This is a genomic window from Niallia sp. MER 6, from assembly GCF_023714395.1.
Lineage (GTDB): Bacteria > Bacillota > Bacilli > Bacillales > Cytobacillaceae > Niallia.
In genome coordinates, this window is sequence record NZ_JAMAUK010000019.1 from 1 (window position 1) to 88,841 (window position 88,841).

The 88,841-nt window shown below is 38.3% G+C and carries 87 protein-coding genes, 1 tRNA gene, 1 pseudogene, 1 riboswitch and 1 other annotated feature; of the genes and pseudogenes, 29 read left to right on the forward strand and 60 right to left on the reverse strand.

Annotated features, from left to right (window positions below):
* Positions 1-1,507 precede the first annotated feature (1,507 nt).
* A complete protein-coding gene (locus M3600_RS29030; RefSeq protein ID WP_282581428.1) occupies positions 1,508-1,633 on the forward strand; it encodes a hypothetical protein in 126 nt (41 codons plus the stop codon).
* A gap of 226 nt (positions 1,634-1,859) precedes the next feature.
* Here the strand turns inward: M3600_RS29030 and M3600_RS29395 are convergent, their stop codons facing one another.
* From M3600_RS29395 to M3600_RS19170, 3 genes are all read right to left on the reverse strand, one after another.
* Positions 1,860-1,997, reverse strand: a complete 138-nt coding sequence (locus tag M3600_RS29395; RefSeq protein WP_350494198.1) for an SOS response-associated peptidase family protein — start codon at positions 1,995-1,997, stop codon at positions 1,860-1,862.
* A 17-nt stretch (positions 1,998-2,014) separates the two neighbouring features.
* Positions 2,015-3,367 carry an SH3 domain-containing protein gene (locus tag M3600_RS19165; protein WP_237941281.1) on the reverse strand — a complete coding sequence of 451 codons (1,353 nt, stop codon included), beginning with the start codon at positions 3,365-3,367 and terminating at the stop codon, positions 2,015-2,017.
* A 91-nt stretch (positions 3,368-3,458) separates the two neighbouring features.
* Complete coding sequence (locus M3600_RS19170) at positions 3,459-4,634, reverse strand: SH3 domain-containing protein (protein ID WP_251647103.1); 1,176 nt, start codon at positions 4,632-4,634, stop codon at positions 3,459-3,461.
* 187 nt (positions 4,635-4,821) lie between these two features.
* Between M3600_RS19170 and M3600_RS19175 the strand changes: the two genes are divergently transcribed.
* The 3 genes from M3600_RS19175 (at position 4,822) to M3600_RS19185 (ending at position 7,596) form a co-directional block, all read left to right on the forward strand.
* Positions 4,822-5,214 (forward strand): site-specific integrase, encoded by a 393-nt coding sequence (locus M3600_RS19175; protein ID WP_237941279.1) that lies wholly within the window; start codon positions 4,822-4,824, stop codon positions 5,212-5,214.
* 861 nt (positions 5,215-6,075) lie between these two features.
* Positions 6,076-6,315: a hypothetical protein gene (locus tag M3600_RS19180; protein WP_251647105.1), complete on the forward strand. Its 240-nt coding sequence runs from the start codon at positions 6,076-6,078 to the stop codon at positions 6,313-6,315.
* Between the two features lie 210 nt (positions 6,316-6,525).
* The gene (locus tag M3600_RS19185; protein WP_251647107.1) at positions 6,526-7,596 is read left to right on the forward strand and encodes a hypothetical protein; all 1,071 of its coding nucleotides are present in this window, start codon (positions 6,526-6,528) and stop codon (positions 7,594-7,596) included.
* A 152-nt stretch (positions 7,597-7,748) separates the two neighbouring features.
* Here M3600_RS19185 and glnA read toward each other — a convergent pair whose 3' ends face one another.
* From glnA to nadB, 11 genes are all read right to left on the reverse strand, one after another.
* Entirely contained in the window at positions 7,749-9,086 is a 1,338-nt protein-coding gene (gene glnA / locus M3600_RS19190) for a type I glutamate--ammonia ligase (protein ID WP_233314163.1), read from the reverse strand.
* Positions 9,087-9,117: 31 nt separating this feature from the next.
* Positions 9,118-9,531: a MerR family transcriptional regulator gene (locus M3600_RS19195; protein ID WP_233314164.1), complete on the reverse strand. Its 414-nt coding sequence runs from the start codon at positions 9,529-9,531 to the stop codon at positions 9,118-9,120.
* A gap of 107 nt (positions 9,532-9,638) precedes the next feature.
* Positions 9,639-10,907, reverse strand: a complete 1,269-nt coding sequence (locus M3600_RS19200; RefSeq protein ID WP_233314165.1) for a methionine gamma-lyase family protein — start codon at positions 10,905-10,907, stop codon at positions 9,639-9,641.
* A gap of 10 nt (positions 10,908-10,917) precedes the next feature.
* A complete protein-coding gene (gene hflX / locus M3600_RS19205) occupies positions 10,918-12,183 on the reverse strand; it encodes a GTPase HflX (RefSeq protein WP_237941277.1) in 1,266 nt (421 codons plus the stop codon).
* A 262-nt stretch (positions 12,184-12,445) separates the two neighbouring features.
* The gene (spoVK, locus tag M3600_RS19210) at positions 12,446-13,435 is read right to left on the reverse strand and encodes a stage V sporulation protein K (RefSeq protein ID WP_233314167.1); all 990 of its coding nucleotides are present in this window, start codon (positions 13,433-13,435) and stop codon (positions 12,446-12,448) included.
* A gap of 255 nt (positions 13,436-13,690) precedes the next feature.
* Positions 13,691-13,927, reverse strand: a complete 237-nt coding sequence (gene hfq, locus M3600_RS19215) for an RNA chaperone Hfq (RefSeq protein WP_127742850.1) — start codon at positions 13,925-13,927, stop codon at positions 13,691-13,693.
* 39 nt (positions 13,928-13,966) lie between these two features.
* Positions 13,967-14,917 (reverse strand): tRNA (adenosine(37)-N6)-dimethylallyltransferase MiaA, encoded by a 951-nt coding sequence (gene miaA / locus M3600_RS19220; protein ID WP_251647109.1) that lies wholly within the window; start codon positions 14,915-14,917, stop codon positions 13,967-13,969.
* 134 nt (positions 14,918-15,051) lie between these two features.
* Positions 15,052-16,482 carry a hypothetical protein gene (locus tag M3600_RS19225; RefSeq protein ID WP_251647110.1) on the reverse strand — a complete coding sequence of 477 codons (1,431 nt, stop codon included), beginning with the start codon at positions 16,480-16,482 and terminating at the stop codon, positions 15,052-15,054.
* Positions 16,483-16,656: 174 nt separating this feature from the next.
* The gene (nadA, locus tag M3600_RS19230) at positions 16,657-17,760 is read right to left on the reverse strand and encodes a quinolinate synthase NadA (RefSeq protein ID WP_251647112.1); all 1,104 of its coding nucleotides are present in this window, start codon (positions 17,758-17,760) and stop codon (positions 16,657-16,659) included.
* 25 nt (positions 17,761-17,785) lie between these two features.
* Positions 17,786-18,622, reverse strand: a complete 837-nt coding sequence (gene nadC, locus M3600_RS19235) for a carboxylating nicotinate-nucleotide diphosphorylase (protein WP_251647114.1) — start codon at positions 18,620-18,622, stop codon at positions 17,786-17,788.
* Positions 18,591-20,159 (reverse strand): L-aspartate oxidase, encoded by a 1,569-nt coding sequence (gene nadB, locus M3600_RS19240; protein WP_251647116.1) that lies wholly within the window; start codon positions 20,157-20,159, stop codon positions 18,591-18,593. The genes nadC and nadB overlap by 32 nt, the downstream gene beginning before the upstream one ends.
* Before the next feature lie 101 nt (positions 20,160-20,260).
* Here nadB and M3600_RS19245 point away from each other — a divergent pair, with 101 nt between their 5' ends.
* Positions 20,261-21,379: an IscS subfamily cysteine desulfurase gene (locus M3600_RS19245; protein WP_237941274.1), complete on the forward strand. Its 1,119-nt coding sequence runs from the start codon at positions 20,261-20,263 to the stop codon at positions 21,377-21,379.
* A 19-nt stretch (positions 21,380-21,398) separates the two neighbouring features.
* Here M3600_RS19245 and M3600_RS19250 read toward each other — a convergent pair whose 3' ends face one another.
* The 4 genes from M3600_RS19250 to abnA form a co-directional block, all read right to left on the reverse strand.
* The gene (locus tag M3600_RS19250) at positions 21,399-21,992 is read right to left on the reverse strand and encodes a TetR/AcrR family transcriptional regulator (protein ID WP_251647117.1); all 594 of its coding nucleotides are present in this window, start codon (positions 21,990-21,992) and stop codon (positions 21,399-21,401) included.
* Between the two features lie 12 nt (positions 21,993-22,004).
* The gene (locus M3600_RS19255) at positions 22,005-22,316 is read right to left on the reverse strand and encodes a DMT family transporter (protein WP_245399861.1); all 312 of its coding nucleotides are present in this window, start codon (positions 22,314-22,316) and stop codon (positions 22,005-22,007) included.
* Positions 22,316-22,657: a DMT family transporter gene (locus tag M3600_RS19260; protein ID WP_233314175.1), complete on the reverse strand. Its 342-nt coding sequence runs from the start codon at positions 22,655-22,657 to the stop codon at positions 22,316-22,318. Before M3600_RS19260 ends, M3600_RS19255 begins: the two co-directional genes overlap by 1 nt.
* A 185-nt stretch (positions 22,658-22,842) precedes the next feature.
* Positions 22,843-23,805, reverse strand: coding sequence for an arabinan endo-1,5-alpha-L-arabinosidase AbnA (gene abnA / locus M3600_RS19265; protein ID WP_251647118.1), 963 nt, complete (start codon positions 23,803-23,805; stop codon positions 22,843-22,845).
* Between the two features lie 247 nt (positions 23,806-24,052).
* Between abnA and M3600_RS19270 the strand changes: the two genes are divergently transcribed.
* Positions 24,053-25,312 carry an erythromycin esterase family protein gene (locus M3600_RS19270; protein WP_251647165.1) on the forward strand — a complete coding sequence of 420 codons (1,260 nt, stop codon included), beginning with the start codon at positions 24,053-24,055 and terminating at the stop codon, positions 25,310-25,312.
* Positions 25,313-25,356: 44 nt separating this feature from the next.
* Here M3600_RS19270 and M3600_RS19275 read toward each other — a convergent pair whose 3' ends face one another.
* On the reverse strand, positions 25,357-26,004 hold the full coding sequence (locus tag M3600_RS19275) for a YcnI family copper-binding membrane protein (protein ID WP_251647119.1): 648 nt from the start codon (positions 26,002-26,004) through the stop codon (positions 25,357-25,359).
* Positions 26,005-26,550: 546 nt separating this feature from the next.
* On the opposite strand from M3600_RS19275, the gene M3600_RS19280 reads away from it, so the two are divergent.
* Complete coding sequence (locus M3600_RS19280) at positions 26,551-27,312, forward strand: SDR family oxidoreductase (RefSeq protein WP_251647120.1); 762 nt, start codon at positions 26,551-26,553, stop codon at positions 27,310-27,312.
* Positions 27,313-27,344: 32 nt separating this feature from the next.
* Here M3600_RS19280 and M3600_RS19285 read toward each other — a convergent pair whose 3' ends face one another.
* Positions 27,345-28,103: a class I SAM-dependent DNA methyltransferase gene (locus M3600_RS19285; RefSeq protein ID WP_237941270.1), complete on the reverse strand. Its 759-nt coding sequence runs from the start codon at positions 28,101-28,103 to the stop codon at positions 27,345-27,347.
* Between the two features lie 91 nt (positions 28,104-28,194).
* Here M3600_RS19285 and M3600_RS19290 point away from each other — a divergent pair, with 91 nt between their 5' ends.
* Positions 28,195-28,431 carry a hypothetical protein gene (locus M3600_RS19290; RefSeq protein ID WP_233314180.1) on the forward strand — a complete coding sequence of 79 codons (237 nt, stop codon included), beginning with the start codon at positions 28,195-28,197 and terminating at the stop codon, positions 28,429-28,431.
* 48 nt (positions 28,432-28,479) lie between these two features.
* Here the strand turns inward: M3600_RS19290 and M3600_RS19295 are convergent, their stop codons facing one another.
* From M3600_RS19295 to M3600_RS19315, 5 genes are all read right to left on the reverse strand, one after another.
* A complete protein-coding gene (locus M3600_RS19295; RefSeq protein ID WP_251647121.1) occupies positions 28,480-28,911 on the reverse strand; it encodes a hypothetical protein in 432 nt (143 codons plus the stop codon).
* A 73-nt stretch (positions 28,912-28,984) separates the two neighbouring features.
* Positions 28,985-29,446 carry a DinB family protein gene (locus tag M3600_RS19300; RefSeq protein ID WP_233314182.1) on the reverse strand — a complete coding sequence of 154 codons (462 nt, stop codon included), beginning with the start codon at positions 29,444-29,446 and terminating at the stop codon, positions 28,985-28,987.
* A gap of 27 nt (positions 29,447-29,473) precedes the next feature.
* The gene (locus tag M3600_RS19305; RefSeq protein WP_237941269.1) at positions 29,474-30,337 is read right to left on the reverse strand and encodes an AraC family transcriptional regulator; all 864 of its coding nucleotides are present in this window, start codon (positions 30,335-30,337) and stop codon (positions 29,474-29,476) included.
* 187 nt (positions 30,338-30,524) lie between these two features.
* Positions 30,525-30,749 carry a hypothetical protein gene (locus M3600_RS19310; RefSeq protein ID WP_251647122.1) on the reverse strand — a complete coding sequence of 75 codons (225 nt, stop codon included), beginning with the start codon at positions 30,747-30,749 and terminating at the stop codon, positions 30,525-30,527.
* A 106-nt stretch (positions 30,750-30,855) separates the two neighbouring features.
* The gene (locus M3600_RS19315; protein ID WP_233314185.1) at positions 30,856-31,479 is read right to left on the reverse strand and encodes a TVP38/TMEM64 family protein; all 624 of its coding nucleotides are present in this window, start codon (positions 31,477-31,479) and stop codon (positions 30,856-30,858) included.
* Between the two features lie 309 nt (positions 31,480-31,788).
* Here M3600_RS19315 and M3600_RS19320 point away from each other — a divergent pair, with 309 nt between their 5' ends.
* The 6 genes from M3600_RS19320 (at position 31,789) to M3600_RS19345 (ending at position 35,311) form a co-directional block, all read left to right on the forward strand.
* Positions 31,789-32,028, forward strand: coding sequence for a YueH family protein (locus M3600_RS19320; protein ID WP_251647123.1), 240 nt, complete (start codon positions 31,789-31,791; stop codon positions 32,026-32,028).
* A 126-nt stretch (positions 32,029-32,154) separates the two neighbouring features.
* Positions 32,155-32,658 carry a GNAT family N-acetyltransferase gene (locus M3600_RS19325; protein WP_233314187.1) on the forward strand — a complete coding sequence of 168 codons (504 nt, stop codon included), beginning with the start codon at positions 32,155-32,157 and terminating at the stop codon, positions 32,656-32,658.
* A gap of 166 nt (positions 32,659-32,824) precedes the next feature.
* Positions 32,825-33,241, forward strand: coding sequence for a BlaI/MecI/CopY family transcriptional regulator (locus tag M3600_RS19330; protein ID WP_233314188.1), 417 nt, complete (start codon positions 32,825-32,827; stop codon positions 33,239-33,241).
* Position 33,242: 1 nt separating this feature from the next.
* Complete coding sequence (locus M3600_RS19335) at positions 33,243-34,082, forward strand: M56 family metallopeptidase (protein WP_251647125.1); 840 nt, start codon at positions 33,243-33,245, stop codon at positions 34,080-34,082.
* A gap of 107 nt (positions 34,083-34,189) precedes the next feature.
* Positions 34,190-34,591, forward strand: coding sequence for a DoxX family protein (locus M3600_RS19340; protein WP_233314190.1), 402 nt, complete (start codon positions 34,190-34,192; stop codon positions 34,589-34,591).
* A gap of 30 nt (positions 34,592-34,621) precedes the next feature.
* Positions 34,622-35,311 (forward strand): DsbA family protein, encoded by a 690-nt coding sequence (locus tag M3600_RS19345; RefSeq protein WP_233314191.1) that lies wholly within the window; start codon positions 34,622-34,624, stop codon positions 35,309-35,311.
* Positions 35,312-35,347: 36 nt separating this feature from the next.
* Here the strand turns inward: M3600_RS19345 and M3600_RS19350 are convergent, their stop codons facing one another.
* The 5 genes and pseudogenes from M3600_RS19350 to M3600_RS29235 form a co-directional block, all read right to left on the reverse strand.
* Positions 35,348-36,004 carry a Type 1 glutamine amidotransferase-like domain-containing protein gene (locus M3600_RS19350; RefSeq protein WP_233314192.1) on the reverse strand — a complete coding sequence of 219 codons (657 nt, stop codon included), beginning with the start codon at positions 36,002-36,004 and terminating at the stop codon, positions 35,348-35,350.
* Positions 36,005-36,161: 157 nt separating this feature from the next.
* Positions 36,162-36,881 (reverse strand): YebC/PmpR family DNA-binding transcriptional regulator, encoded by a 720-nt coding sequence (locus tag M3600_RS19355; protein WP_251647127.1) that lies wholly within the window; start codon positions 36,879-36,881, stop codon positions 36,162-36,164.
* Between the two features lie 233 nt (positions 36,882-37,114).
* Positions 37,115-37,717, reverse strand: a pseudogene (locus M3600_RS19360) (site-specific integrase); the annotation flags it as partial.
* A gap of 39 nt (positions 37,718-37,756) precedes the next feature.
* Entirely contained in the window at positions 37,757-38,116 is a 360-nt protein-coding gene (locus M3600_RS29400; RefSeq protein WP_396953828.1) for a phage integrase SAM-like domain-containing protein, read from the reverse strand.
* Positions 38,059-38,787: a replication initiation factor domain-containing protein gene (locus tag M3600_RS29235; RefSeq protein ID WP_311315942.1), complete on the reverse strand. Its 729-nt coding sequence runs from the start codon at positions 38,785-38,787 to the stop codon at positions 38,059-38,061. Before M3600_RS29235 ends, M3600_RS29400 begins: the two co-directional genes overlap by 58 nt.
* 469 nt (positions 38,788-39,256) lie before the next feature.
* Here M3600_RS29235 and M3600_RS19370 point away from each other — a divergent pair, with 469 nt between their 5' ends.
* The 3 genes from M3600_RS19370 (at position 39,257) to M3600_RS19380 (ending at position 41,122) form a co-directional block, all read left to right on the forward strand.
* Positions 39,257-39,916: a hypothetical protein gene (locus M3600_RS19370; RefSeq protein ID WP_251647131.1), complete on the forward strand. Its 660-nt coding sequence runs from the start codon at positions 39,257-39,259 to the stop codon at positions 39,914-39,916.
* A 15-nt stretch (positions 39,917-39,931) separates the two neighbouring features.
* A complete protein-coding gene (locus tag M3600_RS19375) occupies positions 39,932-40,414 on the forward strand; it encodes a hypothetical protein (RefSeq protein WP_233314197.1) in 483 nt (160 codons plus the stop codon).
* A 333-nt stretch (positions 40,415-40,747) separates the two neighbouring features.
* Positions 40,748-41,122, forward strand: a complete 375-nt coding sequence (locus tag M3600_RS19380) for an SET domain-containing protein (protein ID WP_233314198.1) — start codon at positions 40,748-40,750, stop codon at positions 41,120-41,122.
* Positions 41,123-41,164: 42 nt separating this feature from the next.
* Here M3600_RS19380 and M3600_RS19385 read toward each other — a convergent pair whose 3' ends face one another.
* From M3600_RS19385 to M3600_RS19420, 8 genes are all read right to left on the reverse strand, one after another.
* The gene (locus M3600_RS19385) at positions 41,165-42,166 is read right to left on the reverse strand and encodes an LLM class flavin-dependent oxidoreductase (RefSeq protein ID WP_233314199.1); all 1,002 of its coding nucleotides are present in this window, start codon (positions 42,164-42,166) and stop codon (positions 41,165-41,167) included.
* A gap of 129 nt (positions 42,167-42,295) precedes the next feature.
* Positions 42,296-42,901, reverse strand: a complete 606-nt coding sequence (locus M3600_RS19390) for a YesL family protein (protein ID WP_233314200.1) — start codon at positions 42,899-42,901, stop codon at positions 42,296-42,298.
* A 30-nt stretch (positions 42,902-42,931) separates the two neighbouring features.
* On the reverse strand, positions 42,932-43,924 hold the full coding sequence (locus M3600_RS19395; protein WP_233314201.1) for a LacI family DNA-binding transcriptional regulator: 993 nt from the start codon (positions 43,922-43,924) through the stop codon (positions 42,932-42,934).
* A gap of 170 nt (positions 43,925-44,094) precedes the next feature.
* Entirely contained in the window at positions 44,095-44,997 is a 903-nt protein-coding gene (locus M3600_RS19400) for a carbohydrate ABC transporter permease (protein ID WP_233314202.1), read from the reverse strand.
* Positions 44,998-45,007: 10 nt separating this feature from the next.
* Complete coding sequence (locus tag M3600_RS19405) at positions 45,008-45,862, reverse strand: ABC transporter permease (protein WP_233314768.1); 855 nt, start codon at positions 45,860-45,862, stop codon at positions 45,008-45,010.
* A 168-nt stretch (positions 45,863-46,030) separates the two neighbouring features.
* Entirely contained in the window at positions 46,031-47,638 is a 1,608-nt protein-coding gene (locus tag M3600_RS19410; RefSeq protein WP_251647133.1) for an extracellular solute-binding protein, read from the reverse strand.
* Positions 47,639-48,191: 553 nt separating this feature from the next.
* A complete protein-coding gene (locus M3600_RS19415) occupies positions 48,192-49,127 on the reverse strand; it encodes an NAD(P)H-binding protein (RefSeq protein WP_233314204.1) in 936 nt (311 codons plus the stop codon).
* An 82-nt stretch (positions 49,128-49,209) separates the two neighbouring features.
* Entirely contained in the window at positions 49,210-49,788 is a 579-nt protein-coding gene (locus M3600_RS19420; RefSeq protein ID WP_251647135.1) for a TetR/AcrR family transcriptional regulator, read from the reverse strand.
* Positions 49,789-50,240: 452 nt separating this feature from the next.
* On the opposite strand from M3600_RS19420, the gene M3600_RS19425 reads away from it, so the two are divergent.
* From M3600_RS19425 to M3600_RS19440, 4 genes are all read left to right on the forward strand, one after another.
* Positions 50,241-50,570 (forward strand): YolD-like family protein, encoded by a 330-nt coding sequence (locus M3600_RS19425; protein WP_233314206.1) that lies wholly within the window; start codon positions 50,241-50,243, stop codon positions 50,568-50,570.
* Between the two features lie 66 nt (positions 50,571-50,636).
* Positions 50,637-51,854, forward strand: coding sequence for a Y-family DNA polymerase (locus M3600_RS19430; protein ID WP_285854821.1), 1,218 nt, complete (start codon positions 50,637-50,639; stop codon positions 51,852-51,854).
* A 67-nt stretch (positions 51,855-51,921) separates the two neighbouring features.
* Positions 51,922-52,659 carry an AAA family ATPase gene (locus tag M3600_RS19435; protein WP_233314208.1) on the forward strand — a complete coding sequence of 246 codons (738 nt, stop codon included), beginning with the start codon at positions 51,922-51,924 and terminating at the stop codon, positions 52,657-52,659.
* Between the two features lie 77 nt (positions 52,660-52,736).
* Entirely contained in the window at positions 52,737-53,216 is a 480-nt protein-coding gene (locus M3600_RS19440; RefSeq protein WP_233314209.1) for a hypothetical protein, read from the forward strand.
* Between the two features lie 126 nt (positions 53,217-53,342).
* Positions 53,343-53,425, forward strand: a riboswitch (cyclic di-GMP riboswitch).
* Between the two features lie 359 nt (positions 53,426-53,784).
* Here the strand turns inward: M3600_RS19440 and M3600_RS19445 are convergent.
* Positions 53,785-54,015: a hypothetical protein gene (locus tag M3600_RS19445; RefSeq protein WP_233314210.1), complete on the reverse strand. Its 231-nt coding sequence runs from the start codon at positions 54,013-54,015 to the stop codon at positions 53,785-53,787.
* Positions 54,016-54,443: 428 nt separating this feature from the next.
* Here M3600_RS19445 and sda point away from each other — a divergent pair, with 428 nt between their 5' ends.
* Positions 54,444-54,632, forward strand: coding sequence for a sporulation histidine kinase inhibitor Sda (gene sda / locus M3600_RS19450; protein ID WP_248574479.1), 189 nt, complete (start codon positions 54,444-54,446; stop codon positions 54,630-54,632).
* A 76-nt stretch (positions 54,633-54,708) separates the two neighbouring features.
* Positions 54,709-54,798: transfer RNA gene (locus M3600_RS19455), tRNA-OTHER, on the forward strand.
* A gap of 442 nt (positions 54,799-55,240) precedes the next feature.
* Here the strand turns inward: M3600_RS19455 and mngB are convergent.
* The 4 genes from mngB to M3600_RS19475 form a co-directional block, all read right to left on the reverse strand.
* Positions 55,241-57,847, reverse strand: coding sequence for a mannosylglycerate hydrolase (gene mngB / locus M3600_RS19460; protein ID WP_251647139.1), 2,607 nt, complete (start codon positions 57,845-57,847; stop codon positions 55,241-55,243).
* Complete coding sequence (gene mngA / locus M3600_RS19465) at positions 57,844-59,763, reverse strand: PTS 2-O-a-mannosyl-D-glycerate transporter subunit IIABC (protein ID WP_251647141.1); 1,920 nt, start codon at positions 59,761-59,763, stop codon at positions 57,844-57,846. Before mngA ends, mngB begins: the two co-directional genes overlap by 4 nt.
* Positions 59,764-59,896: 133 nt before the next feature.
* A complete protein-coding gene (locus M3600_RS19470) occupies positions 59,897-60,622 on the reverse strand; it encodes a MurR/RpiR family transcriptional regulator (protein WP_251647142.1) in 726 nt (241 codons plus the stop codon).
* Positions 60,623-60,671: 49 nt separating this feature from the next.
* The gene (locus M3600_RS19475; RefSeq protein WP_251647144.1) at positions 60,672-61,214 is read right to left on the reverse strand and encodes a GNAT family N-acetyltransferase; all 543 of its coding nucleotides are present in this window, start codon (positions 61,212-61,214) and stop codon (positions 60,672-60,674) included.
* A 206-nt stretch (positions 61,215-61,420) separates the two neighbouring features.
* Here M3600_RS19475 and M3600_RS19480 point away from each other — a divergent pair, with 206 nt between their 5' ends.
* Complete coding sequence (locus M3600_RS19480) at positions 61,421-61,711, forward strand: hypothetical protein (protein ID WP_248574478.1); 291 nt, start codon at positions 61,421-61,423, stop codon at positions 61,709-61,711.
* A 78-nt stretch (positions 61,712-61,789) separates the two neighbouring features.
* Here M3600_RS19480 and M3600_RS19485 read toward each other — a convergent pair whose 3' ends face one another.
* The 5 genes from M3600_RS19485 to vanR form a co-directional block, all read right to left on the reverse strand.
* Positions 61,790-62,722: a metallophosphoesterase gene (locus tag M3600_RS19485; protein ID WP_233314217.1), complete on the reverse strand. Its 933-nt coding sequence runs from the start codon at positions 62,720-62,722 to the stop codon at positions 61,790-61,792.
* Positions 62,723-62,734: 12 nt separating this feature from the next.
* Positions 62,735-64,654: an FtsX-like permease family protein gene (locus tag M3600_RS19490; RefSeq protein ID WP_251647146.1), complete on the reverse strand. Its 1,920-nt coding sequence runs from the start codon at positions 64,652-64,654 to the stop codon at positions 62,735-62,737.
* Positions 64,651-65,412: an ABC transporter ATP-binding protein gene (locus M3600_RS19495; protein WP_233314219.1), complete on the reverse strand. Its 762-nt coding sequence runs from the start codon at positions 65,410-65,412 to the stop codon at positions 64,651-64,653. The genes M3600_RS19490 and M3600_RS19495 overlap by 4 nt, the downstream gene beginning before the upstream one ends.
* Before the next feature lie 130 nt (positions 65,413-65,542).
* Positions 65,543-66,619, reverse strand: coding sequence for a sensor histidine kinase (locus tag M3600_RS19500; protein ID WP_251647149.1), 1,077 nt, complete (start codon positions 66,617-66,619; stop codon positions 65,543-65,545).
* Entirely contained in the window at positions 66,612-67,307 is a 696-nt protein-coding gene (gene vanR / locus M3600_RS19505) for a VanR-ABDEGLN family response regulator transcription factor (protein WP_251647151.1), read from the reverse strand. The genes M3600_RS19500 and vanR overlap by 8 nt, the downstream gene beginning before the upstream one ends.
* A 206-nt stretch (positions 67,308-67,513) precedes the next feature.
* On the opposite strand from vanR, the gene M3600_RS19510 reads away from it, so the two are divergent.
* Positions 67,514-68,212, forward strand: coding sequence for a DUF2711 family protein (locus M3600_RS19510; RefSeq protein WP_311315941.1), 699 nt, complete (start codon positions 67,514-67,516; stop codon positions 68,210-68,212).
* Positions 68,213-68,340: 128 nt separating this feature from the next.
* Here M3600_RS19510 and M3600_RS19515 read toward each other — a convergent pair whose 3' ends face one another.
* Both M3600_RS19515 and M3600_RS19520 read right to left on the reverse strand, forming a co-directional pair.
* Entirely contained in the window at positions 68,341-68,811 is a 471-nt protein-coding gene (locus M3600_RS19515; RefSeq protein ID WP_251647152.1) for a flavin reductase family protein, read from the reverse strand.
* A gap of 45 nt (positions 68,812-68,856) precedes the next feature.
* Positions 68,857-70,122, reverse strand: a complete 1,266-nt coding sequence (locus tag M3600_RS19520) for an acyl-CoA dehydrogenase family protein (protein WP_248574477.1) — start codon at positions 70,120-70,122, stop codon at positions 68,857-68,859.
* 132 nt (positions 70,123-70,254) lie between these two features.
* On the opposite strand from M3600_RS19520, the gene M3600_RS29045 reads away from it, so the two are divergent.
* Positions 70,255-70,809, forward strand: a complete 555-nt coding sequence (locus M3600_RS29045) for a TetR/AcrR family transcriptional regulator (RefSeq protein WP_285854819.1) — start codon at positions 70,255-70,257, stop codon at positions 70,807-70,809.
* A gap of 126 nt (positions 70,810-70,935) precedes the next feature.
* Here the strand turns inward: M3600_RS29045 and M3600_RS19535 are convergent, their stop codons facing one another.
* The 5 genes from M3600_RS19535 to M3600_RS19555 all read right to left on the reverse strand — a co-directional run bounded on the left by M3600_RS19535 (position 70,936) and on the right by M3600_RS19555 (position 77,407).
* Positions 70,936-72,366 carry a 6-phospho-beta-glucosidase gene (locus tag M3600_RS19535; protein ID WP_237941253.1) on the reverse strand — a complete coding sequence of 477 codons (1,431 nt, stop codon included), beginning with the start codon at positions 72,364-72,366 and terminating at the stop codon, positions 70,936-70,938.
* 11 nt (positions 72,367-72,377) lie between these two features.
* The gene (locus tag M3600_RS19540) at positions 72,378-74,258 is read right to left on the reverse strand and encodes a beta-glucoside-specific PTS transporter subunit IIABC (RefSeq protein WP_251647154.1); all 1,881 of its coding nucleotides are present in this window, start codon (positions 74,256-74,258) and stop codon (positions 72,378-72,380) included.
* A gap of 103 nt (positions 74,259-74,361) precedes the next feature.
* On the reverse strand, positions 74,362-75,198 hold the full coding sequence (licT, locus tag M3600_RS19545) for a BglG family transcription antiterminator LicT (protein ID WP_237941252.1): 837 nt from the start codon (positions 75,196-75,198) through the stop codon (positions 74,362-74,364).
* A 409-nt stretch (positions 75,199-75,607) separates the two neighbouring features.
* Entirely contained in the window at positions 75,608-76,423 is an 816-nt protein-coding gene (locus tag M3600_RS19550; RefSeq protein ID WP_251647156.1) for a Cof-type HAD-IIB family hydrolase, read from the reverse strand.
* A gap of 528 nt (positions 76,424-76,951) precedes the next feature.
* Positions 76,952-77,407, reverse strand: a complete 456-nt coding sequence (locus M3600_RS19555; RefSeq protein WP_233314229.1) for a VOC family protein — start codon at positions 77,405-77,407, stop codon at positions 76,952-76,954.
* A 328-nt stretch (positions 77,408-77,735) separates the two neighbouring features.
* Here M3600_RS19555 and M3600_RS19560 point away from each other — a divergent pair, with 328 nt between their 5' ends.
* Positions 77,736-77,930: a CsbD family protein gene (locus M3600_RS19560; protein ID WP_237941251.1), complete on the forward strand. Its 195-nt coding sequence runs from the start codon at positions 77,736-77,738 to the stop codon at positions 77,928-77,930.
* Positions 77,931-78,122: 192 nt separating this feature from the next.
* Positions 78,123-78,402 (forward strand) — a binding site (T-box leader).
* Between the two features lie 62 nt (positions 78,403-78,464).
* The gene (locus tag M3600_RS19565; RefSeq protein WP_251647158.1) at positions 78,465-79,676 is read left to right on the forward strand and encodes an MFS transporter; all 1,212 of its coding nucleotides are present in this window, start codon (positions 78,465-78,467) and stop codon (positions 79,674-79,676) included.
* Positions 79,677-79,806: 130 nt separating this feature from the next.
* On the opposite strand, the gene M3600_RS19570 is transcribed toward M3600_RS19565, so the two are convergent.
* Complete coding sequence (locus M3600_RS19570; RefSeq protein ID WP_251647169.1) at positions 79,807-80,487, reverse strand: TetR family transcriptional regulator; 681 nt, start codon at positions 80,485-80,487, stop codon at positions 79,807-79,809.
* Between the two features lie 203 nt (positions 80,488-80,690).
* On the opposite strand from M3600_RS19570, the gene M3600_RS19575 reads away from it, so the two are divergent.
* Positions 80,691-82,049: an MATE family efflux transporter gene (locus M3600_RS19575; protein ID WP_251647160.1), complete on the forward strand. Its 1,359-nt coding sequence runs from the start codon at positions 80,691-80,693 to the stop codon at positions 82,047-82,049.
* 671 nt (positions 82,050-82,720) lie between these two features.
* Here M3600_RS19575 and mutL read toward each other — a convergent pair.
* The 4 genes from mutL to M3600_RS19595 form a co-directional block, all read right to left on the reverse strand.
* Positions 82,721-84,622, reverse strand: coding sequence for a DNA mismatch repair endonuclease MutL (mutL, locus tag M3600_RS19580; protein WP_251647162.1), 1,902 nt, complete (start codon positions 84,620-84,622; stop codon positions 82,721-82,723).
* A gap of 27 nt (positions 84,623-84,649) precedes the next feature.
* A complete protein-coding gene (mutS, locus tag M3600_RS19585; RefSeq protein ID WP_251647164.1) occupies positions 84,650-87,265 on the reverse strand; it encodes a DNA mismatch repair protein MutS in 2,616 nt (871 codons plus the stop codon).
* 178 nt (positions 87,266-87,443) lie between these two features.
* Positions 87,444-87,992 carry an outer spore coat protein CotE gene (locus tag M3600_RS19590; protein ID WP_233314235.1) on the reverse strand — a complete coding sequence of 183 codons (549 nt, stop codon included), beginning with the start codon at positions 87,990-87,992 and terminating at the stop codon, positions 87,444-87,446.
* A 190-nt stretch (positions 87,993-88,182) separates the two neighbouring features.
* Complete coding sequence (locus M3600_RS19595) at positions 88,183-88,632, reverse strand: GNAT family N-acetyltransferase (RefSeq protein ID WP_233314236.1); 450 nt, start codon at positions 88,630-88,632, stop codon at positions 88,183-88,185.
* Positions 88,633-88,841 lie beyond the last annotated feature (209 nt).

Here is an 88,841-nt window from a genome sequence, read left to right on the forward strand (position 1 = left end):
CTAATTGAAGTTTAAATTCAGCTGTAAAAGTTCTACGTTGGCGCGGCATTGTACCAAGCTCCTTTGGGTTAGTATGTTTAGTGTACTAGCCCTTATAAATTCTGTCCAACTTAGTGTAGCCGATTCATGGGTAAAAGACTAGAGCAATAGGTGGTTTTTTATTTTTCATCCAGTATAAAAACCTTCCTAAATTACATATGAATTCATACCAGATTACTATAAAGAAATATGAGATCATTGTTACAACATATGTTACAATAATTGCTTTTAGAGTAATATTTTGAAAACCATCGTTGTATTGATATAAAAAGACAAGTGAGAAATAAACTAAATTTATATATAGGAAGATAATGAATCTCGAAATTTTGAACATTTTATCACTCCTACTTCAAATAATTTAAGTTTTAACATTCACTATAAATGAAAACAACCAAGTACTATAAGCTAGTTAATTTAATAGTAATTGGTTGTTAAACGAATGAGTGCCAATGTTAGACCTCCATGATCCAAAGCATTCGAACTACCTCTTTTAAGCAATACTTTTCATATTCTTACCAAATGACTACTTGACCATCCTCCTTCCAAATAGGTCATTTCGTCTTCTTGTATCCCACATAATTTTTGGGCATAAATAGCTCCATTCTCACTTCCTAAAAATCTTAATTTCCAAATACTTATTGTACGTAAGGTTGTTCTCAACCCTAATAATTATGACCTTTATTTCTATCACTCCATTACATTAATCACATTTTTTTAGCAACAATTCCACTATGTCAATTTGTTTCTTCTTTTAACTCTTTTTATCCTGTATGTTCACAAAAAATACATAAACATTTAAGTCAATTACATTACCTATACTCAATACTCTCTTTAATTTACGGGTAATATCTCACAGAAAATTAGAATTAAATGTAACCATTTCGATTATTGCTCCGATAGTATAATTGTAATAGAATATCCTATGTCTTGCTTCAGTTTACCGATGTATTCCTCGCTTTACAGTCTCTTGCTAAAAGAGAATTAATTTAGCACAAACAACGGAAGCTTTTATTAAAACTAATAATATTTTGAGTAGGTACCGCCCACTATCAGCTTTGGTTGCAGTAATCTTAATTTTCCGTAAAAGATCTCGCTGAGATGGTAATTAAGGAAAATTCTCTACTTAATAATAGATATAATTTCTTTACCAAATGAGTACAAAAAAACAGCTGCTTTGATTCTCACAGCTGTTTCCGCACATATTACATACCGGTTTTATATTTCTTTTCACTCGAAGAGGTGCTTTTACTATCAAGCTTCGCTTTTTTTTCGCGCCATTCCTCTTTTACATACTCCATTGGAATTGCATCAACGGTTTGTTCACTTTCAAATTTATCAAAAAGGCTTTCGTTTTCTGTCGGATACTAATCAGGCTTGTCTATGTTTATTTGTTAATCTTGAAGCTTCATATGAATCTTATGAGGTTTTAATTGATCATAATACAGAATTCACAGGTGATATAACTAGTATGGAAAAATTAAAAGAAAAATTTGATAAAGATGACAAGTTCGATGCTAGCCTATGGGTAAAAGATAAAGGCAAAAATAGCGACATCAACTATAAGGTAGTCACGAAGATAAATATATTAGTATAGAAGAATCTTAACTTCCACTAGCAACAATAATCAATTGATATTAAACTAAGAATTACAAAAAGCTAATCACTTTTATCTTTCGAAAACGCAACGTATTGTCTTATTTACTATTAAAAAGCGTATAATAAAACTTCCCCTTCATAAATCGGCGAATTAACTAATGCAGAAAGCTTATACCTCATTATTTCTGCTGCTTCCTAGGGTTTAAGTGAACCCTTCAGCTGTATCAACGTTTAGGCACTGGCATTCTATCGTGAACATCTAATGTAACATCGTTTAGTTTTGTCGTTATAATCGTGCAGGTTGCAGTGGATTCCCATCTTCCTTCCACACACCATAAAAAACTAGCAAAAGTAAAAGGTATTTTATCTTTTCTTTAAATTAATATAAAGAAGGACTTATCTCTAAAAGGCTAAAATTCTGCTTTGTATCTCGATATTCCCACCATTCTTTATCATAGCCAACAAAGCCCGCCTCTTTCATAGCCTTATCCATTATCTTATAATATTTTTCTTGCTCACTATTACGCTTATAATTTCTATAAGCTTTTGATGAAAATTCATCGAATTTACTTTGCATAGGTACTTCTTTTCCATTTTTCAAGAAACATATAGTCATATCAATTGTAGCACCCAGTTGATGCCCCCTAATATTTGTTGGATCAGGCTTTGCCACAAACTTAGAATTAGGATACGCTTTCCATAATGTTTCTTGTGCCGCATAAGGACGATATGCATCCCAAATCTTGATTGTATAACCTTTCTTTTTTAATATTGCATTAGCTTTAGCTAATTTTTCTGCCGAACTTTTTCTTAAAATTGCTTGATTGAAATTATATATTCTTTTACCAGTAAAGTTACTTTTCGTATTATATTTTAAATCTACTATAATACTCTTATCTAAATTTTTCACATTAGTAAATTCTGAACTTTTCTGATTTGATTTTTGCATAACATATTTATTACTTACATATCCTGTCTTCTTATTAAAATTAATCTTATACCATCCGCCGGATGTTTTACTTATGACTGTAATTTTTGTTCCCTTTTTTACAGTTCCAATAGATTTGTAATTAGTTCCCGCTCCATTTCTAACATTTAAGGAGCTTGCCATTACAATATAAGAAGTTTTACTTGATGTGGAACTTTTGCTTGATGTTGATCCAGAAGATTTATTTGATGTTGAATTGCTAGAAGGCTTGTTTACTTTTACATAGCTACCACTAACGTATCCGGTTTTACCCTTATAAGTGATTTTGTACCAACCATTTGATTCCTTTTTCTGTACAGTGAGTTTCGTATTTTTCTTAACGGAACCAATCACTTTATTTTTCGTACTTTTACCACTTCGGACATTTAGGGTGCTTGCTGTCACCGTATATGTAGTTTTGCTTGAGGTTGAGGCTTTTGAAGTAGAGCTACTTGATGAAGTGGTTTTTTTAACGTATGAGCCGCTGACATAACCTGTTTTATTTTTGTATTTAATTTTATACCAGCCATTAGACTCTTTCTTTTGGACACTTAATTTTGTTCCTTTTTTTACTGAACCAATTATTTTATTTTTCGTACTTTTTCCGCTACGGACATTTAACGTGCTTGCTGTTACAGTATAGGTTGTTATACTCGCTGCTTCAACTGTTAATGGTTTTGCAATGAATTCCTCTCCTGTAACAAACCCAGAACTTATTACCAAGACTGTTACTAGAATTACAATAGGTTTTTTCCATTTTTTCAATACATCTCACTTCCTTTCTCAATTTGTAATTTTTACAATTAAAAGGACATAATCTAATTCAAATTATTTTTCTCATTATTTATGTCCTCAATTAATATTTTCCTAATCCAGATTCAGGTGTTTGAATAATAACAGGGTTCTTATCAGGTTTTAGCCATTTTAATATATTTGATACATTTGTTTTGGATGTAGCAGTACATCCAAGCGTGTATCCAGACTTTCCTGCTACATGAAAGAATATAGCACTACCTTTGCCCGCAACTGGTTTATTTGTATTGTAATTAATAACAAAGCCCAGGTCATATTCTGCGATATTCATTTTCTCCGCACTCTTCCATCTTCCTTTGTTTTTTGAAGCTTTCTGCCAAGTGTTATAAAGAGAAGACTTCGGATCATCTACCCATACATCATCACTGGTTATTTTCCGATAAGGTAGTTTAGTACCGGGATTAGCTCCACGCCCAAATGCTGTTCCTATTGTGTACTTACCAGTTGGAGAAGCTTTCGAGCTTTCTGACATCTTATCTGTCATTCCATCCTTGCCAACCACTCCAGAAATAGAATGCACTTGTTTCCACTTTCCATTAGCTTTTTCAAATGTACGGATAGTTGCTGATTTCGTACTAGAATTTGCAGCTGTTACTAAAATTACTTGTTGGGATTTCCCAAGTGTCTTCATACTATTCACTTGATCTACTATAGACTTTTTTGCTTGAGTTTTTGTTGTTGATGAGGATACCTTTACGTAAGAACCACTGACATAACCTGTCTTACCTTTAAAGGTAATTTTGTACCAACCATTAGATTCTTTCTTTTGTACAGTTAGTTTTGTATTTTTCTTGATTGAACCAATTACCTTAAACTTTGTACTTTTACCACTTCGGACGTTAAGGGTACTTGCTGTCACTGTATAGGTTGTTTTACTTGAGGTTGAGGCTTTTGAAGTAGAGTTACTAGTTGAAGTGGTTTTTTTAACATACGTTCCGCTGACATAACCTGTTTTATTTTTAAACTTAATCTTATACCAGCCATTAGATTCTTTCTTTTGAACACTTAACTTCGTTCCTTTTTTCACTGTACCAATTACTTTGTTTTTTGTACTTTTACCGCTTCGGACATTTAACGTGCTTGCAGTTACAGTATAGGTTGTTGTACTCGTTGCTTCAACGGTTAATGGTTTTGTAAACAATCCCTCTCCTGTAATAAAGCCCGAACTTATTACTATGGATGTAACCAAAACCGCAATTGGCTTTTTCCATTTTTTCAATTAATTCACTTCCTTTCTATTTGTCTCTATCATTCTAACAACTTTTTCTCACTAAAAATGCATAATTCTACAATGTTCGCAAATTTGTAAGATTTACAGCACCATCTTTCACCATGTGTCACTTCCTTTCCTTGCAAGATATGGATATATATACTGGATTTTCTTTAAGGTACTTTTAGAAACTGGAATGAGAAAAGGCGAAGCAGCTGCTTTAACTTGGGATGATATCGACTTAGAAGAAGGAACGATAAGTATTACTAAAACTCTAGATTTCCAAGCTAAAAATAATGAAGTGCTGTTTGGAGATACTAAAACCTATCACTCTTTCCGTACAATATCAATTAGAAAAGGCTTAATAAAGGATTTAACATTCCATAGAGAATATCAAAATCAAAATAAATTAATATTAAAGGATAATTATATACATGAACTTGATTTAGTCTTATGCAGAAATAACGGAAACTTCATGCCAAAATCAAGCTTATTTAATGCGATGGAAAGGATTTTAAAAAAGGGAGACTTAGATCAAATACCGATACGTGCACTTCGCGTTTCTCATGCTTTATTACTACCTGATTAAGGCAAGCATTAACTATATAGAAAAAAGACTTGGTCATAAAAACTACCAAGTCACTGTTGATATATATACATATTTCTAAGAAAATCGAGAAAGACACCTTTGAAAAATATGAAAACCATATGGGTAATGTTTTAGGTCATTAGATATTTCGGGGGGCATTTTTGGGGCGTTTGTTCGTCTGCAAAAAGCAACTCTTAAAACCCCCTATTATTAGAACTCAAAACCCACTTATATGCAACGAATTCCAAACCCAGAAGTACTGCTAATACTCTACTATAATCCCTAGATCTCTTTCCCTTCGTCTTTCTAGCGGAGATAAAACTATTAAATTCACTAAATTGTAATAAAATTTTATGTAAATAGTATTATGAAACTATTTTCTAATACTTTATTACAGAATTCTAAAACTAAATAAATTGACTGAAAAATATGATAATATATCACGTACCGGTTCATTAATCTGTTTTAAAAGTCGGAGGGGAAATAATTTGTTTAAGAAAATATCTACTTTTGCCTGAGCTGTCTTTATAATTGGAGTCAGTTTTAACTCAATAAGCAGCTATTCTATAATCAAGTGATATTACAACTTAATTCAATTAAGGAGCAGATAAAGAACGATAAAAACATGACAGAGGACGAAAAACAGCACTTTAGTTTGCAAGGGACAGATATTGTCGAAGAATTTTTAGCAAATGATCCAGACTTGGTTGCTGACAAAACCTCTACTAAATTAATAGTTTAAATGAAATTGACAGTCTTTTATATGATGTTGCAAAACAAAAAGGAAATACTGCATTCGGTAAGGAATCTAAAGGAAGTGCGTCAAGAGCTAAAAGCAGTTGGAGTGGAAAAAGTGATATCTTGATAAGTTTTAAGGCTAAAACAGGTGGTTTTGCTCATGGTCATGCTGGTATCTTAAGTACAACTAAAGATAAAGTAATTGAAGCGCTCCCTAAATCAGGAGTTGTACCTCAATCTGCCACAAAGTATTGGTCAACCGTTTCTGATGAACAACAATATTATGTAAGAAATGCACCTGATAAATCATATATCAATGCTGTAAATTATGTAACGAATCACAATGGTATTGCTCAAAATTAGTTTATAAAGCTTGGAAGTCTGCTGGATACAGTATTGGAGGTGGTGAACCAATATTAATAACTGTTTTACCTTATGATATAGCTGCAGATTATGACACCGTTTCATATAAAAAAAATCCATACTAAGTAACCTTGATAATCGTGTGCAATAACTGTACACGATTATCTGTTTAAATGCTTTTCTATATTATCCTGACGGAAGGAGAATGATATGAAGTTTTTCCTAGTAATTTCACTTGTATTTACACTAAGTAGTTGTATCCAATTAGAAAAACCTGTAACTGATATAAGAAAGTTTGCTTTAGAAAAAAATAACGGTTATTTGCTATTTCATTTCCATACACCTTTTACCCAAGATGGATATATAAAACAGATTGACTTAAATGGAAATGAAATTCAAAAGTACAATATAGAAGATTCACTCTTCGCTCCTTCAGATGTATTTAAATTTGATAACAATTTTTATTTTGCCAGCGGTGCATATTCAAATGACAATAAAGTTATTAATTATAATCCCCAAACAAAGAAAATGAGTTTGATAGAAACAAAACAAAAAAAATATATAGAAAAGTATTTTAAAAAAAGTAATTCTGAATATATAATAACTATTCTTGATTCCAATAATCAGAATGAATATTGCGATATTACTTTAAAAAAATGCAATTACTTATCAGAAGCATTCAGAACACATGATATAACCGTACTAGAAAATTATGTAATTGCGGTAGGTATAAACAAATCTGCAATTAATGATCAAAAAGGTATCTTACAAATTAAAAAAATGGATAGTAACTTTAAACCTTTAGAAGAAATACACTTGGATAATATGCCTAATTATTTTACTTATACTAGTCCAGATGAAAAACTTTATTTATTTATGTTCAATGGAGATATAGTTAGTATAGACAGCGACTTAAATATCAAAAAATTTCCATTCTATTCTTTCGCTCCCTTTTCTGGTAACCCTAAGATTATAACTTATAATAAAAATGTTAGCATAGACAATAACACAATACTAATAAACTTTAAACTAAATGATGAAGATAAGTCCTATCTAGCTAAATTAAACTTTGATAAAGCTACACCTACGATGCAAATCATTTCTAGTAATACAGATGAACAAATATTAAATGTTGATGACTCAAAACCCGAAGTATATACACGTTCATACGTAAATGATAAAACAATAATTACAGTAAGAGATATTACTACTCTGAAAGTAATAAAAACTATCCTACTAGAAAGTGACGATCCAATTTATTTTGTAGATAATATTGAATAATAAAGTGATAAAATTCAACAGATTTGAAAATGTATTCATCTCATGACCACTAGTTTATTGGATATTCAGGGTTAGGATATTAGCAATTGCTCAAAAAACAACTTTATAAATAAGAAAAGCCCTGACACCAACAGTGTCAAGGCTTCTTCCTCTTAGTACATTTCCATGTACTGGTCACGTTCCCATGGATGCACTTGTGTGCGGAACATATCCCACTCAATCTCTTTAGCTTCTACAAAGTGTACGAAAATATGCTCTCCTAAAGCGTCAATCATTGTTGGATTTTGCTTTAGTTCTGTTAATGCGTCTGCAAGTGTTGATGGCAAATCAACGATGCCTTCTGCAAGGCGTTCTTCTTTGCTCATGATGTAAATGTTGCGGTCTACTGGTGCTGGCGGAGTCAATTCGTTTTTGATTCCGTCAAGGCCTGCTGTCAGCAATGCTGCCATAGCTAGGTATGGGTTTGCTGCTGGGTCTACGCTGCGAACTTCTACGCGTGTGCTTAGACCGCGTGATGCTGGAATACGCATTAATGGTGAACGGTTGCGTGCTGACCATGCAACATAGCATGGTGCTTCGTAGCCTGGCACCAAACGCTTGTAAGAGTTTACTGTTGGGTTGGTGATAGCTGTGAAGCTTGTTGCATGCTTATTGATTCCAGCGATGAATTGAAGAGCTGTTTCGCTCATTTCTAATTCTGTGTTTGGATCGTAGAATGCGTTTTGACCGTTCTTGAATAAGGAAAGGTTACAGTGCATTCCTGATCCGTTTACGCCGAACAATGGTTTTGGCATGAATGTTGCATGCAATCCGTGTTTGCGTGCGATTGTTTTTACAACCAATTTAAATGTTTGGATTTGGTCACATGCTGTGATGGCATCCGCGTATTTGAAATCGATTTCGTGTTGTCCTGGAGCTACTTCATGGTGAGATGCTTCAATTTCGAAGCCCATTTCTTCAAGCTCAAGCACGATATCGCGGCGGCAGTTTTCACCAAGGTCTGTTGGCGCAAGGTCGAAATAGCCTCCGTTATCGTTTAATTCAAGGGATGGTTGCCCTTTTTCATCCAATTTAAACAGGAAGAATTCTGGTTCAGGCCCTAAGTTGAAATCAGTAAAGCCGAGGTCTTCCATTTCTTTAAGTACGCGGCGCAAGTTGTTGCGCGGGTCCCCTTCGAATGGTGTACCGTCTGGATTGTAAATATCACAGATTAGTCGTGCAACTTTTCCTTTTTCTGCTGTCCATGGGAAAACTACCCATGTGTTCAAATCTGGATACAGATACATGTCTGATTCTTCGATTCTTACAAATCCTTCGATGGAAGAGCCATCAAACATCATTTTGTTATCAAGGGCTTTATCAAGCTGGCTGATTGGAATCTCAACATTCTTGATAGTTCCTAAAATATCCGTAAATTGAAGTCGAATGAATTTTACATTGCTTTCTTGTGCAAAACGTTTGATATCCTCTTTCGTATAGTTCTTTGCCACGGCTATTTCCTCCTCTTAGTCCCTTTAATATCTATCTCTGAAAAAATCGAGATCCTCCCTGTCCCATTGAATTGCCGCCATTATTAAAACGTCCAGCATTCAACAGCTCCTTGCGCAAAAGTTTACGCAAGTCTTCATCTGTAAGCTCTCTGCGAGCCTTTTCAGCTTCTTTCTTTACATCTTCTGTAAGTACTTGCTTTTCCTTCACTGAGAATATTTGTTTAATTCCAGCGAGGTTAACACCTTGATCGATTAGATCCTTAATTTCCAATAGTTTGTCAATATCCGTTAAGGAAAAAAGTCTTCTGTTGCCATCCGTTCTTGCTGGAGCAATTAATTCGTGTTCTTCGTAGTAGCGAATTTGTCGAGCGGACAGCTCCGTTAACTGCATGACAATACTAATTGGGAATAGAGGCATCGACCGACGAATTTGACTACCAGACATAGCGATTCGGCTCCTTTAGATTAAATTTACCCAATTTCATTATAGTTTTCGAGAGATTTATTGTCAACAAATGTTACAATTTCTAACCTCTGGATGCAGCTCTTTTTTTAAATTGTTATTAGCTTTTGTTCAAGCAGTCTGTTTACTGCCATACAAACAGCGATTTTCACATGCGAATATGTCAATCCACCCTGCACATAAGCAACATATGGTGGTCTGATTGGACCATCAGCAGTAAGCTCAATGCTCGCACCTTGAATGAATGTTCCTGCTGCCATGATTACATCGTCTTCATATCCTGGCATATAGTTAGGATATGGCGTTACATGGGAGTTTACAGGAGATGCGAACTGCACTGCCTGGCAGAATGCGACCATTTTATCCTTATCATCAAATTGCACAGCTTGAATTAAATCTGTGCGCGGTACATTCCATTTCGGCGATGAATTCATGCCGAGTTTTTCTAAGATTGCCGCTGTAAACACGGCACCCTTTAAGCTTTGGCCGACAACATGGGGCGCAAGGAAGAATCCTTGGTACATTTCCTGCAGGCTGTATAGAGAGGCTCCTGCCTCCGCTCCGATTCCCGGTGATGTCATACGGTAAGAGCAGGCTTCTACAAACTTCTCTTTCCCGACGATATAACCGCCTGTTTTGGCAATGCCGCCACCTGGGTTCTTAATTAACGATCCTGCCATCAAATCAGCGCCAACATGGCAAGGCTCTAGAGCTTCTACGAATTCACCGTAGCAATTGTCCACGAATACGACTACATCTGATTTAAGCTCTTTAACAAAAGCAATCATTTCCTTAATTTCTGCAATCGTGAATGACGGTCTTGTTGCATAGCCTTTTGAACGCTGGATGCCGATCATCTTCGTATTGCTTTTAATGCTTGCTGCAATACTCTCAAAATCCGGGCGGCCGTCCTCTTTCAAGTCAACACTGTTATACGAAATGCCGAATTCCTTTAATGACCCTGTGCCATTTCCTCTGATTCCGACGATTTCCTCTAAAGTATCATAAGGTTTTCCTGTAATATAAAGCAGTTCATCCCCAGGACGAAGCACACCGAACAAGGCAATGCTGATTGCATGAGTGCCCGAGATAATTTGAGGACGGACAAGTCCTGCTTCACCGCCGAACACTTCTGCATAGATTCTTTCAAGTGTGTCTCTGCCAAGATCATCATAGCCGTAGCCTGTAGACGGGATGAAATGAGATTCACTCACTCTGTTATTTTGGAAGCTTTGCAGAACTCTAAATTGATTTTCATCAATGCGCTCATCGATTTTTTTATGAACCTCTTTAACTTGTTCCTCTACCTCTCCGACAAGTACTCGGAGTTTATCGCCAAATGTTAATTGATCGTACATTTCTGTTCTCCTATCGTGTTGCTTTATAAGCTTTTAACTGTCCTGACAAGCTGCTGTCATGTAAACAATAGCCTTTACATGAGTATTGCTGCTCCTCTTCTTCAAAGGCAAGGCTTCTTAGGATAGTCTCATTTTTCAGCTGTGCCAGCAGCTTGCCGTTGCTTGCTGGAACGACAACTTCATAATATTCCATATTCTTGATCATCGTGTCTTCAATTCTCTGTTTCAGACTCATTCTGTCGTCAGCATTCAAAGCGCTGATTTCAATGCTGTCGAGCTTAGAGCTTGGCACGAAATCTGAATGAACAAGATCACGCTTGTTGTAAACAGTAATTTGCGGAATTGCCGGAATTTCCAAGTCTGCAAGCAGTTTATGCACTGTTTCTTCATGCTGATAATATTCTTCATTCGACATGTCGACAACATGCAGCAGCAAATCTGCTTCTCTTACTTCCTCTAATGTGGAACGGAAGGCAGCGACAAGCGTTGTTGGCAAGTCTTGAATAAAACCAACTGTATCAGTAATAAGCGCGCTGAAGCCGCTCGGCAAGATCAGCTTCCTTGTCATTGGATCAAGTGTCGCAAACAGAATATTCTCTTCAAAGGAATCAGCTTCTGCCACGCGGTTAAACAGTGTTGATTTACCAGCGTTTGTATAGCCGACAAGCGCAATTTGGAAGGTTCTGTTGCGTTTTCTTCTTTCCCGGTATCTGTCACGATGCTCCACAATGACATTTAATTGGCTTTTAATATCATCAATTCTGCGGCGGATATGCCGTCTGTCTGATTCGAGTTTTGTTTCACCAGGACCTCTTGTACCGATACCGGCACCGAGTCTGGAAAGCTGGAGTCCTTGTCCGCCAAGGCGCGGCAGCAAATATTGCAGCTGCGCAAGCTCGACTTGCAGCTTACCTTCCTTTGAACGGGCTCTGCCTGCGAAAATGTCCAAAATTAATTGGGTTCTGTCTATGATACGTGCTTCAATGTTTTTTGAAAGATTGCGGACTTGGCTTGGGGACAGTTCATCATTAAAAATAATGATATCTGCATCCAACTCTTCAGCCAATGTCTCCAATTCTTCGACTTTCCCTTTACCTATGTATGTTGAAGGATGGATCCTGTCTCGATTTTGTGTCAAGGAAGCGACAACTTCACCGTGTGCGGTTTCCGTCAAGGAAGCGAGTTCTTCCATTGAATATTCAAATCTTGCTGTGTCATCTGTCGTTTGACAGCCAACAAGAATAACTTTTTCTGTCGATTCTTTTGTTTCGTTCAAAAGAAAACCCTCTTTCTACCTTTTAAGATTATTATAGCAAAAATAACGCTTACTTTCCTGTTCCTGCAACTAGTAGTATGCGATTATTTCTCCTTTAATAAACACGCTTCGCCACTCGCATTCCTTTACAGTAGCATATTACTTGTCAGAAAAACAGCATTTTTTCACAGCCTAACTATTCCTATTAAAACAGACATAAAAATACGAATATATATAAGAAAAACAGGAACATTAAGTTTCCTGTTCCTGTTTTTAGCCTTGTTTAGAAGCCGTTATTCATGAAGGGCATCTCTTCTTTTTGAATGGCTGCTCCTTCGTAAATAAGATCATTGCTTCTCAATGTCATCAGCTCATGCTTGTCATAGTTGCCCTGCATAAGCAAGCGCATGCTTTGAGCACGGATAGACTTTTCTAAAACATTGCGGATATACCTGCCGTTTGAGAAGCTCCGTCCATTTTGCACAGTTCGTACATAGGTCAAGTGTGTTTTCAATGATTTTTCTGCTTCATGGCTCAATGTATACTCCCGCTCAACCAGCATTCTTTTGCCGATTTCCATCAGCTGGTCTGTCGAGTAATCTGGGAAATCGATGACTAAAGGAAAACGAGAGTGAAGTCCCGGGTTCAATGATAAAAAGAAGTCCATTTCCCGTGAGTATCCTGCCAGAATTAAAATAAAGTCATGCTGTTTATCTTCCATATGCTTAACAAGTGTATCGATTGCTTCCTTGCCAAAATCTTTTTCCCCACCCCTGCCTAAGGAGTACGCTTCATCAATAAACAAGATGCCGCCAAGGGCCTTTTTTACAAGATCTCTTGTTTTTTGGGCGGTATGACCAATGTATTCTCCGACAAGATCGGCTCGTTCTGCTTCAATTAAATGTCCCTTAGACAGAACATTCATTTTTTGAAACAACTTGCCAATCAAGCGGGCGACTGTCGTTTTGCCGGTGCCGGGGTTTCCTTTGAACATCATATGAAGAGCTTGCTTGCCTGCCTTCAGACCATGCTCCTCTCTTTTTTTATTTACATAAATCCAGGCATATATTTCTTTAATCATTTTTTTCATTTCGTCCATGCCGACAAGACTGCTTAACTCTTCTTCTATTTCCTTAAGTGCGCTATGCTCACTAGTCATTTTTTTCGGTATCGATTCAGCTTCTGGCAATTCCTTTGGAAGAACCTTCTTTTTCTGCGAATTGATCACAACACTTATCTGTCCATTATTCTTCATCCGGATCGGATGCTCCAAAAGCCACACCTCCTAACGTGGATATGCCTAATTGGCATAAGGCATGTTCGCCTGTTTCTTTTACTCCATAAGTAATATATATTCATGAGTTGACTCATTCATTAGTGAAATTTTAGATATTTACTAAAGTTAAGGGGAAAAAGACGAGTGAAGGGAAGGGAAAGTGAGACTCCTATTTACACAAATGAGACAGCGAAGACAATTACTGCAAGCTTTTTTTTAAAAAAAATTCCAGGCTTTACGCCTGGAATTTTCTTATGCTTGTGTGCCTTCCAGATCAATCTGGACGTTCTTTTGCGGTGCAAAAGTTGAAATAGCATGCTTGTATACTAACTGTTGCTTTCCTTCAGATTCAAATAAAACAGTGAAGTTGTCGAAGCCTTTTATAAGTCCGCGAATTTGAAAACCGTTTAGTAAGAACACTGTTACACTAGTACCATCTTTACGTAATTGATTTAAAAATTGATCTTGGATATTTACTGATTGCTTCATGAAAATCCTCCTCTTTTCTCTCTGTTATTATGTATTCGCTTATTTTTTTAGCATTCCTTCTACATAGTGCGAAATTTCCATTATTTTTTTAGAAATGTCATTTGAAATGACACTATCTGTCATATCAAACCATTTTACACTCATTTTATTGCGAAACCAAGTCAATTGCCTTTTGGCATATCTTCGCGAATTTTGCTTTAATTCAGCGATTGCATCTTCCAATGTTGATCTATCTTCTAAGTACTTATATATTTCCTTATACCCGATCGCTTGGATGGATTGGCAATCTTTAAGGCCTGCATCATAAAAATGCTTCACCTCAGCGAGCAGCCCTTCAGCCATCATTTTATCAACACGGCTGTTAATTCTTTCGTATAGGAGCTCTCTGTCCATCGTTAAGCCAATAATGGCTGCATCATAAAGCATTTCCGGGCTTTGGTTTTCTTGAAGCTCTGAGACAGGTTTGCCTGTAACATGATAAACTTCCAGCGCTCTAATGACCCTGCGGACATTATGATGATGGATGCTTGCTGCTGTTGCCGGATCGACCTGTTCGAGCATATTATGTACCTCTAAAGTGCCTTTTTGTTCGGCAAGTGCTTCTAATGATTTCCGATAGTCTAAATCTGTAGGCGCTTCTTGAAATTGATAGTCATACAGCACCGATTGAATATATAGGCCTGTGCCGCCGACAATAAAGGGAAGCTTTCCGCGGCTTTTAATTTCCTCAATCTTGCTGCGGACTAGTGTTTGAAACTCAGCTACAGAAAAGGCTTCATCTGGATTGACAATATCAATCAGATGGTGAGGAATACCTACCATTTCTTCCTCTGTAATCTTAGCTGTTCCGATATCCATTCCTTTATAGATTTGCATCGAATCGCCGCTGATGATTTCTCCATTGAATCTTTTAGCCAATTCAATGCTTAAGTTCGTTTTCCCAACAGCTGTTGGACCAATTAATACGATTATTTTTTCCTTATCTGTCAAACCATTCAACTGCCTTTTTTAACTTTTTAGCACAAGTAATCTTGACTTTGTTTATTGTACCATAAATGCTTGCCATAGTTTAACATCTAACCATTATTGCCTGGGTTTTGCGGAAATATACCAAGATTTGAGGCTTAATCTGTGATAATTTCTTTATTATTTGTTCCAAGAATAACAATTTTATAAGGGTCATCACCAGTGACTTCTTTTATTTTTTTGTTTTCCAAAAATATAGCAATACTTCTTTTTACTTCTCGGGCAATTTTCTCTCTGTCCTTGTCAGCATTAGTCAATTGCAGATTTATTTCTATTTTCATTATTCCGCCAGTAGAATATATGTTGATATTTTGGAATAAGTATTCTTCTTCCATAAGAAAAGCTGTGTTTATAAAGTATCCGACATTATTCCAGCGGCCTTGTTTTTCTTGTTCCTTATAGCTGTATTCTTCGAAAATTAGTTTCCGCTTATCTTCGTACTCCTCCAGCACAGTTTCAGCAATATTTTTAACTTTTTGTTTTTTGTCTGCTTCTAGTTCCGTCGGAATATGGATATACCAGGCGTCAGCTGTCCAAAAGACCCAAGAACCATAGCCCCCCATTTCTACATCGATTTTATTTAATAGCTTGTCCGTTATTTCAGATGAAATGTCTGTTTCTTCGTCTGCCTCTGCGTCAACCTCCTCTATGTCCGCTTCCTCCATTACGTAAAATTGTGGTTCTAAATAATAGGAAAGGTTTCTTTCTTTCATTTCATTTTCAACCATTGTGATAATATCCTTTTGCTTCGCTTCGTTTTCTTTCCCTTCTATGTCCAAATAAGCATATTCGACCTGACTATCTATGTAAAAACTCACATTTTCAAAACCAGCTTCACTAATTATCTCAGCAATTTCATTTTCTATTTCTGTTATTCTGCTTGACTCGTTATATAACTTCATTAAATCGAGACCAGGCTTAACCTCTGCTTCCGCTTTAAGCGTCTCATTAACTGTACCACCAAGAAACAGAAACAAAAGCACAGCAGCCACTGACAGCAGCCGTTTTTTCTTGAAAGCATGCTTTTGTTCGTCATTATTTAAAGAGGATATCTCTATATCTCTCCATTCATTTCGCCACTGCTGCTGCAAATTTTGAGAATTTTCAATTGCAAACGAAGAAGACTTCCAAATTGGCAGCACAGTCATTAGTTGCTGCTTCCCTTCTTTTTCAGAGCAACCCATAATTTTCGCAAGTTGTCGGATATTAAAACCTTTATAATAATACAGCACGAGCAGCAATCTTGCTGGTTTGTCCACTTTCTGCAAACTCAGGGACAAAGGCTTGTTTTTTCTATATTCCCTATCATGGTCTTTCTGTTTATATGGTGTATTTTCTAATTGTTTGCAGAACAGTTTTAGCAGTGTTAGTTCAGACGTGATGGGAAAAAGAGCGTTTCTTGCTTCCTTTTTTGTTTCTTCTATTAAAAAGGCAGCTTCCGCTTCCTCATCCGCCACCATTCTTGCAATTATTTTAAGCTCTTGATATAGGAAAGTGATCTCTGCCTGCTTTTTATTCATACTCGCCAATCCACTACTCCCTTTCTATTAAACAATTCCAACTCTTAAAACGATAGTTTTGTATAGAATTCCATCATTACCATTTTATAGGGAGGTTAAAGAAAAGTCATTAAATTGTGACATTTTAAATAAAAAACTGTTTTCCTCGCGCATGAAGGAAAACAGTTAGGAAGAATGATATTTTTAGATTTTCAGCATTCTGTCTAATGCTAGCTTTGCCAGTTTTGCAACCCCTTCTTCCACAACAATACGATTGCTCTCAAATCCGTCCTCAACTGACTCAAGACACCACACAAAATGCGGCAAGTCAATACGATTCATGGTCAGGCATGCGCACATATATGGATTTAAGCTGATAATATGCTTGTCAGGATGTTGGTGCATGATTCTGTTCACTAGGTTCATTTCTGTGCCAACCGCAAAGGAGCTGCCTGGTGTTGCTTTTTCTATTTCGGTGATAATGTAATTGGTTGAGCCTGCCATATCGGAAAGGGCAACGACTTCACGGCTGCATTCTGGATGAACAATTATTTTCATGTCAGGATGCTGTTTTCTTACTTGCTCGATATTTTTTGTCGTGAAGTTTTCATGCACAGAGCAATGCCCTTTCCACAGGATTACCTTTACTTTTTCTATGTCGCCCTCATATTGTAAGCTGCTTTGAATCGGGTCCCAAACAGCCATGCTATCAAGGGGGATGCCGAGCTTATATGCTGTGTTTCTGCCTAAATGCTGGTCTGGCAAAAACAAGAGCCTTTCCTTTTGGGTTAGAGCCCACTCTACCATCTTTTCGGCATTGGAGGAGGTTACTGTCGCACCGCCGTGTTCTCCGACAAATGCTTTAATGGCGGCTGTTGAATTGACGTATGTTAATGGGATAATCGTATCGCCAAATTGGGCCTGTAGCGCCTCCCACGCCCGATTTGTTTGATGGATGTCTGCCATATCAGCCATTGAGCAGCCTGCTCTCATGTCAGGCAAATACACCTTTTGCTCATTCGTTGTCAAAATATCGGCTGTTTCTGCCATAAAGTGGACACCGCAAAAGACGATAAACTCAGCCTTTCGGTTTGCGGCAGCCACTTGAGCTAGTTGGAGACTGTCTCCTGTTGCGTCGGAAAACTGGATAACCTCATCTTTCTGATAATGATGTCCTGGAACAAACAATCGGTCACCAAGCTTCCGTTTTACAGCCCAGGCTCTTTCTTCCAGTTCTGTCACGTTCATGGTTAAATAATGTTCTGGTATTTGTCTTTTGTTTGCCTGAAGGCTCTCTAGTAAGTTCATAAGCTATCTCCCCCTCCTATTTTCTCTAGTCCAGTTTTACTTGGACGCTAATATCTAGCGCTTGTGCAGAATGTGTTAAAAAGCCTAGTGAAATATAATCAACACCACAATCTTTATAGGAAGCTAAATTGGCTAATGTTATGCCGCCAGACGCTTCTGTTGTCACTGTTTCCGGAACATGTGTAATCCAATCTGCTATTTCAGCAGGTGTGCGGTTGTCAAACATGATTACATCTGCTCCTGCTGCAAGTGCCTCTGTCATTTGTGCAAATGATTCTGTCTCTACTTCCACCTTAACCATATGGCCAATAGAATTTTTGACTGCCCGAACGGCCTCCGTAATACTGCCAGCAAAAGCAATATGGTTATCCTTTATCATGACGGCATCGTATAAACCAAACCGGTGATTAAATCCGCCCCCGACTGTGACGGCGTATTTTTCAAGCATTCTTAGGCCTGGTGTCGTTTTTCTTGTATCGCATATTTTTGTATAGCCGCTGTTAAGTGCTTCAACTGCCTTGTTTGTAATGGTAGCTATACCGCTCATTCTCTGAATCAGATTAAGAATAACTCGCTCTCCTTTCAGCAAATGGACAACAGCGCCACTAACGGTTGCAATTGGCTGACCAGGCTCCAGTTTTTGACCGTCTTCTACATGCAGTTGGATCTTGATTGAGTTATCAAGAATAAGAAAACCTTGTTCAATTATGTCTGTTCCGCAAAAAATGCCACTTGCTTTGGACAGGAATATAATTTCTCCTGTTTGTTTCTTTGGAAAAATGATGTCTGTTGTTAAGTCCCGATCGCCAATATCCTCCATAAAAAATTGTTCAAGTTGCTGTCGCAATTTTAGCTGATTCATTTGCCACACCCTTTTCTTCGTATCGATTTAAAATGATTGTTTTCTTTCTCCAGCTGTCTGATTCTTGTGGATAATCACTGCGATAGTGACCGCCTCTGCTTTCTGTCCTTTGCAAAGATGCCTTTGTGATTAACTGTGCTGTCAGCACCATGAAGTATGTCTCATACTCTTCCTTGGTGTAATTGGTTGTATGCTCTTCTCCTTTTTCCCCGCGCAGCAAAGACTCTAACCAAAATAAATGGTCTTGCAGTTTTTGCTCTGTCCTCACAATCCCGACTGCTTCCATCGTTCTTTTTTGCAGTTCCTTTCTGCTGGGAAGCTTAGTCACATAGTGCTGGCGGGAAGCCGCTTCCTTCCAGGCAGAAGTTATACAGGGCTGTTCATTCAGCCGGTTCGCCAGCTCGCTGCCCATATACAGTCCTTCAAGCAAAGAATTGCTGGCTAAACGGTTAGCACCGTGCAAGCCAGTGCAGGCTGCTTCGCCAAGTGCATAAAGGCCGTTAATCGATGTTCTGCCCCCTAAATCTGTTTCAATTCCGCCCATTAGGAAATGGCAGCCTGGAGCAACCGGAATTCTGTTTCGTCGCAAATCAACGCCATGCTGCTGACATAAAGAGGAGATGGCGGGGAAACGGGCTGTAAAGTTTGGTACAGTCGATATATCTAAATAAACAGATTCCCCTGCTTGTAAGTATCGATAAATCTCCTGTGAAACGATATGTCTTGGAGCTAAGTCGCCTAAAGGATGGACTCCCTCCATAATCCGAACTCCCTTTTCATTTACAAGCACCGCACCTTCTCCTCTGACCGCTTCAGAGACAAGCCCTGCGGTTTTGCCATTTAAATACAGCAAGGTCGGATGGAATTGAATAAACTCCATGTCTGCGATATTCGCTCCTGCCAAATAAGCGAGCGCTATGCCGTCGCCTGTAATAGTTTGGGCATTTGAGGTATATTCATAAACCTGGCCGCAGCCTCCCGTGGCAATAATTGTCTGGTCTGCATAAAAGCTTTTCTCTGTACCATCATCCAGAATGCCTTTTGCACCAATGCAGCTGCCGCATTCTGACAGAATCAGCTCATGAACTAACACGTTTTCCGTCACCTTTACATGCGACGGCATCGTTGCTGCGAGGAACTCCATTACCTTTTTCCCTGTCTCATCTCCCCCGCTATGGACAATTCGTTTTTTCGAATGAGCTCCTTCCATGCCGAGATTCCAGCTCCCTGTGACATCTTGATCAAATTGACAGCCCGCTGCCGCCAAATCATGGAGAAGAATTGGTGCCGCACTGGTTACCTTTTTGACAGCATCGGCATGGTTGTGGAATCTGCCTGCTTCCAAGGTGTCAAGGGCGTGCAGCTGAAAACTATCATCAGCACTTATGCTTGCGGCAATTCCACCTTGCGCTAAGTAAGAATTGCTGCTGAAAATGGTGCCTTTTGTGAGAATCATCACATTTAAATGTGGAGAAAGCTTCCGTGCCAGCTGTAAGCTAGCCATTCCACTGCCAATTATTAATACATTTACCTTCATCTTTAACCCTCCTGTTTTAACAGGTGTCTTGACACATATATTTACATAGATTTACACTATTGACAAGAGTTTTTTTAGAAAAGTCTTGGAAGGGTGAGGAAATGATTTACTTGGATTATGCAGCAACATGTCCCCTTGATGCAGATGCTGGCAAGACCTATATCGAGGCAGCAAGCGACTATTTTGGAAACAGCAGCAGCCTCCACTCTATCGGCGGAAAAGCAACTGATTTATTGGAAAGCTGCCGGGAGGAAATGGCACGCTTGCTTAGCGTTGAAAGAGTAGGCATATACTTTACAAGCGGCGGAACAGAAAGTAATTTTCTCGCAATCCATGCCCTTTTGTCTGTGAAAAAAAAGGCAGGCAATCATATTATTACAACAGAAAGTGAACATTCTTCTATTCACGGAACGATGAAATGGCTGGAAAAGCAAGGGTACGAGATTACGTATTTGCCACTATCACCTCAAGGAATGGTTGATGCCGATTTGCTGCAAGCTGCTATTAAGCCGGAAACAGTGCTTGTGTCGATTCAGCATGTTAATGCAGAGATTGGGGCAATTCAGCCGATCGCAGCAATCGGCAAAATCTTAAAAGAAAAAGATATCTATTTTCATAGTGATATGGTTCAAAGCTTTGGGAAATTAGATATAAGCTCCATTTCTAATACAGTGGATGCCTTGTCGATTTCAAGCCATAAGTTTTATGGACCAAAGGGAATTGGTTTAGCGTATGTCTCCCCCTTGATTCCATGGACTGGCTTTCTTCCTGGCTCTACTCATGAAAAGGGCTTTAGGGCAGGAACGGTGAACATTGCCGGGATTGCTGCAATGACGACAGCCGCACAAAAATCTGTACGTACATTAGCAGCAGAAAGGGCGCATTATCAAGGATTAAGAGAGATGGTGCAAAAACGGGCAAAACACAATGTTTCATTAACTGTATTTCAGTGTGAACACCAGCTTCCGTCGATTATTGGGATGAGGATTCATGGATTAGAAGGCCAATGGACAATGCTTGAATGCAACAGGAGGGGATTTGCGATTTCAACAGGAAGCGCATGTCAAACAGGACAACAAGCTCCTTCCAAAACAATGAAGGCAATGGGGCTATGTGATGGAAGTGCAAAAGAATTTATTCGCATTTCATTCGGCAGACAAACAAAACCTGCTCATGTGGAAGCCTTTATGGAAACAGTTGAAGCACTTGCAGTAAAATAAAAAAGAGAGGGTCGCTTTTTCAGGCGATTCCCTCTCTCTTGTCCAATGCCTGCCAATAAATCTTCCAGCAAGCCTCGAGCTTTTCTTCTGCTTTTTTTTCTGTATGGTCATAAACGAGCTCAACCATAATACTCATTAGAATACCTGTATAAGCAATAGTCAACGACCTTGCGTCAGGTCCTGTAATTAAATCTTCGTCCAGCCATTTTCTGAAAGATTGCTCAAGCATGTTTTCTTGGAGTACTTCTACCTCAAGCACCTCATCTAAAATCGTTTCATATAGATGGCTTGGCGGAAAGAAGCTCATGCGCAGCCAAAACTTCAAGCTTTGGTTTTCTTCAAACATTTGCTTAACTGCTACTAAATAGCTATATAAAAATGTTTTCGGACTACTATTTTCCGTCTCGCTGAAATAAGCTTGCTTCATCTCAATTTCAGCTGCTTTCGCCTCTCTAAGTACCTCAAGAAACAAAGCGTCCTTACTGCTGAAGTGTGAATAAATGGAAGATTTTTTTATACCGACCTCTTCGGCAATTTTCGAAAGGGAAGCTCCTTCATAGCCAGACTGTGTGAAATACTTGAGGGCTGCTACCTTTAAATCGTCTTTTTTCACCGTACTCCTCCTTTAGCCAATTAACTTTAAGCCGATTGCCGCTGCTAAAATAAGTCCGATGAATAACAGCCTTTTTGCTTCGCGCGGTTCTCCGTACAGGAACATGCCGAGCAGTGCTGAACCGACTGTGCCGATTCCTGTCCAAACACCGTAGGCAGTTCCCATCGGAATAGTGTTCATAGCATATGATAGCAGAGAAAAGCTGCATGCAAAACCGATAATCAGCAAAACCACTGCATCCCATTTTTTCATGGCTGCCCTTTTCATGTTCACGACACCGAACACTTCAAATAATCCTGCTCCAACCAATGCTAACCAAGCCATTATGATCCTTCCCCTTCTGTGCTGTTTTCGTCTGTGACTAGCTTTAAGCCGACGACTCCTACAAGTAATACAACAACAAGCACAAGCTTTATGATGCGGAATGGTTCACCGAAAAAGACCATTTCCGCAATGACCGTCCCCATTGTGCCTAGGCCTGTAAATACAGCATATACCGTTCCTACTGGCAGATATCTTGTCGCATATATTAGCACGACAAAGCTGATGATAATTGCAGCAATAGTGCCTGCCCACTCTATTACGCTGTTGGCATGCTTTAAGCCGGACACCCACACAACCTCCATTAAGCCTGCGGCAAGCACCATTATCCAATGTCGATTCATTGCTGTTCCTCCTTCACAAAATCACCTACCGACCGTTCGTTAGTATTATTTCACATCAATAATTATAAGTCAATACTTTATGCTCACTCTAAAAACAACAACAATAATAGGAAACATACTATAAAAAGCAGCGGTTTTCAAACAATTGTCCAAAACCCGCTGCTTTTTATATTGTTATATTATCGCTAATAGGTTGGCCAACCGCTTGAATCCCAATACAAATCATTGATCAGCATTGTCGGCATACCATTGTTCAGTGCATCATAGGAATGACGGACAATGATGTTATTGTTCAAAATATCAGAATGACCCGGCCCTTTCCAACGGTCATTGCCTGTATCAAAAATCGTACCGCCACCATTTAACATATTGACACCATTCTTATCTACATAAGGTCCAGTAATTGATGTAGAACGGCCAACCGCCATTTTATATGTGCTGTTCACACCTTGACAGCAGCTGTCAAAGGATACAAATAAATAGTAATAACCGTTACGGTAAACGATATTTGGCGCTTCAACTGCACCATTATTATTCGGCCTTGATGCAATGGAATACAAACTGCCTGTCGGCTTCATCGTTGTCTTGTCAAGACGAGTCAGCTTGATGCCACTCCAAAATGATCCGAATGACATCCATGGATTTCCATCTTTGTCAATGACAAGATCGCCGTCGATTGCGTTATAATTATTCGACGAAGTGGAGCGGATAACAAGACCATCATCGCGCCATTGTCCGGACGAGATACTTGGTGTGGAAAGCAATCCGATTAACGATGTGTTAGAACCAAAGGAAGATACAGAATAATACAGCCAGTATCTTCCATTATAGTAGCTGATATCTGGTGCCCATTGGTTTTTCTCATAGTTAGGCACATAATTAGCCCACCATGCTGGAGCAGTCGGGAAAATCGTCGGCGCTTGATACCAGTTTGTGCCGTTATCTGAACGAAGCACTCTAATGCCATTTGGGCTTCCAGTTCCAAATGTATACCATGTGTTGCCTTCTTTTATGATAGACGGATCATGTATTTGCAAATCTCCTGTTAAATTCCAAAAGCTGGCTGACGCTGAGCTAGTGATAGAGAAGCAAGCAACAAGGACAAGTAAAGCAATTTTAAACGAAAATTTTTTCCCTTTCCTTTTCATCGTTATCCCCTCTTTTCTCAAAATGAAAAGCGTTGTAAATCTGTACGGACATCCCTCCTCCCTTTTTAATGCCAAACAATGGTATTATTCTCTTTCACACAATGAAAACCCTTTCATTTTTTCGCGAATTTTGCAGTTTTTTTCCGTTTTTTCTATTTTTATTTTCGGTTTCTATCCTATTGCATACATCTGATAGGAAAGAACAAGCTATTTCTATACCATTACTTATACGGAGGAGTTAGAAATGCTGATAAAAATCAACAAGCAGATTGAAAATATTCAAAAGCATAGTAAACCTTTTCACACTATTGATGATCTCGCCCCACTAATTAAAAAAGCAGGAAAAGCAAAATATGTCTTGCTTGGGGAAGCAACACACGGCACGTCAGAGTTTTATTCCCTTCGAGCTGAAATTACGAAAAAACTGATTGAAGACCACGGTTTTTCTTTTGTTGCTGTTGAAGGAGACTGGCCCTCTTGCTTTGAGGCTAATAGTTATATTAAGAATCGTTCAACAGCCGATCGGGCAGAAGATGTGCTAGGCCATTTTAACCGCTGGCCGACTTGGATGTGGGCCAATCAAGAAATCATCCCACTCCTTGAATGGCTCAAAAACTACAATAGCAAGCAAGATTCAGACAAAATGGCAGGTTTTTATGGCTTGGATGTCTACAGTCTGTGGGAATCTATGGAGGCCATTATTCAATATCTGCAAAAAACAAATTCGCCACATATTGATAAAGCTTTAAAAGCGATTGAATGCTTTGAGCCGTATAATCGGAAACCACAAACATACGGAATGTCAGCTGCTCTTTTAGGGGAAAGCTGCCGACAGGAAGTGCTTGACGTGCTGCAATCCATCCGCAAGCACAGTGAGTCACATTCAGAGGAGCAGCTAAGTCTTGAAATCAATTCATTAGTTTCCAAAAATGCCGAAAACTATTATAAAACAATGATTACAGATGACCAGGAATCATGGAATATCCGAGATCATCATATGGTTGAAGCATTATCAAACATCAGCAAATTTTATGGCAGTGAATCAAAAGGAATTATCTGGGAGCATAATACCCATATTGGTGATGCCCGGGCAACAACCATGGAGTTAGAAGGCTTAGAAAATGTCGGTCAAATCACTCGTGAAAAATTTGGCAAGGAAAACATCTTTTCAGTCGGGTTTGGGACATATACTGGAACGGTGATTGCTGCCGAAAAATGGGGAGCCCCCTTTGAAATCATGCCGTTGCCAAAAGCAATGCGCGGCAGCTGGGAAGAGCTGCTGCATCGGGCAGGTGCGCATGATAAATTCCTAATTTTCACAGATGAAAACAAGCATCTTTTTGAAGAACGAGTCGGACATCGAGCAGTTGGTGTCGTGTATCATCCTGAATATGAAAAATACGGCAACTATGTGCCCTCCAGCATTTCCGAACGTTACGACAGCTTTATTCATGTAGATAAAACGCAGGCTCTCTCCCCTTTGCCTGTTCAAGTAAAAGAAGAGTAACCTAAAGAAAAGGGAGCAGTTGTCTGCTCCCTTTAAGTGATGGCTTATTTTCTTCTCATAAATGTCATGATAATGGCGATCACTGATATAACAATCGCAGCAATGGATAAGATTGTGCTAGTCGAAGAGCCAGCTTGGTCCTCATCACCTGCATCTGCTTCATCCGTTTCAGCTTCATCTTCATGTGTGTGTCCGTGGCTGTCTGTTGTTGCTGTTGAAGCAGCAATTTCTGTCACAGAGTGCGGTAGGTCTGCATCCTCATCCCCAGTCCATTCAACGATGCTTCCATCTGTATAGTATTGGAATGCATCCCATGCAACGTCCCCTGCTTCAGCAGGATTTTGCGCAGTAAAGCTGAATTGGCGGTATTCGCCCGGTTTAATCGCTGCATCATCATTTGCAGCCTCCCATGTAACAGTAGTTACTTTATCATCATCATTAGTCTCTGTAGTTACATTCCAACCCTCAACAGGCTCATACATTTTAAAATCTACAGTATCAGGAATCTTGATAGCAACTTTATTTGTATTAATATCCTTTTCAACAGGTATTTTAACCGTATACGTTTCCCATGCCTCTGTTGTAGAAGAAGTAGGTTTTACGGTAACATGTGCGCTCGCTGGAAGTGCAATGAAGAAAACTGCCGCAAACGCGACTAAAAACGCCGTTAGCTTTCTTTTCGTATGTATCATGCTTTTAACTCCTTTTGTTCTTTTTTTCACAAGTGCTGGCAACTAAACACTATGCGAATAGTAATAAGTCCTTTTATCTTAACAGAATTATAAAGCGCTTCACATTAAAAATGTGTCTGTTTTGTGAATAATTCATCATGACCATTTTTGCCAAAAAGTTTATTTTTAAAACGCAGATTTAAATAACATCTATTTTTTGCATTAACAGTCACATAACTGTCACAAATTAGTAATTTCCTCCCTTAAAAAACAGCCAATATTTGCAGTAAGCTTGTAGTAACTACATTCTTTAGAATCAGGTGATGGATATGCAACTAGGGCAAAAAGTAATATACAAACATAAAATTCATTACTTTTTTTATGATCACGGCAATGGCTTGTGGGAAATACAAGATATCGTGACAAAATCGATTATTCTTGTAACATGCGACGCTATCATTCATCGGATCAAATAAAAGTTCTTCTAAGCAATTATTTTTGCTGTATATAGGAAAAGCTGTATAGTATATTTTGAAAACATTTTTTTGTAAAAGGAGTCTGGGGGATATGAAGCTGACTGGTAATACAATCCTGCTTACAGGAGGTGGCTCAGGTATAGGACTTGCCTTTGCCGAGCGCTTTCTGAAACGAGACAATACAGTCATTATTGTGGGCAGAAATGAAGCAAAATTAGAGGAAGCAAAAAAAGCGTATCCAGGACTTATAACGAAATCCTGCGACTTGACGGATGAGCAGTCCCGGATTGATTTGGCTCAATGGGTTCTTACAGAATACCCGTCTTTGAATGTTTTAGTGAACAATGCGGGTATCCAGCAGCGAGTAAATTTAAAAAATGCAGCAGAGTCATGGAGCTATTATGAAAAAGAAATCACTTCTAATTTAAACGCTCCGATTCATTTGACACTGCTGCTTGCAGACCATTTAATCAGAAAAGACAATGCAGCAATCATGAATGTCACTTCTGGACTGTCTCTTACTCCAGGTGTATGGGTGCCGATATACAGTGCTACAAAAGCAGGTTTACGGTCCTTCACAAAGTCGTTGCGCCTTCAATTCGAAGACGCTGGTGTTGAAGTAATCGAAGTGCTGCCGCCAGCTGTCAATACAGATTTAGGAGGGGCGGGACTTCATACATTCGGTGCTCCGCTTGACGATTTTGCGAATGGAATTTTTGAAGGATTAGAATTGGGCTTAACTGAAATTGCTTACGGAGGAGCTGCTGATCGCCTTCATGCAACCATTAAAGAAAATGATGAACAAACAGCGAAAGTTTGGGCTGGTTTTAAGCAAAACAATCCTGACTTTTAAAAGGGGCGGACAGCAGTGTTGCTGTCCTCTTGTTATTTCCTGCAAATACAAATCATGTTCTGGCTGCCGTTTTTTAAAGGGGTTTTGTTCCAATCCTCATATATAGCAACCATTTCAAGCTGATGACTAGCTAACAGTCGTTTCAGCTCCTGCGGGTACACATAGCGTAGCTTAATATTCGTTCTGCTTTCTTTTTGCACTTCCCCGTTTTCCTTGATAAATTTACGGATTGTTACATAATGCTGAATTTGTCTTACACCATCATAATGGCTGATGGTAGAAAGCTGAACGGACAGACCGCTTTTGTGTTCTTTATATGTTTTCCAATATTCCTCTGTAACAGGCTGAAGCAATTCTTCTTTGCATGGAAATCTGGTATCAAAGATGAAATAGCCTCCTTCTTGGAGGGAAGCTGTGACACATTTGAGCAAGTTATCCTGATCTTCATTTGTCAAAAAATGCTGAAAGGAATTGCCGACCATGTACAGAAGCTTGCTTTTTTCTGCTAGTTTAAAGTCCGTTAAATCTGCATGCAGCCAATTAATTGATACATTCCGCTGAGCGCCTTTCTCCTTGGCGCGGTTTAGCATATTCTTTTGGATATCAATGCCTGTCACCGAAAACCCTAATTCTGCCAGAGGAATGGCAGTTCGTCCTGTTCCGCATGCAAGATCAGTTATTGGGCCACAGACAAGCTTGGCATATTCCGATAATAACGGCAGCTCTGGTTTATATGCTTCATTTTCCGCGTCGTATCGTTCAGGGTTTTCATATTCTTCAAAATTGCTCATCCGGCTTCCCCTCCCTTAGTATAAGTTTCTATCTGATAACCTATCACCCATTATCCACCACCTTCATAAAGTATCGGTAAAGGAGGGGAAAATGACAGTGTATCGTACAACAAGATTGCATGGGGGCGCACCTGTAGTAGCAGGTGTACATGTTGCACCCGTAGCCGCACACATGCCTGGAGCATTGACTGGCTTTGTGGCACCAACCTCAGGCTTCGGTGCAGGTAATCCAACTATTATTTATCCATATAAGCAGTTTCCTGCCTATATGAGTCCAAACCCATTTTACCATTATTATCCTTACTATCCACCGTATTATCGCCATTAATCCATAACAAAAAAGCATTTCGTATATAGAACGAAATGCTTTTTTTGTTTAGACAATTGGTGCTTGTGCTGTATTTTTCGGCTTTCTCCACCCAAGCACAGTTATGCTTAAGCCGCCGACAGAAAAGATTATTCCGGCAATACTCAGTACTAATTCTCCGATATTCTTCTCACCTGCTGCTCCAGGACCATTTGTGCCATTCATGGCAGGCATATTTCCTCCCTGACTTGGATCAAAACCAGAAGTTGTGCTGTCAGTAGAAGCTTCTGTATCTGTTGTGCTTGTATCTGTGCTTTGTACTGTATCAGTACTTGACGTGTCGGTACTGCTTCCATTCATTTGCATACTTGGTGCTTGTCCTCCCATCTGTGCTCCATCTGGAACAGATCCTGAGCTGAAGTAAGATGTGATTCCTAGTACTGATTGTGCAAGCAATAATAGCATAGCGGCAATTACGGCGAAATGTTGTAGTTTTTTCATTTATTTTCTCTCCTAATTCATAATGTAGGTTCATTATGAGTTAAGAGTCTTAACTTTTACTTAACTTTTTATTTTAGAATAATCCTCTGCCGATAAAATTAGGATTAACTGGCGCTATTCCTAGTTCACGGGCCCACACAGACAACTGGCCGATATGATGAATCTCGTGGGCGATACAATGGTTAATAATTTCGCCTCTTGTAAATGTCTCCTTATTCCATGGTACTTTAATATGCTCATGCAGGTCTTTAGCAAGCTGTGCTGTCAGTATCTCCTCTATCTCCTGCTTCATTCTATCCGATAATGTCTTTACCTTCAAAAGACTGTTATAGTCAACCAGCGTAAACTCATCTGCATTCTTGCCGCTAAGAGCTGCTATCCAGCTATATTCTACATCGATAATATGAACGAGTGTTACGAGAATTCCTTGCACTCCTCCCGTTCTTTTCTGGAGGAGCTCTGCTTCCGGCAAGGTTTCACACCACTTCAGCCATTCATCTCGCACTTGCCAATTATATTGGAATAATGAATACATCTGTTCTCCTTTCTTTTCCTCTAAAGTTTATGATCTGTCAACTGGAATCCATATTTCTGAATAATAATCTTCACTATCCGGCTTTCCTTCTCCATACACTTCAAGCTGTGGGGAGTTTGTTTGGATATAGCCGCTTTTCGGGAACCACTCTGCATATATTTGCTTCCACGTGTTTTGCATACTATGAGGCATTGGTCCATGTACCTCAAACACAGCCCACTTTGATTGTGGAATAGTGATGGTTTCAAATCCTTCTGCCTTGTCTTTCGTTGTGGCTACTGCAATCCAGTAATCCATATCTTTAGTTGAGCTAGTAATCTCCGCACAAATTCCCAGTATCCCTTTAACACAACCATCATTCCATTCTGCAAGGGAATCAATCGTGCCATCACGATTAGCTTCCTCCCAAAAAAGCGGAATTCCCTTCAGGTTCTCTCCCTCTTTATACGAATAGGACTGCTTTTTCCCAATTGCTTGAAACTCATCCATATGGACAATCTTTACATTCATTGGTTCTGCTCCCTTCAAAACGATTTGTATAGCAAAAGGATTGTAAATCGTAAGCTTCCCCTTTCCGCTGCGGATAGCGCTTGGTGTTATTCCGTGCTGCTTGCGAAAAGCCTTCGTAAATGCCTCAGGAGACTCATAACCATATTTGATTGCTGCATCAATCACTCTTAAATCTTTATTCATCAACTCCTGCCCGGCAGCAGACAACCGCCTTCTCCGGATATACTCTCCGACAGTTGTGTCTGTCAGTACAGAGAACGTCCGCTGAAAGTGGAATGAAGACAGACAAGCCTGCTTAGCAATTTCTGCTGTCGAAAGCTCTTCATCAAGATGATCCTCGATATAATCCAGCGCCTTTTGCAATCCTTCCAGCCATGTCACTTACATCACATCCTTTTATTTTATATTAGCTTTTTCTGGTATTTCCCTGCCTGTTTTTTCTTGCTTTCCGCTAACAGATTGTAATCTTACTACACTTCTTTATTGCTGTTCCTTTTTCCTCCCCTTATTTAATAACAGGATTTATAAAAACAAAAAAAGCCCAGTAAAAACTGGACTTTTTCGTAAATTACGAGCTTCCTCCGTCACCGCCACAGCTGCCACCATCCCCGAAAGATGGACCACAATCATTGGAAGAATGAAAGCTATGTCCTCCATCATGGAAACCATTATTAGGTAAGTCCCAAGGCGTATAGCTTGCATGAGAAGATCGGGAACGCTTGGATGCCTTTGAGCTGTTCGTAAATAGAGATATAACTGACAGAATAATGACTAACAAGATAACAATATACATAATTTTCAGCCTCCTTTTATTGTTATACGGATTAACTGTTCATATAGTTTCAACTTTTTCACCAAAAATGTCAAAAGCTGCCTGAAAATTTTCCGGCAGCTTTTACTTATTTTGGATTAGATGAAGTTTTTACTTTATTTTTCCTTTGCTTTTGCACGAAATAAAGGCCGGCTGTAATTACTACGATGATCAGTACGATTAAAATCGGATTAATATCGGTTGACAAAAAGCCGTATGGTATTAAAGACAAAACAAAAAAGTACAAAAAGTTACCGATAGCTGTTCCTGTTACAAACCCTTTAAGAGAGATAGTTGTTACTGCAGCCAATATATTTAATATGCTTGTAGGGAAAAGCGGAAATATCCGTGCATAAAACACATAATGACCACCTTTATCCTCGATCTTCTTAAGTGCTTCGCCATGCGCTTTTTTTTGGACAAAATCCTGAAACCAATAGCGTACAGCTATAAATACAACAACTGCCGCAATAATACTTGATACCCAGCTCCAAAGAAATCCATAAAAAAAGCCAAAGGCATAGTAATTAATGGTAATGACAAGAATTAACGGTATGATTGTAAAGCTATTTTGTACAATCATGATAATTAAACTTAAAATAAGTGCATAAATCTCGTTATTTCGATAATAAGCTGTAAATTCCTCCAGCTTCCCGTTTCTGATTGCATGAAAAATTTCGAGTTCATATAACAAGAAACCGACCAGTAACACCGTTCCGGCAAAAGAAAGTAACTTCCATAAATTTTTTATAAGCTATCACCTTTTTCATATTTATATGGCCGGCTCCGCCAACCGGATACCGCTAAACGCCTAGGTTATGGTGTTTCGGCCAAATCTTTTAGCACTTTATTGTCTGCTCCCTCTTTACCTGTTAAACAGGCAAAAATAAACATGGATAATATATCGGTTTTATTATATTTCGGCAAATTCCTTTACAATTTGATTAAATTTGCCAAATATGCAAGATATGGTATTTAAAGAAGCGTATAATTGTCTGTAATCCCAAAAGGAGGTAATCCTATGGCTATTTTATTAGACACAAATTTAGGCCAGAAAGATACGGAGCTTTATATAACCCGTACAGAAGATGGACGAGTTATAGTAGCAATTCCAACCATCCATTGGTCTGCAGAGTTACAGCTAAGCGATGACGAAGTGAAACAAAATGAATATATTCAAGCCTCTCTTCAATTTCACATGTATGAAGGCGACATAACCGAATTGGCTGATAAGATACTTGAGCATACTGCAAAATGCTAACATATTTTTTTCTTTTTCACCACCTCCAAAATTACTGACTTTAAGGTTGCCCTTTTCCTTTGGACGAATGGTTCGACTTCTGCTACTCTATGTATATCCCATTTATTGTTTGAAGGAGTATTAAATATGAGTTATCTATTTACAAGTGAAAGGCTTGGCTTCCGCTTTTTGACTGATGAGGACCTAAAAGCATGCGAGTCATTTTGGGGCAGTGAAGAAGTTATGGCTTATACAGGTGGAAGCATTGAGGCAGCCTTACTGCCGCAAGTTATTCATTTCTATGAACAAACACACCAGGATTTTGGTGTTTCTGTATATGCTGTAGAAGAATTAGCGACAGGACGAATCATCGGTGCAGCAGGTTTTGATTTAGAAGCAAAATCAGAGGACATCGAGCTTATCTTCCATTTTATTAAAGATGTTTGGGGGCAAGGATACGGAGCTGAAGCAGCTGTTGCTTGTATTCAATATGCAGCAGAAGTGTATGAACCAAAAAGTATCATCGCCAAAGCAAGTGTTGAAAATAGACATGCTTTAAATGTTCTAGGCAGAATTGGCTTCTCTTACTTAGGAATTAATTATTCAGAAGACATCGAACAAGATGAGGCACTTTTCCAGCTTGTTTTGTAAATCACTTCTATAGGATGAGCACACATCTTGTTAAACACTGCTGATGGTGTGCTCTTTTAAGGTTTTTAGTTATTACGATTTATTTACTGTTTTGTTACACTGCACCTGATTCCTTGACTATGCCTAATTTACTGCACTACAATATGTAGTGTGAGGTGCAACTATCATGAGAATTAATAAATTCAAAGTGCATGAAAAAGGATTAAATCGTTTTTTTGGCCCTTTAGAAGCCAAAATTATGGAATTGCTTTGGGAAAAAGATGAGCTTTCCATAAAAAAGGTGCAATTATACTTAGAACCTGACAAGACTGTAAGCTTTAATACCGTCATGACGGTCATGAACCGTTTAACTGACAAAGGATTTTTGCAAAAGCGCCATGAAGGGAGAACATCCCTTTATTCGCCGATTCTCACTAGAGATGACTTCTTAAATAAGCAATCAAAGGAGCTTACACATGAGCTGATGGATGAGTTCGGATCTAGTGTCGTTGTCAACCATATGCTTGATGCACTGCAAAATGTCGATGAAGGTTTAGTAGCAAAACTGGAACAAAAAATAAAAGATTTAAAAAAGGATCGATAAGATGACGAGAAATTATGCTATTGGCCTGCTGCTGATCAGCATAATGATTAGCAGCAGTATTCTTATTCAGATGATTTGGTATATTTATTCGCTCACAAGTAATTTTGACGTTGGTTTTAACTTGTTCCAAGCTTGCCAAGCGCTGTTTGAAATGTTTGGCGTTCCATTTCTAGAGTATATTCTCCTTGCATTTGTCTTATTTACCATCCTGCATTCTCTGTGGTTCTGCACCATACAGATAAAAAAGCTGCACAACCTTAAAAAGAAAATGAGTGGATTGGCAATAGAAGAGTTAAGCCGTAAATGGAATAATCGGTATGAGACAGACCGTATTCAAGTCATCCAATCTGAACAGCCTTTTGCGATTACAATTGGGTTTTTTAAGCCAAAGATTGTCTTGTCAACCGGCTTATGGGAAATTCTATCTGATGAAGAGATTGAGTCTGTGATTTATCATGAATTTCATCACTTAAATCAGTTAGACCCAGGAAAAACCTTTATTATGGAGCTTTTTGCGAAGGTGCTTTGGTTCCTTCCTATCTTGAAATGGCTGGCACAGCAATTTTCAATTGTTCGAGAAGTACTCGCAGATAATTATGCTATTGAAAAAAGCGGACAGCGCCTGCATATATCAAGCGCCCTTTTGAAAATGATTAACAGTACGCAACTAAAACCGGCAAGTTTTGTTTCCTTTGCAGATGGCTCTGTAAACTACCGTATTCAAAACATGATTGAGCCAAATACTAGCAATCGAATTAAATGGCCGCTATTAAATGCTGCTGCATCCCTATCTATTTTCGTCCTGCTTAATGCAATCTTCGCACAATTGCTGCGCTACTAATTTTTTTTAAGCTATTACACTACACAATGTAGTGTATCTAATCTATTTAATATACACACTGCTGTTGTGGTGTTTTATATACAATAATTATAAGGAGGCAAATAAAAATGAAAAACGCAAATATCGGAATCGCTATTATTCGAGTAGTTTTAGGTGCGATATTTTTCGCTCATGGACTGTCTAAATTCCAAGGAGGACTGGAAAATACAGCTGGCTTCTTCAGCAGTTTAGGTTTACCAGGCTTCTCTGCTTACATTGTCGCTGGTATAGAATTAATCGGCGGTGCTCTTATTATTCTTGGTCTTGCTACAAGAATCATTGCTGCATTATTTGCTGCTATCATGGTAGTCGCAATTGCAACAGTTAATCTGCAAAATGGATTTGTCGGCGGATATGAATTCGATTTGGCTTTGCTTGCAATGTCTCTGCTATTAGTTTTAAATAAAGAACAGGCATATGCTGTAGAAAATGTTATACTATCTAGTAAGAGGAAAGAACAGAATGTTTAAAAAGCTTGGTAAATAAAAGGAGAAGTCATTGTGGCAAAAACGAAGAAAAAACAAAATAACATGCAATCTAAAAAAAACAAGCCTTCTAGTTTCATTTATTGGATCATCGGTATCGTTGTCGCATGTATCGCAGGGCTTATCATCTTAGCAAATTTGCCTGAAGAAGGCTTTGATTTTGATTATGACAATCAGCCTGTTATAGGTGAAGAATCAGCGAGCGTGAGCATCGTTGAATTTGGGGACTACCGCTGTCCTGTCTGCAAAAACTTTAACGAGTCCTTTTTCCCAGTTTTAAAGGAAAACTTGATCGACACTGGAAAAGCTAAATTCTATTACATGAACTATCCGTTTATTCATGCAGATTCTACGACTGCTGCCTTGTACGGCGAAACTGTTTTTAATGAACTTGGTGATGAGATATTCTGGAAATTCCATGATTCTGTCTACGCTAATCAGCCTGACAATGAAACAGTCGAAACGTATACGGAAGAATTCTTAACAGACCGTTTGAAGGATGCTGGTGCATCTGATGAAGACGCTACGAAAGTAACAGAGGCCTTCCAAAATGAAACATACAAAAGTTCTCTCCAAGATGATATGGATGATGTGAAAAGCTTGAACATTACTGGCACGCCATCCATTTATGTTAATGGAGTAAAATTTGAAGGCAACAGCTATGATGAATTATTGGAAATGGTCAATGAAGCAGCTGAAAAGTAAGAATCGTTAGAGAGTACATTCGTACTCTCTATTTTTTTATCCAGGCAGCTTCCTGCATTTGCCGTCTACCATTTGATAAACTCCCCTGCCTTCGGTTGTCGCCAATCTGCCATTATGAAAATACACCCCTGTGTTTTCATCGATTCCGTAATGAATAGAGGATGGATGCTTTGCTGCTAGTTGCTGTAAATGGCTTTCCTCATCCCACTCTGAAAAATGAACTGCTAAAAAAATATTTTCTAATAGTCCGATGCCCTTTCTTTCGACAAAGGCATTCTCTCTATTGTCTTTAGCTGATATGCTTGTTTGTTGTGGACTGATTAAAGCTCCTGCTGAAAATCCCGCAACTGGTACTCCTTGGTCATACACTGCTTTAATAGCGGCACCTATTGCTGTATCGACAATATAGTCTGCATAACGGTCAGTCTCTCCGCCGCACAGAATGATACCTCCGCTTTTTTTGATTTCTGCTACTGCTTGTTTCTCTTGAATAGTTGGCAGCGGAATATAGGAAAATCTGTCATGACCACTTGCTATTAGTCGCTTCGTATAGTTAGGCATAAAAGATTGCCAATCTTCCCGTTCTACTAAAATAATAGCAATCGGTCCCCCGCTAGTCAGCTCGATATACTTTTCAGCCAATTTGTCTGTAAAAGGCGGTCCGCTTCCGAAAGCAAAAAAATGACGGTTCACTATTTTCACTCTCCCTCTTAAAAGCCTGCTTAATGGTCTTAAATTTTTTGTATCTCTTTAGCGATAATGACAGAAAGTTCAAATTGTTACATGCACTACTGCTGCATGCCGCAGCAATAAAAAAGCCTTTCTCTTATAACGAGAAAGGCTTAAGTTGTTATTCTCCTAAGTCAACATTGTGATAAACTTGGCGAACATCCTCTAAATCTTCTAGAGCATCTATCATTTTTTCAAATTTTGCCTGTGCTTCTTCATCAAGCGTTACATCACTTTGCGCAAGCATTGTTAATTCTGCTACAGTAAACTCTGTTACACCTGCAGTCTTAAATGCTTCTTGCACAGCATGGAATTGGTCTGGCTCTGCATAAACGATAACAGAGTCTTCTTCTGCAATAATGTCACGAACATCTACATCAGCTTCCATCAATAACTCTAATACTTCTTCTTCTGTTTTGTCCTCAACACCAATAACCGCTGTTGCGTCAAACATATAAGCAACAGATCCGCTCACACCCATGTTTCCGCCGTTTTTACCGAATGCGGCACGAACATCTGAAGCTGTTCTGTTTACATTGTTTGTAAGAGCATCAACGATTACCATCGATCCGTTCGGACCAAATCCTTCATAGCGAAGCTCATCATATATTTCTTCTGATCCGCCCTTCGCTTTTTCAATGGCACGATCAATGATGTTTTTTGGTACACTATATGTTTTTGCGCGCTCTAGAACTACCTTTAACGCTTGGTTTGATTCTGGATCTGGCTCGCCTTGTTTTGCTGCTACATAAATTTCACGGCCGAACTTTGCATATATACGGCTAGTATTTGCATCTTTTGATGCTTTTTTCTCTTTAATGTTATTCCATTTACGACCCATTTTGAACACTCTCTTTCTGGTTTTTCCATCCATTATCTATTATAGATAACTTCTGGGCGGCACATCAATGCCTATAAGCGTTTTTTTAGTAAATTTCTTCTTTCAAGCAATGCTAAATCATTGCTAAGACGAATAATATTATACCGCAATTTAAACGATTTCCGCAATAATCCTTGAATACCAATGATTAGAAGGATTCTATCCCCTTACGAGGTAACAAAAAGAGTAACCATCTACTTTTTAAATCCTTGGAGTACCTTTTCTTCATTTTCGGGTAACCTATCCAAATAATAATTCATGGTTGTTGTCGCCTTCGCATGACACAATCGCTTTTGAATCGTTTTAATATCTATCCCTTGGCTTAGTAGCCACATTCCATGACTATCTCGCAAATCATGTACTCTAATGTTTTCTAATACCTCGTTTTCTTTCGCTGTCTTATTCCACTTCTTTACTAAAGTTGTTTTCCAACAATTCCATCTTGTCGGTGTATACATTGTCCCATCACACATAAATATATAGGGTATGTCTCCAAATATATCACGTTGTTTTTCACGCCATTCTTTCAACATTTCTATAATTTTCGGGGTTAATTTGACCCAACCTGTACTACTAGCTGTTTTTGTTCCATCTTTTGTACTTGCCGACCAGTTTTCCTTATTTCGGTAATAGAGAGTGCTATCTACATAAATAGACTGATTATCCCAATCAATATCCGTCCATTTTCTTGCCATCATTTCTCCTATCCGTAAACCAGTGAAAAATAAAAAGTAGAATCCTGTTCTTTTTAAACAACCAAGATAGCTATTCCCCTCAATAACAGACAGAAAGCGTTGAAACTCTTCATATGTCCAATATTGAACTTTTTTTTTTTGTTATTTGCCGCAACCCCTTGATATTTGGGCGATATTCTCCTTCACTACATCATGTTCACATGCTAAATCATAAATCTGCCCTAATGTACTTAATACTAGATTGAGAAACATAGAGGATAATGGTTCTCCATGTGAATTCTTCAAATCCATCAAGTAGCTTCGGAAATTCGCAATATCTTTTTGTTCTATCTCTTGAAACGTTTTTCCCTTAAAATATCTTTTTATATGACGACAATGACCTTTTTTTTGCTGATAAGTTCCTTTTTTTAAACCTCGCTTAAAATGAGGAAGAACAACATTTTCTACAAATAACTCAAATGATACCTTTGATGTTTCACTTTTAGATAGCCTTGGAACAATTCAAGTAAAGATTTTTCACCGTTCACATATGTTAGAAAGAAGTGATGCGCTTTTTCGCGTCTGAATAAGGTTTCTGTTCGTATCTGTGGTGATAAATCCTTCTTTCTTATCCCTTGCTTTTTTGCAAGCTTTGCTTGTTTGTCGTAGAACTTCAAACGGTCATCGGCACTTGGTGGCTTCAAATATAGAGTAGATCCTGTTTGTTTATCTCCGTAAGGGAGGTAACTTGTACTTCTTCCATAAACGAATTGTTTCTTTTTGCAAATTCTAGTGAGTTGTATAGGTGTAAAAAATGGTGTTTGATTGAAGTCATCTATGGCTACATCAATTCGTGTTATAGTCACCCTATCTTCAAAGATTAGTAGATTTTTCATGAATGTTTTGAAAGATAGCTTTTTTTGTTTCAACCATACCTCCCGAAGAAACTCACAGGCACTACCACTAAGAACAATCATTTTATCTGTATATACTTCCTCAAGGTAATCGTAGATACGAATATCCCCGAACCGATAGCAACAGTCATAGTTGTAATGTTGCAACCTCCCTTTTTCAAGCTTGAAATATTCTTCTGGTATACCCAAAATATTGCGAGCAATATTTTTAAGCTCCATTCCAACTGTTTGAATTTGTAGCCAATCGACAACCGCAATTAATCCTTTTCGTGTTGCAATTTACATCACCCCCTTTTCATTTTTTAATTTCTTAGTTTTTACAAAAACTCACTTGCTGTAAACGTTGATATACCAACATTTACAGGAGATTCCAACTAGTGTTAGAGGGTGGTGTTGAAAAATTTCCGACCGCCTACGCTTCCCACAGATTTTGGGGCTCTGTGTTTAGCACTCGCCCCAGATCTGTGGGCTTGTCGTTCTCAATTTTTCCGTCCAAATAACCCTTTACGCTTAGGCTGTTCCTCTAGTTGTACTAATCGCTTTTCTAAGCTATTTATAACCATTTTGAGTGTTCTATTCTCTTGATAGACATGTGTGATTTTTACATTTACTTCCTGTTCCCAGTCTATAAAGGAGAGTTCCAATAATTTAACACGCTCATTCAATGGTTTAGGTAGTTCTCTTTCGCTCGCAAAAGCACGTAAATTAAATTTTTTACGAAAAGTTTAAAGAGGGAGAGAGAAAAATTATGATGAAAAGAGTTAGAAAATTGGTAATAGTATTACTTGTTGTACTATCAATTGGAGGTGCCTTATCTCCAACTAGGTCGTATGCAACTGTTACAATAACAGATGAACAGTTAGCATTAATTAATATTAGTAGTATAGTTAATCAAGAAGACATTTCAGAAGAGGATGTTGCAGTACTCGAAACTGAGCTTGCAAAATTAGGTATAGATGCAGCATCATACTTTACTCTTGAAGATTATGAAAGTATGGCTTTAGCTAGAGGATATGGACAGACGCATAACTTAGGAGGAGGCTGGAGAGCCAGAGTAGATAAGCCGCATACTGGAGAGAGATTACCTCATGTTCATGTGGAGAACAATAAGGGAGTTAAAGGGGCAGAAAGCGTATTGGGTACAAAATCCCATAAAAAAACAATGAGTTCTTCTGGTATTCCAAATAGTGTCCAAAAAAAGGTAAAAGGATTGAAAGATTATAAGAAGGGGCAAGAAGATGCAAAAAAAATCCAAAAGGCAAAATCCCAAATAAAATCAAAGAATCTAAATTTAAAAAAGACAACCGATATAATTATTGCTATTGGTATATTTGTAGCAGTGGTAGGATTAGTTATATTTGCGACTAGCTCGATTGCAGCTTGGGGAGCATTCTTATTATTGATTTAAAAAGGAGGATTTTTTTTGCTTAATAAACGATATTATCTTCAGCTAGAATTAAATATGAGTCAACATATAATTTTTGCAATCAACGAGGAGAAAAAAGGATGTGGTCGATTAATAGGGTATTTATATCTTGAAGATTTGAAAAGAGCCGGTACCCCAAAAGACTTCGAATTCTTAAATCCTGTTTTTTTAGAGGATTGGGATGATTTTCGTAATTTAATTGTGGCGAGAGTCATTACATATGAAAATATATCTGCTGAAGAAAAGGAAGAGTTGCTGTTCCTTGCTAGTACTATGATTGAATTTAAGCCAGCAGTTAATCATAAAGTAGAATTTTTTATTTCAAAGGAATTAAGTGCTTTTTCTGAAGACTATTTGAAAGAGAATTGTATGAAAGATAATATTCCTATTTACCAATGGATAATAGAGAACATGGCTGAAAATCCTATTAATCTAGAAAAAATAACAGAAGGTTCTTTGAATTATTTATCTCAAGATTAAACATAAATTTTAACAGTAGGCTATCTTTCTCTTAAAATTTAAAAGTGAAGGGTAGCCTACTGTTAGTTTTTGAGGTAACATTTGGGTAACAATCCATCTATCTTCCCACTTTTCCCACTCATTACAAATGAAGTAAAATCCCTTTATATCAACGGTTTTTCTTTTAATTGATACTATTATATTCTTATACCGCAATTATAGAATTTGTTCATCTATCTGGACTAGGATTGTTCATTTTTAAATAAAATTACTCCACTACTTGCGTTCTTGATTTCTTTTAGCAGCAATAAATGGTACAGTTAAGTGACAACTGTAAAGGAGCAATAGACAATTATGATTGAAGTAAAAGTATCTCCATTAAGTGATGGGGAATTCAACAGAGGTGTTTTCGCTACGGAAAACATCAAAAAAGGTGAGCTAATCCATAAGGCTCCCGTCATTTCTTATCCGAATGAACAGCATGAGCATATTGAAAAAACACTGCTTGCCGATTATGCCTTTGAATATGGAATAAATCATACTGCGATATTACTTGGCTATGGCATGCTGTTTAACCATTCTTACGAACCAAATGCTATTTATGAAATTAATTTTGACGAGCATACATTTGATTTCTTTGCTTATAAGGATATTACAGCAGGAGAAGAAATATTAATTAATTATAATGGCGATGTGGATGATAAAGAACCGCTTTGGTTTAACAAGTAAAAAAAGCAAACCTTCATTAACTTGAAGGTCTGCTTTTTTTTATTAGCGTCCGTCCACGATTTCTTTAAAGATTTCGTAGGAGCGGATTTGCTTTTTAAGATCATACATGTAAGAAACGGCCATAATCTCATTAACATTATACTTCTCTTGGAAGCTTTCAAGCTGTTCCTTGACGGATTCTTTGCTGCCGATAAATGCCATGCTGGACATGGAGGTTGCCATTTCTCTTTCCATTTGGCTCCAGATTGCGTCCATGCTTTCCACAGGCGGGCTTAACGGTGTCCGTGTTCCTCTGACAACATTTAAGAAAAATTGCTGCATCGTTGTTGCTTCTTTTTTTGCTTCCTCGTCTGTTTCTGCAGCAATAACATTTAAACAAACCATCATATATGGTTCAGCTAAGTAGGCAGATGGCTGGAATCTTCTTCTGTAAATGGAAATCGCTTCTTCCATCTGTCTTGGTGCAAAATGGGATGCAAATACATATGGCAATCCTAATTGTGCAGCAAGGTAGGCAGAATCAGTGGATGAACCAAGAATGTAAATTGGAATATTTTTATTTGCTCCTGGGTATGCGCGCACATAGCCTTGCTCTTCTTCAGGACCGAAATATGTCAGCAATGCCTGCACATCATCTGGGAAGGTATAGACAGAATCATGAGCGGACCTTCTTAATGCACTGGCTGTTTTCATATCAGTGCCCGGTGCCCGGCCAAGACCTAAGTCCAGTCTGTCTGGGTAAAGAACAGCCATTGTGCCAAACTGCTCTGCAACAACGAGCGGAGAATGGTTTGGTAGCATAATGCCCCCAGACCCAACTCTGATTTTCTTCGTGTGTTCTAATGTATGTTTAATTAAAAGAGACGTGGCAGAGCTCACTAATGTTGGCGAGTTATGATGCTCTGCGATCCAGTAGCGTGAATAGCCCATTTCTTCTGTTGCTTGTGCTAAATCAACCATTGCGTCAATTGCTTCTTTTTCTCCCTGCCCAAGGCGAATTGGCGCCAAGTTCAAGACAGAGACTGGTATATTTATGTTAGACATTGTAATAATCCTTTCTGACAATAGATTCTATATTATAGTAACAATTTCCCCAACTGAAAAAAACTTATTTGCTTATAACGCTTAAAATGCAAAAAAGAGAGAGTCACCTCTCCCCAAATAAACATTATGTTATGATAATATTTTCGTTTCATCCATCCTCGCAAACACTTTGTGGCATAAGCTGTAATGCAAGAGTGCGGCGGTGCTGAAGAGGATGATGCCTGTAAACGGAATATAAAAGAGAATAACACTGCATAAACCGAACATCGCCAGAATCAAGACAGTTATATGAATATTCATCATCGACAGCAGCAAGGAATTTCTTAAAGCCGCCTTTATCGGCAAGCGATAATGAGAAATCAGCGGAAAGATATAGAAAAATGTCGCTAAAAAGAGGAAGCTGACCAATAATACTGGAACGGTCATTACTATTTTCATAAAGGTAGCATCTTGGTTTAAATAAAAGAAGTTAAAAAACAAAATGCTTAGCAAAACGGCCATAATGGCACCAATCGAGATGCTTTGCTTGAAGTTCTCTTTAAAATAATGAAAATAATTGCGGACAACACTATTATCTTCGTTGACTTTCCACTGCCTGACGACACTGTACATAGCGCTCGTAGCCGGTGCGATTGTAATGATCGGGATGCAGGACAAAAGCCAGAAAAGATTGAGGATGAAGAGATTCGATAGTTTATCAATTACACCATAAAATTTACTGTCGATAATATTCATAGCAACAGCCTCTTTTCTTTGAATTTTGCTTTAGGTTGATTCTCCGGCGATAAATCTGTACGATAGCTCTGTTGTCTCTGTGCCTATGTAACTGCCATTTTCGATTTTATGAACAATGCTCTCGACTGCTTTATAACCGATATCCTCCACAGGATATTCAATCGTCGTGAGCGACGGTGTAATATATTTGAGCACATCAATATTATCAAAGCCCATTACTCCTACATCTTCAGGAATCTGGTAGCCTTTCTTTTTTAAGAAACGCATCACTTCTAGGGCGTATAAATCACAGGAGCAAACGATCGCTGTCTTGGCCTGACTGCGAAAATCAATTGTATCTAAGTCTGCAAGATAATCATTATGTCTAATAATTTCTGCTTCTGTCAGATTTTCCGCAGACAATGCCTCAAGGAAGCCTTGGAGCCGCTCTTCTTGTGTGTAAATATTAGTCAGCCCTGCGTATTTTAAAGGAGGCGAGATATACATAAACTGCTTATAGCCTTTACTGATAATGTGACTGACACCATTTCTCATCGCTGCCCGCTCTGGTATGCCGATATATTCCCAATCTGCCGACAGGTAATTAAAAATCGTAACAATCGGAATCGACAGTCCCTGCAGATACTCCTCGAACTCCTTACCTTTATTGACCGAGAAAAGGATGATACCGTCGACTTTATGATTGGCCAAATACTCAATGCATTGCTTTTCATTTTCCATATCCTTATCTGTGAGTGCTATGTATAAAAAATAACCGTATTGCCTTGCCCTCAGCTCGACTGCGTTTAACAGCTGTGCAAACGAGCGGTTGTACAAATCAAACAGCACTATCCCAAGTGTCATTGTCCGCCCCTTTACAAGGCTTCGCGCTGTGAAGTCTGGACGATATTTCAATTCCTTTGCTGCCTGTAACACCTTTTGCTTTGTTTTCTCTTTTATACCCGGACGATTGTTTAATGCCCGGTCCACAGTGCCTGAAGACACCCCGCAATGCTTGGCGATATCCTTGATAGTAACCCTCATAATGCCTCCATTTTATCTCCTTGCAGCCTAGGCATTCTGTTAGAAGGAATGCCTGGCATACTCGGAAACTATGCAAATAATTGTCTTTTATATCATTCTATTATACATATAATTCCATTACATTTCTCCTTATCTTTATTATTAGTGATCGTCATGAACAACTGCCTCTATCAGCCTTTCACAGAACCAATCATAACCCCTTTTTCAAAATATTTTTGAATAAATGGGTAGATAATTAAGATTGGCAGTGTGGACACGATTATGACACCATATTTAATCTGATCTGCATATTTCTGTGCATAGCCGCCGGCAGCACCGCCTGAGCCTGCTCCTTCAGCAAATACCTGATTTGATAGGAGAATATCTCTTAAGACGATTTGGAGCGGCTGCAGACTATAATCTCTTATATAAATTAAGCCTGTGAAGAAATCATTCCAATGGCCAACCAAATAGTAAAGACCTACAACAGAAATAACTGCTTTTGAAAGCGGCAGCGCTATCTTCCCGAAAAACTGAAAATGTGTACAGCCATCCATTTGTGCTGCTTCAAACAGTTCTTTCGGCAGTGAGCTTTCAAAGAAGGTTCTTGTAATAATCAGGTTGAACACATTGACTGAAAACGGCAGGATGAATACCCACATATTGTTGATTAAACTTAGCTCCTTCATCAATAAGTATGTTGGGATAAGTCCGCCATTAAAGAACATCGTCACAACAAACACAAACATTAAAAAACGTCTTGCCTTGAAATCCTGCCGTGAGAGCACGTATGCTGCAGGCAATGTAAACAGGAGATTTACAAATGTTCCTACAACCGTATAGATAATCGTATTTTTGTAGCCGATCCATATTCTTGAATCATTAAATATCTCTTGATAACCGAATAAGCTGAAGCCTTTCGGATATAGAGTCACTTGTCCTGTGGCAACTAAGGTTGAATCACTCACAGAGGCGATGACAACAAAATACAATGGATAAGCGACAAGTAAGAAGATAAATACACATAAAATCAAAATGATCGTATCAAAAACGATATCACTCTTCGTTTTGCCTTTTGTGCTGAATAACTTCATGACTTCCCTCCTACCATAAGCTTATATTGGAAAATCTCTTGGCGATATAGTTCATGGCGATCAAGAATACGAAATTGATGAGCGTATTAAAAAGCCCAATCGCTGCTGAATAGCTGAACTGATTCGAGATAATCCCGATTTTGTATACATATGTCGCAATAACTTCCGAGACTGGGAGGTTAAGAGGGTTCTGCATTAAAAATATTTTCTCAAATCCGGTGTTAAGAATATTCCCCATACTTAAGATGAACAAGATAATCATGGTTGGCACAATCGCCGGCAAATCTACATATCTGATTGTCTGCCATCTGCTGGCTCCGTCGATTTTAGCAGAATCATAGAGCTGCGGATCAACACTTGCCAGGGCTGCTAAGTAAATGATGCTGTTCCAGCCTGCATGCTGCCAAATATCAGAAAGAACATATACAGGCACGAACGCCTTTTCAGAAGCGAGGAGGTTAATGTCCCAGCCGAAGGTCGCCAAAATATGGCCGACCACTCCAGAGTTTGGCGACAATAGCACATTAAGCAGGCCGACCATAACTACAAGGGAAATGAAGTGAGGCAAATAAACGGTCGTTTGAATTGCTTTCTTCCATCTTTTCCAAATCACTTGATTGATAATAAGAGCAAGAATAATCGGTGCAGGAAATCCAAGGATGATGGTCGCAAGACTGATTACAACAGTGTTTTTCATCAAGTCAGCAAACATGTAACTGTTGATAAATTCCTTGAAGTAATGAAGACCGACCCACTCACCGCCAGTGATTCCCTTCGTAAAGTCATATTCTCTGAATGCCAATTGCACGCCGTACATAGGGATATAATTAAAGATGAAAATGATGACTATAGCAGGCAGAATCATAATCCACAATTGGTAATCTCGCTTCAAGCTCTGCAAGATATTCCGTTTTTTTGTCGGCTTCGATTGGAAGCCTGGCGCTGCTTTTTTTGCTTCCGGATTAACTACGGCCACAAGCTGTACCTCCTTTATAGAAGGATGCAGTCTGCATCCTTCCTCTTTTATAGGTGATTATTGATTCTTTTTGTAGTCATCATAATATTTCTGCATGATTTCAAGATTTTCCGGCAAACCTGTTTTTTCCACATTTTCTAAATAAGCGTCCCACTCTTTTTCAATTCCGCCTTTTGTAATCCATTGCGAATATTTCGCCATCGCTAGATTCATTAGGTTTGTATTGTTAAGACTTAGCTTGGAGTTGTCTTCTTTGCTGTATTTAATAAACATGCTAGGAAGAACATCATTTTCCACATCAATAGCATCAAGTGCCGGCTGCAGAGGCTCTGTTTGCTTGCCGACTGACTGCATATCTGTGCCAAGCTCCAGCTTAATATCATCTGCCACATACATTGGTCCGTTGTCTGCCCATGTTGTTGTCCATTTCCAAGTGCCTGGATCCATGTTCGCATCCTTAGGCGGCAAAACTTTGTAGCTTCCGTCTGCATTTTCCTCAATATTAGTTCCGAGTGAACCGAACAGAACCTGCATGCTCACTTTAGGATCGTACAGCTCATTAATAAATTTCAATGCAGCTTCTTTATTCTTCGACTGGGAAGATAAAGTAATCATGTTAACACCGTAATTAAGACCGTTATAGTCGTAATCCCATGACACTTGCTCATTAGCATCTGCTGTTACCTGCAATGGCGCCATAGAAGCATACTGTGGTGCCAGCTCATTTCCGAATCTGTCTGTCACTTTCCAGCCAAACGTATATCCAACTCTAGCTGTCTCTTTATCGCCTCGGGCAACAGATTGGTATTTCGTATAGTCTTGTGTGAATACTTCTTTGTTGATTAAGCCTTCTGCATAGCATTTATGCAAAAACTCAACAAGCTCCCTATAGCGCTCGTCTGTCAGGAAGTTCTTCACTTTGCCGTCTTCTGCATAGTAGCCTGCACCGCTGGCATCTGTCAGTGTAATGCCAAAGCTTCCTAAGAGGACTGTCGGCTGAAAGAATCCAAATCCAGTTGTACCTGTAGGTGAAAAGTCTAACGGGATTTCATCGTTTTTGTCGCCATTACCGTTCGCATCTTCATCTTTGAATGCTTTTAGGACTATATATAATTCATCCCAATTTGTCGGCATTTCCAAGCCGAGATTATCGAGCCAATCTTGGTTGATGAATTGCCTTGTCGCAGTTCCCGGCCAGAATCGCTGATATTTTGGAAGTCCGTAAATTTGCCCGTCAAGCTGTGTCGCTATCGCTTTTGTTTCCGGCTTTGCATCAAACATTGCCTTTACGTTCGGCAGACTGGAGTCAACGTCATCAGATAAGTCCTCAAACAATCCTGGAAATTGAACATAATCAGCGTCTGTAATTGCATTAGGACCGATGATCAAGTCTGGTACATCACCGCCGGCAAGCAGTGCGCCCTTCTTCTGATCCCAATCTGCTGTTACTTCCTGCCATTTAATATCAATACCGAGGCGTTCTTCAACATCTTGAAGCCATTCAATTTTATTCACATCCTGTGTTAATGGATGCTTTGTTATAAGTGCTGTAAGCTGCGGCTTCCCATCCTTTGTGACGGCTGCTTCTTCCTCTTTGTTTGAACAGCCTACTAAAACAAGAGCGGCAAGTGATGCTGCAAGAAAACCATACCCTAATCTTTTCATCTTGTTTTCCCCCACTAATAAATTTTTTGGCGTTTGAACAAACAGCTAAAGCGGTTCTATGTTTTACCTCCTTTTTTAAGATTAATATTTATATGTAAAATGTGAACGTACACGAAAAACCATGTCCATTCTACATATACAATCACCAGTGCTAATAACATACTTTCAAAAAAAATGATAGGTAACAGAGAACGTGAATAAAGTGAAGGTTAAAATTGTGAACGTACACGAATTGAAAAAAGAGAAGAGGCATGAACTTACATGAGACTAAGATGAGTAATTTCTTGTGGGTAAGGGCTTTATGTTGAGTTAATGATAACGCTTTCTTTTTTGAGCGTCAATATGCTTTTATCGCAATCTTTCCGCCATTTTCCCAGCAAATCTGGCAAAAAAACACTGACTTGCTACTAAATGTTTACAATTATCTGGTGCTCTGCCTTTATTTCTTGTCGAAGTTTCAAAGAAAGAGCCATTTTTTGTGGTATTAAACTTATAAAAAAGGGACTGCAAAAAAAGCTGTGCGAAAAACTCTTTTTAGCCCCTTTCTAGCTTGTTAACGATTGCTTTTCATGTAGTCCAACGTTATTTTTATGCCCTGTTTGTAAGAGGTTCTCGCAAGCGGGCCAATTTGTTCTTCATATTTTTTACCGCTTAATAGTACTGGCTGTTCGTACAGATACATCATTTCAATCAATTCCTTCATGAACGGATTAAACAAAGCCATGAACTTAATCATTGTTTTTGATACAGTTCTAAAATTTTTGCTGTAATTCCATTCCGTTTGTAGGAGTTCTTTCATTTCATTGCCTGTTATTGGGGACACGCCGGGAATATTCCAATTCTGATTGTAAGCATTCTCCCGTAAGGCAAGCTCTATCATTGCCTTTGCCCCGTCTTCTGTAAACAGAAATTCCTTTGCTAGTGAAGGAGAGCCGATAAAATTGGCGGTTTTATTTAAGGCAACGTTTTTTAATGTTTCATTAAGCACTGTATTTCCCGCATTTGGTCCGTAGAAATCCGGCATATGAACGATCAGATATGGCACACCGCTCGTCTTGATTACATTCTCCATCTCCAGACGAATACTGCCTTTTTTCGTATGCGGTTCTTTTTTCGCAGCCTCATCTATCGGACTGTCTGTTTGCCTGCCGTAAGCGTAGATGTTATCAACAAGTGCAAATTTAGCTTCTTGACCTTTTGCTGCTCTCAGCATGTTTTTTAGTGCGAGCGGATGTGTCGTCTCCCATTCTTGATAAGGGAAGCTAATAGCATGGAACAACACATCAGCACCGTCTGCTGCATGAATGATATCTTTCTCCAATAAAGCATCCCCTGCTCGCACCGCTACACCTGGCATATTGTTAAATAGTTCTTTAAGCTTTTGCTCGCCTCTGGCAAAGGCAATTACTTCAATATTTCTGCGTCTAAGCTCTTGTACGAGTGCATACCCCATTCCACCTGTTGCTCCTGCTACTAACGCTTTTTTCATGCCCTTCTCTCCCTTAACCGTTTTATTAACCACTGGTCAATTAAAAGTAAAAAAATTGTTTTAGCTCATGGAAGAGCTAAAACTATGCATGACTTTCCAAGCCTTGTATAAGGAATTGCACATGATATTCTGCAGCCGTTTTTGCTTCTGCAAATCCACCGACAACACCGTGATAATGGGAAACAAAGCCATGAAGTGACAAAAATGCAGACCAGATCCCGCTCAACTTTAGCCTGTTGGCTGAAAGAGCTTGAATAGCCTTAGCAAACTTTTCATAAGAAAGATTGGCAGCTTCCCGTGATAAACTGTCCACTTCCCTCTCCCGCTGCATAAACATCATTTCATATTGACTTTGATTGTCGAGGCCAAATTCAATAAATCTGAGCATCAGCTTGTGCAGCTTTTTCATATCTTGTTCCTTTCCATGTAACGTTTCCTCAATAAGCTGATTTAATACAGCAAACCCTTCATCGACTATTGCATAAAAAAGCTCTGCCTTATTTTTAAAATGATAGTAGATAGCACCGTGACTGCAGGCAAGCTCCTTTGCAATGCTGCGCATGGAAACTTCTTGATAACCTTTTTCCACAAACAGGCTCCTTGCCTTTTGCACGATAATATCCCTCGTTAATTCTTGTGTTCCTGCTTTTCTGGGCGACATATGCTGCTCCTTTTATTGACCATTGGTTAATAAGATTATAACACATCTTCCTGTTTTTACAATAATCGGTAAAAAATTATATTGCTGTCTTTTCACCTCTGCTGTACGAATTTCCACCTGTTTAACATCGGAAGCGGCACGGAAAGCACGCTTCAGCTTTTCTGATAGCAATTGGCGTGAATTACTGGTTTATCCATTCCTTCGTTTTCCATTTGACAAACAATTGCTTATTTATAGAAGTTAACTTCCTTTTTTGAAACCTTTGCTGCGAACTTTTTTGATGCTGTCTTTTATTAGCCATTGAATGCGTAAAATTATTTTCAAGCTGCTTCCTTCCTTTTCCAGCATGATTTCTGCTGCTTTCCTAATATTACATGTAAGACTTTTTTAGAAGCCTTCTTGATTACGAACGTTTGTTCTGATATATTAAACACTATAAGGAGATGATTTTCATGATACGAGACAGAGGGGCGATTAAATGGACAGCAATGATGCTGCCAGAGCATGTCCAAAGCGTTAAAGAAGCGCTGGCAGAAGATAAGAAACTAACCCAGCCTATCCTCGACGAGGACCAGATCCGCGAAATGGAGCTGCTTATCCTTGAAAGCATGGAACACGGCTGGAGCCTTCATTGTGAGGTTTTCAAAAATGGTGAAATCCGGCATGTCAGCGGCCATGTCGTATATATTGATCATCTGAAACAGGAAATTCGCATACAGGATGATTCAGACAATATTCATCCGATTCCTTTCCGCAGCTTAGTAAACATTCAAAAAGATTAAAAAAGGAGATGCTTTCGTGTGTTTGATTATACTCAATTTCCAAACCGCTCGATTCTGTGCGTGGATATGAAAAGCTTTTACGCAAGCATTATCGCCGTTCATGAAGGCTTGGACCCCCTCACCTGCCATCTTGCAGTTGTCGGTAATACAGATCGCACAGGCAGTGTCGTCCTCGCAGCATCTCCTGCCATGAAACGAGATTTCAAAATTAAAACCGGCTCCAGGCTTTTCGAGATACCTGACGATCCAAAAATTAAAATTTTTAATCCGCGCATGGGCTTGTTTGTCCGTGTATCAACAGAGATTACGAAGCTGTTCTTCCGATATGTTCCGCCATCAGCCGTTCATACATACTCTGTGGACGAAAGCTTTCTGGATGTAACCGGCCTTGAGAAAATTTGGGGCACACCAGAGGAAATAGCGAGGCAAATCCAGCAGGATATCCTTTTAGATTTCGGCTTGCCGTCAACGATTGGCATCGGCCCTAACATGCTGATGGCAAAGCTTTGCCTTGATTTGGCTGCAAAAAAGACAGCGAACGGCATTGCAAGCTGGACGTATGAAGACATTCCGGAAAAGCTGTGGCCTGTTTCCCCGCTCCGGGAAATGTGGGGCATTGGCAGCCGTGTGGAAAAAACACTGCACAGTATGGGGATATTTTCTGTCGGTCAGCTTGCCCGCTATGATTTGGCCTTGTTGGAGAAAAAATTTGGCATAATGGGCAATCAGCTCTACCACCATGCTTGGGGAATTGATTTATCCGAAGTCGGTGCACCGATTATGCAGGGCCAGATCAGCTACGGAAAAAGCCAAGTTCTGCTGCGCGACTATAAGGATGAGAGCGAAATTAAATCGGTCATTCTGGAAATATGTGAAGAGGTGGCAAAAAGAGCGAGGGCACACCACCATGCAGGAAGAACTATCAGCTTTAGCCTGGCCTACAGCAAAGAGGAGTTCGGCGGCGGATTCCATCGGTCGCGGACAATTGACAAGCCGACTAATATCACGATGGATATATACCGTGTCTGCTTGGAGCTGATGCGGGAGAACTATAATGGCCAGACTGTGCGGCAAATCTCCCTTTCTCTTGGAAAGCTCGAGAAGGATACAGAGGTTCAGCTCGATTTATTTGATACAAACAGCTGGAAAAAGAGAAAAATCGGCTATGTGGTTGACAGTATCCGCAATCGTTACGGTCCTGCCTCCCTGCTGCGTGCTGTTTCCTACACCTCTGGCGGGACTGCCAAACATCGAGCCAAGCTTCTTGGCGGCCATATAAAATAAAGGAATTGCCTGTTCGCTTAGCGAAAATAACAAAATGGCAAAGTCTTTAAAAGGAGGTACCCTTGCTATGTTCCTAAAAAAAATCTCACTTCTGGCAGACAGCATGCCAAAAAGCAGCTATCCCTTTTCCATCCCAGCCCTTAAAAATTTACGGGAATTAAAATTAACCAATAAAGTAACCTTCTTTATCGGCGAGAATGGCTCAGGCAAATCGACATTGCTCGAAGCGATCGCCGATAAATGCGGCTTTCATACAGCAGGAGGCGGGAAAAACAATTATTATGAAGTGCATTCTGCTAACTCTGATTTAGGTGACTATATTCGGTTATCTTGGATGCCTAAAATTACAAACGGCTTTTTTCTGCGCGCTGAATCCTTTTACCATTTCGCGACATATCAAGATGAACTGGAAAGTGACAAATTAACGCGTACTAACTACCGGGCTTACGGCGGCAAATCTTTGCTTGAGCAATCACATGGCGAATCCTTTTTAGCTCTTTTTCAAAACCGCTTTAACGGGCAGGCCATCTATTTACTCGATGAGCCCGAAGCTGCGCTTTCACCGCAAAGACAATTAGCCTTTATCCGTATTCTTTATGATTTGGCTGAGTATGAAGATTGTCAGTTTATCATTGCTACACACTCCCCTATCCTGCTTGGATACCCAAACGCATCCATCCTAAGCTTCGACGATGGCGAAATAAAAGAAATACAGTATGAAGACACAGACCATTACCAGTTAACAAAGTATTTTTTACAGCACCGAGAAAGGATGCTAAGTGAACTGCTCAAAGACGATGAATAATCATCATTACCCTTAATGGATATTCTTCTAGAAATAGGAAAATATAAGAATATCTTCATCTACACAAGGAGTCATTTATGATTGGTATGCTAGCTGCCATTATTCTTTTTAATGCTGTCGTCTATTTTATAAAAAAGCGTTTAACCTGGAACCAAATTTTGCATATATGGATGTTTACCATCGTGTTCCAGTTGATTTTTGATGTATATATTGATTTGAAATACCATGCCTATTGGTATTTGTCAAAAGGGATTGACTGGCTGGCAATTCCCCAGCTATTTTTATTGGTGCCTCCTGTTAATATTATTTTTTTGAATTATTATCCATTCAAAAAAAAGCTAAAATCAAAAGCTGTTTACATTGCAGTTTGGGCTTGTGCCATAGTCTTGTATGAACTAGTGACATTGCTGCCAGAGCCTTGGGGCTATTTTCATTATGGCTGGTGGAAGATATGGTACTCCATTTTGTTAGATCCTTTTCTGCTCATCATCGTAGTCAAATACTACAAATTTATTTGCCGTTTGGAAGCAAAAGCAGAAAAACATGCACCAACTTAAAAATGAGTATAATTTCTCAGTTGAAGAAAAAAAACATTTACAAAAAATTAATATGTGATAAAAGTCACCCCTTAGGAATCCAGGAGCTGCATGCGTTTTCCTTGACATTTCTTCGTATAATGATAGAATCGACTTGGGCAAATTTTACGAAAGTAAAAGACGCAAAGCCACGGGCCTAAAGCAAAAGCAATGGCAGCCGGGTTGCAGATAAAGAATGTGAGGCCGCGAAAATTAAGGATAGAAATCCCTGATTACGCAGCCTATTAAAGAACGACACTTCCTGTCTAATTTGCCTTAATAAATTAGAAAAGAGGAGAAGTATGTTTTATCCAACTGTTCTTAATGAAAAAACCAGCCTTCGACATATCGTGAAAGATAGGCAGTATTGCATGTGCGGTTCTAAGTATAATCCATATGCAACACTTGAAAAACGTGATTTTAAACGGATTGAATTTAAGCAGGAGCATGAAATTTCTTGCCCTAGCTGTAAAAGAATGTCTCATTAAGTGTAAAAAGGGAGCTGATGTCAGCTCCCTTTTCCTAATTTATGCAAAAAAAAAAGAGCATCTTAACGAATGCCCATAACGCTTATATACTCTCTAAAAAAAACGCGTAAATCCTTTTCCTCATTGTGCAGTTCATAACTTTCCAATCTCAGTTTGGCTAATTCTTGCTGCAGGCTCTTGTTGGTTGAATCATGCTGGAGCTGTTTTATAATTAAAATCGACTTGGCCTTTGTTTCAAATTGGGCTTTAGCCAATAACTTCATTTCGTTGATAAAAGAGTCTTCTTTTAACATTTAAACACCTCCTATATATTCACTTCGACATTTGCTATTCATTTCCTTTTTTTTTCGCAAAAGTATCTTTTTTTCTTCCATCATTTTTTAGTACTTTAAACCCATAACATTTTTTTGTAATACAGGAAAAAAATACCTTAGCAACTACTTTCATAAGAGCTACAATAAAAATACAAACATAGACATGCTTAAAATATTTTTAAGGAGGATTTCTATGATTAAATCTTTTATTTGCTATATGCGCAGGTATCACAAATTCGACTATTATAATGATAGATGCAAAACTTGCGGAAAACTTAGAAAGCATCCTTAAAAATACAGAGCCTTTATAAGCTCTTTTTTTTTACAAAAAATTAGTAGAAAACAATGTTTAGTGGGGCCGGCGCTAGGGAAAAATGGGATAAATGATACTTATGAGAGGTGTTAATATGTCTTCCTTGAGACTCTTAAGTAATCAATCCTTGCTTCTCGCCTATCGGCATGCCCTTCGTTTACAGCTTGATCCAGCATTTACAATAATGCTTAAACAGGAAATAAAAAGGCGAAGACTTATCCGTATCGTCTATAAAGAAAACGAGAAATTTCTCTCTGAGCAACCTAAAAAAGGGAAAATCTAAGAAGCAGGAATTGGTGAAATGAATCAAGCTTTTAAAAAAAGAATAAAATTACGAAAATCAGCCCATACTATAAACAGGACTTGTAGCTCAACGGATAGAGCGACCAGGTTGTTCTAACATGAGAACAGCTTAGCGTATTTTGCGGGTTCAAATCCCGCCAAGTCCTATTTCCCTCCAATATACTCTCCACACTCCTATAGGTGATACAATGTCTATTCCTTAGTGCTAACCGGTATTTTCCAAACAACAAAGCGCTGTCAGTGGTGGATAATTAAAGAAAATATCGCCATTTTGACTGGCTATCCTTGTCGGCACAGTTTTTACCTTCTATTTTACATATAAAAATTGTCTCTTTACTTAGTGACAAACTTAATTGTCGGTGCTGGACTTTTTTTGCTTTAAGCAAAAGGTATGAACACTTTATCAATTGGTGAATATTCTTTCATTTGGTGTACATGTCATGACGACTGTAGTCGCTGTTCTAATTTATCTTTACCAAAGATGGCAAAGTGAAAGAACGGAAAGAAAACGCCTCCTAAACGAGGCGTTTTTTTTGTATATTTCCTACGATTGCGCCATTGCCCGGGAAATCTGCAAGACTTTTCAGATTATTTTTCTATTAATACAGTTTTAGCTTGGTTAGAACGGATAGAGAGAGAGAAACTATTGTCATATATAGAAAGCAAAGATTCAATATTTTCATTTAATTGACAGAGCCAGGCTTGTTTCAGGCTAGCGGCGTTGAAGCTGACAGAAATTTCGCCTTCGGTTGCAGCAGGGTTATACATCCGCACTATGAAACCGTTGCAGTTTTCTGCTTTTTTTAATGTACTTAACACCTCCGTTCCAGTTCCCTTTTCCTGAAGCAAACTGAAGCATAATGGCGTTTGCTTGTGTGACGAGTTAAGCTTCATCGCATGATAAGGAATTTTATTATATGTTTCAATAGGGGTTCTGAATTCTTTAGAGATTCTTGCTGTATATTGTGTGCCTTTACTGATGGAAATAGCAAATTCGACGTTAAGAATGCCTTGCATTTGCGAATCAGGTGTAGGAAGCTTGATTCCTGAAGGGCGTCCTGGCCTTCTTACTAAATTCTCCTTGCCAAGGTAACCAACACTGCGTAAGAGCGTTAAAGCAATCGTGTCAAAATGGTCTCCTATAATTTCATATTCTCTAATGCTGTTTGTAATAGCGCTAACCGTATAATGCTTATCATACAGGCTTACATAGGACAGCATTGGATAAATCGCATCAGGCCGCTCATCCCAATCTTCTTCCTCCCAGCTGTGCATCGCTGGATCGCTAACACCTCTTTTAATAGACCCAAACTGATTATCTGCAACAGAAAAAGCAGCAGCAATCTTTGTAGGAATTAACGTCCGTAAACGATAATCCTTTGCCTGATTATTAATTTCTCCAGACACTTTGATTATTTGCTGATCAGTAGGGATGATTATTTTCCAAGTTATCTCTGTGAGTGAGCTGTTTATATGCTTTTTTCTGTCCTCAGCGTCTTTTGGAACAGCGATTTTGACTTTCATATCTATTCGCGCTTCTAAGTCATTTTGGGAAATCGCATAAGAAGTGACAGCATGATGATGAACAACAGGCTCCTCTGCAAACACAGGAGAATAATCATACTCATCTCCATCATCGCCGGACGTTTCTAAAAGCAGCACATTACAAAATGTTCTGTCCATACTCTTATCATAAATAGTCAACGTCCCATTGAGATTAACGGTAATTCGATAAAATGGTGTTTCAACAGTATCCTTCTCAACGAAGGATACTTCTTTTTCTTTGTCCATTGGTACAACAAAAAAAGTTTTGTAGCCCATAGACGGAATAGTTGACTTAAATTGAATATGATAACGCCAAAAGGGTTCATAGTTTCCGTAATGAACAAGCTGCCTGTCAATCAAGCCAGGGTCCACCATTTCTTTAGCTATCATTTCAAACGGCACCTCATAACCATCTGCATCTTCTAAAATAAAGGAGCGATGTATCGTTGTAATCACTGCATTTACCGTATCATGTCTGCTATAAGGAAGAAGATTAAAGGCTGTGAGCAAATCCTCCTCTCGGTCTGTATCAATAGAATCAGTAATTTTCCGCTTATAGAACTCTATCAATCTGTCTGTCTTTTCTTCTGCCAGCAAAAAACGATTTTTTATTTCGGCATGAACTTTGTCAGAACAGCAGCAGCCAATACTGTCATGAGCATGATTTTTCAAGATTTCTTTCCAAATCAACTCGATTAAGCCATGATGATATTCAAATCCTAAAGAATAAGCGATAGCTGCTAATGGCTCAAGAATATCGACTAGCTTATTTTCAATTCGGGTATTGGCCGCCTTTATATCCATTCTGCTTGAATAAATGCTGCGATGAACTCGCATGTATTTGCCATCAAGCAACTCACCTTTTATAGTCGGCAAATGCTGCGGTAAATCTGCAAAACTATCTTGATAGCTGCTTAATAAAAACTGTCGATCTGGATAGATTTCTTTCAAGTTCTCGATAACTTGAAAGATATTTTTCTGGATTGGCATCTGGTCATGGCCATTTGGCAAAATAACACTCCCATTCGTGCTGCCTTTGTCCAATATTGGCAAATATTTATCCATTCTTTCGCGGAGTGCCACCTTGTTTTCTGGCAAATATTTGCCGATTGCATATCCTAACGGCAGCAGCTGAACAAGTACTTTGGAGCCTTCATCACTTTCCCAGTAAAATTCAGTTTTATCCGTTCCGTGCCGTTCAGAAGCTCCTCTCCAAAAAATAAAATGCTTCATATCAAAGCCATTTAATAGCTGCGGCATTTGCGATGACTGGCCAAAGGAATCAGGCAAATAACCGATCATCATTGCCTGGCCAAAGGCAGCACAATCCTTTAAGCCGTAAAGTAAATTACGGACAATCGACTCTGCTCCAACAATCATTTCATCTGTTTGTGTATACCAAGGTCCAATGAACAGCTTCCCCTTTTGCACAAGCGTTGTTATTCTGTTGCGGTTTTCTGGTTTTGCTGCTAAATAATCTTCTAAAATAGCTGTTTGGCCATCTAGCAGAAATGCTGGATAATCTGGGTTGTTTTCGAGCATTTCGAAAATTTCCTCCATATTGTTTACAAGCAAGATCCGCGATTCTTCTGTTGAGAAATACCACTCTCGATCCCAGTGCATATGTGGGATAATATGTACTTTCTTCATCTTTCCCCTCCTGTTTCTTTGCTGAGTTTTCTTTGCCTGCTGATGATTAAAAGTGCTGTTGAAATACATGCTCCAACACATGCTGCGCCAAGCCAAATAAAACCAGCCATAAAGATTGATTTTCCTTGCAATAAGGCTAGAGAGAAAATCCCTGCTCCAGGGACGTTCAAGCCAATTTGCGAGCTGGCTACAATGGCGCCGGTAACTGCGGAACCAGCGATTAAGGACGGGATAACCCGAAGAGGATCGTTCATCATAAACGGAATCGCTCCTTCTGTAATCCCTGCTAATCCAAGGAGCCATGTTTGTTTGCCGATTTCCCGTTCTTGCTGATTAAAGAATTTCTTGCCAATAATAGTAGCTGCCGTTACAGCGAAGGCAGAAACCATTTTAACGGAAGCAAACGCTGCATAAGGAATAAAGTTGCCACTTGCCATCGCACCAATACAAAATGTGTAAGCAGCTTTATTGACAGGACCTCCCAGATCAAACGAAACCATCGCACCAATGATGGCCCCTAAAATAATGGCATTTGCGCCAGATAAATCTTCCAGCCAAGCATTGAGAGCTTGATTCAGCCATGCTAAAGGCTCGCCAACTACAAACAGCATGACAGCGCCAACGATTAATGTTCCTGCAACTGGATAAACCCAAAAACTAATAAAGCCAGCAAATATTCCATTCGTTTTAAATCTGTGCTTAAACCATTTGAGCAAAAATCCTGCCAGAAATCCGCCCAGCATTCCGCCTAAAAACCCGCTGCCAATTAAATTAGCTGCAATTCCCGCAGCAAAGCCTGGGGCAAGTCCCGGTTTATCCGCGATAGAATAGGCCATATACGCTGATAAAATCGGAATCATCAGCTGCCCGAGCATTCCGCCGCCAAGCTGCCTTAACAGCCACAGCCATGAGCCTTCAAGCTCATATACATCCTGTAATCCAAATGCTTGTGCTATTAATACAGCAGCAGCCAAGGTCATTCCTCCTGCGACAATAACAGGTATGATATAAGAAATACCTGTCAGGATGGAGTCTTTTACCTCTGTTTTAAAGGATTTGTTATCTGAGCTATCACTGTCGTCTGTCTGCGCATAACTATTATTTTCTGCTGGCTGCCGTTCTGCTATGTTAATGGCTTTAGTGATGATTGCAGAGGCATTTTTCAGAGGTGCAGCAACATTTGTCTTCACTTTAGGCAAATGGCTGTAGCGCTGCTCGTCTTTAATAGCCACATCGTTTGCAAAAATCACCGCATCTGCTCTATTTAAATGAGCATTCGTATGCTTGTCTTCCACACCATTGGCACCTTGCTTCTCAACCAGCACAGCAACACCCAGCTCCTTGCCTGCCTGTATTAATGCCTCTGCTGCCATATACGTATGAGCCATGCCTGCTGGACACGCAGTAACCGCTAAAATCGTTTTGCTAGTCCCCGGTAGTTCAAAAGATTTTTGCTCGTCCGTGTTATCAAGCTGCTGCCATAACTCAACAGGGCTTGCCGCATTCAATAACCGGTGTTTATAGTCGTTATCAAATAAACGTTTCATAAACTCAGAAAGTAATGTTAGATGAGTAGAACCTGCTTTATCTTCTGGAATCGCCAGCATAATAACCAATTTTACTTCATGGTCTGGATTGACACTTTCCCAATCCAATAACGGCACTTTAACTGTAGCAATTGCAAAAGCTGCTTCTTTTACAGCTGTTGATTTTCCGTGCGGGATTGCAATGCCCCCCTCAAAACCTGTCGGTGACAATTGTTCCCGCTCCAGCACAGAATTAAGAAATTCTTGTTCAGAATATAGCTTTCCTTCCTTGTAGAGCAAATTCGTCAAAAACTCAATTGCCTGCTGCTTCGTTGCAAAATTTTTGTCGGTACACAATAAGCGGACAGATGTTAAGTCTCTTAACTTCATAGAACTAACCTCCTTTTTTGAAATCGATTTCATTTTTTCGGTTTAATACTAACAAAAAAAACAAGAAGAGCAGCTTTTCTTCTTGTTTTTACACAAATAAAAATTGTTTATGGAATTTTTGTGTATTTTTCACTTAATTTATGCTCCAATACTGTTCTGACAACGCTTGAAGTACAATCATAACAGGTGTTTTATCTGTAATGTTATAACCATTTTTCAACCTTTTAGGGGAATAACAGTATAAATTGTAATCTGTTAGTTTTTGTAGTGAATTATGACTAAAATGAGTCAAAGATATCGTTTGGATGTTCTGCTCTATTGCTAATTGGGCGATTTCAAGAACAAGCGGTGTTTCTCCTGAAAGACTGATTGTAAACAGCGCATCTTGCTTTGTCATCGATTTAAGCATATGCATTAGCTCATGTCTGTGACTTAAATAGACAGAGCTTTTGCCGACTACTCTAAGATTTCTTACCATCATTTCACAAAAATCAGCAGAGTCACCAGCACCGTAAAATAAGATAGTTTTAGCAGAAACAAGTTTCCACGCCAGTTTTTCAAGCAACTCTGTATCAAGAAGATCATATGTCTTTTTTATAAAAGCGAATGAAAGATGCTCCTCTGACTGTGCCGCTTGCAGCTCATCCTTCATGCTGTTTTTCATATGAGAAAAGCTGTCATAGCCAAGCTTTTTAGATAACCGTGTAATCGTATTAGGAACAGTGTACAAAGCAGCTGCAGAGGTTTGAATTGAATGATGGATAAAATCATTTTTATGCTGAAGAATATACTCTATAATTTGGTCATCCGTATCATTAAGCTTATACTCAAACATATGTACTCGCTCTTCAAAGTTCATCTAAACTCACACCTAATGATAATTTTAGTAAATAGAATGAAAAGACCATTCACTTATCCATTCGCCTGCGCCAAATCATATGATGCGCTCCCTCTCCCCAATAATCTTCTAACAATAAGTATGGACTGCCAAGTTTTTTCGTCCATACTTTTTGAGCGAGCTGATAGCCGCTGTCCAAGCAATATTCTTTTATTCCCTTGCTTTTTAAGACTTCGAGGATGGCCTGCAAAAGCAGTGTGCCAATCCCTTTGTTCTGATGGTCTGGATGAACAAACGCTGTGCCCACCTCCAACATATCAGTGAATTCTCCCTTTGTTTCTCTTACTATTAATGCACTTACAGGGCCATATGCAATGCAGCCGAGCAAGTCTCCAGTAGCTTTATCAGTTGCCAATAAAAAATATCGCTTCTTTCCGCCGCTCGCAAAATCTTCGTTAAGCTGGTCCTGCTTTTCCTGAAGCTCCATTTGTCTGTCCTCGACAAGATTGGCAATACCATTCTTATCAAACGTGCTTTTGAGCATGATATCAAAAAAATGCTGCAGTTCTTTTCGGTCTGTCTCGAGCGGCCGTCTTATTTCTATTAAATGCATCTTTATTCCTCCCCATTATGCCTGTTTTTTCTAGTGTAATCCTTTTCTTCATGCATATAAATAGGACAATAATATAACTTGTGATAAGTTCCTATTTTTTGTAATATTAAAATCAAAGGAGTGGATATTAATGGAATTAGCACTCAGTTTGTTTCGGTTTGTGGGGGAGATCATCGCAGCTATTGCGATGAGTGCTTGGGCACATTATGAGGAAAAATGGAAAAGAAACTAATCATACAAAGATGACTGATAATAAACTGCCTTGGTATCTGAAAGAAAAAGTATTGTTTGTGCTGTGCTTTATATTACCGCCAATTGCCTATTTCATTGTAATGGCTAATAAGAAAAAATTAGGCAGAAAACGGTACTTAGAGCTGTTAACATTTTCGACATTAATGGTTAGTATTTGGCTGTTAAAATTCCTGCCAAACTTGCTGTATTTTTTGATTTTGCTTATTATCATCCTGGCACTCATATTTAAGCCCTGGAAAAAATAAAAAAATAAGAGGAGTTTCCCTCTTATTTTTTTTAATGAAAAGATGGACTTTGCACTCCAAATTACCAGCTTTTATAGGTTACTTTGCTTTTAAAGTGATTAACCCAATGCTCGGTGTATTAAACAGACGAAATTGTGCAAACCAAGGTCCACTTACACCTAATCCGTTATTTATATATTGGGTATGATTATCAACCGTATGCACACCTGTTACGTTCACTTTACCAGGAAATAAGCCAAAATTCGGAGCATACAGCGGACCGATAATCGGCAATTTGAATTGTCCTCCAAGCGTATGACCGTTAAGACTGACATCCCATTGTCTCCATTCTTTGTCTGCATCATTTAATGTTGTTGTCCGATATTCATGCAGATACGGATCTTCATAATCAATTTCTGTGGCACGGTGGGATATTTCAACCGTAAAGGGGTCTTGCTGCTCCTTAAGTCGAGCTTCAAACGCTTCTTTTTCTTCTAACAATTGACTTGAAATATCACCTGCTCCTACTTCATTCATGCCAACATACGGATTTGTTTTTAACCAAATCGAGTCTCCTCCCTTCTTAATCTCCATCCCTGGATAGAGTGGCTTGACATTATATTTTGTAAACAAATCATAAAAACGGTCACCCTTTTTCAATGCAGCCGTACTGTTATCTCCATCCTTATCACCTAAAATATAATACATGTCGTTATTTTTCGGCATTCCCTTTAATAAGCTTTCAAGCGGCTGCAAATTCTCTTCTTCTTCGGAAATATAGTCTCCTGTGAAAACAACTGCATCATACTGCTGTTTTTTTATTACATTCACTAGTTTTTTTTGATTGTTTCCAAATTCCTTTCCTTTTAAATCAGATATCTGCAAAATTTTAAAGTTATCAAATGCTGCTGGTAAACGATTATGAGCAATTGTCACTTTGTCTACAGTTACATGTGAATTGCTCCAGATAGTGCCAAGTAGGAATAGAATAATTACACCAATAATAATCCAAGCTGTTTTTATTTTTTTCACTTTCATTCTCCTTTAGTGCTTAATGATTTTTTTATAGCTTTTTTCGGTGAATAGATAGGTTGCACCATAAATGACTGTAAAAATGATTGCTGCAAATAATCCGCTGCCTAACACAACAAGCCAATTATCCATTGCAGCGATACCAATGATTTTCGTTACAAGCGGCAAACCGGCTCCTAAATGAAGTAGTGCTACGGTGAGTGGGGCAAAAAACATAATCAGCGTTTGCTTTCTAATGGTTTTCATAATTTCTGCTTCACTCATGCCTACTTTTTTCATAATGGCAAAGCGATTTCGATCGTCATAGCCTTCTGAAATTTGCTTATAGAAAATCATTAACGCTGTCTCGGCAACTAAAACCGCACTAATAAAAATTCCTAAAAACAGCAATCCGCCAAAACGAACTAACAGTGATTCTTTGTAAATTGACTTTGCTTCTACATCCAAATAGCCAATTTTGTCGGCCTCCTCTGCAATCGCATGGGAAAAATCATTCACTGCGTCTGCATCCCCCTGTAAGTTAAAGTCTTGATACATAGTAAGTGAGTTTTCCAAATCTAGTGTTTGCGCAAATTCACCAGTTAACGGAGCAATGACGTAAATCCAATTGCGATCAACACTGTCAGCAAGGGCTGTATCAATTGGCAAATCTTCAACCATACTTTTCACTTTAAATGATTCTTCGTTTAGGTTGATGCTTTGTAATCCTGCAGTCTCTTTATCTTTTAAAAGCATTACTTCATCTGCAGCTAGCGAAATATCCTCGTTTGTTAGTGTATTAAAATCTTCTAACGGCAAAATAAGAAAGAAGTCTTCCTTTCCATCTCCTGTTAAATCAGCAGCAAACTGTCCGCCGCGGTATGATGCAGCAGATGTAGTGTCAACATCATAACGATTTTTATTGTTATCGATAAATGTTTGCAGCTGCTGCTGCTCAGGGATGTTTTCTGCCGGATTTGTAATGGATACATCGAACTGAAAGCTATTGTTCAGCATCGTATTAACACCTAAATATAAGGAAATGGTAGTTGTCATAACAATTAAGGTCGCCGTGCTTAACACAGCAATATTTGCTAATCCGACCGCATTTTGTTTCATCCGAAAAATCATGGTTGAAATGAGGGTAAAATTGTTTTTGTTATAATAAATGCTATTCTTTTTGCGCAGCATTTTAAGGAGAACAATACTTGCCGCAATAAAAAGCAAGTACGTTGCTGCCACAACAAGGACTATTGCTGTAATCATCGCACTTATATCTAATTTTGGGTCTTTAACAGTAAATGATAGAAGATATCCTGAGAATAAGAGGACACCACCAAGCATTGCCAGCACAAGCTTCGCCTTCGGTTCCCGCTCCCCTATTTGGGCCCCTTTCATTAATTCAATCACTGAAACAGAGTGAATCTGCTTTAAGTTAAAGACCAGGATAATGGAAAAGACCATTATGAATATGCCAATCGTTTTTAATAAGGCAGGTATAGAAATCATACTGACTGTTAACGGGACCTTCATCATGGCGGACATAGCTATGCCGACAGCTTGATTTAATACTAGACCAACTGCAATGCCACCTATCATTGTGAATAGTGCAATAAGCGCAGTTTCTAGTATTAATATTTTTCGAATATGCTTTTTCTCCAAACCTAATAAATTATATAAACCCATTTCCTTCTTTCGTTTCTTAAATATAAAGCTGTTGGCATACATCAAAAAGAACAGAGATAGTACGGTAAACAATAAACTGCCAAACTTCATCACGTCGATGGTAAAGTTCCCGCCTGAAATGGATTTCAGCGCATGAGCATTGACCAGGCTGTTAATGGTATAAAACAGGGCTATAATGACCATGCAAGTAAATAGATAGGGCCGAAACATTAAGCCATTGGTTTTGATGTTCGTTACCGCTAATTTCACATACCATTTTTTATTCATAGGCTGCGGCTCCTTTGTGCAATTGCTGCTGATTGCATGTCAAAAATTTGTTGGGTGATATCTTCATTCTTATCTCTTTTATGGATCTCACTGTTGATTTTTCCGTCTTTAATAAACAGCACACGGCTTGCTTTACTTGCTGCATACACACTATGTGTCACCATAATGATGGTTTGGCCCGCTTGATGAAATCTTGCAAACAAATTCAACAGCTCCTGTGCAGAACGAGAATCGAGTGCGCCAGTCGGTTCATCAGCTAAAATTAAGCTCGGGGCTGTGATTAACGCCCGTGCAACTGCAGCTCGCTGCTGCTGGCCTCCTGAAACTTCGTACGGATATTTTTCTAAAAGATGATCAATTTCCAATATGCTTGCTAAATCCTTTATTTTTGCATTCATCTCCTTTACAGAGTGATCAGCAAGGACTAGCGGTAAAAAAATATTATCCTTTAAGGTGAATTGATCTAATAAGTTAAAATCCTGAAACACAAATCCTAAGTGCTGCCGGCGAAATGCTGCCAATTCATCATTTTGAATTTGTTTGTAGTTCACACCCTCCAGCAGTACTTCCCCTCTTGTAACGTCATCTAAAGAAGCTAAAATATTTAAGAGTGTTGATTTGCCTGAGCCTGACTCTCCCATAATGGCAATATATTCTCCTTTATTTACAGTGAAGTTAATATCAACCAATGCCTCAACCTTTGCACCTTTGTGAGACTGATAAACCTTTTTTACATTTTGCACCTTTAAAATTTCCATACTTATCCCTCCGAAAAATAAAAAAAGCCTTTGCTTTCAGTACTTTAATCATACTGAAACCAAAAGCTTTCTTTATTTGCGTTCTATAACAATTATCTGCTTTTTTTCTGCGTAAAATCTTACAAAATTCTTACGATAACGGCAGCTTCACAGTAAAGTTAATCTTTTGCCCATTTGAACTCGCTGTTATCGTGCCATGATGCTGTTCCATAATTTGCTTAGCAATAGCCAATCCAATCCCAGCACCGCCGCTTCGAGTCGATCTCGCTGCATCTAAGCGATAAAATTGTTCAAACAGGCGATCCAGCTTGTCACGTTCAATCGGATATCCTTCATTACTGAATTGAATCACCGCACTGTCCTCATCCTGCGTAATAGAAATAACAATTTCACTATCCTCAAAGCTATAATGCACAGCATTGCTAACTAAGTTATCAAATACTCTTTGAATTTTCTCTGCATCACAAGCAATTTCGATATGTTGCGAGTCTTCGATACGATATGTTAAATTTTTAGCTCTTAATATGGGCTGAAACTCAAACAAGAGCTGCTCCAGCATAAATGACAGATTCACTTTGCTGTAATGTAAGGAGATGGCCGATAAATTAAAGCGCGTTATCTCAAAAAACTCATTAATTAAATCATCTAAGCGCTCTGCATTAGACATTGTTACATGGATAAATTTTTGATACATCTCGTCTGAGAGATTTTTCTCATCTCGCAGTAATGTTAAGTAACCGATAATCGAGGAAATCGGTGTTTTCAAATCATGTGCCAAATACACAATTAAATCATTTTTCCGCTGCTCCGCTTCCTTTGCTGCACGCTCTTTTTCCTTCAGCTCATACTTCAGTCTTTCCATCCCCTCCTCTGCATCCTTTAAGATAGGCGGAAGCTGTAAGTCGTGTTTCTCTTCAATCGTGATCGTTTCTAGGTTTGCTGATAATGCAGCTAAATACGTTATCAGCTGTCTTCTTTGAATGATTAAAATAATAAATACGCAAGCAATAAATACACTTGGTGCCAGCAACAATAAACGGTTACTTGTCCATTTAACAGCATCTCCTATAACACCCGATAACGCTTGTGAATCATTAACACTTACTAGAATAAAAGACAAAAGAAAAATAATAACAAAACAAGATAAGGTCATGATGAAAAAGCGCAGTGATAAATAGTTGGAGATTTGCTTAGCTTTCTTATTCAATCTTATACCCCACTCCCCAAACAGTTTTAATAAACCTCGGCTTTTTCACAGGCTCCTTCAGCTTTTCACGCAATCTAGCAATATGAGCCATCACTGTATTGTTATTCTCAATATATTTTTCTCCCCATACCTTCTCAAATAGCTCCTCAGCTGAAATAACTTTTCCTTGGTTTTCAGATAAGTACCATAAAATAGAGAACTCGATCGGCGTTAACTCGATTGGTTCCTCAAATAAGGAACAGCGATGTGTGGATTTATTAATTTTTAACCCTCTAATATCGTACTCCTCTACATCCTTTACACTTCCTGCCTGTTCGTTGTAACGTTTATATCTGCGCAATTGAGTTTTCACTCTTGCCACTACCTCAAGTGGATTAAAAGGCTTTGTTATATAATCATCTGCTCCAATTGTTAATCCAGTAATTTTATCAATATCCTCAATCTTAGCTGTTAACATAATAATTGGATAAAAATATTGCTCCCGAATTTTTTTGCATAATTCAAATCCATTTATGCCCGGTAACATAACATCCAAGATCGCTAAATCATATTCTGTTGTTTTTATACGCTCTAATGCATCCTGCCCATTATGAAAAGTATCCACTGCATATCCTTGATCCTTCAAATAAATCTCCAATAAATTAGAAATATCCTCTTCATCTTCAACAAGCAATACTTTTTGATTCACTGCAAAATCCCCTTTTACTGTTTATGTAATTTCTAAAAATGTTTTTTTAGAATGAATTACTTTCCAATAGTATACATTAACTTTAAACTAATAGTTATATATACTCTATGAAAAGCCTTGAAGTAAGGATTGATTCTACCTTTTATTATCATCATCTGCAGCTGTGTAAATATATTCTGTAAAAAGACAATGTTTGTCTAAATTTAGTGCTTAAAGGAGGAGAATACTTGTTAGATTATATTTGGTTTGATGACCAATCACCTGTTCTAAAACAACTTCCAAGCAACTTTAAATCTGCTGCCATATTACTACACCCTTTTGTCCAAATGCCTTTAGGGTGGGAGGAATCTATGAGAAAAACCCCTTGCGAACACATCTATCCAAGTAATAATGACGCCCTTACTATTGGAAAGCCTGTTTCTTGGCGGGAAATTATGTCTTATAGCGGGCTAGATTCTTATAATGCTTTAGCCTTAGCTTTGTTAACCTCTATTTATGCTCTTAAAAAAGAATATAAAGAAGTGGACTTATCTAACAAGTTAAATTCAAACCTAAAATCAGATCTTTATTTTCCAACAGATGATAGTACATCTGTATTCTTGTTACATAGCTTACTGAAAGTTCTTGGCTCAAGAGGTGCTAGCAAACTATATTATTTAGACCCAATCTTAGAAAACAGGGGGATATTAAATATAAATGATGCTACCCCTTTAGATATATGCAATCTATGTGATAAAGAGTTAATTGTGACGGATGAAAATATGGATTTCGCTTTTATGAGCTTGTATGAATCCTTTACAACCTTGTTCTTTACGAAAGATAAAAATATCGAACAAATTGTTCAAACGATGAATGGTGAAGCTGTTATATGTGACCAAAAAACGTTTATTAACTGGTATTTTTAAATATTCTTTTTGAATAAAAAAGCTGCCATGTTCATCACACAAGAAATGCTCTCCCTTTAATAGAGGGAGAGCATTTCTTGTGTGATTAGAATAAAAAAGTTAAATGATATCCGTATATCAATTTTCCGTTAATCTATCATCTCTTCTTTCAAAGAACCGTACTTCCCGTTATAGTAAATAAGCGGCGCCTTATCTTCTACATAAATATCGGTTACTTTACCAATGAATAATATATGATCTCCCTCGATATGCTCTCCACTGACTTCACAGGCAATCTGCGCAATTGCTCCTGGAATTACTGGTTTCCCATCAAGACGGTTAAAATCAACTTGTTTGTCCTTTAGTTGTCCTGCAAAAATCATGGATACTTCCTGCTGATCTTCGCCCAAAATATTCACTGAAAAGGTTTGACTCGATTGCAATTTTGCTAGAATACTTGCTTGTTTCCGTACAGAAATAACAATCAACTTTGGATCAAGAGATACTGACATAAAAGCATTAGCTGTCATTCCGTGTACTTCGCCCTCTACTTCTGTAGCAATAACTGTTACCCCTGTAGCAAATTTCCCCATTGCTGTGCGAAATTGTTTATCATCCATTTTAAACATTGCTCCCTCTTTTTTATGATATATTCTTGCTACCTTTTACGAATGATTTCCAATCAATTCATCTTTTTTTAAAATGGATGCTGCACCTAATGTCATGATATGCTGTGGAGGTAAACCCATAAGGACCCTTCCGTAAAGTTCAAGACCAGTGGATGCAGTAGTAAGCGCATGATTAGAACCGCCTCGGATATCTCGGAATATCTGCGACAGTCGATTCGAATCAGCTATAACTCCACCACCGCTTTCTGCCATTAGCATATCCACTGCCTCCCAGCACAACATCGAAGCATATGTCATATCTGTTTGAAGTTGTGCCAATTCTTTTATACTGAATTTTTCTCCTGTTTGTACTTTATTCTCTAAATTATCAATCGTACGACTGATATGAAGATGAGCAGATTCAACCTTCATAGCTGCAAGCCCTACTTTATACTGAATATGGCCTACTTCTGCCTGAGAAGTGTGAACTGTCATGGTAATTGGCTTATTAGGCGCTTTTTCAACAAAATATTCAATAGCCCCTCTTGCAAGTCCAAGGATTGCGCTGATTCCTGTAGTTATACTAGTGATAACTTGTACATAAGGTCTATATTTGTCGCGTCCTTCTAGGTTTTCTATAGAAATAATTTGGGACATATCCTGGACGGTGACGTATTTTTCAGGTATGAATACATTTTTCATCTCTAAACTATTACTTGCTGAACCTTTTAGGCTCATCGTATACCAATCATCTACTATTTTAATGTCATTCATCGGAACAACTGCCAACTTCATTTGCATTGCCTTGCCTTGCTGTATGGTCCTAATGTCGTTTAAATTTAATAATGCATGAGTGGCATGCTTAGATCCTGAACCAAATCCCCAAAATCCGTTCTCTACTAAATAGCCTCCCTCTACTTTTTTTACATCTGCCTTTCTTGCTTGCAAGACAGAACAAAAACGCACTTCCTCTTCTTGATTAAAGACTGTATTTAATACTTCAGTGGGTAAAGACAGAGAAGCTGTATAATTATTTCCGTTTATTATTTGAACCACCCAGCCGACTGAACCATTCCCCTTAGCCACTTCAGAGATAATTTCCACCATGGCACGGATACTAACTTCATAACCTCCGTATTTTTTTAGTGTCCCTAGCTTAAATAATCCAGCATCTGATACTTTTTTAATGACCTCATCCGGAATATGTCTCTCCTCATCGATTCTTCTGCCAAATTGCTGAAGATACGGAACTAACTCCGTTGCATTCTCCAATAGCTGCTGTTCCATTGCTGTGAGCTTTTTATTTGTCATTAAATGGACCATTAATATCTCCCCTTTTTCTACACATGTATATTTAATTTCCGTTTGTAGTTTATATGTTAAGTTGTATAATTAAAGACATCAACCGATGAAATGATCGTTCTGTTGAATAACTATACAGAAAGAGGAAATTGTATGGATAAAATGAAACAAGATGACCTCCGAATAAGAAGAACCCGCAAGCTACTGTTCCATGCTTTATTAGAGCTTATGGACAAACAAGCCTTTGAAACTATTTCAGTTAAGCAGATATGTGATTTAGCCATGGTTCATCGAACCACTTTCTATACTCATTTTCAGGATAAATATGATTTACTTTCCAGTACTATAAGACAGATTGCCGAAGAAGAGTTACCTCTTGCTGGTAAAACTCTTTCCCCATCTGAAAGCTTTCAAGAGATATTGTCGGTAGCAACTAAACATCATAAGTTATTTTCGCAACTTTTAAATAAAGAGAGGGATTCTCTAAGCAATATTTTACGAAGAGATATGGGAGAAGGGATAAGAAAATACTTGGTTGAAAACTATGCTATGGAAGAAAATTCGATTGAACTTCACATTAGAACAGAAGCCTATATTGGAGCCATTCTCGGGGTGTTAAATTGGTGGCTAGAAAACAATATGTCTATTGATTTAGAGACTTTAATGAGCAAATTGGGTATTGTTAATGAGTGGGATTTTTTTGGATAATAAATATGCTGTTAGTATGGATTAATTCGGAGTATTTTTGATGGAAACATAAAGAAGGAGGTACTTTTTAAGTAGCTCCTTCTGCAAATATTACTATCTATTCTCATTTACCATTTAATCATACTTTTAATTCGATAAGTCTTCGCCATTTGTTTGAATTACCTTCTTATACCAGTTAAATGACTTTTTCTTCGTTCTGTTTAAGGTACCATTACCATTATTGTCGCGGTCTACATAGATAAAACCATATCTTTTTTTCATTTCACCAGTACCTGCTGACACTAAATCAATGCACCCCCAGCTAGTATAACCAAGAAGGTCCACTCCATCCTCGTCTACAGCTTCTTTCATAGCCTGAATATGTGCCGCTAGATATTCGATTCGATAATCATCTTCTACATACCCCGATTCATCTGGTATATCTACAGCACCAAGGCCATTTTCAACGATAAATAAAGGTTTTTCATAACGATCATATAAATCATTCATAGTAATACGTAAACCTAAAGGATCAATCTGCCATCCCCATTCACTTGCATGGAGGTACGGATTTTTTATAGTAGGGAATAGATTACCTGCCGTTTTTTCAACATTAGAATCTTCAGCTGCTGCTACACGGGAAGCATAATAAGAAAACGAAATAAAGTCCACAGTGTGTTTCTTTAGGATTTCAAGATCCTCAGGCTTCATATCAATGGATATATTGTTCCTAGCTAATTCTTTTAGCGCATACGCTGGATAGGCTCCTTTTGATTGCACGTCAATGAAAAAGTAATTCCCTCGATCGTTTTTCTTTGCTTCCCACACATCTTCTGGTCGACAGCTGTAAGGATAATAACTAGCAGCTGCTAACATGCATCCTACTTTATTTTCAGGATCAATCTCATGAGCAATTCTAGTTGCTTCTGCACTTGCAACAAGTTCATGATGTGCTGCTTGATATTTTACTTGCTCCTCATTTTCGCCTTCTTCAAAACAGATTCCTGCTCCAAGAAATGGTGCATGTAGAATCATATTAATTTCATTGAAAGTAAGCCAGTATTTTACTAGACCCTTGTATCGAGTAAACAATACAGTACATAAGCGTTTATAAAATTCTATCAACTGCCGATTCCGCCAACCACCATAATTTTCAATCAAATGCATTGGACAATCGAAGTGGGTGATTGTCACTAAAGGCTCAATTCCATATTTATGGCATTCTTTAAATAGGTCTTCATAAAATTTTAAACCTTCTTCATTTGGCTCCAGTTCATCGCCCTTTGGAAAAATGCGACTCCATGCAATCGATAAACGATACGTTTTAAAGCCCATTTCACCGAATAACCTAATGTCTTCTTTGAAATGATGGTACATATCAATCGCTTCTTTAGCAGGATAATAATACCCTTCTTCAAATTCAAACATTCTCTTTTTACCTGTAATAATACTTCTACGATCACTACCTGTTGGAATAACATCTACATTTGCTAAACCTCTTCCACCTTGATCGAATCCGCCTTCACATTGATTTGCAGCCGTAGCTCCGCCCCATAAAAAATCTTTTCTAAATCCCATTATTCTTCCTCCTATTTCATTATTTTAATTATTTCTTCTCCAAACTTAATTGCGTTATCATTTGCTGTTAGTATTTCTCCAACTTCTGCCGAATTTGTAATCACAATCGGAGTAATTGTCTTATATCCTTTTGATTTAATTCCCTCAAGGTCAAACTGAATCAACCTATCTCCTATTCGAACTTCTTGTCCTTTCTGAATAAGATACTCATATCCTTCGCCGTTTAGTTGAACTGTATCTATTCCAATATGGATTAAAAGTTCTATACCATCTTCACTCGTAAGACCTATTGCATGTTTTGAATCAAACACGGCGCTTACTGTACCATTTATCGGTGAAACAACCGTACCTTCTGATGGTTCAATTGCAACACCTTGCCCTAATATTTCTTCTGAAAACATGCCATCATCTACGTGCTTTAAACCGTGTAAAGTGCCTTGCATCGGAGATAAAACTGTTGCACCATTTATATGCTGCTTCTCCTTTGCTGCCGGTTTTTTTGGTTCAGATGCTCCATCAACTACTGATTCTACTGGATCTTTATAAAGTATTAATGTTGCAATAAACGTTACTACAATACTGATAACTGCCCCTATACATGCAAAATAGAAGAAACTTAATGTGTTGTCTCCAATATAACTAGGTAATGTTAGCAGACCTGGTGAGCCACCAGAAAAGTTTCTTACTCTAAAAATCCCCATGAATAACCCACCTACTCCACCGCCAATCATTGCCGCGTAAAGTGGTGTTTTAAAGCGTAAATTAACACCATATAAAGCAGGTTCTGTAATACCAAATAGACCAGTCAAACCAGCAGAATAAGCTAATTGTTTAATCTTAGTATCCTTCGATTTAATACCAACCCCAATAGCAGCAGCACCTTGGCTTACATTGGAAGCAAGCATTCCAGGATAAATCACTGTATCATAACCTGTTGTCATCCGATTGTTAATTCCAATTGGAACTAGACCATAATGAGTACCTGTTGCTACAAGTAATGGAGTGAATGTACCAACCAACAATGGCACGATCCATGGACTAACAGATTCTAAAGCTGTTATTCCATTTGATATAGCATCACTAATCAAATAACCAATAGGTCCTAATACCACAAGACTAACTGTTCCTACAATAAAAATCGTAATCAATGGTTTACTAAAAAACTTAATTGCCTTTGGAGAAAGTTTATCTGCAATAGGTTCAATATAAGACATAAACCATACAGAAAGAATAATTGGTATTACAGAAGAAGAATAAGATACTGCTGAAATCGGCAGTCCCAAAAGATGAATGCTACCTCCAGACTCTTTTACTGTATTTACCATCGTAACAAAAGATGGATGTAGTAAGATTCCTCCAACCATTATAGCTAAATACATATTTGTCTTAAATTTTTGTGCAGAAGATGCTGCTAGCAAAATAGGCAAAAAGTAGAATGCAGCATCTGCCATGAAATTAATAACTTGATAACTTTGGCTTTCCGTTGTTAAAACCTTAAATACAACTAAAACAGATAAAACTGCTTTTAGCATCCCTGCCGCTGTTATGGCTGGAAGAATCGGTGTGAAGATACCTGTAATTGTATCAATCACTTTTGCAAAAGTAGAACGTTTATCTTCTCCTTTAGCCTCTTCCCCTTCATTTGAAATATTGGTTTGCTTAGTTATCTCTTTATAAACATTTCCTACATCGCTTCCAATAATAACTTGGTACTGACCACCTTTGTTTACTACTCCCATTATACCGGATGTGTTTTTTAACGCTTGTTCATCCGTTTTTGTGTCGTCTTTTAAATTGAAACGCAAGCGTGTAGCACAGTGATTCAAACTTTTAACATTTCCTTCACCACCAACTTTGTCGATGATTAATTTCGCTAACTCTTGATAGTTCATCTCTATCATCCTCCGTTTTAGAAAAAATGAATAAAAAAATACCTAAATGAATTCCTCAAAACAAGAGGGTCCATTTAGGTATAGCCTGCAAACAGTAACAATCCTAGTCATTTGTTATTCTTTTTATGTGTATCGTTAAATAGATTAACTCATCTTCTTCTAAATCTTTTCCAAGTTCCTTTTTTATATATTCCCTAATTTTCAATGCACAGGCATACTCGTTTGTATATTTTTCCTTCAACATAAAAATAAAACTTGTTGTCCCTGCATCATCCAATTTCACATCACTATACAAACGTTGAAAGAAAAATTTCAAGTGCGTGATAAATCGTTCGTAATAAAGGGAATACTCGTCCAACTCAATTTTGAAGTGAAACTTTATAATACTTAGAATATTTTGGATAACCTTCGCTATTTCTGAAACGCGACTTATTTGTCCCATATCCAGTTCTGCATTTACAATATGTAAGGCAATAAATCCAGCTTCATCTTCCGGTAAATCAACCCCAAGCCGGTTTCTTACAATTGATAACGCTTCTTTGCCAATTAAGAACTCATGGTTATAAAACCTCTTAATCTCCCAAAGAAGAGCATTTTTAATTTCCATCCCATTCTCATAGCGCTCAATTGCATAACTAATATGATCAGTCAATGTTAAGAAGATGTTTTCACTTAATTTTTTTCCAAGTGAAACCTTCGCAAAGCTAATGATTTCATTGGCAACCTGAATATGTTCGAGTGGGATGGAAGAAAGCAACTGGGTTAACTTATTGACACTCCACTCCTTTGAACTGAGATAAATATTCTCAATTCGAGTTTCATCAATACCGTCGCCGACTTTTTTCTTAAAGCCGATACCGCTTCCCATTACGACAATTTCATGATTATCATGATTTCTTGACAATACGATATTATTATTAATTACTTTATAAACATTCATCGATAGTCCCTATTCATCTTAAAATTCATTAATTAAAGCCATTCATTAATCAAAGCAAACATTAGGTATAGCCCACAATAAAGCGGTAACAATCCTTGAGGTAAGTCTAGCATAGGTAATTTCTTGTTGTCAATTTAATATTTACCAGTATTACTTGCCTATTAAAATTGTATAGCTTATTACTAGTAGATTCCATAAAAATTGGATATTATTCTATCAAAATCGTCGATTCTTCACGATGATTAGTTTTATTTTCAAATCTACAAATCCTTTCAGGCTTATCAGAAAAAGACACGTTATATGAAATTGGATGGTTAAATGGAATAATTGAAACTGAATATACTACAATTGAGACAAATAAGAGCATTCCTTCTAAAGAAAATGCTCCACTATAGTGTCGATACAATATTTATGATGTAAATGGCCCTTGCTTAGCGAAGTATTGATCTATGATATCCAATACCCCATTATTATTATTAGATGGCGCTAAATATTTTGCTATATGTTTTACCTCAGCGCTTCCGTTTTCCATAGCAAACCCATACTCTACATGCTTTAACATTTCCATATCATTTCCACCATCACCAAAAGCCATCGTTTCATTGTCTTTTATATTCCACTTTTCTTGTAACAATTGAATTCCAGAGGCTTTATGAAAAGCAGGCACAATTAAGTCAATGCTTCCATGCCCACTAGAAACAGGTGATACTAAATTCCCAATGCTACTATGAAGCAAGTCTCTTAACGGAAGCGTCTCATCCTCTGGACAAGATAAGGCAAATTTTAAAATTTGATCATTTACATTATCAAAACTTGGAATCCTCTTCAAGCGGTGATAATACTTATTCATCGTATTAAAAAACGTATCAGAAACCTCTTCTAGAACATAGGCATTTTCTTTGCCACATAACACAGTTGTAAATTTATTATGTGACCCCAATTCTTCTAGGATTACCTTCACGTGGCTTTTTGGAATGTCAACAGAGAATACTTCTTCACCTTGATCGACTATAAAAGCACCATTTTCAGAAACATAACTAATTTCATCTTGTATATCATCAAAAAATGATTTCAACTGGTAATATTGATTTCCACTTGCAACAACAAATCGTATTCCTAGCTCTTTCATCTTTTTATATTGCTTAAAAAATCGCTCTTTATCATATTCCATTTGATTATTTAGAAAAGTACCATCCATATCAACTGCTATGAGCTTAATAGTCATACTTTGACCTCCAGTAGTTTTATCCTTCCACCATTAAAGTACGGGTCCTTGTAGAAGTTAAATCTCTCTATTAAGAACAAAACTTATTAAACATGTTTAATAAGTTTTGTTCTTAATATACCATATCTTTTCAGATGAGGGTAATAATCATTTTAAATTTCTATTTTCTATTCGCTCAAACATTCTTCTACTCCACCAATATCATAAATTCACTTCATCAATTATTTAATGGAGTGAACAAGAACACATACAATCTTATACGTCTTTTAGTACAAGTTAATAATGCTATTTGCGAATTTGAGAAATAAATTTCTCCTCAATCTTCAAAAAAAAATACGTAGCAATAACTAAGTGAAAATTAAGTATTGCTGCGTATTTCATTATTAAAAGCGAGGTATTCATTCATAAATCGTTTATCCTACTAACTTTCTGTTTATATCTATTAGAATTATTCCACATCTTCTCAATTTATTATTTAATCTCAGCTTTAATCTCTGTTATTAGATTCGACTATTAAAAAAGGATAATTTATTTGAATTTATACCATTCTTCTAATGTCATCATTTTAAACTCTTCTTCATAATCCAATCTTAACGGAGAAATCAATTCAATACTATTTCCATCTGGATCTTTAAAATAGATTGCGGCATGTGCTTGTGGATTATTTGGTAATACTAATGGCTGTTTTTCAGGTGGAAAGCCAAAATTTGTTGAGACATCTATGTTTCTTTCTTTTAACCATTCTTTAATATCCTGCATATTATCTCTATCAATTTGGAAAGCAATATGCCTTAAAGAAGGATGGTAAGGTGTATTTACCATATCTGTTTCCCATAATCCTAACCAGCTTCTTCCCTTCTCAATCCAAAAAAATGCTAATTTTTCTTTTTGATAGGCTATTTCTAAGTCTAATTTTTTATAAAACTCAATAGATGTTATTAAATTACTGACAGGTAAATGTGCTTCATATATTCCTTTAATCATGATTAGTCCTCCCATATATTGCACTATATGAATAAAAGAATTCTTCACCAATTAGATAAAAACCTTCTTGGACAATCCTGCCCGATTTGTTCCTTATCCATTTATGTTAAATCTATTCTATGAAAGCTACTACTATTGTACCAGAGCGGTAAAACTATCTTTCATCGCCTTATTAGAATGCATCAATATTTTAATATAAGTTATACATAGTAAGAAATTCTATGTAAACTACCCGTTATAGCTCATTCGATTATAGTAACGTTTAACAAAAATATGAACTGGGTACTAAATAATATAACCAAAAAGTACTAAAAAGGAGTGCATAATCATGGCAGAAAATAAACAAAGTATAGCAGATAAAGTAAAAAGCGGTGTATCTAAAGTTAAAGGGGAAGCGAAGGATCAGATAGGTAACGCGAAAGGCGATAAGAGTATGCAAGCTGATGGTAAAAAAGATAAAGTCAAAGGTAAATTACAGGAAACAACAGGTAAATTAAAAGAAGATGACGACAGTAAGTATTAATACCAATTTTGGCTGCCCTTTGGCAGCCATTTTTATGCCAAACTCTCCGCAGGATCTCCAATAAGTTTTTACCGCTAGCTATCCAGCACGGTTTGTTACTAGAAATACTCTTTCCTTATTCAAACAAAAAAATTTCCATTGTTTTCAAGAATTACTTTTTTTATACTGTTAATTAATGTATAATCTCCATTAATAAATGCATTGAAGAGAAGAGTAAGTGTGCAAAAGCATAACAGAGAACTCCAGTTGCTGGAAATGGAGGATGTAATGGTACACTGAAACAAGCCTTAGAGCAGCATATAGGATATTTCGTTCTGATATTGATTATGTGCCGGTTTTCTCCCGTTAAAGAGAATAGTATAAACATTCCATTTAATGGCTGTGTTGTACTTGAAAGGTTTCTGTGGTAACACAGAAATAAACTGGGGTGGTACCACGAACTTCTAAACTTGTAAGGAGTCTCGTCCCCAAGGATATTATCCTTGGAGGTGAGATTTTTTTTATTTATTAATCTTATATTTAGGAGTTACTGAAATGAAATGGAAAAACCCGAGTTTACTGTTATTTGGTATTGGAATTTCTAATATAGGTGCATGGGTTTATTTAATCGCTTTAAACTTAATTATTTTAAATATGACGAAGTCACCGTTAGCCGTATCAATACTATATATACTTCTACCTCTTGCCACCTTAGTTACAAATTTTTGGTCTGGAACTGTCATTGACCGCTTTAACAAAAGGAATCTAATGATTATTTTAGACTTAATTAGAGCCATATTAATTTTCACCTTGCCTTTTGTAGATTCTCTTTTTCTGATTTATGTGGCAGTCTTTATGATTAATATAGCCAGTTCAATCTTTGAACCTACTTCAATGGTTTACATGACAAAGTTAATTCCTAAAACAAGTAGGCAGAAATTTAATGCAATGAGAAACTTCATCCATTCATGCGGATTTATAATCGGGCCATCTGTTGCTGGGTTCCTTTTTATTGTTGGGTCACCTTACCTAGCTATATTTGCGAATTCCTTTGCATTAGCCTTATCAGCAATCGTCATTTTGCTACTTCCAAATGTGGAGATAAAGAATGAGGATATCATAATTCAGAGGATTAATATAACATTAATCTTAAATGACTGGAAAAATATCATTAATTTCAGTAGAAAAAATATTTATGTGACGCTAGTTTATGTTCTATTTAGTATGATTACAGTGTTTATGACTGCCTTAGATTCCTTAGAAGCAGCTTTTGCCACAGAAGTATTAGCGCTATCTGAAAGCAACTATGGATTTCTAGTCAGTATTGCAGGAGTTGGGATTATTGGTGGTTCACTAGTAAATGCGTTATTTGCCAACAAATTGAATCTAAACATTCTAATTGGACTTGGTGCCATCTTTACCCCTATTGGCTACATAATCTTTGCTTTTTCACCTAATTTCATATGGGCTTCTATTGGGTTCTTTACATTAACTTTTTTCTTATCATTCGCCAATATAGGATTTTTAACTTTCTATCAAAACAATGTACCCGTAGATATTATGGGAAGATTCTCTAGTATCTTAAGGATTTTCGAAGCTGGTTTAATCCTATTATTTACGATAACTATCGGCTTATTTGCTGAAATATTTGAACTTCGTGGTGTATATATAATAGGATCCTTCAGTTTTTTAGTATTGGGGATCATCATATATTTTATTGTAACTGTGAAGTCAAAAAGACATTATTATGAACGAGTGTTAGATTAATAACAACAAAGTTTAAGATAAAGCAAGTCCTTGTCTTAGACAGAAAAGAACAAGGCTATTCTTCTCCTCCATAAATGGTAAACCTAACTAAACCCGCCCATCGTGATAACTGATGAGCGGGTTTTGCCTATTATTTTTCCTGTTCCTTTATTACTTGCTCAATTCCCAATATTATCACCTTCACGCCGAACTCAAAAGCTCCGTCGGTTCCCATCAACTCGAACAGCCCGCCAGTGAACATTCTCTTAAACAATCCAGCGTCTGTTTCGCTCATACTGTCCAGAAGTTGTATCAGCTCATCACCTGGAAGTGTTTCCTGTTCCTTAAGGGCAACGGAAACATTCCGCTCATGCTGATAATCATCTAGGACAAAGTAAAAAACATAGTTTACAAGCGTCGTAACGACTTGCATTTTCTGCCCTTGCTCAAGTGGCGTCGATTCAACACAGAGCAGCATGCGGTTAGTGAAGCGAATGATATCCGGTTCATGGGGCAGTGTCATCATCATCATCTGTGTGGAGCATGGATATCTGCTGAGCACGCTCCGTGTTGTTACCGCAAGTGCTGTCAGTTGCTCCTTCCAGTCTCCATCGGTGTGGAACTCTTCCATAATTACCTTCGATACATGGTTTGCTAGCCGTTGATAGAGTTTCTGCTTGCTTTTAAAATACCAATACAGTGATGGAGCCTGTATCCCAAGCCGGTTGGCCAAGCGTCTCATACTAAATTTTTCTATCCCATCCTCTCCAAGAAGCTCCCACGACGTTTCTATAATTTTATCCTCTGAAATCTGAGGCTGCTGCTTTTTCATCATCATCCACCCTTTTATCTAACAGTGTAAGTTTATGCTTTACAGGTTCATAAAAGGATGATATCATCTAACACTGTAAGAGGCAACCTTACACTGTTAGATAGAAACCCTACTAAAACGCGTTTATTAAATTGTTGGATAAAAGTTGTCATTGTATAGTATTTAAATTTTTTTATTAATTATAAAGAAAGTAGTGATTAAACATGGATGCAGAAAACCTCTATTATTTTGAAAAAGCACCTGTCGCAAAAGCTGTAGCTCACTTTGCAGTACCAATGATGATTGGTTCATCAATGAATGTTATATATTCCCTTCTGAATGCTTATTTCCTTGGAACACTCCATAATACTGCCATGTTAACTGCACTCGCATTAACATTGCCGTTATTCGCAATCATAATGGCATTTGGCAATTTAGTGGGCATGGGCAGCGGTACATTTATTTCCCGTTTGCTAGGAGAGAAAAAATATAATGATGTCTTGCATGTGTCTTCATTTGCCTTTTACAGCAGTTTAATTCTCGGTCTTATTATGATAGTCGTAGGTCTTCCGTTGATTGATTCAATTGTTCATGGCTTGGGAGCAATGTCAGACTCCTTTATATTCACAAAGGAATATGTAACAGTTATGATTATTGGTTCCCCATTCGTTATATTGTTTTTCACGCTGGAGAATATCGTACGCTCAGAGGGTGCAGCAATTACATCGATGATTGGGATGATTCTCAGTGTTGTTTTAAATATTATTCTTGATGCTTTAGTCATCTTCGTATTCCATTGGGACGTGATTGGTGTTGCCACTGCTACAGTTATTTCTAACTTGGCTGCGAGTGCCTATTTCGCCTACAATATAGGAAAAAAGAGCCCATTTTTAACGATCTCTTTAAAATGGTTTAAAGCCTCCAAAGAGATTTTGAGCAATGTAAGTAAAGTTGGAATTCCAATCTTTATCATGAGCATCTTTTTAGGTGCAATGTCGCTTATCTTTAACCATTTTCTTGTCGATTACGGGGAACAGGCTGTAGCGGCATACGGAATTTCATCTCGTTTATTGCAATTTCCTGAGTTTATTGTAATGGGCTTATGTGAAGGAGTCGTGCCATTAATTGCCTTCGCTTTCACAGCAAATAAATTACGTATGAAAACTACGATTGGATTTACGATTAAAGCAATTGTGACGTTAGCAGTCGTGTTCGGCATCGCCGTTTACTTTGTATCCGACCACTTAATCGGTTTATTTACAACTGACCCGCAATTAATTGAAATGGGCAGCTATATTTTACATGTAACGTTTCTATCCTTGTTCATTACAGGAATGACCACACTATTTACAGGCATCTTCCAAGCAACAGCACAAGGAACTGCCGCATTTATTATGTCCATTATTCAAGGAATTACGCTGATTCCTGTATTGTTTATTGCCAATCATTTATATGGATTTGAAGGGGTCGTTTGGTCGATTGTCATTGCAGATGCCGTCGCATTTCTTGTTGGTGCCATTATGCTGTATGTTCTGCGTAATAAATTGCAGCCGGAATTGGATAGTTTAGTAGAAAACATATAACCAAAGTAATCTCATTAACAGCTGTATTCAAAAGAAGAATCTATATAGATTCTTCTTTGAGTTTATTTTTACTATCTGTACTGGAATATGACCCGAAAATTACTAAAGTAACTGCATGTAAGATATTTAAATTTAATGGAGCACGCTATGCTAAAAGTCCCAAAAGACTTGAAGAAGATAAGTGATGAATAAAGAAGGATGAAAATGAAGGTTATAAAGCTCATCAATTTTTTTGCTAATCTGAAGAATAACACACAGAAATTAATATCTTATTACTCACATAAAGATTATTTCTATTAAATAGTAAAGAAAGCTATAACTGGCTTTCCTTTTTAAAGATATCCCCTTATAAAAAAGAAATATAAACCCCTACTTACAGCAAGGTTTAGCCATCACTTGATAACGAAATCCCGGCCAACTCCGCCTGAGTATTTTCCCTTAAATCAATAGGATATGTAATTGCAAAAAGCCCCTCTAATTAGGGGCTTTTAACATACTAAGTAAAAAAGAGACCTTACCCGTAAAGTTTACATAAGAATAAGGTCTGCAATAATACTTGAACTTAATCAGCAATATTTATTATATAGTAAAAAATTCCTAATTCCAAGTAAAAAGACCTATAAATAGAATTTTACTAAAGGCTTTTTTAAAATATTTAACAAGGGGTTCTCCTACATCACGCGCTTAAACATCTTCTCCATCTCATAAGAAGAATAATGAACAATAATCGGCCTGCCATGTGGGCAAGTGAAAGGATCTGATGTGTGGCGGAGCTCTTCAAGCAAACTTTCAATCTCGTCATTGCGGAGATGGCGGTTTGCTTTGATGGAGCCTTTGCAGCTCATCATGATGGCTGCTTCTTCCCGGAGCAGCTTGATGTCGACTTTTTTCATGGCAAGGACTTGTTCGATCATTTCTTCAATTGTTTCTATTTCTTCGTCCTTTGGAAACCATTGCGGATGGGAGCGGACAAGATAGCTTTGCTGGCCAAATGGCTCGAGGAAGACGCCGACTTTTTCTAGTTCTGCTTTGTTTTCCTCTATCTTCATCCATTCATCTAATGAGTATTCCAATGTAAGTGGAATCAGCAGCTCTTGCAGCTCGTTATGAACTTCACCGACTTTTTCGCGGTAAAATTCGTATTTGATGCGCTCTTGGGCGGCATGCTGGTCGATAATGTACAAGCCTTTTTCGTTTTGAGCGAAAATATAGGTGCCATGCATTTGCCCAATTGGGTATAATGGCGGAACACGGTTTTCCGCTGCCACATCTTCGAGCACTTCCTCTTCCCACGTGTCTTCGCTGGTATCCACTACTGGTTCTGGAACATTTGGAAAAGCAGTTTCTTCTGTGTATAGTGGCTCCTCAACCGGAGGCTCTTTCATTGAGAACAGTTCTGGCAGCTCTGCATTTAGGAGCGGAGCTGTGTCTACTGGTGCATAATCAATGCTTGTATTGGAGAAAGCAAATGGCTGTGCCTGCTGTTTCGGCATTTCCTGACGATTTTCCCTGGCTTGGTCAAAGGAGAACGCTGTTTGCTCGTCCTTCGGTGCTTTCGCTTTTTCACGGATAAAGCCGGCTGGAATTAATTCCTTCTTTTTGAACGCTGCTTTAATACTCTCACTCACCAGTTCATTGAGCTCTTGCTCCTTGCTGAAGCGAACCTCCATTTTAGATGGATGGACGTTAACATCGACTAGCATCGGATCCATTTCCACATTCAAAAGAACGATTGGAAATCGGCCAATTGGCAGCAATGTATGATAGCCTTCTTGAATACTGCGCACAAGGGAGTAGTTCTTAATAAACCTGCCGTTAATCATCGTTGAAATATAATTGCGGGAGGCTCTCGTTATTTCAGGGAGCGCCATAAAGCCTGAAAGGGTAAAGTCCAGTGACTTTCCTGTTATCGGAATCATCTTTTTCGCTATATTTAACCCATAAATACTTGCCAAAACTTGCCTAACATCGCCGTTTCCGTTCGTATGAAGCAGCTTCCTGTCATTATGAACAAGGCGGAAGCTGATCTCAGGGTGCGATAATGCAAGCCTGTTAACGATATCTGTGATATTGCCAAGCTCTGTATGAATGGATTTCATGTATTTCAAACGTGCCGGTGTATTAAAGAACAGATTAGAAACAGTGATTTCCGTGCCTTTTCGCCCTGGAGCGCTCTCTTGCTTCTTAAGATGACCGCCTTCAAGCTCGACCATTGTACCTTTTTCTCCAGTTGATGTTGTCAGTACTACATGGGAGACAGAAGCGATACTTGGCAAAGCCTCGCCTCTGAAACCTAATGTGCGGATGCGGAAAAGATCGTTTTCATCCTTAATTTTACTTGTAGCATGACGGGAGAAGGCAGTCAGCACATCCTCTTCCTCAATGCCTGCGCCATTATCGAGAATGCGGATGCTTTGCAGGCCTGCTTCCTCGATAAAGATTTCGATATTGGTGCTGTTTGCATCAATGCTGTTCTCTACTAATTCTTTAACAACAGAGGCTGGCCTTTCGACTACTTCTCCTGCAGCGATTTTATTGGAAAGTGCATCATCGAGTTGAAATATCTTTGCCACTGTCTTCACCTCTTCTTTTATGTGAACTTAATCGTTTTTTATCTTTTTATGCAGTTCATATAATGTGTTTAATGCCTGCATTGGTGTCATATCTAAAATATCGAGTGATTTGATTTTCTGAAGAATTTGTTTTTCCTTTCCTGCCAATTTAGCAGCAGGTTTTTGGTTTTGCATTTCATCAAAGAATGACAGCTGGGCATCTCCATTACTCTCAACTGCTGGAGTTTCCTCCTTCACAATCACTTGTGCAGCAGCTTGCTTGCCATCTTCTTTCTGCTCAAGTGACAACAGAAGTTCCTGTGCCCTGTCAATCAGCTCTGGCGGAAGCTCTGCCAATTGTGCGACATGAATTCCGTAGCTCTTGTCTGCCGCTCCTTCTTTAATCTTATGAAGGAAGACGACTTTGCCGTTTTGCTCCATGGCACTTACATGAACATTGCTTAGGCGGGCAAGCTCTTGATCGAGCACTGTGAGCTCATGATAATGGGTAGAGAATAATGTTTTCGCACCGACTATATCATGAATATGCTCAATTATTGCTTGAGCAAGGGCCATGCCATCATAGGTGCTTGTCCCCCTGCCAATTTCATCAAATAAAATCAAACTGTCCTTTGTTGCATGCAGCAAGGCATTGCGAGCTTCTAACATTTCTACCATAAAGGTACTTTGTCCAGAAATCAAATCATCTGCTGCCCCGATTCTAGTGAAAACTTGGTCAAAGATTGGCAATGTCGCTTCCTCTGCCGGAACAAAGCAGCCGATTTGTGCAAGAATGCTAGTTAAAGCCACTTGCCTCATATACGTGCTTTTACCAGACATATTCGGACCTGTAATGAGCAGCAGCTCTCTGTCAGCATCCATTAAACAGCCATTAGCCACATAGCTTTGTGAATTCATCACCTTCTCGACAACAGGATGGCGTCCATTTTGAATGTGCAGCACTCTTTCAGAAGAAAAAGCAGGTTTCACATAACGGCGGTCTTCGCTGACGGTTGCGAAGCATTGGAGCACATCTAGTGCGCTGACGGTTTTCGCTAACATCTGCAGTCTTGGAATATAGTCTTTCACCGTTTCACGGATGATTGTGAACAAGTCGTATTCCAGCTCTACTATTTTTTCTTCTGCCTGTAAAATCAGGCTCTCTTTTTCCTTCAGCTCTGGTGTTATATAACGTTCTGCATTTGCCAATGTTTGTTTTCGCTCGTATTGGCCTTCCTGCAGCAAATGCACATTTGCTCTCGTCACTTCTATATAGTAGCCAAACACACGGTTATAACCGATTTTTAACGACTTAATCCCTGTTTTTTCCCGCTCTTGCCGTTCTAGCTGGGCAATCCAGGTTTTACCGTTGCGGCTCGCATCTCTGTATTTGTCAAGCTCTTCATTATAACCATCAAGAAGCATATTGCCTTCCTTGACAGATAGCGGCGGATTTTCCACAATCGCTGTTTCCAGCAAATCTGTAACCTCTTCACAAGGGTCCAGTTCACTTGCAAGCAAGTTTGCTTCATTAGTGCCGAATTGAGCGACAAGCTCTTGAATTGCCGGAATTTGCTGCAGCGATTTCTTCAACTGCACAAGATCCCGTGCATTCACATTCCCGAAAGCAACTCTTCCGGCAAGTCTTTCTAGGTCGTACACTTCCTTCAGCTTTTCGCGCAAGTCCATTCTTTCGAAATAATGGCTGATCATGACCTCTACCATGTTTTGTCTTTCAGCGATTTTATCTCTGTTCAAGAGCGGACGGTCAATCCATTGCTTTAAGAGCCTGCCTCCCATTGCTGTTTTCGTCTCATCCAACAGCCACAGCAAAGAGCCTTTTTTCCCTTTCGAGCGGATTGTTTCTGTCAGTTCAAGATTGCGTTTTGAGAAATAATCAATTTTCATAAAGTCATCAATCACATATACAGACACGGGCTGCAAGTGATCAAGGCTTCGTTTTTGTGTTCGGTAAAGATAAGCAAACAATCGGCTCACAGTAGATTGCAGTGCTTCATCATGGACTTCAGCCAACAACACACCATACTGCTCTAAAACAGCAGCATCGTTTTCATAGGACAAAGTTAAATGAGCACGCTCCTGCATGCGTTTTTTGCTGTCTTCTGGAAAATCTGGGCTGATGATGACCTCCTTTGCTCCTGACAAGGACAATTCATTTAAAGCTGCATCAAAACCCGTTGTTTTAGTCGCTTTACACTCACCTGTTGACAGATCACTATAGGCAAAACCATATGTATGGTTATCCAATACCGTGATTGTGGCAATATAGTTATTTTCCTTATCGGAAAGGTTTCGCCCTTCCATCATCGTTCCAGGTGTAATCAGCTGAACAACTTCCCTGCGGACAACTCCCTTTGCCTGCTTCGGGTCTTCTGTCTGCTCGCATATTGCCACCTTATAGCCGCGCTCAACGAGCTGCTCGATATAGTTCTTCGCTGAATGGTGGGGAACTCCGCACATTGGAATCCGTTCATTTCCCCCGCCTTCCCTGCTCGTCAGCGTGATTTCCAATTCTTGTGATGCTTTAATTGCATCATCAAAAAACATTTCGTAAAAATCGCCTAAACGGAAAAATAAAAAGGCATCCTGATAATCTGCCTTTACTTGTAAATATTGTTGTATCATGGGCGTGTACGTTGTCATAAAATCCTCCAAAAAGATGTTGCTCACATTAATTCAAATTTATTATTCTACCATTATAGCATATCGGGACACTTTGTTTCAGGTGGTTCCTTCTGCCAGAAAAAAAACAGTCTGCTTTAAGCAATTGCTTAAAGCAGACTGTTTTTTAAAAAATAAGAACTAGGAGAACCTCCTAGTTCTATTCTTCTTCTGAGCCTACAAGGAAATCAGGGTTCAAATCTTCAAACTCTTCATCCTCAACATCCAAGCCCCATACATCATCGCCATCATGTTCTTTATGCTCTGGGAACACTTCAACAACTACTTTTGTTTCCCCGATTACTTCCACTAAAAATTCTCTTTCCACATGAACGATGATTTTGTTGCCGTTTGGTGAGATAACTGCTTCAATGCAGTTCGGTTGCTGAAGCACACGTGCAATCACATCATGATCATCAAGGCAATCTGGATCACGATATTTTAATTTCACGATATCTGTATATTCAACCCGTTCAGTTACGACTTCTGTTTGTGTGTTGTCGTTATAGGAATACCAAACGTTGATATCGTAGTAACCGCTTATTTCTACTGTCTTGCCATTCTTTTCCGCTTCGTACGTATGGTTGATGATCCAGCACCCTAAAATGCTGGAAGGGCTGTTGTCTGGGCAGATCGTATGGTTGGATTTTGTAAATTTACGTCCTTTCGCAACGACTGCCTTTGTAATAATCTCTCTATATTCTCCCATTTTCGAGCGAAACCTCCTCATTCATTTTCATTTCATCCTATGCGGGATAGGAGACTAGTGTGCGATAATTTTTGAAGCTGATAAATTAAAGCTTAAGCCTAATTCATTGTATGAAAATGGAGGGCAAATGTGCCGAACAACAGGAGATTTTCTAGACGAACAACTTAATTTTCTTGCAAGTATGTTTTTGCTACAGTTCCAGCGAAAGCCGAATCATGTCTCTGCATATAATCCCGTTTTCAATGATTTCTTCCTCATAATCTTTAAAGAAATCAAAATCGATACCAACAATACGGAACCCGCATTTCTGATAAAATGCCAGCTGACCGATACTCGAGTTGCCTGTGCCAACGTCTATCTGCCTGAATCCTTGCTGTCTTGCCCAATTAATGGCATCATGCACAAGCAGCTTTCCGATACCGCGTCCTTGCATCGCTTCAGCGACTGCAATATTCACTAATTCCACAACTTTAGGTCGTGTTGGAAGAAGAACATATACACCTGCTATTGTGTTATTACTGTCTGCCACAAAACATTGTCCTCTGCTTAAATAATCATGGATATGACTAGAAGAAGGATCTGCAGACAGCAGCAGTGTTAACGGAGGTGTTTCATTTACTGACAGTTTACGTATATTCATCTCAAATCTCTCCTTTATCCATAAATAATTCTTTCTAAGCTTTAAAAAAACCTTCCCAACAAAAAAAGCCTGATAAGCAAAGTAAAATGTACCCTATAGAGTAGACACTTAAAAAAAGTCTACCTATAGGGTATTTTTTTGTATAATTATGTAACACAACTAGAGAAACATGGAGACGGAGAAAATAATGAGTAAAAAGATTTTCACAG

Coding starts and splice junctions, on each gene's coding strand:
- M3600_RS29030 (WP_282581428.1), top strand. CDS start 1,508: ATGGAAAAATTAAAAGAAAAATTTGATAAAGATGACAAGTTCGATGCT.
- M3600_RS19175 (WP_237941279.1), top strand. CDS start 4,822: ATGAGAAAAGGCGAAGCAGCTGCTTTAACTTGGGATGATATCGACTTA.
- M3600_RS19185 (WP_251647107.1), top strand. CDS start 6,526: ATGAAGTTTTTCCTAGTAATTTCACTTGTATTTACACTAAGTAGTTGT.
- M3600_RS19195 (WP_233314164.1), bottom strand. CDS start 9,531: ATGTCTGGTAGTCAAATTCGTCGGTCGATGCCTCTATTCCCAATTAGT.
- M3600_RS19200 (WP_233314165.1), bottom strand. CDS start 10,907: ATGTACGATCAATTAACATTTGGCGATAAACTCCGAGTACTTGTCGGA.
- hfq (WP_127742850.1), bottom strand. CDS start 13,927: ATGAAGCAATCAGTAAATATCCAAGATCAATTTTTAAATCAATTACGT.
- nadA (WP_251647112.1), bottom strand. CDS start 17,760: ATGAACTTACTAGAGAGCCTTCAGGCAAACAAAAGACAAATACCAGAA.
- nadC (WP_251647114.1), bottom strand. CDS start 18,622: ATGAATCAGCTAAAATTGCGACAGCAACTTGAACAATTTTTTATGGAG.
- nadB (WP_251647116.1), bottom strand. CDS start 20,159: ATGAAGGTAAATGTATTAATAATTGGCAGTGGAATGGCTAGCTTACAG.
- M3600_RS19245 (WP_237941274.1), top strand. CDS start 20,261: ATGATTTACTTGGATTATGCAGCAACATGTCCCCTTGATGCAGATGCT.
- M3600_RS19255 (WP_245399861.1), bottom strand. CDS start 22,316: ATGGCTTGGTTAGCATTGGTTGGAGCAGGATTATTTGAAGTGTTCGGT.
- M3600_RS19260 (WP_233314175.1), bottom strand. CDS start 22,657: ATGAATCGACATTGGATAATGGTGCTTGCCGCAGGCTTAATGGAGGTT.
- abnA (WP_251647118.1), bottom strand. CDS start 23,805: ATGAAAAGGAAAGGGAAAAAATTTTCGTTTAAAATTGCTTTACTTGTC.
- M3600_RS19275 (WP_251647119.1), bottom strand. CDS start 26,004: ATGATACATACGAAAAGAAAGCTAACGGCGTTTTTAGTCGCGTTTGCG.
- M3600_RS19280 (WP_251647120.1), top strand. CDS start 26,551: ATGAAGCTGACTGGTAATACAATCCTGCTTACAGGAGGTGGCTCAGGT.
- M3600_RS19285 (WP_237941270.1), bottom strand. CDS start 28,103: ATGAGCAATTTTGAAGAATATGAAAACCCTGAACGATACGACGCGGAA.
- M3600_RS19290 (WP_233314180.1), top strand. CDS start 28,195: ATGACAGTGTATCGTACAACAAGATTGCATGGGGGCGCACCTGTAGTA.
- M3600_RS19295 (WP_251647121.1), bottom strand. CDS start 28,911: ATGAAAAAACTACAACATTTCGCCGTAATTGCCGCTATGCTATTATTG.
- M3600_RS19300 (WP_233314182.1), bottom strand. CDS start 29,446: ATGTATTCATTATTCCAATATAATTGGCAAGTGCGAGATGAATGGCTG.
- M3600_RS19310 (WP_251647122.1), bottom strand. CDS start 30,749: ATGTATATTGTTATCTTGTTAGTCATTATTCTGTCAGTTATATCTCTA.
- M3600_RS19320 (WP_251647123.1), top strand. CDS start 31,789: ATGGCTATTTTATTAGACACAAATTTAGGCCAGAAAGATACGGAGCTT.
- M3600_RS19325 (WP_233314187.1), top strand. CDS start 32,155: ATGAGTTATCTATTTACAAGTGAAAGGCTTGGCTTCCGCTTTTTGACT.
- M3600_RS19330 (WP_233314188.1), top strand. CDS start 32,825: ATGAGAATTAATAAATTCAAAGTGCATGAAAAAGGATTAAATCGTTTT.
- M3600_RS19335 (WP_251647125.1), top strand. CDS start 33,243: ATGACGAGAAATTATGCTATTGGCCTGCTGCTGATCAGCATAATGATT.
- M3600_RS19340 (WP_233314190.1), top strand. CDS start 34,190: ATGAAAAACGCAAATATCGGAATCGCTATTATTCGAGTAGTTTTAGGT.
- M3600_RS19355 (WP_251647127.1), bottom strand. CDS start 36,881: ATGGGTCGTAAATGGAATAACATTAAAGAGAAAAAAGCATCAAAAGAT.
- M3600_RS19370 (WP_251647131.1), top strand. CDS start 39,257: ATGATGAAAAGAGTTAGAAAATTGGTAATAGTATTACTTGTTGTACTA.
- M3600_RS19380 (WP_233314198.1), top strand. CDS start 40,748: ATGATTGAAGTAAAAGTATCTCCATTAAGTGATGGGGAATTCAACAGA.
- M3600_RS19385 (WP_233314199.1), bottom strand. CDS start 42,166: ATGTCTAACATAAATATACCAGTCTCTGTCTTGAACTTGGCGCCAATT.
- M3600_RS19390 (WP_233314200.1), bottom strand. CDS start 42,901: ATGAATATTATCGACAGTAAATTTTATGGTGTAATTGATAAACTATCG.
- M3600_RS19395 (WP_233314201.1), bottom strand. CDS start 43,924: ATGAGGGTTACTATCAAGGATATCGCCAAGCATTGCGGGGTGTCTTCA.
- M3600_RS19400 (WP_233314202.1), bottom strand. CDS start 44,997: ATGAAGTTATTCAGCACAAAAGGCAAAACGAAGAGTGATATCGTTTTT.
- M3600_RS19405 (WP_233314768.1), bottom strand. CDS start 45,862: ATGATTCTGCCTGCTATAGTCATCATTTTCATCTTTAATTATATCCCT.
- M3600_RS19410 (WP_251647133.1), bottom strand. CDS start 47,638: ATGAAAAGATTAGGGTATGGTTTTCTTGCAGCATCACTTGCCGCTCTT.
- M3600_RS19415 (WP_233314204.1), bottom strand. CDS start 49,127: ATGAAAAAAGCGTTAGTAGCAGGAGCAACAGGTGGAATGGGGTATGCA.
- M3600_RS19420 (WP_251647135.1), bottom strand. CDS start 49,788: ATGTCGCCCAGAAAAGCAGGAACACAAGAATTAACGAGGGATATTATC.
- M3600_RS19425 (WP_233314206.1), top strand. CDS start 50,241: ATGATACGAGACAGAGGGGCGATTAAATGGACAGCAATGATGCTGCCA.
- M3600_RS19430 (WP_285854821.1), top strand. CDS start 50,637: ATGAAAAGCTTTTACGCAAGCATTATCGCCGTTCATGAAGGCTTGGAC.
- M3600_RS19435 (WP_233314208.1), top strand. CDS start 51,922: ATGTTCCTAAAAAAAATCTCACTTCTGGCAGACAGCATGCCAAAAAGC.
- M3600_RS19440 (WP_233314209.1), top strand. CDS start 52,737: ATGATTGGTATGCTAGCTGCCATTATTCTTTTTAATGCTGTCGTCTAT.
- M3600_RS19445 (WP_233314210.1), bottom strand. CDS start 54,015: ATGTTAAAAGAAGACTCTTTTATCAACGAAATGAAGTTATTGGCTAAA.
- sda (WP_248574479.1), top strand. CDS start 54,444: ATGTCTTCCTTGAGACTCTTAAGTAATCAATCCTTGCTTCTCGCCTAT.
- mngB (WP_251647139.1), bottom strand. CDS start 57,847: ATGAAGAAAGTACATATTATCCCACATATGCACTGGGATCGAGAGTGG.
- mngA (WP_251647141.1), bottom strand. CDS start 59,763: ATGAAGTTAAGAGACTTAACATCTGTCCGCTTATTGTGTACCGACAAA.
- M3600_RS19470 (WP_251647142.1), bottom strand. CDS start 60,622: ATGAACTTTGAAGAGCGAGTACATATGTTTGAGTATAAGCTTAATGAT.
- M3600_RS19475 (WP_251647144.1), bottom strand. CDS start 61,214: ATGCATTTAATAGAAATAAGACGGCCGCTCGAGACAGACCGAAAAGAA.
- M3600_RS19480 (WP_248574478.1), top strand. CDS start 61,421: ATGAGGAAAAATGGAAAAGAAACTAATCATACAAAGATGACTGATAAT.
- M3600_RS19490 (WP_251647146.1), bottom strand. CDS start 64,654: ATGAATAAAAAATGGTATGTGAAATTAGCGGTAACGAACATCAAAACC.
- M3600_RS19495 (WP_233314219.1), bottom strand. CDS start 65,412: ATGGAAATTTTAAAGGTGCAAAATGTAAAAAAGGTTTATCAGTCTCAC.
- M3600_RS19515 (WP_251647152.1), bottom strand. CDS start 68,811: ATGGATGATAAACAATTTCGCACAGCAATGGGGAAATTTGCTACAGGG.
- M3600_RS19520 (WP_248574477.1), bottom strand. CDS start 70,122: ATGGTCCATTTAATGACAAATAAAAAGCTCACAGCAATGGAACAGCAG.
- M3600_RS29045 (WP_285854819.1), top strand. CDS start 70,255: ATGGATAAAATGAAACAAGATGACCTCCGAATAAGAAGAACCCGCAAG.
- M3600_RS19535 (WP_237941253.1), bottom strand. CDS start 72,366: ATGGGATTTAGAAAAGATTTTTTATGGGGCGGAGCTACGGCTGCAAAT.
- M3600_RS19540 (WP_251647154.1), bottom strand. CDS start 74,258: ATGAACTATCAAGAGTTAGCGAAATTAATCATCGACAAAGTTGGTGGT.
- licT (WP_237941252.1), bottom strand. CDS start 75,198: ATGAATGTTTATAAAGTAATTAATAATAATATCGTATTGTCAAGAAAT.
- M3600_RS19550 (WP_251647156.1), bottom strand. CDS start 76,423: ATGACTATTAAGCTCATAGCAGTTGATATGGATGGTACTTTTCTAAAT.
- M3600_RS19555 (WP_233314229.1), bottom strand. CDS start 77,407: ATGATTAAAGGAATATATGAAGCACATTTACCTGTCAGTAATTTAATA.
- M3600_RS19560 (WP_237941251.1), top strand. CDS start 77,736: ATGGCAGAAAATAAACAAAGTATAGCAGATAAAGTAAAAAGCGGTGTA.
- M3600_RS19565 (WP_251647158.1), top strand. CDS start 78,465: ATGAAATGGAAAAACCCGAGTTTACTGTTATTTGGTATTGGAATTTCT.
- M3600_RS19570 (WP_251647169.1), bottom strand. CDS start 80,487: ATGAAAAAGCAGCAGCCTCAGATTTCAGAGGATAAAATTATAGAAACG.
- M3600_RS19575 (WP_251647160.1), top strand. CDS start 80,691: ATGGATGCAGAAAACCTCTATTATTTTGAAAAAGCACCTGTCGCAAAA.
- mutS (WP_251647164.1), bottom strand. CDS start 87,265: ATGACAACGTACACGCCCATGATACAACAATATTTACAAGTAAAGGCA.
- M3600_RS19590 (WP_233314235.1), bottom strand. CDS start 87,992: ATGGGAGAATATAGAGAGATTATTACAAAGGCAGTCGTTGCGAAAGGA.
- M3600_RS19595 (WP_233314236.1), bottom strand. CDS start 88,632: ATGAATATACGTAAACTGTCAGTAAATGAAACACCTCCGTTAACACTG.